The 115,343-nt window shown below is 61.8% G+C and carries 92 protein-coding genes and 1 tRNA gene (2 of these 93 cut by a window edge); 59 read left to right on the top strand and 34 right to left on the bottom strand.

The genetic code is table 11. The features are described from left to right. Positions 1-168, top strand: partial view of a universal stress protein gene (locus tag I2I01_RS14590; protein WP_196287215.1) — the end only. It extends 723 nt beyond the left edge of the window; 168 of the gene's 891 nt are visible here — the last part of the coding sequence; its start codon lies beyond the left edge, outside the window; it ends in the stop codon at positions 166-168. Between the two features lie 188 nt (positions 169-356). Here I2I01_RS14590 and I2I01_RS14585 read toward each other — a convergent pair whose 3' ends face one another. The 4 genes from I2I01_RS14585 to I2I01_RS14570 form a co-directional block, all read right to left on the bottom strand. After that, a complete protein-coding gene (locus I2I01_RS14585; RefSeq protein ID WP_196287214.1) occupies positions 357-1,214 on the bottom strand; it encodes a universal stress protein in 858 nt (285 codons plus the stop codon). 206 nt (positions 1,215-1,420) lie between these two features. Beyond that, positions 1,421-3,460, bottom strand: a complete 2,040-nt coding sequence (locus tag I2I01_RS14580; protein WP_196287213.1) for a monovalent cation:proton antiporter family protein — start codon at positions 3,458-3,460, stop codon at positions 1,421-1,423. A 56-nt stretch (positions 3,461-3,516) separates the two neighbouring features. After that, positions 3,517-3,810 carry a hypothetical protein gene (locus I2I01_RS14575; protein WP_196287212.1) on the bottom strand — a complete coding sequence of 98 codons (294 nt, stop codon included), beginning with the start codon at positions 3,808-3,810 and terminating at the stop codon, positions 3,517-3,519. A gap of 278 nt (positions 3,811-4,088) precedes the next feature. Continuing rightward, positions 4,089-4,907, bottom strand: coding sequence for a DUF5602 domain-containing protein (locus tag I2I01_RS14570; protein ID WP_196287211.1), 819 nt, complete (start codon positions 4,905-4,907; stop codon positions 4,089-4,091). 304 nt (positions 4,908-5,211) lie between these two features. Here I2I01_RS14570 and I2I01_RS14565 point away from each other — a divergent pair, with 304 nt between their 5' ends. Beyond that, a complete protein-coding gene (locus I2I01_RS14565; RefSeq protein ID WP_196287210.1) occupies positions 5,212-5,775 on the top strand; it encodes a fasciclin domain-containing protein in 564 nt (187 codons plus the stop codon). Between the two features lie 186 nt (positions 5,776-5,961). Here the strand turns inward: I2I01_RS14565 and I2I01_RS14560 are convergent, their stop codons facing one another. Next, positions 5,962-7,101: a J domain-containing protein gene (locus tag I2I01_RS14560; protein WP_196287209.1), complete on the bottom strand. Its 1,140-nt coding sequence runs from the start codon at positions 7,099-7,101 to the stop codon at positions 5,962-5,964. A 147-nt stretch (positions 7,102-7,248) separates the two neighbouring features. Here I2I01_RS14560 and I2I01_RS14555 point away from each other — a divergent pair, with 147 nt between their 5' ends. The 3 genes from I2I01_RS14555 to I2I01_RS14545 are packed head-to-tail and all read left to right on the top strand — an operon-like array spanning position 7,249 to position 9,330. Further along, positions 7,249-7,626: a phage holin family protein gene (locus tag I2I01_RS14555; RefSeq protein ID WP_196287208.1), complete on the top strand. Its 378-nt coding sequence runs from the start codon at positions 7,249-7,251 to the stop codon at positions 7,624-7,626. Positions 7,627-7,634: 8 nt separating this feature from the next. Next, the gene (locus I2I01_RS14550; RefSeq protein ID WP_196287207.1) at positions 7,635-8,585 is read left to right on the top strand and encodes a hypothetical protein; all 951 of its coding nucleotides are present in this window, start codon (positions 7,635-7,637) and stop codon (positions 8,583-8,585) included. Continuing rightward, complete coding sequence (locus tag I2I01_RS14545) at positions 8,557-9,330, top strand: geranylgeranylglyceryl/heptaprenylglyceryl phosphate synthase (RefSeq protein ID WP_196287206.1); 774 nt, start codon at positions 8,557-8,559, stop codon at positions 9,328-9,330. The genes I2I01_RS14550 and I2I01_RS14545 overlap by 29 nt, the downstream gene beginning before the upstream one ends. 20 nt (positions 9,331-9,350) lie before the next feature. Here the strand turns inward: I2I01_RS14545 and I2I01_RS14540 are convergent, their stop codons facing one another. Then, positions 9,351-9,923, bottom strand: coding sequence for an RNA polymerase sigma factor (locus tag I2I01_RS14540; protein WP_196287205.1), 573 nt, complete (start codon positions 9,921-9,923; stop codon positions 9,351-9,353). A 310-nt stretch (positions 9,924-10,233) separates the two neighbouring features. Between I2I01_RS14540 and I2I01_RS14535 the strand changes: the two genes are divergently transcribed. Continuing rightward, positions 10,234-10,935: a GAF domain-containing protein gene (locus I2I01_RS14535; RefSeq protein WP_196287204.1), complete on the top strand. Its 702-nt coding sequence runs from the start codon at positions 10,234-10,236 to the stop codon at positions 10,933-10,935. A gap of 252 nt (positions 10,936-11,187) precedes the next feature. On the opposite strand, the gene I2I01_RS14530 is transcribed toward I2I01_RS14535, so the two are convergent. The 9 genes from I2I01_RS14530 to I2I01_RS14490 all read right to left on the bottom strand — a co-directional run bounded on the left by I2I01_RS14530 (position 11,188) and on the right by I2I01_RS14490 (position 23,859). After that, positions 11,188-14,259, bottom strand: coding sequence for a sensor histidine kinase (locus tag I2I01_RS14530; RefSeq protein WP_196287203.1), 3,072 nt, complete (start codon positions 14,257-14,259; stop codon positions 11,188-11,190). Between the two features lie 412 nt (positions 14,260-14,671). After that, a complete protein-coding gene (locus tag I2I01_RS14525) occupies positions 14,672-15,229 on the bottom strand; it encodes a nuclear transport factor 2-like protein (RefSeq protein ID WP_196287202.1) in 558 nt (185 codons plus the stop codon). An 86-nt stretch (positions 15,230-15,315) separates the two neighbouring features. After that, on the bottom strand, positions 15,316-17,772 hold the full coding sequence (locus I2I01_RS14520; protein ID WP_196287201.1) for a fibronectin type III domain-containing protein: 2,457 nt from the start codon (positions 17,770-17,772) through the stop codon (positions 15,316-15,318). Positions 17,773-17,897: 125 nt separating this feature from the next. Next, the gene (locus tag I2I01_RS14515; RefSeq protein WP_196287200.1) at positions 17,898-18,551 is read right to left on the bottom strand and encodes a response regulator; all 654 of its coding nucleotides are present in this window, start codon (positions 18,549-18,551) and stop codon (positions 17,898-17,900) included. Between the two features lie 62 nt (positions 18,552-18,613). Continuing rightward, positions 18,614-19,072 (bottom strand): molybdopterin oxidoreductase, encoded by a 459-nt coding sequence (locus I2I01_RS14510; protein WP_196287199.1) that lies wholly within the window; start codon positions 19,070-19,072, stop codon positions 18,614-18,616. A gap of 13 nt (positions 19,073-19,085) precedes the next feature. Next, positions 19,086-21,389: a molybdopterin oxidoreductase family protein gene (locus I2I01_RS14505; RefSeq protein WP_196287198.1), complete on the bottom strand. Its 2,304-nt coding sequence runs from the start codon at positions 21,387-21,389 to the stop codon at positions 19,086-19,088. A gap of 428 nt (positions 21,390-21,817) precedes the next feature. Continuing rightward, a complete protein-coding gene (locus tag I2I01_RS14500) occupies positions 21,818-22,258 on the bottom strand; it encodes a DUF983 domain-containing protein (protein WP_196287197.1) in 441 nt (146 codons plus the stop codon). Positions 22,259-22,362: 104 nt separating this feature from the next. After that, positions 22,363-23,238, bottom strand: a complete 876-nt coding sequence (locus I2I01_RS14495) for an AraC family transcriptional regulator (protein ID WP_196287196.1) — start codon at positions 23,236-23,238, stop codon at positions 22,363-22,365. Between the two features lie 548 nt (positions 23,239-23,786). Beyond that, positions 23,787-23,859: transfer RNA gene (locus I2I01_RS14490), tRNA-Thr, on the bottom strand. Positions 23,860-23,995: 136 nt separating this feature from the next. Here I2I01_RS14490 and I2I01_RS14485 point away from each other — a divergent pair. From I2I01_RS14485 to I2I01_RS14470, 4 genes are all read left to right on the top strand, one after another. Further along, positions 23,996-24,433, top strand: a complete 438-nt coding sequence (locus I2I01_RS14485; protein WP_196287195.1) for a hypothetical protein — start codon at positions 23,996-23,998, stop codon at positions 24,431-24,433. A 94-nt stretch (positions 24,434-24,527) separates the two neighbouring features. Next, a complete protein-coding gene (locus I2I01_RS14480) occupies positions 24,528-24,788 on the top strand; it encodes a DUF4834 domain-containing protein (protein WP_196287194.1) in 261 nt (86 codons plus the stop codon). Between the two features lie 216 nt (positions 24,789-25,004). After that, positions 25,005-27,590 (top strand): YfhO family protein, encoded by a 2,586-nt coding sequence (locus I2I01_RS23420; protein ID WP_196287193.1) that lies wholly within the window; start codon positions 25,005-25,007, stop codon positions 27,588-27,590. A gap of 85 nt (positions 27,591-27,675) precedes the next feature. Then, positions 27,676-28,593: a 1-aminocyclopropane-1-carboxylate deaminase/D-cysteine desulfhydrase gene (locus I2I01_RS14470; RefSeq protein WP_196287192.1), complete on the top strand. Its 918-nt coding sequence runs from the start codon at positions 27,676-27,678 to the stop codon at positions 28,591-28,593. Between the two features lie 38 nt (positions 28,594-28,631). Here the strand turns inward: I2I01_RS14470 and I2I01_RS14465 are convergent, their stop codons facing one another. Continuing rightward, positions 28,632-29,789, bottom strand: a complete 1,158-nt coding sequence (locus I2I01_RS14465) for a hypothetical protein (protein ID WP_196287191.1) — start codon at positions 29,787-29,789, stop codon at positions 28,632-28,634. Between the two features lie 64 nt (positions 29,790-29,853). Between I2I01_RS14465 and I2I01_RS14460 the strand changes: the two genes are divergently transcribed. Next, the gene (locus I2I01_RS14460) at positions 29,854-30,489 is read left to right on the top strand and encodes a DUF4230 domain-containing protein (RefSeq protein WP_196287190.1); all 636 of its coding nucleotides are present in this window, start codon (positions 29,854-29,856) and stop codon (positions 30,487-30,489) included. A gap of 53 nt (positions 30,490-30,542) precedes the next feature. Here the strand turns inward: I2I01_RS14460 and I2I01_RS14455 are convergent, their stop codons facing one another. Then, positions 30,543-31,049: a regulatory protein RecX gene (locus I2I01_RS14455; protein ID WP_196287189.1), complete on the bottom strand. Its 507-nt coding sequence runs from the start codon at positions 31,047-31,049 to the stop codon at positions 30,543-30,545. Between the two features lie 282 nt (positions 31,050-31,331). Here I2I01_RS14455 and I2I01_RS14450 point away from each other — a divergent pair, with 282 nt between their 5' ends. The 3 genes from I2I01_RS14450 to I2I01_RS14440 all read left to right on the top strand — a co-directional run bounded on the left by I2I01_RS14450 (position 31,332) and on the right by I2I01_RS14440 (position 35,922). Next, positions 31,332-32,078, top strand: a complete 747-nt coding sequence (locus I2I01_RS14450; RefSeq protein ID WP_196287188.1) for a ferritin-like domain-containing protein — start codon at positions 31,332-31,334, stop codon at positions 32,076-32,078. 45 nt (positions 32,079-32,123) lie between these two features. After that, positions 32,124-33,116: a ferritin-like domain-containing protein gene (locus I2I01_RS14445; protein ID WP_196287187.1), complete on the top strand. Its 993-nt coding sequence runs from the start codon at positions 32,124-32,126 to the stop codon at positions 33,114-33,116. A 160-nt stretch (positions 33,117-33,276) separates the two neighbouring features. Further along, a complete protein-coding gene (locus I2I01_RS14440; RefSeq protein WP_196287186.1) occupies positions 33,277-35,922 on the top strand; it encodes a DUF5686 and carboxypeptidase regulatory-like domain-containing protein in 2,646 nt (881 codons plus the stop codon). 207 nt (positions 35,923-36,129) lie between these two features. Here the strand turns inward: I2I01_RS14440 and I2I01_RS14435 are convergent, their stop codons facing one another. The 6 genes from I2I01_RS14435 to I2I01_RS14410 all read right to left on the bottom strand — a co-directional run bounded on the left by I2I01_RS14435 (position 36,130) and on the right by I2I01_RS14410 (position 45,928). Then, positions 36,130-36,369 (bottom strand): PID-CTERM protein-sorting domain-containing protein, encoded by a 240-nt coding sequence (locus tag I2I01_RS14435; RefSeq protein WP_211537962.1) that lies wholly within the window; start codon positions 36,367-36,369, stop codon positions 36,130-36,132. 85 nt (positions 36,370-36,454) lie between these two features. Next, a complete protein-coding gene (locus I2I01_RS14430; RefSeq protein WP_196287185.1) occupies positions 36,455-40,093 on the bottom strand; it encodes a DUF4394 domain-containing protein in 3,639 nt (1,212 codons plus the stop codon). 162 nt (positions 40,094-40,255) lie between these two features. After that, positions 40,256-41,695, bottom strand: coding sequence for an amidohydrolase family protein (locus tag I2I01_RS14425; RefSeq protein ID WP_196287184.1), 1,440 nt, complete (start codon positions 41,693-41,695; stop codon positions 40,256-40,258). Positions 41,696-41,773: 78 nt separating this feature from the next. Beyond that, positions 41,774-42,700, bottom strand: a complete 927-nt coding sequence (locus tag I2I01_RS14420) for a hydrogen peroxide-inducible genes activator (RefSeq protein ID WP_196287183.1) — start codon at positions 42,698-42,700, stop codon at positions 41,774-41,776. 156 nt (positions 42,701-42,856) lie between these two features. Further along, on the bottom strand, positions 42,857-44,347 hold the full coding sequence (locus I2I01_RS14415) for a M16 family metallopeptidase (protein ID WP_196287182.1): 1,491 nt from the start codon (positions 44,345-44,347) through the stop codon (positions 42,857-42,859). 111 nt (positions 44,348-44,458) lie between these two features. Continuing rightward, positions 44,459-45,928 carry a M16 family metallopeptidase gene (locus tag I2I01_RS14410; protein ID WP_196287181.1) on the bottom strand — a complete coding sequence of 490 codons (1,470 nt, stop codon included), beginning with the start codon at positions 45,926-45,928 and terminating at the stop codon, positions 44,459-44,461. A 167-nt stretch (positions 45,929-46,095) separates the two neighbouring features. Here I2I01_RS14410 and I2I01_RS14405 point away from each other — a divergent pair, with 167 nt between their 5' ends. From I2I01_RS14405 to I2I01_RS14390, 4 genes are all read left to right on the top strand, one after another. Beyond that, on the top strand, positions 46,096-48,654 hold the full coding sequence (locus I2I01_RS14405) for a bifunctional UDP-N-acetylmuramoyl-tripeptide:D-alanyl-D-alanine ligase/alanine racemase (RefSeq protein WP_196287180.1): 2,559 nt from the start codon (positions 46,096-46,098) through the stop codon (positions 48,652-48,654). Between the two features lie 198 nt (positions 48,655-48,852). Further along, positions 48,853-51,654 (top strand): TonB-dependent receptor, encoded by a 2,802-nt coding sequence (locus tag I2I01_RS14400; RefSeq protein ID WP_196287179.1) that lies wholly within the window; start codon positions 48,853-48,855, stop codon positions 51,652-51,654. Positions 51,655-51,708: 54 nt separating this feature from the next. Further along, positions 51,709-53,397, top strand: a complete 1,689-nt coding sequence (locus I2I01_RS14395) for a flavin monoamine oxidase family protein (protein ID WP_196287178.1) — start codon at positions 51,709-51,711, stop codon at positions 53,395-53,397. Positions 53,398-53,553: 156 nt separating this feature from the next. Further along, complete coding sequence (locus tag I2I01_RS14390) at positions 53,554-54,972, top strand: alpha/beta hydrolase family protein (protein ID WP_196287177.1); 1,419 nt, start codon at positions 53,554-53,556, stop codon at positions 54,970-54,972. Positions 54,973-55,166: 194 nt separating this feature from the next. Here the strand turns inward: I2I01_RS14390 and I2I01_RS14385 are convergent, their stop codons facing one another. Then, positions 55,167-56,063 (bottom strand): carboxypeptidase-like regulatory domain-containing protein, encoded by an 897-nt coding sequence (locus tag I2I01_RS14385; RefSeq protein ID WP_196287176.1) that lies wholly within the window; start codon positions 56,061-56,063, stop codon positions 55,167-55,169. A gap of 290 nt (positions 56,064-56,353) precedes the next feature. Here I2I01_RS14385 and I2I01_RS14380 point away from each other — a divergent pair, with 290 nt between their 5' ends. After that, complete coding sequence (locus I2I01_RS14380) at positions 56,354-56,971, top strand: OmpA family protein (RefSeq protein ID WP_196287175.1); 618 nt, start codon at positions 56,354-56,356, stop codon at positions 56,969-56,971. Between the two features lie 262 nt (positions 56,972-57,233). Beyond that, complete coding sequence (locus I2I01_RS14375; protein WP_196287174.1) at positions 57,234-58,631, top strand: alpha/beta hydrolase family protein; 1,398 nt, start codon at positions 57,234-57,236, stop codon at positions 58,629-58,631. A 184-nt stretch (positions 58,632-58,815) separates the two neighbouring features. Here the strand turns inward: I2I01_RS14375 and I2I01_RS14370 are convergent, their stop codons facing one another. After that, positions 58,816-59,715 carry a carboxypeptidase-like regulatory domain-containing protein gene (locus I2I01_RS14370; RefSeq protein ID WP_196287173.1) on the bottom strand — a complete coding sequence of 300 codons (900 nt, stop codon included), beginning with the start codon at positions 59,713-59,715 and terminating at the stop codon, positions 58,816-58,818. Positions 59,716-59,940: 225 nt separating this feature from the next. Between I2I01_RS14370 and I2I01_RS14365 the strand changes: the two genes are divergently transcribed. From I2I01_RS14365 to I2I01_RS14305, 13 genes are all read left to right on the top strand, one after another. Then, positions 59,941-60,219, top strand: a complete 279-nt coding sequence (locus tag I2I01_RS14365) for a FeoA family protein (RefSeq protein WP_196287172.1) — start codon at positions 59,941-59,943, stop codon at positions 60,217-60,219. Between the two features lie 9 nt (positions 60,220-60,228). Beyond that, the gene (gene feoB / locus I2I01_RS14360; RefSeq protein ID WP_196287171.1) at positions 60,229-62,391 is read left to right on the top strand and encodes a ferrous iron transport protein B; all 2,163 of its coding nucleotides are present in this window, start codon (positions 60,229-60,231) and stop codon (positions 62,389-62,391) included. A gap of 175 nt (positions 62,392-62,566) precedes the next feature. Beyond that, positions 62,567-64,963 carry a TonB-dependent receptor gene (locus I2I01_RS14355; RefSeq protein WP_211537960.1) on the top strand — a complete coding sequence of 799 codons (2,397 nt, stop codon included), beginning with the start codon at positions 62,567-62,569 and terminating at the stop codon, positions 64,961-64,963. Positions 64,964-65,185: 222 nt separating this feature from the next. Beyond that, positions 65,186-66,328, top strand: a complete 1,143-nt coding sequence (locus I2I01_RS14350; protein ID WP_196287169.1) for a PepSY-associated TM helix domain-containing protein — start codon at positions 65,186-65,188, stop codon at positions 66,326-66,328. Between the two features lie 282 nt (positions 66,329-66,610). After that, positions 66,611-67,858 (top strand): efflux RND transporter periplasmic adaptor subunit, encoded by a 1,248-nt coding sequence (locus I2I01_RS14345; RefSeq protein ID WP_196287168.1) that lies wholly within the window; start codon positions 66,611-66,613, stop codon positions 67,856-67,858. Positions 67,859-68,171: 313 nt separating this feature from the next. Further along, positions 68,172-69,497 (top strand): TolC family protein, encoded by a 1,326-nt coding sequence (locus tag I2I01_RS14340; protein ID WP_317196893.1) that lies wholly within the window; start codon positions 68,172-68,174, stop codon positions 69,495-69,497. A 110-nt stretch (positions 69,498-69,607) separates the two neighbouring features. After that, positions 69,608-70,276 carry an ABC transporter ATP-binding protein gene (locus tag I2I01_RS14335; RefSeq protein ID WP_196287590.1) on the top strand — a complete coding sequence of 223 codons (669 nt, stop codon included), beginning with the start codon at positions 69,608-69,610 and terminating at the stop codon, positions 70,274-70,276. A 164-nt stretch (positions 70,277-70,440) separates the two neighbouring features. Beyond that, on the top strand, positions 70,441-71,700 hold the full coding sequence (locus tag I2I01_RS14330; protein WP_196287166.1) for an ABC transporter permease: 1,260 nt from the start codon (positions 70,441-70,443) through the stop codon (positions 71,698-71,700). A gap of 149 nt (positions 71,701-71,849) precedes the next feature. Next, a complete protein-coding gene (locus I2I01_RS14325) occupies positions 71,850-73,049 on the top strand; it encodes an ABC transporter permease (protein WP_196287165.1) in 1,200 nt (399 codons plus the stop codon). A 94-nt stretch (positions 73,050-73,143) separates the two neighbouring features. After that, complete coding sequence (locus I2I01_RS14320; protein ID WP_196287164.1) at positions 73,144-73,851, top strand: head GIN domain-containing protein; 708 nt, start codon at positions 73,144-73,146, stop codon at positions 73,849-73,851. Positions 73,852-73,929: 78 nt separating this feature from the next. Further along, positions 73,930-75,312: a sigma-54-dependent transcriptional regulator gene (locus I2I01_RS14315; protein WP_196287163.1), complete on the top strand. Its 1,383-nt coding sequence runs from the start codon at positions 73,930-73,932 to the stop codon at positions 75,310-75,312. Between the two features lie 172 nt (positions 75,313-75,484). After that, a complete protein-coding gene (locus I2I01_RS14310) occupies positions 75,485-76,786 on the top strand; it encodes a sensor histidine kinase (protein WP_196287162.1) in 1,302 nt (433 codons plus the stop codon). Positions 76,787-76,913: 127 nt separating this feature from the next. Beyond that, positions 76,914-78,281, top strand: coding sequence for an ammonium transporter (locus I2I01_RS14305; protein WP_196287161.1), 1,368 nt, complete (start codon positions 76,914-76,916; stop codon positions 78,279-78,281). Positions 78,282-78,386: 105 nt separating this feature from the next. On the opposite strand, the gene I2I01_RS14300 is transcribed toward I2I01_RS14305, so the two are convergent. From I2I01_RS14300 to I2I01_RS14290, 3 genes are all read right to left on the bottom strand, one after another. Further along, the gene (locus I2I01_RS14300; RefSeq protein ID WP_196287160.1) at positions 78,387-79,094 is read right to left on the bottom strand and encodes an SAM-dependent methyltransferase; all 708 of its coding nucleotides are present in this window, start codon (positions 79,092-79,094) and stop codon (positions 78,387-78,389) included. Next, the gene (locus tag I2I01_RS14295; RefSeq protein WP_196287159.1) at positions 79,094-79,876 is read right to left on the bottom strand and encodes an alpha/beta fold hydrolase; all 783 of its coding nucleotides are present in this window, start codon (positions 79,874-79,876) and stop codon (positions 79,094-79,096) included. The genes I2I01_RS14300 and I2I01_RS14295 overlap by 1 nt, the downstream gene beginning before the upstream one ends. Before the next feature lie 245 nt (positions 79,877-80,121). Further along, positions 80,122-81,027 (bottom strand): NmrA family NAD(P)-binding protein, encoded by a 906-nt coding sequence (locus I2I01_RS14290; RefSeq protein ID WP_196287158.1) that lies wholly within the window; start codon positions 81,025-81,027, stop codon positions 80,122-80,124. Positions 81,028-81,170: 143 nt separating this feature from the next. Between I2I01_RS14290 and I2I01_RS14285 the strand changes: the two genes are divergently transcribed. The 5 genes from I2I01_RS14285 (at position 81,171) to arfB (ending at position 85,586) form a co-directional block, all read left to right on the top strand. Then, complete coding sequence (locus I2I01_RS14285; RefSeq protein ID WP_196287157.1) at positions 81,171-81,587, top strand: winged helix-turn-helix transcriptional regulator; 417 nt, start codon at positions 81,171-81,173, stop codon at positions 81,585-81,587. Then, positions 81,493-83,055, top strand: coding sequence for a carbohydrate porin (locus tag I2I01_RS14280; protein WP_196287156.1), 1,563 nt, complete (start codon positions 81,493-81,495; stop codon positions 83,053-83,055). Before I2I01_RS14285 ends, I2I01_RS14280 begins: the two co-directional genes overlap by 95 nt. Before the next feature lie 112 nt (positions 83,056-83,167). After that, positions 83,168-83,893 (top strand): head GIN domain-containing protein, encoded by a 726-nt coding sequence (locus I2I01_RS14275; protein WP_196287155.1) that lies wholly within the window; start codon positions 83,168-83,170, stop codon positions 83,891-83,893. A gap of 253 nt (positions 83,894-84,146) precedes the next feature. Beyond that, positions 84,147-85,097, top strand: coding sequence for a 3-oxoacyl-ACP synthase III family protein (locus tag I2I01_RS14270; protein WP_196287154.1), 951 nt, complete (start codon positions 84,147-84,149; stop codon positions 85,095-85,097). An 84-nt stretch (positions 85,098-85,181) separates the two neighbouring features. Then, positions 85,182-85,586 carry an alternative ribosome rescue aminoacyl-tRNA hydrolase ArfB gene (arfB, locus tag I2I01_RS14265; protein WP_196287153.1) on the top strand — a complete coding sequence of 135 codons (405 nt, stop codon included), beginning with the start codon at positions 85,182-85,184 and terminating at the stop codon, positions 85,584-85,586. Positions 85,587-85,595: 9 nt separating this feature from the next. On the opposite strand, the gene mgtE is transcribed toward arfB, so the two are convergent. Beyond that, complete coding sequence (mgtE, locus tag I2I01_RS14260) at positions 85,596-86,972, bottom strand: magnesium transporter (protein ID WP_196287152.1); 1,377 nt, start codon at positions 86,970-86,972, stop codon at positions 85,596-85,598. A 301-nt stretch (positions 86,973-87,273) separates the two neighbouring features. On the opposite strand from mgtE, the gene I2I01_RS14255 reads away from it, so the two are divergent. Continuing rightward, positions 87,274-88,086 (top strand): cyanophycinase, encoded by an 813-nt coding sequence (locus tag I2I01_RS14255; protein ID WP_196287151.1) that lies wholly within the window; start codon positions 87,274-87,276, stop codon positions 88,084-88,086. Positions 88,087-88,287: 201 nt separating this feature from the next. Continuing rightward, positions 88,288-89,337, top strand: a complete 1,050-nt coding sequence (locus tag I2I01_RS14250) for a toxin-antitoxin system YwqK family antitoxin (protein WP_196287150.1) — start codon at positions 88,288-88,290, stop codon at positions 89,335-89,337. A gap of 71 nt (positions 89,338-89,408) precedes the next feature. Here the strand turns inward: I2I01_RS14250 and I2I01_RS14245 are convergent, their stop codons facing one another. Continuing rightward, on the bottom strand, positions 89,409-89,768 hold the full coding sequence (locus I2I01_RS14245) for a YraN family protein (RefSeq protein WP_196287149.1): 360 nt from the start codon (positions 89,766-89,768) through the stop codon (positions 89,409-89,411). Between the two features lie 119 nt (positions 89,769-89,887). On the opposite strand from I2I01_RS14245, the gene lipB reads away from it, so the two are divergent. The 10 genes from lipB (at position 89,888) to porN (ending at position 100,415) form a co-directional block, all read left to right on the top strand. After that, a complete protein-coding gene (gene lipB, locus I2I01_RS14240; RefSeq protein ID WP_196287148.1) occupies positions 89,888-90,718 on the top strand; it encodes a lipoyl(octanoyl) transferase LipB in 831 nt (276 codons plus the stop codon). Continuing rightward, entirely contained in the window at positions 90,715-91,131 is a 417-nt protein-coding gene (locus tag I2I01_RS14235) for a hypothetical protein (protein WP_196287147.1), read from the top strand. The genes lipB and I2I01_RS14235 overlap by 4 nt, the downstream gene beginning before the upstream one ends. A 59-nt stretch (positions 91,132-91,190) precedes the next feature. Further along, the gene (locus tag I2I01_RS14230; protein WP_211537958.1) at positions 91,191-92,273 is read left to right on the top strand and encodes an MraY family glycosyltransferase; all 1,083 of its coding nucleotides are present in this window, start codon (positions 91,191-91,193) and stop codon (positions 92,271-92,273) included. Positions 92,274-92,333: 60 nt separating this feature from the next. Beyond that, positions 92,334-93,473, top strand: a complete 1,140-nt coding sequence (locus I2I01_RS14225; RefSeq protein ID WP_196287146.1) for a DUF4271 domain-containing protein — start codon at positions 92,334-92,336, stop codon at positions 93,471-93,473. Between the two features lie 76 nt (positions 93,474-93,549). After that, positions 93,550-94,380, top strand: coding sequence for a uroporphyrinogen-III synthase (locus tag I2I01_RS14220; RefSeq protein WP_196287145.1), 831 nt, complete (start codon positions 93,550-93,552; stop codon positions 94,378-94,380). A gap of 165 nt (positions 94,381-94,545) precedes the next feature. Further along, positions 94,546-95,565 (top strand): PorP/SprF family type IX secretion system membrane protein, encoded by a 1,020-nt coding sequence (locus tag I2I01_RS14215; protein ID WP_196287144.1) that lies wholly within the window; start codon positions 94,546-94,548, stop codon positions 95,563-95,565. 251 nt (positions 95,566-95,816) lie between these two features. Continuing rightward, positions 95,817-96,833 (top strand): T9SS ring complex lipoprotein PorK/GldK, encoded by a 1,017-nt coding sequence (gene porK / locus I2I01_RS14210; protein WP_196287143.1) that lies wholly within the window; start codon positions 95,817-95,819, stop codon positions 96,831-96,833. Between the two features lie 129 nt (positions 96,834-96,962). Next, positions 96,963-97,739: a type IX secretion system motor protein PorL/GldL gene (porL, locus tag I2I01_RS14205; RefSeq protein ID WP_196287142.1), complete on the top strand. Its 777-nt coding sequence runs from the start codon at positions 96,963-96,965 to the stop codon at positions 97,737-97,739. Between the two features lie 46 nt (positions 97,740-97,785). Next, positions 97,786-99,369 carry a type IX secretion system motor protein PorM/GldM gene (gene porM / locus I2I01_RS14200; protein WP_196287141.1) on the top strand — a complete coding sequence of 528 codons (1,584 nt, stop codon included), beginning with the start codon at positions 97,786-97,788 and terminating at the stop codon, positions 99,367-99,369. 59 nt (positions 99,370-99,428) lie between these two features. Beyond that, positions 99,429-100,415 carry a type IX secretion system ring subunit PorN/GldN gene (gene porN, locus I2I01_RS14195; RefSeq protein ID WP_196287140.1) on the top strand — a complete coding sequence of 329 codons (987 nt, stop codon included), beginning with the start codon at positions 99,429-99,431 and terminating at the stop codon, positions 100,413-100,415. A gap of 69 nt (positions 100,416-100,484) precedes the next feature. Here the strand turns inward: porN and uvrC are convergent, their stop codons facing one another. The 3 genes from uvrC to porW all read right to left on the bottom strand — a co-directional run bounded on the left by uvrC (position 100,485) and on the right by porW (position 108,080). After that, positions 100,485-102,326 (bottom strand): excinuclease ABC subunit UvrC, encoded by a 1,842-nt coding sequence (uvrC, locus tag I2I01_RS14190; RefSeq protein WP_196287139.1) that lies wholly within the window; start codon positions 102,324-102,326, stop codon positions 100,485-100,487. A gap of 114 nt (positions 102,327-102,440) precedes the next feature. Further along, a complete protein-coding gene (locus I2I01_RS14185) occupies positions 102,441-104,783 on the bottom strand; it encodes a penicillin-binding protein 1A (RefSeq protein ID WP_211537957.1) in 2,343 nt (780 codons plus the stop codon). Positions 104,784-104,897: 114 nt separating this feature from the next. Beyond that, complete coding sequence (gene porW / locus I2I01_RS14180) at positions 104,898-108,080, bottom strand: type IX secretion system periplasmic lipoprotein PorW/SprE (RefSeq protein WP_196287138.1); 3,183 nt, start codon at positions 108,078-108,080, stop codon at positions 104,898-104,900. A 172-nt stretch (positions 108,081-108,252) separates the two neighbouring features. On the opposite strand from porW, the gene I2I01_RS14175 reads away from it, so the two are divergent. The 9 genes from I2I01_RS14175 (at position 108,253) to I2I01_RS14135 (ending at position 115,074) form a co-directional block, all read left to right on the top strand. Beyond that, positions 108,253-108,486 carry an AtpZ/AtpI family protein gene (locus I2I01_RS14175; RefSeq protein WP_230679084.1) on the top strand — a complete coding sequence of 78 codons (234 nt, stop codon included), beginning with the start codon at positions 108,253-108,255 and terminating at the stop codon, positions 108,484-108,486. Positions 108,487-108,660: 174 nt separating this feature from the next. Next, a complete protein-coding gene (locus tag I2I01_RS14170; RefSeq protein ID WP_196287137.1) occupies positions 108,661-109,065 on the top strand; it encodes a hypothetical protein in 405 nt (134 codons plus the stop codon). A gap of 39 nt (positions 109,066-109,104) precedes the next feature. Then, positions 109,105-110,172 (top strand): F0F1 ATP synthase subunit A, encoded by a 1,068-nt coding sequence (gene atpB / locus I2I01_RS14165; protein ID WP_196287136.1) that lies wholly within the window; start codon positions 109,105-109,107, stop codon positions 110,170-110,172. Between the two features lie 123 nt (positions 110,173-110,295). Then, a complete protein-coding gene (gene atpE, locus I2I01_RS14160) occupies positions 110,296-110,571 on the top strand; it encodes an ATP synthase F0 subunit C (protein WP_196287135.1) in 276 nt (91 codons plus the stop codon). Positions 110,572-110,723: 152 nt separating this feature from the next. Continuing rightward, entirely contained in the window at positions 110,724-111,221 is a 498-nt protein-coding gene (gene atpF, locus I2I01_RS14155; protein WP_196287134.1) for a F0F1 ATP synthase subunit B, read from the top strand. A 93-nt stretch (positions 111,222-111,314) separates the two neighbouring features. After that, a complete protein-coding gene (gene atpH / locus I2I01_RS14150; protein ID WP_196287133.1) occupies positions 111,315-111,875 on the top strand; it encodes an ATP synthase F1 subunit delta in 561 nt (186 codons plus the stop codon). A 122-nt stretch (positions 111,876-111,997) separates the two neighbouring features. Further along, a complete protein-coding gene (atpA, locus tag I2I01_RS14145; protein WP_196287132.1) occupies positions 111,998-113,578 on the top strand; it encodes a F0F1 ATP synthase subunit alpha in 1,581 nt (526 codons plus the stop codon). Between the two features lie 93 nt (positions 113,579-113,671). Then, positions 113,672-114,556, top strand: coding sequence for an ATP synthase F1 subunit gamma (gene atpG, locus I2I01_RS14140; RefSeq protein WP_196287131.1), 885 nt, complete (start codon positions 113,672-113,674; stop codon positions 114,554-114,556). Between the two features lie 167 nt (positions 114,557-114,723). Further along, the gene (locus I2I01_RS14135; protein ID WP_196287130.1) at positions 114,724-115,074 is read left to right on the top strand and encodes a T9SS type A sorting domain-containing protein; all 351 of its coding nucleotides are present in this window, start codon (positions 114,724-114,726) and stop codon (positions 115,072-115,074) included. Between the two features lie 55 nt (positions 115,075-115,129). Here I2I01_RS14135 and I2I01_RS14130 read toward each other — a convergent pair whose 3' ends face one another. Continuing rightward, positions 115,130-115,343: the 3' portion of an HAD family hydrolase gene (locus I2I01_RS14130; RefSeq protein ID WP_196287129.1), read on the bottom strand. Its footprint extends 479 nt past the window's final position; the window shows 214 of its 693 coding nt (coding positions 480-693); its start codon lies off the right edge, out of view; it ends in the stop codon at positions 115,130-115,132.

Below are 115,343 nucleotides of genomic sequence, written 5' to 3'. Positions count from 1 at the left end.
GTGGTGATGCTGGCCCGCGAGCGCAGCTTCATGAGCGAACTGTTTCACCGGAGCGTGACGGCCCGGCTGCTGGGGCGCTGCCCCGTGCCGGTGCTGGTGCTGCCCACTGCCGGCGAAGCGCACCGCCCCACCGCGGCCGAGCATGCCGCCGCCACTGCCATCGCCTAAACACACTGGCGTAGGAGAGAGGCCGCAATGCATCGGCTTGCGAAATCTCCAGGGGCGGTTTCAGATTTGGAAGAAAAGCATCGGGCTAAAAAGCCGCGGCGTGACGACAGAAGCTGCTTATCTGTCGTCACGCCGCGGCTTTTTAGCCCGATGCTTTTGCTGCTATGCTTCGCCACCAGGCCGATGCGTTAGCCGGCCTCTTCGGTGGGAAGCAGCAGCACCGGTACCTGGCAATGGCGCAGCACCCGCGCCGTCACGCTCCGGTGAAACAGCTGTTTCAGGAAGCTGCGCGGGCGGGCCATGAGCACCACCAAGTCGGCGTAGGTGTCTTCGCAGGCGCGCAGGATGCCGGCGGCGGGCGAGTGCTCCGCTACCTGGTACAGCTGCACGGGCGCCTGGGTGGGCAGAAGCAGGCTGGCTCGCAGCTCGGCCAGCAATAGCCTGCCAGTGGCCTCCTGAGCCTCGTCTTCGTCGAGCACGTGCGTAACGATGTAGGTGCTGGGGCTGGCCGCGAGCAGGGGCGCCAGGTGCCGCGCAGCCGCGTTGGGTGTAAAGGGCGCACCGTCGAGGGCGAAAAGCAGGCGCTGGGGCTCCCCGGGCGCGGGTGCTGCCTCGGGCACCAGCAGCACGGGCAGGTGCGTGGCACGCAGCGTCGGCAGCAGCTGGTGGTGCAGCAGGTGGTCGAGCAGGTCGTGCTCGGGGCTGAGGCCCAGCACCAGCAGCTGGGGGCGGTGCTGGCGCACGGCGGCGGCCAGGGCGCTGCACACGGGGCCGGTTGCTTCTTCGAAGGTGGCCGGGATGGGCAGCTGGCGGGCCAGGGCTTGCAGGCCGGCCAGCTGCTCGGCGCGCTCGTGCCCGGCGGTCGGGGCTGCCGCGCCGGCCAGCTCGGGGGCCAGCAGCACGGGCAGGGCCGGTGCCGCCACCAGCGCGGGCAGGTGAAGCAGCGTGAGGTGGGCGCCGAGGGGGGCGCCGAGTTCGGCGGCGTAGCGGGCGGCCCGCTCGGCCGATGCCGAGGAATTGACGAGAACCAGAATGGATGGTGCCATGACGAGAAAAAAGGTGGTGAGCTAGAAGCTTAATATGCGGGCCGTGCCGGGTTGGCACGTGCGGAAAAAGGCGAGCGGTGCGGCCATTTGCGACAAGCTGAAACCGGGGCGTAATGGCACTGGTCCAGCTCCAGATGGCGTTAGGCAATCAAGCCTTTTATTGTTGACAATATGCTGAATTAAATATATTTAAAACATGATTTTAATCAGGTTGCCAGCTCTGGGCTCAAGGCGGCCATGGCCTGCAGCTCTTGTTCCAGCTGCGCTACTTTGGAGGGCTTGCCGAACACGTACAGCGTATCGTGCAGCTCGATGAGGGTGCTGGTGGTGATGGGTTCCAGCATGGTGCCGTTGCGCCGGATGGCCAGCAGGCACAGGTTGAACCGCTCGCGCACGGTCCGTTCCGACAGGGTTTCGCCATCGAGGCAATGCTGCGGGTCGGTTTCGACATCTACCGAGGCCATCTCGGCCCCGGCCAGGCACACGTGAATGCTCGACCACGCCGCCCGGTTGATGGAGTGGGGCCGCAGCATGGCGTGGCTGCCGTGCCGGAGCTCGTCGATGAGCTTCTCGATGTCGTGCAGAGGCACCACGAAGCGCGTGAGCACGTGGGCCAGCATTTCGAGCGAGGTTTCCTGCTCCTGGGCAATGACTTCGGTGGCGCCGGCGTGATAGAGGTTTTTGCGCTCGTACACGTAGAGGCTGCGCACCAGAATGCAGCCCGTGGGGTTGATGCGCCGGATGGTGGCCACGGCCCGCACGGTGGCCGCCGGGTCGGATATGGCAATGACTACCACCCGCGCCCGCGCCACGCCCAGGTGCTCGAGCACGTGCTCGTGGGTCACGTCGCCGTACACGATGTGCTCGCCGCGCTTCAGGCCGCGGTGCACTTTGTCGGCGTCGGCTTCGAGGATGACGTAGGTGAGCTTGGCGAATTTGGCCGCGCGCACCAGGTTGCGGCCGTTCAGCCCGTAGCCCACTATCACGAGGTGGTCGCTGAGCCGGGTTTCGGGCGCGGGCAGGACTAGCCCGGCCGGTGGGGCGCTGCGGTGCAGGTGGCGCTCGTAGCGCAGCGGCCAGGACAGGCGCATCACCCAGTCCACCAGGGGCCGGGCGCCGGCCAGCACGCCGGGCGTGCAGCACATGGTGAGCACCGAAATGGCCAGAAAAACCTGGTAGCTGCTCGGCTGAATCAACCCGGCCTGCAGGCCCGCCCGCGACAGCACAAACGAAAACTCGCCCACCTGCGCCAGCGCCAGCCCCGTGAGTAGCACCTCGCCCACGGGCGCGCGCAAGCTCACGGTGGCCACCGGCGTGAGCAGCATTTTCAGCAATATTACCCCCGTGGTGAGCAGCACAATGGCCACCGGCCGGTCGAGCAGCACGTGCACGTCGAACAACATGCCGATGGACACGAAAAAGAAGCTGGCAAAAATTTCGCGGAAGGGCAGCACGTTGCTCACCGCCTCGTAGCTGTACTCCGATTCGGAAATGATGAGCCCGGCCAAAAAAGCGCCCAGCGCCATCGAAAGGCCTGCTACTTCGGTGAGCCAGCCCACGCCCAGGCAGGTGCCGATGATGGTGAGCAGAAACAGCTCGCGGCTGCGTGTGCGGGCCACGGCCAGCAGCAGGCGTGGCATGAGGTAGCGCGCGCCCAGCACCACCGCCGCCAGCACGCCCATAATTTTAACCAGCATTAAGCCCAGTGCCAGCCAGGGGCTGCCCTGGGTATGCCCGCTCAGCAGCGGCACCAGCAGCATCATGGGCACCACCACCAGGTCCTGAAACAGCAGGATGGCCAGCACTATCTGCCCGTGCATCGAGTCCACTTCCATGCGCTCCTGCATGAGCTTGAGCACGATGGCCGTGCTGCTCAGCGACAGCAGAAACCCCCAAAACACCGCCGTGCCCACCGAGCTGCCCGCTGCCAGGCTCAGCACCGCCACGGCCGCCACCGTGAGCCCCACCTGCAGCGTGCCCCCCAGAAAAACCGCCCGCCGGATGCGCGCCAAGCTCTGCACCGAGAACTCCAGCCCGATGGTGAACATGAGCAGCACCACGCCCAGCTCGGCCACCTGGTCTACCTGCTGCGGGGCTTTCACCAGCCCCAACGCGTAGGGCCCGGCCAGCATTCCCGTCACCAGAAAGCCGATGATGGACGGCAGCTTGATGCGGTTGAACACCAGCGTGACGCCCACCGACAGCAGCAGGATAATCAGCAAATCGTGCAGCAGCGTGTTGTTCATGGCTCCCCGCGCCGCAAGGCGCGCAAATGAGGTGATGGGAGAGGGCCACCGGGGCCTCAGGCCGACGGCCGTTTTTTCCGTTTGGCAGTGTGTGACCCTTGGGCCCCCGGCCCTTGGCTGAACGAATTGCCGAGGCTGGCCACCAGGTACCGCGCAATCTTGCGGGCGTCCTTGCGGTGGTGGGCCAGGGTGTGCTCGTCCAGCAGCTTGGCCAGGCGGTGGTTGAGCTTGTGAACAGTATGGGCCAGTGGCTTCTGGAGCTGCCGGGCATACTTGCGGCGCAGCTCACTTAGGTTGGCCTGAATGTCCTCGGCCAGATGAAATTGCGGATGATGCGCAGCTGTTTTCATGGCGTCGGGGAGGGGTGTATCAATGCGTATTAATGCAAATAATTCTTATTAAAGATAAAATTTAAATATATAATTTAATATGATTAAAATCAGTGCTTCGGCTTTTTTTCATCGCAAAACGGAATCTCAGGTCCGCTTCTGTCAAACAGCCGGCGGTGGAGCACGGGCAATAGCGACAGTTGTTGCGCTGCTTTTGCCCGTGCCCCACCGCCGGCTGTTTAAGTCGAGGCGCCGCGTGCCGGGCGGGCGGCCCGCGGCGCCAGGCAGTCGGTGCGTGCTTATTGGGCCATGCGGTAGCGCAGGCCGTCAAGCGAAATGGTGTATTGCTGCGGCGTGGTGCCGTGGCTGATGGTGTAGCTCATGGGGTAGTAGCCCGACTGCTCCACCGCGGCCGGCTGCCGGATGGCCGTGGTCTGGCTGAGGTTGGCGCTCAGGTAAGCCCGCGTAAACATGGGCTCCAGGAAAGCGACGTGGCCGTTGTAGGTGCCATAGATGAAGGTTTTGGTGAAGGTTTCGCCGTGCAGCTCCGGCGCCAGCACATCCAGCCAGTGGGAACCCATGTTGGGCACCAGCCCCGGCCCCTGCACATAGAGCGCGGGTATGTATTGCGCTGCCGGCGCTACGTCGAATGCCGGCGGCGCCAAAAAAGGAATGGCCGCCTGAGCTGCCTTGGTTATCATATAAAAATGCATGTCGAAGTGCGGCAGCATGTAAAAATCAGGTTCGTGCCCGGCCGGGTTCCAGCCCAGTTCGATGTGGTCGAAGGGCGGCACGGCCACCTGACGGGGCAGTTGCAGCACGTATTCGGCCGGCGCGGGGCCCGCGTTCAGCATCGAGCCGGCCGACACATCTACCCCAATTGCCGTGGGCTCTCCGGCGGCGTTCACCGTTTCCCAAGCCCGGGCCACGCCCTGCCCCACGGGCACCGCCGGGCCATAAAAAGTGCGGGTGAGGTCGGCTTTGGCATCTCCGGCCGGGGCATTGGGCGTTGCGGGGGCCACTACGTCCGTCGGGGCGCAGGCCGGCACCAGCAGGGAGAGTCCGGCCAGCAGCAACGGCTGCGCAATCAAAGCAATGAGATGTTTCAGTGTTCTCATGGTTGTAAAAGGTTAGGTAAAAAGTTAATTGGCCCTCGCGGCGGTAGCACCTCAGGCCCTGCTGCAAGGCAGTGCAAAAGCACCGGCACAGGTTTATTTATTAAATATAGTAAATGTTTAATAAATAAACCTGTGCCGGTGCATACTGATTTTTTTATGTAGCATTCCAAGGCGGCCGTCCGCCCTGCCTGAGGGAAGGCCAAGCGGGGGCCGCCAAAAAATTTTACTGCCGAGGCAATCCGCTCACGCAAGCCGTGGCGTAGGTGAGGCATCTTTCACAACATTCAGTCATCTGACTATATCCATGAAAAAGTCTTTGTTTTCCCTCGCTTTCGTTGCCCTGTTTAGCTTTGGTGCTACCCACACTGTCTCGGCCCAAGCTACCAAAACCGTGATGGTGGGCGGTGCCCCCATGTACCCCACGAAAAACATCGTGGAAAACGCCGTGAACTCGAAAGACCACACCACCCTGGTGGCCGCCGTGAAAGCTGCCGGCCTGGTCGAAACCCTGAGCAGCCCCGGCCCCTTCACTGTATTTGCCCCCACCAACGAAGCCTTCAACAAGCTGCCCAAAGGCACGGTAGAAACCCTGGTGAAGCCCGAGAACAAGGCCACCCTCACCAAAATCCTGACCTACCACGTGGTATCGGGCCGCATGACGGCTGCTGACCTGATGAAAGCCATCAAGGACGGCGGCGGAAAAGCCACCCTCAAAACCGTGCAAGGCGGTACCCTCACGGCCATGATGAAAGGCAAAGGCATTGAGCTGAAGGACGAAAAAGGCGGCACTTCGATGGTGACCATCGCCGACGTGCTGCAGAGCAACGGCGTGATTCACGTGGTGAACACCGTGCTGATGCCCATGTAATGTGTGCCTTTTCGCAGGCAATAAAAACGCCGCTGGCTTCGTGCCAGCGGCGTTTTTATTTTCTGTCATCCTGAGCGCAGCGAAGGACCTTATCACGCTTGGAGCATTAATTACTGCAAAAGTTCAGCCGTGATAAGGTCCTTCGCTGCGCTCAGGATGACAGGTATGGATATTAACCTCCGACCATCACCGGCATTCCTGCTCGGCGGCGCGAGCGTAATCATAGCCCAGGTTCACGGCGCGGTGGTAAAACTCACAGGCGGCGGTGGAGTCGCCGGTGTGGGCGGCGAGGCGGCCCAATAGGAAGTGTGTGCGGCCGTCTTTGGGGTTGGCTTGCAGGGTATTGAAGTAGTCGGTGCGGGCTTCGGCGTAGCGGCCCAGGGCGGCGAGGGCTACCCCGCGCAGCTGCACGAAGGACCAAGGCGTGGGCGCGGCGGCGCGGCGGCGCTGGGCCAGGCCGGTGCTGAGGTCGGTGAGCGCCAGGGCAGCGTTGTTCAGGTCGAGCAGGCGGCCGCGGCCGCGCGCTAGGTGGGCGGCGCTGAGGGTAGAGTCCTGTTGCAGGGCCTGCGAGTAGCGGAGGTCGGCATCAGCAGGGCGGCCCAGGGCGGTTTCGCAGCGGCCGAGGTGGTAGAGCACCTGGGCTTTGACGCGGCGCGGCTGGGGCTGGCGCAGCGCGGCCCGAAAATCGGCGCGGGCCGCTGCGGGGTCGTGCTCGAACAGGCGCTCCAACTCGCCGTGGCGGCGCAGGGCGGGGGCGTAGTCGGGACGGAAGTGCAGGGTTTCTTCCAGAAAAGCGTAGGCGGCCGCGAAGTTGCCGTTGGCGTAGGCGCGCAGGCCGTCGTCGTAGTTGCGGTTGGCCGAAACGCGGTCCATGGTCACCTTCACGGCGAATGAAAACAGGCCGATGCCCAGCAGGAACAGCAGCGTGAGACCCCAGTCGCGGGCGTTGAAGCGGGCGCGCTGCTGCGGAATGCGCTGGTAGTGCCGCTCGCGGCTGCCGGCGGGCGGGCGGGTACGCAGGGGCGCGGGCGGCGGCATGGGCACGCCGTACACGTGCTGGCTAACGGGGCGCTGCTGTTGCTGGCGGCGGGCTTCCTCGGCGCGGCGGGCCGCTTGCTGCAGCTGGAAGTCGTATGTAGCCCGGCGGCCAGGGTCGCCGAGGATGCGGTAGGCCAGGGCCACGGCCTTGAACTCGTCTTCGTAGCGGGCGTCGCCGCCGTGCTTATCGGGATGGTAGCGCACCACCAGCCGCCGGTAGGCACGCTTGATGTCGGCCGCGGCGGCCGAGGGGGCTACTCCAAGAACTTGATAATGATTCTGACTCACGCTGGGTGGCAAACACAAACGGCCGCACAAAAGTCAGCCACGCGCCGAAATTTTCCGTAGAACCGGCGCAGTCTGTTCTCCCTTTTTGGGGCAATGGCTGAGCTTCCCTGCTTTTTATTCTTTCTTGCCACCCCTTTCACGCGCCGTATGGTCACCGACGACGACACCTCCAAAACCCCTCGCAACGATAGCCTGATTGGCAATCTGACCGGCTACCTGGACACCCGCATCGACCTGGTGCGCCTCGAAATCCAGCAGAAGATTTCCACGGCCCTCGTGGGCACCATCCACGGCGTCACGCTGGCGGTGCTGGGCATGTTCTTCCTCATTTTCCTGAGCGTATTTGCCGGGCTGGCCCTTAATTCGGCCCTCGACAGCCCGTTTTGGGGCTTCGGCATCGTGGCCGGGTTTTACCTGGTGCTGCTGGTGCTGGTGCTGGTGGGCGTCGACAAATCGGCTTTCCAGGGCATCGTCAACAAGATGATGAAGGACACTATCTACAAATCTGACAAACGCCAAGCCTAACGCCTGCCATGAGCGACCTGCAAAATCCCCTGTTCGACGAGGAAAAAGAATTTCTCGAACGCAAAAAGCTGGAGTACGAGCGTGCCCTGCGCGGCGACGTCGACCACATCAAAGACCAATCGGTGAAAGTGGGCAAAGTGGCCGCCGTGGGCGCTGGCCTGGCCGGTGGCATCTGGCTCATCACCAAAGCCTTCAGCGGCAAGAAGAAAAAGAAGCACAACCCCTACATCGAAGAACACGAGGAAGACTACGGGCACGACGGCGCGGGCAGCCACGGCCACTACAACGGCTTCGATACCCACGAGTTCGACCACGACGGCGAGGAGTTCGATGCCGACGATGAAACCGGCCGCGGCTACTACACCGCCGGCAACGGCAAGCGTTATAAGAGCAAGTTCTACCGCAAGTCGGCCGCCGATTCGGCCCGTGCTTTTGCTGCCCACGACGAGCAGCACAACCAGCACGGACAAAGCCACCAGAACGACAACCTGGACTTTGGCACCGCCACCTCGCACGCCGAAAACCGTGCCCAGCTGGCCGGCGCCGGCCTGCCCGCCTATTCGTCGGGCCACGACACCGAGGAATTTGAGGACGACCCCTTCCAGGACCTGCCCTACGACGACAGCCGCCGCCTGCCCAACACGCACGCTTTCGACGAAGAGCACGGCCCCACGCGTCCCAGCTTCGTGACCGAGGTGCTGCAGTCGTTTTTGAAATCGGATACCGGCAAGGTGATAGTGGGCCAAGTGGCTGCCGTAGCCCTGGCGCTGGTGACCAAAAAAGTGAGCGAGTTCTTCCCGGCCGACAAGAATTCGGACGCGGCTTCTGACAATTCGGGCGTTAATTCCGACCTTGCAACTTCCTCGGGCTACGCGCCCGTCGAAACCGGGTTTGCGCCCGTTGCTTCGTCAGTTTCCCCCGATTCCCCGGATGCGTCCACCCACTACCAGTCTTTATGATGCGTTGCGGCTGCGTCGGCAGCACGGCCACAAAGCGTTGGCGGTGCTGCTCGACCCCGATAACTTAGACGAAAACAGCCTTTTGCACTTGCTGCGGTTGAGCGCAGTGCATCCGGTCGATTACTTTTTCGTGGGGGGCAGCCTGGTGCTTAGTTCGCACCAGGCTGCCCTCATTGCGTTGATTAAGGAGCACTCCAGCGTGCCGGTGCTGCTCTTCCCCAGCCACAGCCTGCACCTCGACGGCCCCGCCGACGGCGTGCTACTGCTCTCGCTGATTTCGGGCCGCAACCCCGATTTTCTTATCGGCCAGCACGTGGTGGCCGCGCCGCGCCTGCGCGCTAGCGGCCTGCAGCTGCTGCCCACCGGCTACATGCTGGTTGATTCGGGCCGCCAAACCACCGCGTCGTACATGAGCGGCACCACGCCGCTGCCGGCCGACAAACCCGGCATTGCCGCCTGCACCGCCTTGGCCGGCGAGCAGTTGGGCCTGAAACTGATGTACCTCGACGGCGGCAGCGGCGCCCAAAATCCGGTGTCGGGCGCCATCATCCGGGCCGTGCGCGACACCGTGGACACGCCCATCATCGTGGGTGGTGGCCTCAACACGGGCGAGAAAGTGTACGCCGCACTATCTGCTGGGGCCGACGTGGTGGTGGTAGGCAACCACATCGAAGCCAACCCCGAATTTCTGGGCGAAGTGGCGGGCGTAGTGGCCTCGTTCAATGGCGTGGCCGCTTCTGCTTAGCCAACACCGCTCGAACAGTTCTAACGCGTGTAGTGAGTACTCCGAGCCAGTGCCGTGAGCGCCACCAATGCGGCACGGGCGCGCGTTTTCACAGTAGCCACCGGAATGCCCAACTGCTCGGCGGCTTCCGCTTGGGTGCAGCCGCCGAAGTATAGTAAATCAATTACCTCACGCTGCCGCGGCTTGAGCGCCAGCGTGAGCTCGCGCAAGCCGATGTGCTCGGGGTTGAAGGTACTTACCGCCTCTACCCGGTGAGATGCGCAGGACTCCAGCGGCTGGTTGCGGTGGTTGAACCGATGGCGGGGGTTGCGCAGGGCATCGATGGCGTGATTGCAGCACACGCGCACCATCCAGGAAAAAAAACGGCCCCCCTCCGGCTGGTAGCTGGCAATGCCCTGCCAGATTTTGAGCAGCCCCTCCTGCAAAATGTCTTGGGCCAGGTCTTCGTCGCGCACCAGCCGCACTATCACCGTGAGCAGCTGCCGGCCGTATTCCCGTTGCACGTATCCCAGGGCCTGCTCGTCGCGAGCCTGCAGTCGGCGCACCAGTTCGGCTTCGTCCAGGGAAACAGGCAGCGCCAGGGAATTTGTCATAAAAAAATAGTAGAGAAGGCAATAGGCAAGGGGAGGCTGACAATGGCTCTGCGGGTGCATACGTGCACCGCCGTTTCAGGATTGAGCCCCAGCTGATGGGCATGACCAACTTACTAATAATTATCAGTAAGGTTCGTTTCTGGGCGCGTGTTTTTAAGCAAAACAGGCATCCTCAGAAGACACGTCGGGGCAGCCGGGCATAATGGGGAAAACCCCGGTAATAAGCGGAAGCCCGCGCTTGTTGTGTAACTTTCGAATACCCGGGCTCACGCCTTGCTTCTAATTTCTTGGGCTGTCCCTTTTTGTATTTATGTCCGCTCCAGCTTCTTTGGTGCCTTCGTACGAGGCCGAGCGCCTGCAATCCCTGCGCCATTACAATTTCCTCGCCGGCCCGCCCGACGACGTTTTTTATGCAGTGGTGGCGCTGGCCGCGCAGGTTTTTGGCCAGCCTCTTTCTTTCGTAGCTCTTGTAGATGCCGGCGAGGTGATTTTTCCCGTGCAGCACGGGTCGGGGCCCATGCCGTCGGTGCCCCGGGCGCAGGCCCTGTGCTCGTCGGCCATTCTGGCGCCGGGCGTGGTGGCCTACGAAAACCTGACTGCCACGGCCCTAACCGGAGCTGATGCACCCGCCATTGGGGCTGCCGTGGCACAGGGCAATGCATTTTATGCCGCCGCGCCCCTGCGCATGCCCGACGGCTACCAGATTGGTGTGCTGTGCCTGATGGGCCCACAGCCGCGTTCCTTCAGCCAGGCCGAAGCCGAAGTGCTCGAAGCCATGGCCAGCGTATTCAGTGTGGCGCTGGGCGTGCGCCATCTCTGCCTGGAAACCCCGGAATTGGGCTCCGAGGAATGGGCGGTGATACGCGCCCGCCTCGGCGCGGGCCTGGCGGCGCTTCATGGGCAGGCCCAAGAGCTGTTGCTGGCGCATGGTGCGGCGGTGCCCGTGCCCGCTGCCGTGCTGGAACCGTTGCGACTGGGGCTGCTCGAACTGAACCTCGGGCTCGCAGAATGAGTCGGCATGACTCTGCGCAGCAACTGCCTTATGGTTTGGAGGTGGCTGCCGCTACCCGGTCGCGCACCGGGCCTGCAGTGAGGGTTGGGTAGGGGTCGGCACGGCGCAGGGCTGTCAGGTAGGCCACGAGGACGGGATGTTACTGCGTTTTCTGAACTCCGAAAAAGAACAAGCCAAGGCATAAGATTTCCTAAGCCAACTGCTAAAGAGTCAGGTAGAACCATTCGCAGCATGGTCCTGATAATTTCCAATCTATTTCCCCAGCGGCAGGGCCACCACCACGGCAAAGCCCGATGGCTGCGGCTCGTAGCACACGGTGCCGCCCACGGCGTGGGCGCGGGCCTGCATGTTGGCTAGGCCGTGACCGCCGGGGCGGAATTGGCCGTCGTGGCCGCGGCCATCGTCGGCCACGGTCAGGGCCAGGCCCAGGGCTGTAGCGGCCAGCTGCACCGTCACGGTGGTGGCGCGGGCGTGCTTCACCACGTTGTGCAGGGCTTCTTTATAGATGAGGTAGAGGTTGTGCCCTAGGTCGGGAGCCAGCTCGGGGTTGGGCAGGTCGGCGGCGGTGAGAAAGCGCACATCGAGTCCGGCGGGAGGCAGCACCTCCTGGGCGTGGTCGCGCATGCGGGCCAGCAGCTGGCTGAGGCTGATGTGCTGCGCATCGAGGCCCCACACCACGTCGCTCATTTGTTGGGCGGCCTGGCGGGCGGCCACAGCCATGGCATCGAGCCGGGCCAGGGTTTGGGCCGGGCTGTGAGGTGTTTCGCGCAGCAGGCTGCTGTGCATGCTGATTTGGGTGAGCAGGTTGCCCACGTCGTCGTGCAGGTCGGCGGCCAAGCGCTGGCGCAGGGCGTGCTCGGCCTGCCATTGCTGCTCGCGCTGGCGGGCGCGGCGCTGCTGCCAGCCATACACCCCGGCCCCGGCCCCGGCCACCAGCAGGCCCGTGAGCAAGGCCCACACGCCGGGCCGCCGCCACCAGTAGATGCGCACCTGCACCGGCACACGCAGCACCTGGCGGGCGGGCGTGCCCAGCCCGGTTTCGCCCCGCAGTTCCAGCGTGTAGTCGCCGGGCTCCAGCCCTTGCAGGCGCAGGCGGTTGCTGGTGCCCAGCTCCTGCCAGGCGGCCGGGCCGCTGCCCAGCAGGCGGAAGGCGAAGCGGGCGGGCTCGGGGCCATCGTCGTCGCTCAGGCTCAGGGCCAGGTCGGCGAAGGCATCGCCGGGGGCCAGCGCTAGGCCCTGGGGCAGGGTGCCGGGCAGGTAGTCGGTGCGGATGGTATCGGGCTGGGCGTGGTGCTGGGTGAGGGTGGTGAGCAGCAGCCGGGGGCGGTGCTCCGCGGCGGCCAGTGCCTGGGGCGCCAAGAAGCTCAGCCCGCCCACGCCGCCCACGTACAGGCGCTGCCGGGCCGTGTCGTACCAGGCCGACTGGCGGTTGAGGTCGTTGGTGGCCAGGCCCTGGGCGGTGGTCAGGTCGCTGCGGCGGCCGGTGCGAGGGTCGTAGCGCACCAGGCCCAGGTCGGTGCCTACCCACAGCACCCGGCCCGGCGGGGGGGCCAGCACAAAAGCCACCACCTCGCTGGGCAGGCCCCGGCCGCGCGTGAGCTGGCGGCGCACGCCCAGCCGGGGGTGCAGCAGCAACAGGCCGGCATCGGCGGTCGCCAGCCAGAGGCTGTCGGGGTGGGTGAAGAGTAGGGCGCGCAGCAGGCCCGTGGGCAGGCGGCGGGGCGGCGGCTCGTCGGGGCCGTAGTGGCGCAGGGCGCCAGTGGCGGGTTGCAGGGCATACAGGCCCTGGCTGGTGGCCAGCCACAGCTCGCCGTGGATGCCTTCGGTTATGGCCTCAATCTCGCAGTGGTGCAGGGGCCAGGCGTCGTCGCCCTCGCGGTAGCGGCGGCGGGTACGGGCGGCTAGGTCGAGCAAAAACAGCCCCTCCTGCCCGCCGGCCCAGAGCTGTCCGGCCCGGCTGCGCAGCAGGCAAAACGTGGTGTGGCCCATGGGCTGGGGGTGCAGACCGGGCCAGGCCAGATGCTCGGCCCGGGAGCCGGCCACCAGCGCCACGCCCTCGTTTTCGAGGCCTACCAGCAGGCGGCCGTCGGGCAAGGCCAGGCGGCAAAACCACACCCCCCGGCCGGCCGGGTTGGCCCAGCGGCGCAGGGGGGCCAGGGGGCTGTCGGCGGCTTGCGCGTAAGTGTCGGCGTAGGTGCCCACCAGCAGGCGGCCATCGGGCAGGCGGCCCAGGCTGCGGGTGCTCAGGTGCTGGCCGTCGGCCACCGGCAGGGCCTGCACGGCCAACGGGCGGGGCCAAAGCTGCCACACGCCCGGTACTCCCTCGGCAAAGGTCCACAGGCCGGTATTGTCGCGGTTAAAGGCCAGCCACCCATTCCAGCCCGTAGTCAGGGGTAGGGGCTGGGCGCGCAGCACGGGTGGCCCCGCCCGCCGCCGCACGTTCAGCGAGAGCAATTGCCCAGCCCCCAGCCAATACCAGGTGCTGTCGCGCACCAGCACGTCGAGGTGGGGCGTGGCGGCCGTGTTGCGAATGCGGGGCCAGCTGGCCAGCACCCGGGGCGGGCGTGCGGGGCCCAGCTCCAGCAGGGTGCTGTCGTTGAGGGCGTAAGGCCCGTGCGGCAGGCGCAGCGCGTGGGTGGTGGGCTGCACGCAGCGCCAGCCGGTAGCCGTGCGTAGGCGGTAGCGGCGGCTGTCGGGAGCCAGGCGTCGGTGCCGCCCGCCCGGCAGCAGCAGCCAGCTCGAATCGGCATCAAAGAGTAGCAGCCGGCCGGCCGAGTCGGGCTCGAGCGTGCCAATTCCACCGGGGCCGGGCACCCGCCACGCTAGGCGGGGCACTTGTCGGGGTTGGCTCAGCGGCAGGCGGAGCACGGCCTGCCCCGTGCGGGTTCCCCACAGCGTCCAGAGCGCCCCCTGGTGCAGCAGCAGGCTGCGCGCATAGTCGCGCGGGCCGATGATGGACGGCAGCGGTACCCGGCGCAGCTCGCCGCTGGCGGGCACAAAGGCGTAGAGGCCATAGGGGGGCAGTGACACCCACACCGTGCCGGCGGCATCGACCACCACGCGAATGGCCTGGCCGTGGGGCGTGGGGCCGCGCCGCACCAGCTGGGCCAAGGGCACGAGCTGGCGGCCGTCGTAGCGGAACAGGCCCTGCCGGGCGGCCACCCAGGCAAAGCCGGCGGCATCGCGGGCAATGTCGCGCACGCCCACAGTGCTCAGGCCTTGGTCGAGGTGCTGCTCCAGGGGCTGGGCGCGGGCCACTGGGCTGGCCAGCAGCAGGCAGGCCAGGGCCAGCAACCCGTATAGAATTCTTATTCGCTTAAGCATAGTGCTGGCCAGAAAGGCCAGCAACTTGCCGCCAGGAATTTATCGGTAGAGTAGATGTTATTTTCATCTAAGAAAGAATAAATGAGATATTATTACGCAACAGTACGACATAATTGCTGCAGATGAAAGCGGCTGGAAGCCTCACATTTTGCCCGGTTCGAGCTTCTTCCACAAGGGCTTGTATGCTCTTATCCTCTCAACGGAGCATCTGAAAAGCAAGCTTCCCCAGAACTTGTGCCCCTACCTAAAATTCTTGACCCGTGCCAGCGCACAACGCGGCCAGCGAGTAGCTCCTACAGACCGGCACAGCCACGGCGCTTTTTTCACAAAAAAGGAATGCCCGCAACGCAGGTTGCGGGCATTTCTCATAAAGTTGCGTAAACCTGATGGGTGGCCGGCTGGGACACCGGGGCTACTTCGCCGCCGTAGCGGGCGGCGTCAGCTTGTAGCCCAGCGCCTGTGTCAGGCTCAGGTTGTCGAAGTAGAAACGGTCCAGGTCTATTTTTCCTTTCGTGACATGGGCCGTCAGCTGGAAGGGCGCGCGCAGGGTTTTGCCGCCCTGGGTGAACGTGTACACGCCCCAGGTGGCCACCCAGTTGCCCACCAGCCGGCCCGACTTTACCCGAAAAGCCGTCTGGCCTTCCAGGCGCAGCTTGCGGTTGAGCTGCGTTTTGTAGCGTCGCTGCCACTCGGTCATCATTTGGTCGCGGCTGGCCGAATCAGTCGCAGCGGGGCCGTAGCTCCGGTAGGCATCTGTCACCAGCAGCCGGGCCTTGTCCGTATCGCCGGCTATCAGGAAGTTGAGGTAGTTCGCAACGGTCTGGATGTCGGCCTCGGCGGTGGGGTTCTCGCCCACCAAGTCTGTGTAGCGGGCCGCTGGGGCCGGCTTGGTCTGGGCCTGCGCCGGCCGGTGGGCCGCCAAAACCGCCACAGCGGCCAACAACAGGGTGAGGATGAAGTTTTTTTGCATGGTTGCGGGAGCTGAAAAAAGCCTGCTGAAAGAATGAAAAATGCTGGTTGCGCAGGGAAACAAGTCCCTACACGGCAGCCCTCGACTTATTCTACCACTACGCGCTTCATTACCAGCGCTTCGCCGGTTTGAAGCCGCAGCGAGTACACACCCGGCGTTAGGCCGCGCAGGTTGAACTCAGCCGTGCCGCCGGTGGCGGGCAGGTGCAGCGGCCGGGCCTGCACCACCTGGCCCAGCGCGTTGAGCAGCGTGGCCGAGGCCGCCCCCAGCGGGCCGGCGGGCACGGCCAGCGTGAAGGAGCCGTGGGCGGGGTTGGGGTAGAGGCCCACGGTGGCGGCCAGGGCTTCATTGCGCGTAGCCGAGACGAGGGCTAGCTGCACATTATCGATACCGATATCGGAGGTGGCGGGGCCGTAGTCGCTGGTGGCGCGGAAGCGGATGACCGTGGTGGCCGAGGTGCTGGCAATGGTGGCCGTTTGGCGCGTGATGGTGGGGCTGACGCCAACCGTGAGCACGGGCGCGGGGCCGAACGTGGCGCCGCCGTCGGTGCTCACCAGCACATCCAGCACGTCGGTGCCACTCAGGTTGATGTAGTCAAACGTCAGGGTTTTGGCGCCGGCCGCGCTCAGGTTCACGTACAGGTCGAGCGTCCCGGTAGTCCCCAGCGGGGCATCGTAGGAGTTGAAGCGGGCCGAATGCGCGCTCTGGCTGCCGCCCCCGGGGTAGACGCCCAGGTTGGTAAGCCAGTTGGCGGAAGCGCCGTCGTCTTCGCGGCGCCACGACTGGTTGCCGCTGGCGGGGGTGTTGCGCCAGTTGTTGCTCGGAGCGTCGCGCACGGCCCCAACGCTCAGCCACGGTCCCTCAAATCCCTCGTTTACGGGCAGGGTGGCGTAAGCAGCAGCGGCCGGCGGTGGGGTGGTGAAGTTGACAAAGGCCGGATATGAGGCTTGGCCGCTGCCGCAACTGGCCGCCACGCTTGCCGTGTAGGTAGCGCCGGCCACGAGGCCGCTGAGCGAGACCGACGAAGTGCTGACGACCATGGTGGTGGCGGGCTGAACGCTGCCAAAGTACGTCAGGGAATAGCTGCCGCTGCCCCCCGTCGGCGGCGTAAATGTGAGCGTGGCGCCATTGGGCGTGAGGGCGGTAGCCGACAGGCTGGCAGGCCTGGGGCAGGCAATGGCCGGGGCCGTCACGGCTTCTATCATCAGCCGCTTGTAACCCCCGGTGTTGCTATTCAAGGGCTGGGGAAGTGGAAAGGAGGTAGCCGAAACGACGTAGAAAGCATCTTTCCGGCCCGGTTCATCAATCTGAACACCGAAGGGCGCGAAATTGACCGTCTGGCCAGGTGGATACACCGCTACCATGCCCACCAGCACGTCGGTGCCCGCTGGCAGGGGCACCTGGGTTCTCAGGTCCAGGGTCACGTAGGAATTGATATCGGCAGGGGCCAGCACGTAGTTGTTCGAGCGGGCCAGCACCGCGCCGGTGGCCTGGTCAACCAGTATTCCGTACACCGTTTTGCCAATGCTACTCCCGGGTTGGCCGCCCGCCAGCCCGCTGAAATTGACAACATACGAGCGAATCTGCGTCACGCTGACGGGGCTGTTGATGCGGTAGCGGCAGGCAAAAGCCATGTCGGTCACGCCTATTCCAAGCTGGAAAGCACCCGTGGCACCGCCCGGTGCGGCGTAGGAATAGGTGGTGGCGTTCACCTCTTGCGCCACGTTGCGGCTGTTATTGGTGTTGTCGTCGTCGGCCGGAACGGTTACCGCCAGGGTATTCGTCCCGGCAACGGTCGGTGTAAAGCTCACAAAGCTCACCGTAGTCGAGGCCCCAGCGGCCAGCGAGGCCACGGTCTGGGTGTTGGTGAAGGGGTTGGCCCCGGTCACGGTTAAGGTCACGGGCAGGTTTGTTTGGGCGGTAGCGCCCTGGTTGCTCACCACCGCCCGCACCACGTGCGGTGCGCCCGGAGGAATGGGCAGTTGCGTGAGCGTAAGCACTGACTCCACGGCCGCGTCGTTAGCCACCGGCACCGATGCGCAGATGGTGAAGGCGCCCTGCGCATCAGCGGAGCCATAGCCCGATACGGCCACGTAGTAAGTGCTGGAGGGCGTGAGGCCCGCCGCCACCAGCCGGGCAGCCTGCGCGTTGTTGGAACCACCATTCGAGCAGGCAACAGCCGTGAAGGGGCCCGCCCCGCCCACCGTGGTCGAAAACAGCCGCACCTGACCAGCGGCGGTGCCCGTCACGGCAATGGCTGCCGCCGTGCTGCCGGGGTTGCCGGCCGCGGGGGTTCTGAAGCGAAACCATACGTCCTTGGGTGCCGTGGCTATGCCGCAGCCGGGGTTGGTGTAGCCGTTGGGCGTGGTGGTAGTGGCTCCTGCGTTGGTGGCGCTGGTGGGCGTGCAGGTAGTGCTCAGGGGCAAGGCAATGGCACCCAGGGGGTCGTCGTTGGCGGGGGCCTGGGCGTGGCCGGCCAGGGGCAGAAGCGAGGCCAGGCATAGCCCGGCGCGGGTCAGGCAATGCGGTAAAGACGTTTGCATAATGTGAAGGAATAAGGGTGAGGTGTGGCGTTCGAAGGCCACAGCCCCCGGTTGTCACAAAGCACGCCTTTCCTTTCACGCAGCACAATGACACGAAAGTGTTATACTATTCGGATAAAAATGGCCTAGCCGCGCCGCTTCAGGGCTAGGGCCAACAACTCGCCTTTGGAGTTGATGTGCAGCTTGCGATACACGGCCCGCAGGTGGTTTTTCACCGTGTCGAGGGTGATACCCAGCGCATCGGCAATGAGCTTGTAGCTCAACCCTTCCTCCACAGCCGTCACAATGTCCTGCTCGCGGGGCGTGAGGCGCTCCTCGGCCGAGGCCGCCACGGCCACCGGCGGCTGCCGCCGAAACGCCTGCAGCACGTGCCGCGCCACCGCCGGCGACATAGGCGAGCCGCCCGCCGCCACCTCCAGCAACTGCGTCTTAATGACGGGCAGCGGCGTATTTTTCAGCAAATAGCCCGCCGCCCCGGCACAAATGGCCTCAAACACCCGGGCCGCGTCGGTGAATACGCTCAGCATCAGCACCTGGGCTTCGGGTAGCTCGGTGAGGATGAGCGGCAGCCCCTCAATGCCCGAGCGCCCCGGTAGGCCAATGTCCGATAGCACCAGGGCCGGCCGGGTGCCCAGCGTGGGCAGCTGCCGGAAAAAGTCTTCGATGGAGTTGGCCGTGAGCACGCACTCAAACTCGGGCTGTGCGCTCAGATACTGGCGCAGCATTTCCCGAATGGCGGACTGGTCCTCGATGATGGCCAGGGGCAGGCGATTTTGCATGGGCCAAATGTAGCGGCCTGCATCACCCGCCGCTATGACACGAAAGGGTGAGAAGCTCCACGCTATGCCGCCACTATCAACGTCTGCGGGGCGGCCTGCTTGATGCGGCCCAACAGCCAGTCGCCCTGGCGTTTGGTGCGGGCGCAGCAAAACTCGTAAGTCGCTTTGAGCTCTTCGTCGCGCAGCGCCAGCGCGGCCTGCTTGATAACCGTCCAGCACAGCTGCACCTCCTGGGTAAGCAGCCACAGGTCATGCAGGTCGCGCAGCAGAGCCAGGCTGCCCTTGCGCGGCTGGTCGAACAAGTCACGCTTCAGGTTCTTGGGCTCGCTGCTGCGGTCTTCCGAGTATTTCGCCACGAAACCCATGACGCGGCCGCGGTGCTCGCGCGACCACGCCGAGAGCTTGTGGCACATCTGCTCAATATCGGGCTCGTCCTTGTGATGACGGGCCACCTGCTCGAAGGCATCGCAGAGTTGCTTTTCGCTGTTTTCGAGAATGCCGAGGTAGTTTCCTAAGTGCATGGTGGCGCGAGGGTTAGGCGGTGACTTTGCGGATGCGTACGGCGGCATACTTGAAGTGCGGCTGCTTGCTCACGGGGTCCCATTCGGTGATGGTCAGCTCGTTGGCGGCGCGCTTGCGGCCGTCTTCGGGCTGGTCCCAGTAGCCGTAGTGGAAGGGCATGAACACCAGCCCCGGCTCGATGCCGCTGATGCGGGCCGGCTCGGTGGCCCGGCCCCGGCGCGAGGTCACCTCCACCAAGTCGCCGTCGGCAATGTCGTAGCGGGCGGCGTCTTCGGCCGACAGCTGCACGAAGCCTTCGGGCGCGGCAGCCTGCAGGGCGCGGGCGCGGCCGGTTTTGGTGCGGGTGTGGAAGTGGTGCACCACCCGGCCCGTCGTAAACCACAGCGGGTAAGCCTCGTCGGGCTCTTCGTGCGGGGGCTCGTAGTCGGCGGCCAGCAGGATGGCGCGGCCGTTGGGGTCGTTGGCTTTGTATTCCTGGGGCTGCTTTTCGGCGCCGGTCACCAAGTCGTAGCCGTAGGTTTCGCAGTAGTCGGCGTGGGTGTTGAACTGGTGGTCGGGGTAGAGGTGGGCGGCGCCGTCGGGGTACTGCTCGTTGCAGGGCCACTGGATGCCCGAGCCTTCCGAGAGCTTGGCGTAGCTCATGCCCGAGTAGTCGCAGGGGCGGCCCTTGCTGCAGGCTTTCCAGGCCTCAAAGCACTCTTCGGGCGTGGTCCACTTGATGAGGGGCGCGCCGTCCTTATCCCGAAACTCCATGCGTTGGGCATAGTCCAGCAGGATGTCGAAGTCGGGCCGGGCCTGGCCGGGCGGGTCCACCGCCTTGTGCGAAATGTGCACCGTGCGGTCGGTGTTGGTGAAGGTGCCGGTTTTCTCGCCCCACAGCGCGGCCGGCAGCACCACGTCGGCCAGCTTGGCGGTCTCCGTCATGAAGGCATCCTGCACCACCACCAGCAAATCCTTTTTCTTTAAAATTTTGCGGATGCGGTCCAACTCCGGCAGACTCACGGCCGGGTTGGTAGCCTGAATCCAGAGCATTTTGATGGAGCCCGTTTCGCAGTAGCGCCAGATTTGCATGGCGTGCGTGGGCGGCGCCCAGTGCGGAATCTTGTCCATCTCCACGTTCCAAAGCTTTGCCAGCTCTTTGATGTGGTCGGGGTTGTCCCAGTTGCGGAAGCCGGGCAAGTCGCCGTCGGCGCCGCACTCGCGGGTGTTTTGCGAGGTGGGCTGCCCGTTCATTTGCAGAATGGCGTTGCCCGGCGAGCCCAGCAGCCCGCGCACCAAGTTGATGTTATTGACCTGCACGGCCGCTGCTGTGGCCTGCATCGACTGGTATACGCCCTGCAAAGCCGTGGACACCAGCGTCCGGCAGGTGCCCAGAATCTCGGCCGCGGCCCACAGCTTCGCAGCGGGCACGCCCGTCAGGGCCTCCACGCGCTCGGGCGTCCATTTGCCCACGGTTTTCACCAGCTTCTCAAAGCCCACGGTGTGGTTTTCGATGAAGTCATAATTGACGTGGCCGTTTTCAATCAGCAGGTGCAGCAGCCCGTTGAGCACGGCCACGTTGGTGCCGGCGCGGGGCGCCAAATGCACGGTGGCCTGCTCGGCGGTGAAGGTGCGGCGCGGGTCGATGACCACCAGCTGGGGCGGGTTGGGGCTGGCCAGTCGGTCGAGCACGCGGGCCCAAAGCACGGTTTGCTGCGAGGCCATGTTGTGGCCCACCAGCAGCACCGCTTCGGTGGTGTCGAGGTCGGCGTAGGAGCCGGCCTGCCCGTCGGTGCCGAAGGTTATTTTGAGGGCGGCCCCGGCCGTGGCGGTGCACAGGCGGGTGTTGCCGTCCATGTGCGGGGTGCCCAGACCGGCCTTGCCCAACACGCCCAGGGTGTAATAGTCCTCGATGAAAAGCTGGCCCGAGGTATAAAAGCCAATAGCGCTGGCGGTGTGCTCTTTGATAAGCTCCTTCGACTTGCTTACAATCAGCGACATGGCCTCGTCCCAGGTAGCGGGTTCCAGCTGCCCGTTGCGCCGAATGAGCGGCGTAGTGAGGCGGTCGGGGCTGTTGTTGGCTTCCCAGCCGTGCAGGCCCTTGGGGCCCAGGCGGCCGTGGTTCACGCGGTCGACGGCCCGGCCGCGCACGCCCACGATGCGGCCGTTTTTCACCCCAATGTCGCAGCCGCAGCCGTTGGAACACAGCACGCAGGCCGACTGCACCCAGTGGTCGGGCTCCTCGGTGGTGCGTTCGTCGACGCGGGTGGGCCACTGGCCCTGGTGGGGCGTGCGTGGGCCCCAGATGTCGTGGATGCTGTCGCGGGTTTCGGGCATAGTCAGAACAGGGCTAAGGAGCCACTCAACCTGCGCCGCGCAGCTCCAGTTGTGTAGCCTCGTTACGCAACCTGCACAAAAACGGCGAGGGAGAAAAGTGACATTTTAATCCGGTTTTAATATTGCCGCAAAGAGCTGACAGCGCAAGATTCAGCCCTCATTTGGCTTGTAATAAATACGCTTCAGCTAAGCTTAGCCACATTTTTTTAAGCAAAACCTGCCTGCAGCATTGTCAGGTTAGTCAACTAAGCTCGGCCCATTGCAGCCGAGCTGGCCATGCCGAGGCGGGAGCGCACGATGTGACCCCGGCGAGAGGGCCATTTGGGAGCCGGCTGCCCAAAATCATCCATGGGCGCTACACACCAGCCAAGAAAAAAGCCCCGCCTGTACCGGGCGAGGCTCGAAGAGTAGCCATTCAATTAACGCGCTTACGCTACGGCAGGAGTAGGCTTGGGGGCCAGGGCCGTGCGCCGGATTTTGGGCTCGTAGCGGGTCCAGTTGGAAGTGTAGTGCACCCCACCGAACCAGTACAGCATCAACATGCGCGAGTATCGCACCGAAAGGGGCGTGAACAGCATGGCCGTCAGGCCTACCACTACCACGTACACCCAGATTTCGGGGTCGCCGAAGAGGAAGTACAGCGCCGCAGCGGTGACGGCAAAGATGGCCACCGAGAAAGCGTAGCTCACGAACATGGCCCCGTAGTAGAAGCCCGGTTCGGGCTCGGTGGGCTGTCCGCACACGGGGCACACCTCGGGCATTTCGGCAAACTTAAAGCTGAGCGCCGGGGAGGTAAAGATTTTCCCTTCGTGGCAACGGGGGCAACGCAGGGCAAGCAAAGCGGCTTTGTTCGATGCAATGGGAGCCATGATTATCAGGAGCTTGATGGAACGGTACAAAATTACCGCCCCCTCCCGGGCAGGTGTTAGCCCATATGCGGGCACCTATCGGACAAATCAACGAACCGCCCGAATCAATGCGCCGGCTGCAGTTGCCGGAACGCCTCCGGCGTATGCCCCACGTACTTTTTAAAGTAGCGCGTGAAGTACGACGGGTCCTCAAAACCCAGGGCGTCGGCCACTTGGCCCACCGTGTCGGCCGAATGCACCAGCCGCCGCTGCGCCTCCGTGATGACCCGCTCATGAATCAGGTCGCTGGCTGTCTGGTTGAGCAGGCGCCGGCACAGGGCGTTGAGGTGGTTGGCCGTCAGGGCCAGCCGGTCGGCGTAGAAGCGCACGGTTTTCTCGGTGCGGAAGTGCGCGTCGAGCAGCTGGCTGAAGGCGCGCACCTGCTGCAGGCCGTGCGAGGGGGCCAGCCGTTCTCCTTCTTGCCCGTAGGAGCGGCCGGCCAGCTCCAGCAGTAGGTACACGTACGCGCCCACCACCTCGTCGCGGTTGGCCGCCCCGATGCTGTTTTCTTCCAGAATATGGGCCAGCAAGTTGCGCAGCACGCTTTCCGTGGGCGGCAGAAACAGCACCGGAGCTTGCGCCGGGTCAAAAAACGGGTAGCGGGCCAGGCGGTCGGCGGGGTATTGCCGTTGGTAGAACGCGGCGCTGAAAAAGAGAATGTAGCCCTGCGCATCGGCCGACAACACCCAGCTGTGGGCTTGGCCCGGCACCAGAAAGTAAAGTCCGCCCGGCCGCAGCTCATAGGTCACCAGGTCGATGGTGTGCGTGCCCTGCCCCTGCGTGACGTAGAGCAGCAGGTAGAAGCTGTGCGCGTGGGGCAGGCTCACGGCCGGAAAGCGGGCTCGGTGGTCTTCCAGCCGCTCGATGTAGTAGCCAGCGCCCTGCTGGTTGGTTTCCGAAAAGTGCTCAAGGGCCAGCACGGGCAGGCTCGGGGTTTTCATAGGCAAGCGTCGGCCCCGGCTAATGCCGCCGGAAGGTTGCGCTCGAACCTACGCAATTTTTATCCCTTAGGGCCTCACGATGTGTTGGAGGGCGTGTGGGAGCTAGTACGCCTTAGCTCGTTGGAGTGTCAGGGGCAAGTTGGCGATGAGCAGCCAAACAGCGTGCAATGGGTAGCACGTTTGTAATCGGCGCCAAGCCGACAAAAGCAGTTGAGCCAAGCAAAGGGACGCTCCACGACCCAACGCTTGGCCATAGTTTGCTGCGCGCCGGCAAATGGTGGATTTTGGCTCAAGCCTGCCGGCGAATTTCCCCGCACCGACACCGCCAACTGGCCCTAAGCCGGCCCGCTTTTGTTCACTTTAGGTATCTGTTCATCAGCTCGTTCGCCTGAGCCCGCAGCTACTTGAGTCATTCGGGGGCGTCATGGAGGCGTCACTCGCACAGGTACCCCCGTTTTCGCATCGTTGAAAATCGAAACCCTTGGACGCAAAAAAGCCCAGAAAACAGCTTTCACGAGGTGAAAAACGGGTTTCTGGGCTTTAAAAAGAGCCGATTATTGGACTCGAACCAACGACCTGCTCATTACGAATGAGCTGCTCTACCAACTGAGCTAAATCGGCTTGTTCCCGCCAACGATTTTGGAAGGGAGCGCAAAGATAGGCACGGCATCAGAAGCCGCGCAACCTCTTGGCTGGAAAAATTTAGCAACTCCGGTTTCGGGTGTGCGTTTGACTACGCAACAATCCTTTCCGACTCATGAAGCTTCTTCGCTCCCTCACCGCCGGCTTCGCCGGGGCCATCGCCCTCACCGCCCTCCACGAAACCGTGCGCCGCTTGCGCCCCGAAGACGCCCCGCGCATGGACGTGCTGGGCATGCGCGGCCTGCGCAAGCTGCTGGGCAAAGCCCACGCCCCTCAGCCCGACGACGACACACTGTTCGACTTGACCATGGCCGGCGACATCCTTAGCAACGGACTCTACTACAGCCTCGTGGGCAGTGGCAAGCACAGCGTGCGGCGCGGCCTGTTGCTGGGTGTGGCTGCCGGCGTGGGCGGGGTGGTACTGCCCGGCCCGCTGGGCCTGGGCGAGGGACCGAGCAACCGCACGCCCCAAACCCAGGCCATGACCGTGGCTTGGTACACGGCCGGCGGGCTGGTGGCGGGCGCCGTGGCCCGGGCGCTGCGGAAACGTTAGGCCCGGCTGGGGCGTTGGTGTGAAGTAAAGCCGTCGCCCGTACGTCAGCCCGCGCGAACCGTACCTTTGGGGCGGCCTTCACCCGATGGACTTTATGAAATTCTGGCTCCTTTTCATCCTGATATTTTTTGCGGTTCGTTACCTGCTGCCCATCGTGCTGCGGCTGGTAGTGAGCAGTTTTGTGCGCAAGCAGATGCGCAACAGTGGCTTTGTGGTGCCGCCCCAAGCCCAGCCCGGCCCCGCGCCTGCGCCCGGCCAGGTGCGCGTCGACTACGTGCCGCCCACCACCAAGGCCAGCAAGCCGTCGCACGACTTCAAAGGGGGCGAATACGTTGATTTTGAAGAAGTGAAATAGATAGTAAAGTCCGGAAAAAACGGTCATGCCGAGCGTAGCCGAGGCATCTCGCATGCAGTAGTAAATCCGATGATTGGATTACTTCAGCACGCGAGATGCCTCGGCTACGCTCGGCATGACTGCTTCAAGGGCAGGTTCTACGGGCCGGGCATAGAACCTTGGCGGGGTTGTGCTGTACCTTCGGGCACGTTTTTGTGTTCCTTCTAATTTGCCCTGATGGCTGCTGTTGCTTCTGCTTCTTCTATTTCGTCCGCGCCGTGGTGGCAGCGGGCTTTGCCGCACGTGCTGGCGGTCATGTTTTTTGCGCTGCTGGCTTGCGTGTACTTCTCGCCTATCATGTTCGATGGCAAGACCTTGGCCCAGCACGACATCACCCAGTTTCAGGGCGGGGCCCACGAGGCGCAGCAATACGCCAAGGCCATGGGCAAAGAGGCGCTCTGGACGAACTCCATGTTTTCGGGCATGCCCACCTACCTGGTGAGCCTGCACTTCCCGGGCGACTGGTCGGGCTACCTGCAGAAGGTGATGACGCTGGGCTTGCCCGCTGTGGTGGCCAACCTGTTCCTGGCCCTGCTCTGCGGCTACATCCTGCTGGTGGCGCTGGGCGTGCGGCCGCTGGTGGCGGTGGCGGGCGCCGTGGCGCTGGGCTTTTCGAGCTACAACCTGGCCATTCTGGCCGCCGGCCACAACACCAAGAGCCTGGCGCTGGCATATGCCCCACTGGTGCTGGGCGGCATTCTCGTCACCTACCGGCGCGATAAGTGGCTGGGCGCGGCCCTGTTTGCTGTGGCCCTTACGCTGAACATCCACGTCAACCACCTGCAAATCACCTATTACCTGCTGCTGCTGGTAGCCATTTTCGCTGTCATTGAGTTGGCGTCGGCGGTGCGGGCCGGGCGCCTGCCCGACTTTGCGAAGCGCACGGCCCTGCTGGGCCTGGGCGCCGTGCTGGCGGTGGGCGTGAGCTCCGGCCGCCTCTACACCACGGCCGAATACAGCAAATACAGCAACCGCGGCCCCAGCGAGCTGAAAACACCGGCCCCGGCCGCACCCGGCGAAGCACCCGCCCCCAAGACGGAGGACGAAGGCTCGGGCGTGGACCGCGACTACGCCTTCCAGTACAGCTACGGCATCGGCGAAACCATTACTCTATTGATTCCCAACTTCTACGGCGGCGCCAGCTCCATGCCGCTGGGTTCCGACTCGAACCTGGGCCGCGCCGGCCTGCCCGCCGAGTACCTGAACGGCATGCCCACCTACTGGGGCCAGCAGACCTACACCGCCGGGCCGGTGTACATGGGTGCGGTGGTGTGCTTCCTGTTCATTCTGGGCTTGTTTGTGGTGGAGAAGCGCACGCGCTACTGGCTGCTGGCTGGCACCATCCTGTCCATCCTGCTGGCCTGGGGCAAGAATTTCGAGACCTTCAACTACCTGATTTTCGACCTGCTGCCGGGCTATAACAAGTTCCGCGCCGTGAGCATGGCCCTCGTGATTGCGCAATTGGCCATGCCCATTCTGGGCGCGCTGGCGCTCAGCCGCATTTTCCGGGCCCGTGCCGCAGCGGCACCCGTTGCGCCGGTGCTGCCCGGCACCAAGCCCGCCCTGGCGCCCGAAGTGGCCGCTTTGCTGCCCAAGCTGCTGTATGCGGGTGCCATCACGGCGGGCATTTGCCTGCTGGCGTACGTGGCCAGCTTCAGCTTCGATTTCGCGGCGCCGATTGATGGCGACCTGACCAAGCAGGGCTTCACGCCGCAGCTGCTGACGGCCCTGCGCGCCGACCGCGCCGACCTGCTGCGCAACGACGTGTGGCGTGGGCTGCTCTTCATTGGGGCAGCGCTGGGCGTGCTGTATTTCTACCTGCGGGGCAAGCTGCCCCTGATGCCCGCCGCGCTGGTGATGGTGGCCCTGGTGCTGCTCGACCTGTGGGGCGTGGACAAGCGCTACTTGGGCGAGAATAAATTCCAGCGCGAAACCATCGCCGAGGAATTCCAGCCCTCGCCGGCCGACCAGCAGATTCTGCGTGACAACGACCTGAACTACCGCGTGCTCAACCTGAGCAACCCCTTCAACGAAGCCCAAACCTCGTACTTCCACAAGAGCATTGGGGGCTACCATGGCGCCAAGCTGCGCCGCTACCAGGATTTGATTGAGCGCCAGATTTCGCCGCAGATGCAGCAGATTTTTGCCCAGAACAAACCCGACGCGGCCCCGGTGTTGAACATGCTGAACGCCCGCTACTTCATCACGCCGCCTTCGGAGAAGCAGCCGCAACAGGTCATCCTGAACCCCGGCGCGCTGGGCAATGCCTGGTTTGTGAGCACCATCCGGCCCGTGAAGAGCCCCGACGAGGAAATGACTGCCCTCAACACCCTTAACCCGGGCGTGGAGGCTGTGGTAGACGTCAACAAATTCCCCGAGCTGAAAGCCACTTCCTTTGAAGCCGCCGGCTCCACCATCGCCCTCACCAGCTACAGCCCCAACGAGCTGCAGTACCGCTTCAACGCCACCCACCCCGGCGTGGTGGTGTTTTCGGAGGTGTACTACGCCGACGGCTGGCAGGCTTACATCGACGGCAAGCCGGCCCCGCACTTCCGGGCCGACTACGTGCTGCGCGCCATGCAGGTGCCGGCCGGTGCCCACACCATCGACTTCAAGTTTGAGCCCAAGTCTTACTCGGTGGGCAATGCCGTGTCGTTGGCCTCCAGCATTGCGCTGCTGCTGGCGCTGGTGGGCGCGGGCGTGTACGTGGCCCGCCGCAAAACCGCCCCGGCCGACCGGACCGACGTGGCGCCCATTGCCTAGCGGCGCTTCTGCATCAGCACACCTTTAGAAAGGCCGGGCTCGGAGTCCGGCCTTTCTTTTTGCGCAATACCCCGAAATTCGGCCCATGAATGAGCTTTTGCAGGAACTCAATGAGCCCGTGGCCGTTGCCCAAGGCGTGCGGCTACTGCTGTGGCGCGACGACCTGGCCCACCCCGACCTGCCCGGCAACAAGGCCCGCAAGCTCAAATACAATCTGCAAGCGGCTCGGGCGCAGGGCCACGACACGCTGCTCACGTTCGGCGGGGCCTACTCCAACCACTTGGCGGCGGTGGCCACGGCGGGCCGGCTGCTGGGTTTCCGCACCTTTGGCCTGGTGCGGGGCGATGCGCCGACGGCCGGTACCGCGCTCAACCCGACCCTGACCCAAGCCGCGGCCGATGGTATGGACCTGCACTACCTGGACCGTAGCACCTACCGCCGCCGGGCCGAGCCCGACTTTCTGGCCGAGGTGCAGGCGCGCTTCGGGCCGGCCTATGTACTGCCCGAAGGCGGTACCAACGCCCTGGCACTGCACGGCTGCGCCGAATTGGCGAGTGAAATTCGCGCCCAAGTGGCGTTCGACACACTGGCCTTGGCCGTGGGCACCGGCGGCACCTTGGCGGGGCTGCTCACGGGCCTGCGCGGCCCGGAGCAAGCTCTGGGGGTAGCGGCGCTGAAAAATGGCAGCTTCTTACGTGCCGAAGTTGATGAACTAACCCAGCAGGCGGCTGGCCAGGCGTTTGCCAACTATTCGCTGCAAACCGATTACCATTTCGGCGGCTACGCGAAATATTCGGCGGAACTGCTGGCTTTCATCAAGCAATTTCGGTTGCGGCACGGAGTGCTGCTAGACCCCATTTACACCAGTAAGATGATGTTCGGTGTCTTGGATTTAATCCGGCAGGGGCACTTTGCGCGGGGCAGCACCGTGGTGGCTATCCACACTGGTGGGCAGCAGGCCTGGGCCGGTTGGCAGCAGCGTTTTGGTAGGCTGGGCGGGTAGGGCAGTTTCATTGTGAGGCGGAGCCGAAGCAATAACAATTAATCGTTTCTCGTCACGCGCAGCGTCAGTTCCAGCGCCGCTAGCACAAACACAGCCAGCAGTACCGGCGCGAGAAAGCGCACGTCCCAGTCATCGACCGTGAGCATGATGGTGGCTGTTTGCAACAGGAAAATGCTGGCCAGAAAAATGCGCGCCGGCCGCCAGATTGCCGTCCGCCGCGTGGCGCGTGCCGCCAGCCAGTAGGCAGGCCACAGCACCAGCACGCCCAGCAGGCGGTGCGCCAGCGAGTAGTGCGGCTTGAGGTAGCTGACGAACACAAACAGTTTGCCCAGCATTAGCCGCCCCAGATACACGGGATTGTGCACGCCAAAATAAAGCACCCGCAGGGCGGGACCGGTGCCGGGCGGCGGCATGTGCAGCGGCGCAGCCTGGTGCACGGCCCAGAGCTGGGAGCGGAAAATCAGCTCGCCGCGCTGGTAGGTGTCCATCAGGTAATAGGTGGCAAGCTGGTGGTTGAGGGCCACCCAAAGCAGCGGCGAGAGCAGCAGCAGGCCCAGCAGCGCCGCGCGCCAGGGCCGGCGGTCGGGGGCGCGGCGCAGGGCGTCGAGGCCGGCCAGCCCGGCCGCCAGGGCCACCAGGAAGCCATTGGGCCGGGCCAGGGCTGTGAGCAGCAGCAGGAGCAGAAACATCAGCCAGTGGCGCGGCCGGCCCGCCTGCAGGCGCGTGAAGGCACCGAACGACAACGCCACTAAACTGATAAACAGCGACTCGGTGAGTAGGAAGACGTTAAATGGCTGAATGTCGGGCCAGGCGATGAATAGGAGCGTGGCCAGCACCGCCGCACCGCGTCGGCCCGCTGCCAGGCGCCTAGTTCCTTGGTAAACAGCCCGCGTGGCCAGGGCCGACACGGCCATCTGGCCCGCCACAATGCCCCACCAACCCAGCCCCAGCCGCAGCCACAGGCTCTGGAACAGCGGGTAGAGCACGTAGCGCAGGTTGTGGCCGGGCTCGAAGTAGAACCGCTCGGCAATGCCCGTGGCGTAGGCCAGGTAGCGCCCGCTGTCGTTGGCAAAGTGCGGGCCGTGAAACTTGCGCAAATACACCAGCTGCACCAGCACCCACAGCGCCACCAGCAGCGCCGGGTGGTGCGGCGCCAGGCGTTGGCTTAGCCCTCGGAAAAAGGAGAATACGCGCATGGCCCGCAAAGCTAGCCCCAGGCCCGGCCCAACGCGCCGCGCGCCGGGCCGTACGCTACCGTATATGAACCTTATCCGACTAATTCGCCGCCTGTTGCCGCTGTTGTTTCTGCTGGCGCTGGGCTGGTTTCTGTGGAAGAAAATAGGCCCTACGCTCTCCGGCCTCAACCCCCTGGCCGATGCCGAGCCCCGCGTCACGGTCACGCACAACACGGTGCTCACGCAGGTGGAGGCCTTGGGCCGGCTCGAGCTGGTGCGCTACCGCTTCAAAGACGTGGTGGAGTACCGGCGCCGCACCTACCGCTTCCTGCCCGAGTCGAAGGTGGCGCTGGTGGTGGGGGGCGAGGCCGTGGGCTGCATCGATTTGCGCAAGCTCAAGCCGCAGGACGTGGTGCTCGAAGGCGACTCTGTGGTGCGCGTGGCGCTGCCCGCTCCCGAACTGTGCTCGTTCCAAATCAACCATAACCAAAGCCGCGTTTTCAATACCGAAAATGGCTTTTTCAAAGACGCCGAACTCGTCGACGAAGGCTACAAATACGCTGAAGCTCAGGTGCGCAACGCCGCTTTGCAGTCTGGCATCCTGGCCCAAACCCAGCGCAACGCCGAGCAAATACTGGTGCCTATGCTGCGCACCCTCACCGGCCGCCGCGTGATACTGGGCCAGCAAATGACACTGCCCCCGGCCGGGCGGAAGCAGTGAACTCGAAGCGTCATGCCGAACGCAGCGCTGCCTGACGTTCGGGTTCGATAGGGTTATTCGTCGTCCTCGGCCACCTTGCCCAGGTCATCGAGCGCCATTTTTATCAGGTCCTGCTCGAATCCTTTGCCAGTGAGGTATTGAGCAATTTTCTGGCGGCGCAGGCGCGGATTCTTCTCCTTTTCCTGGCGGTCTTTTTTCTCGGCCACATCTACCAGGTTCTGGTAGTATTCGTCGCCGTCAATCTCCTTGAGTCCGGCTTTGATGCAGAATTCGCTGATGCCTTTCTGCTTGAGCTCCTGCACAATGCGGCGCCGGCCCCACTTCTTGTGGCGGTAGTGCCCGCGCACAAACGCCTGGGCAAACCGCTGCTCGTCGAGCAGCTTCTCGCGGCCGAGGCGGATGATGATTTCGCCGGCTTCGTCTTCGTCGAGGCCGTAGGAGCGGAGCTTCTCGGCTACCTCTTTGTGGGTGCGCTCCTGGTAGGCGCAGAAGGCGGCAATTTTCTGCAACGCCTCGCCGGGCGTGTATTGCTTGGGCGCTTTATCGGGGCTTCGGAACATGCAATGGGGTGGGGAAATGCCGACTACTGGCCGGCGCTCAATATCCAACGCCGCTTGCAAAAGTTGGGTTCGGCGCCAGCCAAGTCGGGCCGAGCACCTAATGCCGCTTTGTAATGATAGTTCTGTCTAAGAAGCAGAATTATAGCGCTTTTCGCATGAAGGTAGGGGTTAATACTTAAAGCCATCCGCCTTTCTACTCATTTTTAAATTTTTCGAGGCGCGCACTCAGCCGCTGGCGCGTAAGGCTGATATCCTTTCTTTCCACTTTTCCTTTTCACCCTTATGAACAATCCCCATAACTACTTGGCGGAGCCTGCTGCCGACCCTGGCCATGCCGCTACTAATGTAGCCCGGCGCGATTTCCTGCGCTACTCGGGCGCGGGCCTGGCCGTGGGCGGGCTTTGGCTCGCCGGCTGCTCGAAAGACAGCGACACGCCCACCAACAACGGTAACCTGCTCGACGTGGGCAGCGGCGACACGGGCGTGCTCAACTACGCCTACGCACTGGAGCAGCTCGAAGCCGCTTTTTACGCCCAGGTGGTGGCGGGCGGCTACTTCAGCAGCACCAGCACCTCGGCGGCCGAGAAGGCCATTTTCAACGATTTGAAAGACCACGAGGCCATTCACGCGGCGTTTTTCAAAAACGCGCTGGGCAGTGCAGCCATCAAGGCGCTGACCCCGGATTTCAGCAACATCGACTTCTCGCAGCGCACCACCACGTCGGGCAAGCTGGGTGTGCTCAACGCCGCCAAGGCGTTTGAGGACCTGGGCGTGGCCGCCTACAACGGCGCCGGCCGGTACATCAGCGACAACAACTACCTGACCCTGGCGGGCAAAATCGTGTCGGTAGAAGCCCGCCACGCCGCCCTCATCCGCGAGCTGCTGGGTACTAATACGTTCGTAGACAGCGACGTGGTGGACATCACCACCACGGGAATGGAAAAATCGAAGAAGCCCAAGGACGTGCTGGCCATTGCCAACACCTTCCTGGCCGACGGCTCCAAGCTCAGCGCCAACAAGCTCAACTAGCGCGCCGCCGGCCCCTTCCTTTCCACTTTCTAACCTTGCTCTCTCATGGACTTATTCCAAATCATTGACGACATTTCCAAAGTTGACCCCGAGGTATACGACCGGTTCGACTCGCGCCGCGCAGCCTTCCGCAACTTCTTAGGCTTTGGCAAAAAAGTGTCGGCCGCGGCCCTGCCGCTGGCTGTAAGCACGCTCTTCAACAAGGCCTACGGCCAAAGCGCGGCCCTGCCCCAGGCCGTCATCGATACCCTGAACCTGGCCTTGCAGCTGGAATACCTGGAGTATTTCTACTACGACACGGCCCTGAGCTCGTCAGGCCTCAATTTGACGGCTGAAGAAACGCGGGCCTTCCAAATTATTCGCAACGACGAGCAACTGCACATCAATACCCTGCGCAGTACATTGGGCAGCAACGCTTTTCGGGTGCTCACCCGGGCTGATTTCGATTACACGGGTTCGCAGAATAAGACCCGTGGGGCACTGTTCCCTGCGTTGGGCGGTACTAGCACGCCTACTTCGGGCCAGTTTACTGATAAGGCAGTGTTTCTGACGGTAGCCCAAAATTTTGTGGACACGGGCGTGCGCGCCTACAAAGGCGGTGCTCCCAACCTGAATCCGCCGAATGCCTCAACTGCCGTGAAGGACATTCTGGAAGCAGCTTTGAACATCCATTCCGTAGAAGCCCGGCACTCGTCGCGCATCCGCTCGCTGCGCCGCGGTGGGGTGCAAAGCACAGCCCTGCCCAAGAGCTGGATTACGCCCGACGAAACCCCGGCCACGCCGCCGCTGCCGAACGGCGGCACCCAGGCCCCAAACGCCGTGGGCCCCTACAATGCCGGCAACCCGCTCGCTAACTACCCCCCTGAAAGTAACGTGATGCAAGGCGTCACCCCCGTCAACGTGCAGACGGTGACCACCGTGGCCTCGTCCACGGCCGGTGCCGAAGCCTTCGACGAGCCGCTGGATGCCGCTACGGTGAAAGCCATTGCCAAGAACTTCGCAGCCGTCCCCACGGGCACGACGGGCCTGTTCAATTAATTTGAGTGGCACGTAAAGTTGAATGGAAAAGGGCAGCCACCGGCTGCCCTTTTTTGTTGCAGTAGGGGCTATGCTGTGGCAACCATTGCAGCCCGGTTGGCATCAGGTCAGGGGCGTCCGTACCTTGGCGGGGCCTTTTCTTTCTGCACTTTACTGCCGTATGCACTTCAATTTACTTCGCCTGTTTGTTTTGGGATGCCTGCTGGGCTGGCCCGTGTGGGGAAGCGCCGGCGTCATCAAGGGCACGGTGAGCGGCACGGGCGGGCAAGGGCTGGCTTTTGCCAACGTGGCCGTGCGCGGCTCGGCCACCAGCACCGGCGCCAACGAGCAAGGCCAGTACCAGTTGCGACTGCCGGCGGGGGCGGTGGAGCTGGTGTTTCAGTACGTGGGCTACCGGCCGCAGGTGCGCCCCGTGCGCGTGCCGGCCGGCGACTCGGTGCTGACCCTGAATGTGACCCTGCAGGCCGAGGCCTACAACTTAGGCGAGGTGCTGGTGAAGTCATCGGACCGCGACCCGGCCTACGCCATTATTCAGCAGGCGCAGCAGTGGCGGCCCTACCACCGGCGCGAGGTGGCCGCCTACCGGGCCCGCATCTACATCAAAAGTCTGGGCCGGATAGACGACACGCCGGCCAAAATCATGGGCTTGTTCAAGCTCGGGCCGGATATTAAAAAGGGCATCTTCTACCTCTCCGAAAGCCTATCCGATATCAGCTTCACCCAGCCCAACGTGGTGAAGGAGCGCATGATATCGAGCCGGGTGAGCGGCGACTCGCGCGGGCTGAGCTTCAACCGGGCCAGCGCGGGACGCAACCTGGGTTTTTACGAAAACCTGATAAAGCCGGCGTTTTCGGAGCGCGGGTTTGTGTCGCCCATTGCAAGCAACGCCATGCTGTTCTACAAGTACGAGCTGGTGGGCAGCACCCCGCAGGGCGGCGAGGTGGTGCACAAAATCCGGGTGATTCCGCGCCGCCGCACCGACCCCGTTTTCTCGGGCTACATCTACATCGTGGACGGCTCGTGGCGCATTCACTCCGTCGATTTGACCCTGGACAAAGATGCCCAGATTGACTACGTCGACAACCTGAACATTGCCCAGCAGTACGCGCCCGCGCCCGGCAACCCCAACGTGTGGCTCATCCAGTCGCAGCAGGTGCGGGCCAGTCTGTCGGGGCTGGGTTTTAAAGGTTCGGGCTACATCACAGCCGTGCTGTCGAACTACGCCGGCGTGGTGCCCACCTACCCGGCCCCTCCCGAGCCCAAGGCTGCGCCGCCCGTGGTGGCCGAGGCCAAGCCCGAGGCGCCCGTGGGCCAGGAAACCGCCGCCCAAATCCGCAAGCGTAAGCCTGACCTGAGCGGCCTCAACCGCCAGGTGCGCAAGCAGGTGAAGCAGGCGCGGCGCGACTCTGTGAAAAACGACCCCTTCGCCAGCATGGGCCGCGGCGAGGTGCAGCGCATCGAGAAAGGCGCCAACGAGCGGGATTCGGCTTATTGGGATGCCGTGCGCCCGGTGCCCCTCACGCTGGAGGAAAAGAAGGACTACCACGTGAAAGACAGCACGGAGGTCATCCGCAACTCGCGCGCCTACCAGGATTCGTTGGATAAGAAGCGCAACGAGTTTGAGCCCATCGGCCTGCTGATGGGCGGGTACACGTACCAGAACACGTTCAAAAAGCAGTCGGTACGGGTGCTGCCAGTGGCCCAGATTATTCAGTACAACACCGTAGAAGGCGTGGTGCTCAACGCCGAGGCCGTGTTCAGCAAGCGCACCGACGACCGGCGCTACTTCACCCTCACGCCCGTGCTGCGCTACGGCTTCAGCAGCGAGCAGCTGAACCCTAGCCTTAGCTTCAACTGGCAGCTGCACCCGGCCCGGCTCAAGCAGGTAGGGCTGGTGGCAGGCCGTACCATCGAGAATTTTGACAAGAACTCCCAGCTCACGCCCTTCATCAACTCGGCCTACACGCTGTTCGACAACCGCAACTACGCCAAACTCTACCGCCGCGACGGGGCCGAGTTCACCTACCTCACCGAGCCGGTGAACGGCCTGACGCTGCGCGCCACAGCCGGCTACTTCGACCGCCACGAGCTGTACAACACCACCGACAAGCTCATTCACGACGTGTCCGGCCGCGCCTTCACCTCGAACCGCCCGGTGAGCGACGAACTGCCCGATACCGGCTTCGGCCGCAGCCAGATTCTGACGGTGGGCTTGTCGGCAGATTACCGGCCAGGCACCCGCTACATCAACCGGCCCGACGGCAAGTTCAACCTTGGCTCGAAGTGGCCCACCTTTAACGTGCAGGGCCGCCTGGCCGTGCCCGGCGTGCTCGACTCCGACGTGCGCTACCTGCTGCTGCAGGCCGGCGTGCGCGACAACCTGTCGCTGGGCCTGCTGGGCAGCAGCAGCTTCCGCGTGAACGTGGGCGGTTTCGTGGGCCGGCAGGAGGGCATGACGTTCATCGACTACCGCCACTTCTCCGGCAACCAAACCCTGCTCACCGGCAACTTCAGCTACTTCCAGCTGCTGGATTACTACCGCTTCAGCACCAACAATTCCTACCTCGAAGCCCACTATGACCACCACTTCAACGGCTTCTTCCTGAACTACGTGCCCCTGCTGCGCAAGCTGAAGTGGCAGGAAGTGGCTTCGCTCAACTACCTGAAAACTGCTCAAGCCGGCCACTACGTGGAGCTGGGCGTAGGCATCGAGCACATCTTCAAAGTGCTGCGGGTCGATTTCTACACGGCCCTGCAAAGCGGGCAGAAGCTGGGCACGGGCTTCCGGATTGGAATGGGTTTTTAAAATGGTAGCACTAATCGATACAGTCGATGGTGCGCCCCTGTTATTTGTCATCCTGAGCGCAGCGAAGGACCTTATCAAGTCAGGACCTCTCGTTCTGCGGTGATAAGGTCCTTCGCTGCGCTCAGGATGACATGATAAATCTAAGAAAGCAGATACCAAAAAAGCCCCCGAAACTCAGTTTCGGGGGCTTTTTGTCAACATGATATTCTAACGGCTTTCGGCCGTGCGCCTGCTTTGGCGCAGGCGCTTGAGGCCATAGGCCGCGCCGGCCGCCAGCAACAAGGAGGCGCCGCCGTCGAGCGGCACGTCGGTGGCGGGCGTAACGGGCGTGCCCGGGCCCGGGCCGCCGCTGCCAGGCTGCGCCAGTACGGGTGCCAGACCACCGGCCAGCAGGCACACGCCGGCCGCCGCAACAACAAGGCGAAGGGTTGAGGTAAGGATTTTCATGGGAAGGAACGGGAAGGCGTTGAAAAGAGAAACAGCCCGCCAAGCCCCGGAGGTTTTGGCCCTCCGGGGCGGGCAGGTTAGGCCATTATTCGACCACGAGGCGCTTGGCCACCAGGCCAGCCGCGGTGCGGGCCAGCACCGAGTACACGCCCGGGGCCAGGCCGGCGAGCGGCAGCTCCAGCGTTTCGGCGGTGCCGGCGGCCAGCGTGCGCGTCAGCACCGTGCGGCCCAGGTTGTCAACCACTGACACGTTGGTGGCTTGCTGGCCGCGTAGGGCCACGGGCAGCAACAACGTGGCCGCGCCATGGGCTGGGTTGGGGTGCACGGTAGCCAGCTTGGCCAGCGCAGCCGGCGCCGTGGCCAGCACACGGGCCTGCGTGGTGAATTCCACCGCGTAGCGCCCGCCAGCGGCTGTGTTGGCCGCCAGCGTGAGCGGAATGCTGGTTCCGGGCGTCAGGCGGGTGTAGGTGCCACTGAGGCCGTCGCGCAGGTAGGCCGAGTAGCCGGCCGGCAGGTTGGCCAAGTCGTCTACTTGCAGGGTGTGGGTGCCGCTGGTGGCGGCCGCTAGTTGCAGCGGCACAATCACATCGGCCCCGGTCAGCGCGGGCAGGCCATCGATGGCGAGGCGTTCGGCGCCGGCTTCCAGGGCCAACGTCAGGCCGTTGGAGCCGGGCAAGAAGTTGGCATCAAAGGCGCGGTCGTAACCGGCGGTGGCACCGGCTTCCATGTACACGATGGCTTGAGTGCGGGCCGTGGCATTGCCCAAGGCCAGCGTGAGCTGGGGCCGGGTGTCGGCCGCGTTGCGCTGGAAAGGCGTGGCGTCGAAGGTAGTGGTGCGCTCCTGGTTGGTGAACGTCAGGCTGCCAGGGGTGCCGGCCGCGGTGGTCCGCACAAAAAAGCCCTGGCCCAACGGCACCGAGTTGGTGCCGCCGTTGGTGCCAAAGCCACTTATGTAAGACGCGTAGCTACCCGTGTATTGGCCGCTGCTCTTGAATACATAAAGCGCGTTGTTCACGCCGTTCAGGCGGTTGTTGACCACCATCAGGTTCCAGTCGAGGACCGAGGGAAAGGGGTTGCCGCGCAGGTGGTAGCCGCTTTCTGCCTGGGGGCCGCGCGTGAGGCCGCTGGCCACGATGGGGGTAGCGCCGTTGTTGAGCGTACCCACAAAATCAACCAGTTGCGAAGCGCTGATATTCACCGTATAGCCGCGGCTCACCTGCATGGGGTCGTTGAGGGCACCGGGCGAGAAGTACCCCTTGTCGAAGTCGATGGAGCCGCCGCTGCCGCTGGTGTTCACGCGGGTTTCATCGTAGCCAAACACATTGGGGAAAGGCGTCACCGTGTTGCCCACCGTGTTGTAATTCGAGTTCACCACGGGCGTGAAGCCGCTGGTTTGCAGGTCGGCCACGGTGGTGTTGCTCACCGGCGCCGAATAGTGGCGGTAGCCCAGGCCGGCGTTCAGGCTGGGGTCGATGTAGCGCTGCACCGTGGCGGTGCCCGTCACGGTGCCCGAGCCGGTGTTCACTACGTAAGCGGTGCCACTGGCGCTGGAGAGCAGCGTGAAGGCTTGGCCGGTGCCAATGGCGAGCGGGCCCGCCACCGTCAGGCCGCGCTGAATGGCTACCGGACCGGTGGTGGTGGCGCCCGGCGTGCCCAATACACTCAGGTTGGTGAAAGTGGAGAGGGCCGGGCCGGCAATGGTTTGCTGCGCGGCGCCGTTCAGGGCCACCGTGCCGGTGCCTGCGCCCGCCACGGTGCCCGCGGCGTTGGTGAAGTTGCCCACCACCGTCAGGGTGCCACCATTGGCCGTGGTGAGGATGGCGCCGCTGTTCAGCGTCACGGTGCGGGCCTGCTGGGCGTTGCTGACCACGGGCTGGTTAGCCGCGGCGCCAATCACAACGTCGCTGCTGGATGTAGGCACTTGGGCGGGCGTCCAGTTGCCGGCCGTGCTCCATGCCGTGCTCACGGCCCCGGTCCAGGTGAGCAGCGAACCGGCCGAAATGAAGGCCGCTAAGCCGCTCACGTCGCCGCCGTAGCCCACGATGCCCTTCGGCGTGGCCGCGCCGGTGGTCAGGTCCAGGGTGTAGAGCTGGTCATCTACCGAAGCGCCGGCGTTGGTGAGCAGGTAGGCCGCGTTGGTCGTCGTGTTGGGGGTGTTGAAGATATCAAAGTCGGCGCCGCGGGGTGCCGTGGGAGGCGTCAGGCCCGACGAGCCCACCAGCACCAGCGTGCCGTTGTTGGGCGGATTTTGAATGTAAAGGTTGCTGTTGGTGGCGTCGTAGTCGTAGAGCGTGGTGGCATTGGTGGGTGCCTGGTTGTTGATATACGCCGCCGCGCTGATGACTGGGCCCGTTGTGAGGGTGCCGTCGGTGGCCGCAAGGCCGCCGGTTGCGGGGTTGAGGCGGTAGTCGGCGCGGTTGGTGCTCACCACCCGGATGCGGTCGACGGTGGGGTTAAAATCAAACCCAATCCGGTCGCTGGCGGTGCCCAGCGCCAACGAAATCGGCCCGCTGCCCACGGGCGTGACGGCCCCCGTGCTTAGGTTCACGGTGTAGAGGCGGGCATTGGAATTGGTGGGGTTGTAGCCCAGCGCGAAAAGCTCTCCGGTCAGCGGCCGGAAGTCCAGACCGACCAACGACTCGCCGGCGTTCAGCGGCCCCAACAGCACGGAAGTGCGCAGCAGGCTGGGCGTGTCCGAATAGAAGGACACCAACTGCCCGCCGCTCACCGCGTACAGGAGCTGCCCGGTGGTGCTAGGCGCCGTGGTCGAAGGCTGCGCGGCGATGTCGCGGATTTCAAACCCCGCCGCAGCCGGCACCGTGTTGCCGACCGACGTGGCCTGGCCCGTGCTCAGGTCCAGGGTGTAAAAGTTGCTGCCGCCCGAGCCGTTCACCTCTTCTAGGTAGCCCACGTTCTGGCCGGTGGTCGGGTTGAAATAGATGTCCAGGTCGAAGCCGCGCGCTGCCCCAATCCCGAAGCTTCCCAGCCGCAACTCGCCCACGGTGTTCAGCGTGCCGTTATTGGGCGGCGATTGGGTCGTCAAATAGCCAATTTGCGCGTCGTTGTTCTGCTCGTCGATATCGTAGAGCTGGGTATTGAGCGGCGCCGTCCCGGTCACGGAGTTGGTGTAGGCAGCGGCGCCTACGCGCGGCGTCTTACCGACGTTCACGTCGCTGGCAGCATACGCCAGGTTGGTGTCGGTGGCCGCTAGGCCGCCCGTAATGGGATTGAGGCGAAAGTCGGCCCCTGTCGAGCTCACCACGCGAATGCGGTCCACAGATGGGTTGAAGTCGAACCCAATGCGAACTGGGTTCGTCCCGAGCGCCAGGGGGAATTTCGGCGCCACGGGGGTGGTCAGGCCGTTGCTAGGGTCCACAGTGTAGAGTTGCGCCATGCCCGTGCCATCGTAACCCAAGGCATAAAGCAAGCCGTTGGCGGGCCGAAAATCGAGGCCCACCAGCGGCAGGTTATCGGTGGCCGACGTGTAAGTAATGGGACTGGGCGCGAGGGTATTAGTAAAACCAGTGGTCAGGTTGATGGTGATGAGGCCCTGCGAACCCGCGGGCACTATCGCGCTGGTGGTGGCCGTGCCCAAGCCGTAAACCGTTTGCGCCTGGGCCCCCGACGCAGCCCCCAATAGCAGGCCCGCGCCCAACGCCGCGGCCCCCGTTAAACGACGAAGCCGCTGGCGCGCTGCCAACGGTGAAAGTAGGTGTTTGGACATGGAGTAGGAGGTAAAAAGTGGAACAATACAGCAAGCCGTTACGCGGGCCCACACGTCGGCCCGCCCTTTCCCTACGTCGGCCTTATCTCGTTCGGATTTCCTCTTCTATCTTTTTAATCCCGAATTAATTCCGTGCCCAAACGCCCCGCTTCATTCTCTCGCTTAGCGGTTCCGGATGGCACGCATCATGTTGGCCAGCGCCGCGGCTGGGTAGGCCTTGCCGCGCGACACCACGGCGTCTATCTGCCGGATGTTGGCAATGTTTTCGAGCGGGTTGGCCGTCAGCAGCACCAAGTCGGCATCGCGGCCCACGGCAATGGCCGCCGTTTGCTCCGCCACGCCCATGAACTTTGCGCCGTTGATGGTGGCCGCCTGCAGGGCCTGCAAGGGCGTGAGGCCCGCCTTGGTCAGCAGAATAACTTCTTCCTGCAGCGAAGCCCCCGGATAAACAAAGGAGTTGAACGGCCCGCTGTCGGACCCAGCCAGGATGCTGACGCCAGCCGCCTGCATCTGGGGCACCAGGCTCCTGAACTTGGTTTCGAGCTTTTTGCTGAACTCCCGGGCCGCCAGCGGCTGCTGCCGGGCGCTGGCCAGTCGGCGCGCATAAGTGGCTTGAATCTTCGGGTCGATGTAGGCGCGGAGGGTATCGCGGGCGTGGTCGTTGTCGGCCAGCCCGGCCAGGGTTTGGCCGATGTAGAGCGTGGGCACCACGGCCGTGCGGCGCTTGGCCATCAGCTTGAAAATGCGGCTGGCGGCGTCTGGGCTGTAGGTATCGTACACGGCCGGCAGTATGGCAAACAGACCCAGTGGCTTGGGCGTCTTCAGGCTGGCGCGCACCAGCGCCGTTAGGCTGTCTTCCTTACCGGAGCAGGCTTTGAACACGTAGTACAGGTGCTCGGTGGCGTCGAGGCCGCGCTTCACGGCCTCGCCCAGCGTCACGGAGTAGGGCATGTGGCCAGTGGTCTTCAGGCCGCGCCGCTGGGCCTGCGCAATGGTGTTCAGGTAGGCTTCGCCCGAAATCTTGCTGTCGTAAATCTTCACAAAGTCTACTTTCAGCCACTGCAGCGAGTCCAGCGCCTTGCTGATTTGCGCGGGCGTTTCCACCTCCAGCGAGCCGGGCCAGTAGGCGCCGGGCCCGTCAATCTTGGGCCCCGAGGTGAAGATGCGCGGACCGGCGATGCGGCCAGCGGCCATTTCCTGCTGCCACTGCCGGATGCTGGGCGTCAGGTCGCCGCCGCAGTCGCGCACCGTGGTGATGCCGTGGGCCAGGTAGAGCGTCAGGCTCTTCTTGTTGGCAGCGGCCAGGCTGTCGCCGCCCCGGAAGTGCACATGCATGTCCCACAGGCCCGGAATGAGGTAGCGGCCGTTGCCGTTCACGTACTGCTTGGCGGCATAGCTGTCTTTGTCGGCGGTTTGCACCTGCACAATCTTGCCCTTGGCAATGGCTACCACCTGGTTAGGCTGCAGCTTGCCGGTAGCCACGTCGATAATGGTGACGTGGTTGATAACCACGTCGTAAATCGGCAGCTTGGTGGGGCGGCGGGCGCAACCCACCAACAGGGAGGCCAAGCTCAGGCCAAACAGGATTCGATTGAAATACATGCAGAAGGCGGCAAACGGCCAGCGGCAAAGGTAGCCCGGCCGTCAAGCCAGTCAACGGCGAAGGCGAGAAGCCGAAGCTTATCGCCAGCGCACTTTCGCCCCGGCGCTGGTGGCGTGCAGCCGGGCCGGCACGCTGGCCAGGATGAGGTCGCGCAGGGCCGTGAGCAGGGTGGTCCGCACAAAGCCGTGGTGCACCACCAGGCTCACCTCGCGCACGGGCGCCGGCTCGGCAAACCGCTTAAGCAACTGATTATCGTCTACCTCGTCGAGCACGGCCAGCTCCGGCACCAGCGTGTAGCCGTGGTGCCGACGTACCAGCTCCTTCAGTGTCTCAATGGAGCCGCTCTCATAAGTTACCGCATCAGCGGGCGAAGCCATTCCGCACAGGTTCAGCACCTGGTTGCGAAAGCAGTGGCCTTGCTGCATCAGCCACAGGCCGGGCTGGCGCAGGTCGGAGGGCCGCACGGTGGCGGCGGCGGCCAGCGGGTGCGTTTCGGAAGCCAGCAGCAAAAACGGCTCGTTCAGCAAAGGCAGCTCGTGCAGCTGCCGGTCATCGAGGGGCGTCACGAGCAGGCCCACGTCGAGCCGGTGCTCCTTGAGCTGCTGCATGATTTCCTCGGAGCGTAGCTCTTCTACCCGCACCCGCAGGTCGGGGTAGGCGGCCGTGAGGCCTACCAGAAAGCGCGGCACAAGGTAAGGCGCCAGTGTGGGGATGACGCCCAGCCGCAGCTCGCCCACCACTTCGCCCTTTTCCACCTGCACCAGCTCGCGCAGCAGTTGGGCCTCACGCAGCACCAGCCGGGCCTGGGCAATGACTTTGGCCCCAATGGCTGTGGGCTCGGCGCCGCGCTGGGTGCGGTCGAAAAGTAGCACGCCCAATTCTTCTTCCAGCTTTTGCACCTGCACACTCAGAGCGGGTTGGCTCACGCAGCTTTTCTCGGCAGCTAGACCAAATTGGCGGTGCGTATCCAAGGCTACCACGTAGCTGAGCTGCTGCAAATTCATGCAGCAAATATAAGCTGGGGTTATAATTTCGAGAGCAATATTAGCTTGGGCTATGAGTTGGTGACATCAAAGTAGCAGGCGAGGTCGAGCGCCTGAAAGAAAAAACGGCGTCCCGATTCCTCGAAACGCCGTTTCCAAAACCAAAGCAACCCCCACTTACAGCGGCTTCTTGCGCTCTGCCTGAAACTTCTTCAGTTGCGGGTCCACCACTTTTTTATCGCCCACCACCACAATGGTCATGGCTTCGGGGCGGATGTATTTGCGGGCGGCCTGGCTCACTTGCTGGGGCGTCACGGCGTTGATGTTCTTCACCTGCTCGGTGAGGAAACTCTCTGGCAGGCCGTGCAGGTCCAAGGTGTTGAGCTGGCCGATGATGCCATCGGGCGTGGAATTGCGCAGCACAAACATGCCGCTCTCGTAGTTCTGGATACCGCGTAGCTCGTCGGCCGAGGGAGCGTCTTTCTGCAGGCGCTCCACTTCGTTCATGATTTCGCGCAGCGAGTTGCCGGTGTCGCCGGTGGTCACGTCGGCGGTTTCGGTCCAGGTGGCGGTGCGGTAGTGCGTGCCAATGGAACTGTAGGGTGAATAGGTGTACCCCTTGTCTTCCCGAATGTTGCGGGTGATGCGCGAGCCGAACGAGCCGCCCAGCAGCGAGTTCATTACCCGCAACCGGATGTAATCGGGGTTACTCGGGTCCACCACTGGCAGCCCTACCACAATGGTCGACTGGGGCGCGCCGGGCCGGTCCTGGGTCAAGAGGTCGCCCTTGGTCAGCGGCTTGGCGATGTCGATTTTCGGCGCCGGCCCCTGTGGGAAGCCCGCCCAGGCCGTGGTAATGGCCTGGCGCAGAGCCGGCGCATCAAACTTGCCCGCCACGTACACGCTGGTGCGCTGCGCCCCGAACTGGTTCTTATAGAAGTTCTGCACCTGTTCCAGCGTCAGCGCATCAATCTGCGCATCGGTAGGCAAATCGCGGCCGTACGGATGGTCGCCATAAATGGCGTGCGAGAATTTCATGCGAGCCTGCGTGCCGGGTTGGGCGCGCGACAGCGCCATTTGCCGCTTCAAGTCGCTCTTCAAGCGCGGCAGTTCCGAGGCCGGCAGGGCCGGATGCTGCACTACGTCGGCCATGAGGGTGGCCAGCTCCGGCGCGTATTCGCTCAGGCAGGAGGCCCAGAGCACGGTTTGGTCGAGGCCCACCGAGATGTAGAGCGAGCCGCCCATGCGGGCCACGCGCTCGGCCAATTGGGTAGCCGTCATGCTGGCGGTACCTTCCTGCATGAGCTTGCCCAGCAGGTCGGCTACCGATTCCTCGTTGGCCGCCTCGTGCACGTTGCCGGCCTGGATGGCCACCAGCATGCTCACCTTGGGTACCTGGCCGAAGGGTACCAGCCGCGCCTTCAGGCCATTATCAAGCGTAAAATCTTCCTTGGCCGGCAAGGCAAAATCGCGGGGCTTGCTGCCTTCGGGCGGGGCCTGCTTGGGCGTGGCGGGCGCTTGAGCGGCCACGGCCTTAGCTACGCCGGCAGCGCGGGTAGCGGGCTTGGCGGCTGGCTTGGTTTTGGTTGGCGCCTTTTGGGCGTGGGCGCCGGGGGCGCCTGCGGTAACGAGGGCCGCACTGAGCAACCTGAGAACTAGCTTCTTCATAAGTAAGTAGTAAGATGCAAGTAGCAAGTATCAAGACTGGAGAAAGGCAGTGCTTTGACCATCAGTCCATTGTCTTAATACTGAATACTCAATACTTGTGTCTGATTAAAGCTAGCTCTTGGCCAGCGGGTTGACGGTGATGATGGTGCGGTTGGTGGGCCGCAGGTACTCGCGAATAGTCTTTTGCATTAGCTCCGGCGTCACCTTGCGGAACTCGCCCTCAAGTCGGTTGATGCGGCTGGGGTCGTTGTCAAACAGCGCAAACGAGGCCAGCAAATCGGCTCGCCCAAAGTTGTCGGACCCGCTCACCTGGTCGTAGAACGCCGAGCGAATTTTCACCAGCGCTAGGTCCAGCGTGGCTTGGTCGATGCCCTTGCTGCTGAGCTTGTTGATTTCCTGGTCGAGCACGCGCACCACCGAGTCCGCCTGCACGGCGGGGTCGAAAACCAAGTCGCCCATCCACAGCATGGGGCCGTTGTAGTTGAACTGGTTGCCGAGGTAGTTGATGCCGCCGCTCACGTTGCTGGCGTAGCCGCGCTTCTGCACCAGGGCTTGGTAGAGGCGGCTGTCGTTGCCCTGCAGCAGAATCTGGTCGAGCATTATCATGGCGTAGTACTCGGGCGTGTTGCGCTCGGGCATGTGGTAGCCGAAGGCCAGCGCCGGCTTGTTGGCCAGCTTGTCGTCCTTCGAGAAGCGCTGCTCCTGCTCCTGGCGCGGCTCCGCGATGTCGGGCTTGGGCGGCTGCGGGGCGCTGGGAATGGCGGCGTAATATTTCTGCACCCAGGCCTTGGCTTCGGCGGGGTCGAAGTCGCCCACCACGGCCAGCACGGCGTTGTTGGGGGCGTAGTAGGTCTTGAAAAACGACTTCGTATCGGCCAGATTGGCGGCGTCGAGGTCGCTCATGTCGCCGTAGAAGTTATGGGCGTTGTTCCAGTTCTTGTTGGCTTTCATGGGCATATCTATCCACGGAAAGCCGCCGTAGGGCTGGTTGAGCACGTTCACGCGCACCTCGCTTTTCACCACGCCCTGTTGGTTGGTCAGGTTGGTTTGGGTGATGGCCAGGCCGCGCATGCGGTCGGCCTCAGCCCACAAAATGGTTTCAAGCTTGTTGCTAGGCACCACCTCAAAGTAGTTGGTGAAGTCGAAGCGCGTCGAGCCATTCAACGCCCCGCCGTTCTTCTGAATCAGCCCGATAAACTCGTTCTTGCCCAGATTCTGCGAGCCCTGAAACATCAGATGCTCAAACAAATGCGCAAATCCCGTCCGGTCGCGCGGCTCGGTGCGGAAGCCCACGCCGTAGTAGGCCGCCACCGTGGCCGTGGGCGCCGTGTGGTCGGGCGAGAGCACCACCTTCAGCCCATTGGGCAGCGTGTAGTACTCCACCGGAATCTGGAAGGCTGGCCCGGCGGGAGCCGGCTTGGGGGCGGGTGCCGCAGCCGTAGTAGCCGGCGCCGCGCTGCTCGCTGACGCCGCTGTAGATGCCGTGGCTACCGAAGTGGCTTTGGGACTGCACGCGCTAAGTGCGAGAGCGGCCGCCGGCGCCCATAGCAGGCACCGGCCAAGATGGGTAAACTGTCTCATAGGTAAGCGGGTAAGGTGAAAAATGCAGAAAAAGTGAATGAAAACATTTGGTGTTGCAATAGTAGCGAAACCTGGCTAACTCTACGCCGCCGGATTAATGATGCCGCTCCCTGATTGGCCGTTGCTTTGCTAGCCGCGCTTTCCCCCGCCAGTCCGACCTTTGCGCTGTGTTCGCCTTCTCCTCGCTGCCAGGCCTGTTGGCCGGCCACCTCCTGCAAGCCCCCGCCGACCCGGCCGCCGAAGTCCGCCACCTACTGCTCGACAGCCGGCGCGTGGGTCTGCCCGCCGGGGCGCTGTTCTTCGCCCTGCGCGGCCCCAGCCACGACGGTCACCGCTACCTGCCCGCGCTCTACGCCCAGGGCGTGCGCCTTTTCGTGGTTGGAGAAGCGCACGAGCTGCCCGGCGGCTTGGCTTCCTACCCGGGCGCCGGCGTCTTTGCCGTGCCCAGCCCGCTGGCAGCCCTGCAAGCCCTGGCCGCCGCCCACCGCACCGCGTTTGCCGGCCCGGTGCTGGCCATCACCGGCTCCAACGGCAAAACCATTGTGAAGGAGTGGCTGGCCCAGCTGCTGAGCCCCGACGAAACCATCTGCCGCTCGCCGCGCTCCTACAACTCGCAGGTAGGCGTGCCCCTGAGCGTATGGGAATTGAACCCGGCGCTGCACACGCTGGGCATCTTCGAGGCCGGCATCTCGGAAGTGGGGGAGATGGCGCGGCTGGCGCAGGTTATCCAACCTACGGAAGGTATCTTCACCAACCTCGGCACCGCTCACGACGCCGGTTTCGTCTCCCACGAGCAGAAGCTGCGCGAGAAGCTGCAGCTGTTTCAAGGCCCGCAGTTTCAGCGCCTATTTTACTGCGCTGACCAGCCGCTGGTGCGCGCCGCCGTGGCCGAGCTGCAGCTGCCTGGCTTCAGCTGGACGCGCCAGCCCAACCAACCGGCCGACCTGCATTTTGCCGCCGTGGGCAGCTCCGACGGCAGCACCCGTTGGCACGCCCGCACAGCCGACGGTGCCGCGCACGAGTTTAACCTGCCCTTCGCCGACGAGCCCTCGGTAGAAAACGTCCTGCACTGCCTGGCCGTGCTGCTGCACCGCGCCGTGGAGCCGGCCGAAATTCAGCGCCGCCTCACGCGCCTGCACCCCGTGGCAATGCGCCTGGAAATGAAGCTGGGCCGCCACGATTCCTACCTACTCGACGATACCTACAACAACGACCTCGCCGGCCTCTCGCTGGCCCTCAACGCCTTGGCCCGGCAGCCCCGGCCCGGCCGCCGCACCCTCATCCTGAGTGACGTGCTGGAATCGGGCCTGAGCAGTGCTAAACTCTATGCCCAGGTAGCGGCCCTGCTGCCGGCCGCCGGCATCTCGCGCCTTATCGGAATAGGGGAGGAGATAAGTCAGTTAGGAGTTAGGAGTGAAGAGTTAAGCGAGAATGAGCCGGCATCTCAACTATTAACTCTTAACTCTCAGCTCTTAACTGAATTCTTCCCCACCACCGAGGCCTTCTTGGCCCAGCTCAACCCCGCCGACTTTGCCCGCGAAGTCGTGCTCATCAAGGGCGCCCGCCGCTTTGGGTTCGAGCGCATCGTGGCGGCTTTGCAAGCGCAGCAGCACGGCACGGTGCTGGAAGTCAACCTCGATGCCCTCAGCCACAACCTGCAGCACTACCGTCGGCAGCTGCGGCCCGGCACCCGGCTCATGGTGATGGTGAAGGCCTTCGCCTATGGGGCGGGCTCTTACGAAGTGGCCAGCTTGCTCGAATTCCAGCGGGCCGACTACCTGGCCGTGGCCTATGCCGACGAAGGCATCGCCCTGCGCGAAGCCGGCATCAGCCTGCCCATCATGGTGATGAACCCGGCGCCAGACTCCTTCGACCTGCTGCGCCACTACCGTCTGGAGCCGGAAATCTACTCGTTCGAAATGCTGGACGAGTACCTCGCCACTTTCCGCACCCTGGACGAAACGACTTCGCCCGCACCAAAAATCCACCTCAAGCTCGATACCGGCATGCGCCGCCTCGGCTTCGACGAAGCCGACCTGCCGGCCCTGCTGGCGCGCCTACGTACCCACACCGCGCACCTGCCCGTGGCCAGCGCCATGACGCACCTGGCCGCCGCCGACGAACCCGCCCACGACGACTTCACGCAGCAGCAGCTGGCCGCCTTCCGCCGCATGGCCACCGCACTGGAGGAGGCCCTGGGCTACCCTGTGATTAAGCACGCGCTGAACTCGGCCGGCATTCTGCGATTCCCCGACGCGCATTTCGACATGGTGCGTCTCGGTATCGGCCTCTACGGGGTAGACGCCAGCGGCCGCGACACCGACGCCCTGCGTTCCGTGAGCGAGCTGCGCACCACCATATCCCAAATTAAAACTCTGCCTGCCGGCCATACCGTGGGCTACGGCCGCCGCGGCGTGGCCACCGAAACGGAGCGCCGTATTGCCACGCTGGCCATTGGCTACGCCGACGGCTACGACCGCCGCTTCGGCAACGGCGCGGGCCTGGTGCTTATTCGGGGGCAGCGGGCGCCGCTGGTGGGCTCGGTGTGCATGGACATGTGCATGGTGGACGTGTCGCACATCCCCGACGCCCAGGCCGGCGACGTGGCCGTAGTATTTGGCGAAGGCCTGCCGCTGCCGGAGCTAGCCGGCCGCATCGGCACCATTGCCTACGAGCTGCTCACCAACGTGAGCGAGCGGGTGAAGCGGGTGTTTGTGAGCGAGTAAGCGACGCGCAAGGGGGGGGCTAAGCCAATGTCCAATCGCCGCTGGCGGCAGTAAATGCTTTGGCCTGACCTCAACTGACGTTAGTGGGCTAAATCCACACGTCTGACGAAAAAGCAGTGTCCCGCTCGGGTAGTAGGGAGAATTTTGTGTCCAGTTTTTGGAATTAATTCTAATTATTAGACACCTAGTTCTCTTTGTATGCAAGCACTTCGACTTTCTTTTTTTCTGGTTTTGCTATTGGTTTTGGCTGGACGGCAGGGCACGGCCTGGGCCCAGGCCACGGCCGTTGCCACCGTAACGGGCGACATCCACAGCGAAAAAGGCGCGGCCCTGCCGGGCGTGACGGTGGCTGTGCTGCACTTGCCCACCGGCATCCGGCGAGCAACGACTACTGATGCACAAGGCCATTTTATGATGAGCCAGCTGCTCACCGGCGGGCCTTATGCCTTGCAAATCAGCCAGCCCGGCTACCGTTCACAGGTTATCAACAATGTGTTCCTGAAGGGTGAAACGCCGGCCAACTTTGCCCTGGAACTGGTCCTCAACGTGGTGGCCGTGGGCACGCGCCGCCTCGACCGCACGGCTCTGGAATCGGTAGCACCTGTTGACGTGATTGACATGCGCGAGCTGGCTCTCACGGCCCCGCGCACCGACAATACGCAGTTGCTCAACTACGTGGTGCCGTCGTTCAACTCGGTGCGCGAAACCTCGGCCGACGGCGCCGACCACGTGGACGCCGCCACCCTGCGCGGCCTCGGCTCCGACCAGGTGCTGGTGCTCGTGAACGGCAAGCGCCGCCACACCTCGGCCCTCATCAACTTGCTGGGCAGCCGTTCCTACGGCAGCGCCACCACCGATTTGAACACCATCTCGGCCAATGCCCTCGACCGTGCGGAGGTGCTGCGCGACGGCGCGGCTGCCCAGTACGGCTCCGACGCCATTGCCGGCGTTATCAACCTCAGCCTCAAAAGCGACAACCACGGCGGCAACATTTTGGTGAACAACGGCATCCATCAGTCGGGCTTTGGCTACAACACCACCGTAAGCCTGAACAAGGGCCTGAAGCTGGGCAGCAAAGGCTTCCTGAACGTGACCGGTGAGGTGGACTACCGGGGCTACACCACTAGCCCCAACTACACCCGCGACTTAAACTCCTGGCCCATCTACTCCAACAACCGGGCAAGCGAAGATTCCTTTCTGCTGGCCAACCACAAAACGGCCAAAGACTACCGCCAGCGCAACGGCGACGCCATCATCACCAACTACCGGGCCGTGTACAACGCGGGCATCGAACTCTCGGAAAAGGCGCGCTTCTACTCGTTCGGCACCTACAATTTCCGTCGCGGCCAGGCCGTGGCGCCCTGGGTGCTGCCCAGCGCCAACCCCGCCGACCTCGGCACCCGGCCCGGCTTCGACCTGGGCTACCAGCCCAACATCAACACCCGCATCCACGACGGCGGCGCCGTGGCCGGCCTCGACCTGAAGCTGGGCCGCTGGGACCTAGACCTGAGCCAGAGCTTGGGCACCAACCGCATGCGCTACGACCTGAGCAACACGCTGAACCCATCGATGGGCGCCGCTTCGCCCACCACCTTCGAAGCGGGCGGACTGCAGTTTACGCAGGCCGTGACCAACGTGGCGGCCAACCGATTATTCGACAACATATTGGCGGGCACCAACGTGGCTTTTGGCGGCGAGTTCCGGAACGACTTTTATGAGATTGTGGCCGGCGAAGAGAATTCCTGGAAGAACTACCAGGCCGGGGCGCCCGGTGCCTCGGGCGGCTCGCAGGGCTTCATCGGCTTCGACCCTACGTCGGCCATCTCGGGTAGCCGCCAGAACGCAGCCGGCTTTCTTGACGTGGAAGCCGACGTGGTGAGAACCTGGACCGTGGGCGGGGCGGTGCGCTACGAGCGGTATTCCGACTTCGGCTCGGCCTTCATCTACAAAGCCACCACCCGCTGGCAGGCCGCCAAAGGCCTGGCCGTGCGCGCGGCCTACAACACCGGTTTCCGGGCGCCCTCGCAGCACCAGCAACTCTACCGCCAGCTCACGCTGCTGCCCACGGCCAGCGGCACCACCTACTCGGGCATCTACAACAACCAAAGCGACATTGCCCAGGTGGCGGGCATCGGCAAGCTCAAGGCTGAAAACTCGCGCAACGCCAGCGCCGGCTTGGTGTTTACGCCAGCCAAAGACCTGGTGCTCACCGCCGACGCCTACCAGATTGACATCGACAACCGTATTTCGCTCACCAACGAGTTTGGCGCCGGCATTGCCCCGGCCTTCGACGCGGCCCTGAACCGGGCCCAAACCACCAGCGTGCAGTTCTTTGCCAACGCCGTGAATACCCGCACCCGCGGCCTCGACCTGGTGGGCAGCTATAGCACTCCGCTGGGCCGCGGCCAGCTGCGCTTCACCGCCGCCGCCAATTTCAACGCCACCACGCTGCGCAGCCTGCAGGTACCCACGCTGTTTCAGGGCATTCAGAACGACGACATTACCGGCAACAACTTCATTGGTCAGCGCCAGCTCTCGCTCATCACCACGGGCAGCCCCAAAAGTAAAATCCTCGCCAGCGTGGGTTATGAGGGCCGCAAGCTGGGCGCCACGGCGCGCTACACACGCTTCGGCCAGGTGTCGTTCTACGACTTCAACTTCGACGGGCTAGACGAAGGCGCCTACTACCTCGTGTTCAGCCCCAAGTCGGTAACGGACCTGATACTGACCTACAAGCCCGCCAAAAACCTGATGCTGGCCGCCGGCGCCCACAACCTCTTCAACGTACGCCCCGACGACCTGCTCCAAGCCGCCCAAAACGGCCACGCGCCCGACGGCTTCGCCTCGATGGCCGCCTACCAGCAATATTTTGCCCAGCAAAACGGCGGCGCGGTTTCGACCACCCCTTACGACCACGACATCCTGCCCTATCAGATGGTGCAAATGGGTGCCAATGGAGCATTTTTTTATCTGAAAGCATCCTATGGCTTTGGACAATAAAGCATTAGCTTTGGCTTCTGACATGCTTCATCCCATCCATTTTTCCCACCCGATATGAACGAATTTTCTACGCCACGCCCTGCCCGCACCGATTTGCTGCGCTCCCTCCAAAAGGCCTTTGGCCTGGCTGTGGCGGCCGAACAGCCCGGCGCGCCCACCGTGGCGGAGCTTGTTGAGCAGGCCGAAGACCACAGCCGCCGCCGTTTTCTGGCCACTGGCGCCAAGTTCGGCGTGCTGGCCGGGGCCACAGGGCTGCTTGCTGCCTGCGAAACCGTAGCCGTAGAGCCCGCCGCCGACCTCACGGCCTTCAAGGCCAGCAATGCTCAGGGTGGGGCGGCCCGGGTGGTGGTGGTAGGAGCGGGCATGGCCGGCCTCAACTGCGCCTACAAGCTGCAGCGAGGCGGCATCACGGCCAGCATCTACGAGGCTGGCAGCCGCGTGGGCGGGCGCATTTTCACCGCCAAAAACCTGATGGGCGCCGGCCTCACCACCGAGCTCGGCGGCGAGTTCATCGACAGCGGCCACATCGACATGCTGAACCTGGCGCAGGAGTTCGGCCTGCCGCTGCTCGATGTGGAGGCCCCCAGCGAAACGGCCCTTATCAAGGACACTTACTTCCTCAACAACCGCCGCTACTCGCTGCAGGAGGTGATTCAGGCCTTCCAACCCTACGTGGCCCGCATCACCGACGACGTGCGGGCCATGCCCAACACCATCGTGTTCGACAACTACGGTGCGGCCGGTCCCTTCGACCAGCTGTCCATCTCAGGCTATTTCGATTCCATCGGGATGGTGGGCATGATTCGCACCCTGCTCGAAGTGGCTTACGTGACCGAATACGGCCTCGAAGCCAACCAGCAAACGGCCATCAACTTTCTGTGGATGTTCTCGCCCGATACCCGCAAGGGCACGTTCGACATCTTCGGTATCAGCGACGAACGATATAAAATCCAGGGCGGCAACCAGCGCCTCACCGATGCCCTGGCCCAGCGCCTAGCTGGCCAAATCACGCTGCAGCACAAGCTCACGGCCATCACCAAGCCGGCCGACGAATACATTCTTACCTTCCAGCAGCCCAGTGGCAGCACCGTCACCGTCACGGCCGATGTGGTGGTGCTCACCATTCCGTTCACCGTGCTGCGCCAAGTGGCCCTGAACTTGCCCCTGCCCGCCTGGAAAACCAACGCCATCAACAACCTGGGCTACGGCACCAACGCCAAGCTGTTTCTGGGCTTCAACAGCCGTCCTTGGCGCACCAACGGCTACACCGGCTACCTCTTCACCGACCAGGCCGCGCAGGGCGGCTGGGATGGCAGCCAGCTGCAGCCCGGCACCGCCGGCGCCTACACCGTGTTTGTAGGCGGCCAGGTGGGCGTGGACATGGGCACGGGCTCGCCGCATTCGCAGGTAAGTCGCTTCCTGCCCACGCTGGAAGCTGCCTGGCCCGGCACCCAGGCCCAGTACAACGGCAAGGTGGAACGCTTCCACTGGCCCAGCCACCCGCTCACGCTGGCCAGTTATGCCTGCTACCGCCCCGGTCAGTACACCACCATAGCCGGCGCCGAAGGCCGGCCCGTGGGCAACCTGTTCTTCGCCGGTGAGCACTGCAGCGCCTATTTCCAGGGCTACATGAATGGGGCCGCCGAAACCGGCCGCCTCGCTGCCCAGGCCATCTTGCAAGCCGCTACTACCAAAAAAGTGGCATTGGTATCGCGGCTGCGCCAGGCACTGATGCCAGCCTAGTCTCCAGGCCCAATCAATCGCAAAGCCCTCGTTTCCGGTCGGAAACGAGGGCTTTTTCACTGCAAACGATGGCGCTATGAAAGATTGGCAGGATATTTATTTTGCTACTGATAACTTTGGGGGCCATTGGCATTTCCGTTGCCCTTCCTTTAAGCTATGACCATTAATACCTATCGTTTACTGCGCCTCCTGGGCGCGTTCTTATTCTGCTTCTCCATCGCTAATCACGGCTGGGCCCGCCCGAGCACCGCCCCGTTGGCCGCTGCCGATGCGCCCGCCCTCGATGGCCTCTGGAAGGGCCAGCTGAAAGTGCCCGGCGGCCAGCTCGAAGTCATCTTCCGTTTTGTGAAGCTTACCGGCGGCGAATACTTCGCTACCCTCGACGTGCCCCTGCAGAAGGTGAGCCGCATGGCCGTAAAAACCGAGGTGAAGGGCGATACCGTGCGCCTATATGCCGAAGAAGCGGCCACCCGCTTCACCGGCCGCGTTTCGGCCGATGGCAAGCAGATGGCCGGCACCTGGCAGTCGCCCGGCTTCAAAGTGCCCATGACGCTCACCTTCAGCCCCCTGCCGGCCATGAACGCCAAGAACGTGCGCCTCACCCCGCCCTACCGCGAAGAAGAAGCCACCTTCAGCAACCTCACCGTGAACACCCGCCTGGCCGGCATGCTCACCATCCCAGCCGGCCCAGGCCCCTTCCCAGCCGTGGTGCTGCTTTCCGATGCCGGCCCGCAGGACCGCGACGGCACCGTGGGCGACTTCGCCCCCCTGGGCCTGCTGGCCGACTACCTCACCCGCCGCGGCGTGGCCGTGCTACGCTTCGATGACCGGGGCACCGGTAAATCGGGCGGCACTCCTGCCGTGACCACCGCTGACCTGGTGAGTGACGCCCAAGCCGGCCTCAATTACCTGCGCACCCGCCCCGAAATCGACCTGGCCCACCTCGGCCTGGTGGGTCACGGCGAAGGCGGCAACGTGGCCCTGCTAGCCGCCGCGCAGCCCCTGCCGCCGGCTTTCGTGGTGACGCTGGCCGCCTACGGCCTGCCCGGCCGCGACATTGTGGTGCAGCAGCAGGCCACCACCCTGCGCACGCTCGGCACCGAAAATGCGCAGATTGAAGCCGCCACCAAGCGCCAGCAAGCCATGCTGGAAATCATTCGGCAAACCACCGACAACGCCCAAGCCCAGGCCATTGTGGCCAACATGCTAAAGCAAAGCAACGCAGCCATCGACAACGCTACGGCCCAGGCCAGCGCCGCCGAGATGACCTCGCCCCGCTACCGCTATTTCCTGGCGTTCAACCCCATCGAGAAGCTGTCGGCTGTGACTTGCCCGGTGTTGCTCCTCAACGGCACGTCCGACCTCACCATCAACGCCGACGCCAACCTAAACGCGCTGAAAAACGGCCTGAGCAAGAACAAAGGCGTGACCGTGAAAAAGCTGCAAGGTGTGAACCACCTCTTCCAGCCCGATGCCACCAAATGGCCCATCATCAACGGCCAGCCCCAGCCCAACTTCTCGCCCGAAGCCGAGGAAACCATCCGCGAATGGATTGTAGCGCAAGCGAAGAAGTAGCGGCGTCTGAACCGCAGATTCTGCAGATTGAACGGATTGCGCAGATTCATTGCCGCACTATCCTAACTATTCTTGCTCTGCGAAACGAATAAAAGAGAAAGGCCCTACACGCACGTGTAGGGCCTTTTCTATGTCGCAAATTGCGCCGTTAGAATCTGCGCAATCCGTTCAATCTGCAGAATCTGCGATTCAGACTACTTAATCATGTCCACCTCAGCCTTAATCATGGCGTTGTAGCGGCGGCCCTGGCCGTTGGCCAGCGTCAGTAGGTTCCAGCCCTTGCCGATGGTATAGCTCCAGGTGCGGCTTTCCTTGTATTCGAAGGTGGGGCGCATAATCTGGCCGTAGGGCGTGTAGTTGTCCATGAAGTTGGTGGTATAGAACTTGTCGCCACCCACAATCCATTCCATGGCCACGAAGAAGCCTTCCTCGGGTGCCGGGATGTTGTAGCTGCTCAGGTCGATGGTATACCACTCGCCGCCGCGCGAGGCCGACACGACGACGTTTTCGGTGAGCAGGTCGGTGTTGGGGGCGTTGTAGTTGCCGTCGGCCTTGTAGAGGCGCACGCGGAAGGGCTCGCGCGGAAAACCGTTCTCGCCGATGTAGAATGACACCGTCCGCACGTTGCCTAGCTTTTTCTGCTTATCGTTTTTCACGAAAAAAGCATACTGGCTGCCCGGCAGGCCCTGAATCATGCCTTCACCAGGATTATTCGACTTCGAACCCAGTTCTAAGTTCTTCACCTTGCCACCTTTCACGGTGAAGCCTTCCAGCTTTACCTCGCGCTTTTTCAGTTCGATGATGAGGTCTTCGGTGCTGCCACGCTTGATGAGCACGGCACTGCGCTCGTAGCCCAACGTCATCACAATCAGCGAGTCTTGGCTGGTCTTTTCCAAGCCAGCCAGCTGGAAATAGCCATATTCATTTGTAAGAGCTCCAGTACCTTCTTCGCGCAGGCCAATAGAAGCGAAGGGCACCGGGTCTTTGGTCTTGGCATCCACGACGCGGCCGGTAATACGGTTCTCCTGCGCCCAGCTTAGCGCGGGCAATAGTAGCAGAACCCAAAAAGCGATAAGAGGTAAGCGTTTCATCATTGCCAAATATAAGATAATGGGAAGGCGACTGGCAAATTTACAAATTCTGAGCCAGAGTATCATCAATACCATTGACTGAGCGCAATAAGCGGCCCGCTGAATGCAAATTAAATTCAGCCGCCTAATGCCTGAAAATGGCTTTTATTACTACAAAAATAATGCTTGAACGATTTTATTGTACCCCCAAAAAAAACTGAATTTTAAGCCGGGTTTCTAAAAAAAATAACATAGCTGTCTTGGTTGCGTAATGGGGCTCGTTCTCACTTTTACTCCTACTTTCTCTAGCCATGAAAAAATCCCTCCTGTCGCTGCTGGCCGCCACGGCGCTGCTGGCCAGCTGCGAAACCAAGCACTCCGAAACCAAAGACCAGCTCAGCGAAGCCGGCCAGGACACCGCCGTGATGGCGCGCACCGGCCAGACGGCCGGCGACATGGCCGCCGGCGCCGCCGATGCCGCCGACAATGCCTGGGACCTGACCAAGGCCAAGCTGGCCGACGTGAAGTTCAAGGAAATCACGCTGCCCGGCGTGAGTGTGCGCGGCGACAGCACCTACAACGTGTACAGCGTAGACGAGAAGATATTGTTCGACACCGATAAGGCCGACATCAAGCCCTCCGCCGCCGAAGCGCTGAAGCAGATTACGGGTTCCATTGGCCAGCGCTATAGTTCCCGCCAGGTGCGCGTGATGGGCTTTGCCGACTCGCGCGGCGACAAAGACTACAATAAGGAGTTGAGCGAGAAGCGCGCCGAAGCCGTGAAAAACTACCTCGTCACCAACGGCAGCATCGATGCCAGCCGTGTGAGTGTAGAGCCCATGGGCGAGGCAATGCCTGCCGCCACCAATGCAACTGCTGCCGGCCGCCAGGAAAACCGCCGCGTGGAAATTGCGGTGCGCACCAAGTAGCCCGCTCATTGCGTTTGCAAGCTTAGTTGAGGCCCGGCCGTGCACACGGCTGGGCCTTTTTGCTTTACTGCCCTATGCTTGCTTCGAAGCATATAGAGCATTTTATTGATTATAAGTTTATTATGATAATAGCGAATGAAATTGATGTTTTTACAGACCTATTGAGTTGCCGCTGGCGCGTTGCGAACAAGCCCGATTTTAGGGCATGAGGCAGTTATTGTGTATCTTGCAGATGCCATAACTGGATTTGCATTAATACGGGATGAAAAAGTGTTTACTCGGGGTTCTGCTACTGTTGAGCATACTAGGCGCGGGGGGAGCCAAGGCGGCCGGCACGCCTGCTGAAGAGGTGCTGCCCCTGGGCGGCTTGTGGAAAGGAAAACTGCCCCTGCTGGGTGGGCAACTGGACGTGACCATCAGCGTGGTGCCGCTGTCGAACGGTAAATTTTTTGCCGCCCTCGACGTGCCTGCCCAGAAAGTAAGCCGCATGGAAACCGAGCTGACCGTGCGCGGCGACTCGGTGCTGATGCGCATGCCGGGCGCCGACAGCCGCTTTGCCGCCCGCTTCGACCGCACCAAGCGCGAGCTAAACGGTACCTGGACGCAGGGACAGGAGAAATCGACGGTGCGCCTGTACTATTTCCCCATGCCCACCGTCACGGGGCCGGGCACGCGCCTCACGCCGCCGTACCGCGAAGAGGAGGTGACCTTCAACAACCCCGTGGGCCGGCTAAACTTGGCCGGCACCTTCACCATTCCGGCTGGCAAAGGGCCGTTTCCGGCCGTGGTGCTGGTGAGCGACGTGGGCGCACAGGACCGCGACGGCACCATCGGCGACTACCATCTGATGGGCTCGCTGGCTGATTACCTCACCCGCCGGGGCATTGCCGTGCTGCGCTACGACGACCGGGGCGTGGGCAAATCGGGGGGCAACACCAACACCGCCACCACCGCCATGCTGGTGAGCGACGTGCAGGCCGCCCTCAACTTCCTGCGCTCGCAGCTGGAAATCAACATCAACCGCATTGGCGTGATAGGCCACGGCGAAGGCGCCAACGTGGCCCTGCTGGCGGCTGGCAAGCCGCTGCCGCCGGCCTTTGTTATCTCGCTCGCTGGCTATGGCCTCACCGGCGAGCAGACCTTACTGCAGCAGCTGGTAGACGAGCAAAAGGCGCAGAAAATAGACCCTGCGAAAGTGCAGGCCGCCTACGAGCGCCAGCGCACCATGTACGACATTATGCGCCAGACGGGCACCCCGCAGGCCCAGGCCATTGTGGCCAACATGATGCGGCAGGACCAGCCCAACCTCGACGCCAAAGCGGCCCAGGCCCAGGCAGCCCAACTGCTCACGCCTTGGCGAACCTATTTTTTGTCGTTCGACCCTATCGCCGAACTGGATGAGGTGAGCTGCCCGGTGCTATTGCTCAATGGCACCAACGACTTGCAAGCTCCGGCCGAGCTGCATCTCACCGCGCTGGAGAAGGAGCTGCGTAGCATCAACCGCGGCACTGTATCCAAGCGCCTGCCCGGCGTCAACCACTTGTTTCAGCCCCCCAAAACCGAATGGACCTTGATGAACGGCGAAATGCTACCCCTGTTCTCGCCCGCCGCATTGGAAACCATCCGCGAATGGATTGTGGGCCTGGGCGTGAAGAAGTAGTCCGAACCGCAGATTAAGCAGATTGAACGGATTTCACAGATTCTAACGGCTCTGCTGCTGCACAAAAAAGGCCCTACACAAGTAGGGCCTTTTTCTTTTATGACTTTTGCAAAGCTAGAATGACCCGAACAGCGCAGCAATGAATCTGTGAAATCCGTTCAATCTGCAGAATCTGCGGTTCGGACTACTTAATCATGTCCACCTCAGCCTTAATCATGGCGTTGTAGCGCAGGCCCTGCCCGTTGGAGGCAGTGATAAGGCTCCAGCCCTTGCCAATGGAGTAGTTCCAGGTGCGGCTTTCTTTAAATTCAAAGGTGGGGCGCATAATCTGGCCGTAGGGCGTATAGTCGTCCATGAAGTTGGTGGCGAAAAACTTGTCGCCGCTCACCACCCATTCCATGGCCACGAAGAAGCCTTCCTCCGGCGCGCTGATGTTGTAGGGCGTCAGGTCGACGGTGTACCACTGCCCGCCCTGCGGGGCCGACACGACGACGTTTTCGGTGAGCAGGTCGGTGTTGGGGGCGTTGTAGTTACCATCAGCCTTGTAGAGGCGCACGCGGAAGGGCTCGCGCGGAAAGCCGTTTTCGCCGATGTAGAACGACACCGTCCGCACGTTGCCTAGCTTTTTCTTCTTTTCATTCTTGACGAAAAAAGCATACTGGCTGCCCGGCAGGCCCTGAATCATGCCCTCGCCCGGGTTGTCGGATTTGGCGCCGAGGCCCAGGTTTTTCACCTTGCCACCCTTCACCGTCACGTTACCCAGCTCGACGGCCCGCTTGGGCACCTCGATGGTGAGGTTGGTCAGGGCCACGCCCTTTTTCACCAGCACGGCCCGGCGGGCGTAGCCCAGCGCCACTACCACCAACGAGTCGGCCGTGTTTTGCGTGGGTGCCGGCACAATGAAGATGCCGTGCTCGTTGCTGAGGGCTCCGATTTGCTCGTTTTTCAGGCCTATCGAAGAAAAAGGCAGCGGCTCCTTGGTGTCTTTGTCCACAATTACACCCTTAATCTGAACTTGCTGGGCCCAGCTGGATGTGGTAAAAGCAGCTATAAATAATGCTAATAGAAGTAGGCGTAAGGACATAGGATGCGTGATAGAACGGACAAAATTACAAATTAGAGGGCGGAAAGTTATTAGAAATATTCAGCACATACAACCATTCCCTTAAAGCTGGAGCTTGAATGACCTAAAAAGAACGTGCTGGCCGCCCTTTGAACGACGAAGAAAAAATGTTGTAAGTCGAGAAGCTTTTGCAGTCGTACCTTTGTTTGTATTGTTTCTAAATAAGTACTAACGCCCTTCCCACCCGTGGCTCTTTTCCGTCGTTCTGCCCCCAAACCCACGGCTGCCGCTGGCTCCCGGCGCTCGGCCCAAGACCTGCGTCTGGGCGAAACGGGTACCATCTGCTGCCTCGAAGACCCCGAAATGGCCTTGAAGCTGCTGGAAATGGGCTGCATCCCCGGCGTGCAGGTGCGCCTGAGCGGCCGTGCGCCCCTTGGCGACCCGCTGATGCTGGTGCTAGGCGACCAGGAGTACACGCTATCGGTGCGGGCCAGCGAGGCCGCCACGATTATGCTGAAGGACTAACGACAAAGAATGGCGGCAACGATGAGCAATCCGGCGGAGGTAGCCGACGGCCAGGTGGCCGCCACGGCCGCCGCACGCCCAGTCCGCATTGCCCTGATTGGCAACCCGAATAGCGGCAAAACGTCGCTTTTCAACCAACTCACCGGCCTCAACCAGAAGGTGGGCAACTTCCCCGGCGTGACGGTGGACCGCAAAACCGGGGTGTCGCAGCTCACGGCCACCCAACGAGCTGAGATTATTGACCTGCCGGGCACCTACTCGCTCTACCCCAAGAGCCTGGACGAGAAGGTAATAACCGACCTGCTTTACGATAAAGGCGCCGATAACTACCCCGATTTTGTGGTGGTGACGGTGGACGCCAATAACCTGCGCCGCAGCCTGCTGCTGTTCACGCAACTCGGCGACCTGGGGCTGCCGGCGGTGCTAGCCCTGAATATGATGGACGTTGCCGAGCGCCACGGCGTGAACATTGACCTGCAGGCGCTGGAGCAGGAATTGGGCGTACCCATTATTCCGATGAATGCCCGGAAGGGCATTGGCGTGGCGGCCCTCAAGATTGTGATGGCCCAGCGGCTGGATGCCCCGCCGGTGCGCTGCTGGGAACCGACCGAGGAGTTGCTGCCGCTGGTGCGCCAGATTCGCTACTACTTCAACCTGCACAACGACTACCTGGCGCTGCACTACGCCCAGCAGTTCCGGCAGATTGGCTTCCTGAGCGCCGACGAAAAGGCGCACATTCAGGAGCTGACGCAGAAATACGGCTTCGATGCCACGGCGCAGCAGGCGGCTGAAACCATTGCCCGCTACGCCCGAATCAACGAAATCCTGCTAGAAACGGTGACGGTGACACGCACCGAAATCCGCGAGCCGGTGAGCAACCGCATCGACAAGGTGCTGACGCACCGCGTGGGCGGCTACCTGATTTTTCTGGGCATCCTGTTCCTGCTGTTTCAGGCCATTTTTGCCTGGGCGCAGTACCCTATGGACTGGATAGACCAGGGCATCTCGGCCCTGAGCGCCACTATTCAGGAGAACTTCCACGGCCCACTCGTCCGGCTGCTGACGGAGGGCGTGCTGGCCGGCCTGGGCGGCGTGCTCATCTTCATTCCACAGATTGCCTTGCTCTTCGGTTTTCTGGCGGTGCTGGAGGAAACGGGTTACATGGCCCGCGTTACTTTTTTGATGGACAAGCTGATGCGTCCATTCGGGCTGAGCGGCAAGAGCGTAGTGCCGTTGATTTCGGGGCTGGCCTGCGCGGTGCCGGCCATCATGGGTGCGCGCACCATTGAGAGCTGGAAGGACCGGATGATAACCATCTTCGTGACGCCGCTGATGTCGTGCTCGGCCCGCATTCCGGTATACACGGTGCTGGTGGCGCTGGTGGTGCCCGACCAGGCCGCCTGGGGCATTTTCAACCTGCGCGGCGTGGCCCTGATGGGGCTGTACCTGCTGGGCTTGTTCTCGGCCCTAACCTCGGCCTGGGTGCTGAAAACGGTGCTGAAGGCTCGTGAGCGGAGCTACTTCATCATGGAGTTTCCGGTGTACCAGTGGCCGCGCTGGAAAAACGTGGGCCTCACCATCTACCAGAAAGTGCAGGCCTTTGTGCTTCAGGCCGGCCGGGTGATTGTGGCCATCTCGGTGCTGCTGTGGGTGCTGGCCAGCTACGGCCCCGGTAACCGCCAGGAAACGGCCGAAGCCCAGGTGCGCCAGGAAGCCCCAACACAGAAATGGGACGAAGCCGAAACCAGTCGCCGCGTGGCCTCGGCCCGGCTGGAAAACTCCTACGCGGGCTCTTTTGGGCGCGCGCTGGAGCCGGCCATCCGGCCGCTGGGCTACGACTGGAAAATCGGCATTGCGCTGCTCACCTCGTTTGCGGCGCGGGAAGTGTTTGTGGGCACAATATCAACCATCTACAGCGTGGGGCAGGATGCGGACATGGGCACGCTGCAAGAGAAGCTGAGTGCCGAGCGTGATGCCAGCGGGCAACCGTTTTTCACGCCGGCGCGGGCGTTTTCGCTGCTGGTGTTCTACGTGTTTGCCATGCAGTGCATGAGCACGCTGGCCGTGACGTACCGTGAAACCAAGAGCTGGCGCTGGCCGCTGGCCCAGCTGCTGTACATGACTGGCCTGGCCTATGCAGCAGCTTTCATAGTATATCAAATACTGAAGTAGTTAATGGCTTTGTTCTTAATGCTGACAAAGTTTATTTAGAATTTGTCTAAATAACGTAGGATTTGCCGGCTCTCTGCCGTTGTTTTGCAGCATCATTTGCAAGACAATTCGCATGAACGTTCCAAGGCTTTTCAACTTTCAATTTGCTATCATATTATTATTGAGCTGGTTTGCTTTGGCAAACGGTGTAGCTCAAGCCCAGGGCACCGGCAGCATTCGCGGTCGGGTTACCACTACCGACGGTGAGCCGGTGGAAGCAGTGTCGGTAGGGGTGCAGGGCCAAACCTTCGGTGCCCTGACCGATAGCCGGGGCCAGTTCAGCATCGGCAACGTGCCGGCAGGCACTTACACGGTAGCCGTATCGGCGGTGGGGCTGAAAGCAGCGCAGCAAGAGGTGACTGTGATGGCCGGCCAGCGCGCTACCCTGGATTTCCGGCTGACCGAAAGCGCAGCCGAGCTGCAAGAGGTGATTGTGCAGGGGGCTCGCACCAATAAATTTAACCGGCCCAGCAGTGAGTACGTGGCCAAAATGCCGCTCAAAAACCTCGAAAACCCGCAGGTGTACGCCACGGTTGGCAAGGAATTGCTAACCGAGCAACTGGTGTTCACGGCTGATGACGCGACGCGCAACGTGCCGGGCCTGCAAAAAATGTGGGACGCCACCGGCCGCGGCGGCGACGGCGGCGGCTTCTATAGCAGCCGGGGCTTCATCGTGAGCAGCCAGCTGCGCAATGGTGTGGCCGGCAACGTGACCAGCGACATCGACGCCGTGAACCTCGAGAAGCTGGAAGTCATCAAGGGTCCGTCGGGCACGCTGTTTGGCGGCGCACTCACCTCCTATGGCGGACTGGTAAACCGCGTGACCAAGAAGCCGCTCGATACTTTCGGCGGCGAGCTGACGGTGGCCGGCGGCAGCTACGCCTTCCACCGCGTGAGCGCCGACGTGAACCTGGTGGACACCAACGCGCCCGCCACCCAGCCCAAAGCCCTGGCCTTCCGCCTGAACACGGCCTACACCTACGAAGACAGCTACCAAACCCGCGGCTATACCGGCTTCAGCAAGAACCTGGCCGTGGCCCCGAGCCTGCAATGGCGCCCCTCCGAGCGCCTGACGGTGAACCTGGACGCTGAGATTTACAAGGGCACGGGTACGGGCAAGCCAATGTTTTTCTTCTATTATCCGTCGGCGGCGCTGGGCTTCGACCGGGCCGACAAGGCACCGCTCGATTACCGGCAGTCGTACACGGGGCCGGGGCTGGTGCAGGACTCGCGCAGCACCAACCTGTTTGGGCAGGTGCAGTACCGCATTTCGCCGGCCTTCACCTCGACCACTTACCTGACCAGCAGCCACAGCTTCTCGAACGGCAACGGCCCGTATTTCTACCTGATACCGGGAACGGGCACCGCTGCCTCCGACCGGCTGGTGCGCGCCGACCAATCGACCGGCAACAGCCGCCGCACGCTGTTTGAGGTGCAGCAGCTGTTCAACGGCGACTTTCAGCTGGGGGGGCTGCGCAACCGGGTGGTGCTGGGGCTCGATTATCTGCGCATCGACCCGCAAATCAACTTTTTGGGTGGCAACATTGACACCATTTCCTTGAATGCCAACGAGGCCACCTTGCGTGCTTTCAACGGCCCGGTGGTGGCCGCGCGGTACGCCGCCCAGGCGCCGGGCCGCTACATCGTCAATGTGAAGTCGAACACCTACAGCGTCTTTGCCTCCGATGTGCTGAACCTGACCGAACGGCTGACCGTGCTGGCCGCCCTGCGCCTCGACTACATTGATAGCAAGGGCGGCTTGTTTTATTCGCCGGTCGAGGCTTACACCCAAACGCTGCTGTCGCCGAAGTTCGGGGTGGTGTTTCAGCCGGTGAAAGACCGGGTGGCGCTGTTTGCCAACTACCAGAACAGCTTCACCAATCTGGGTGTGTACCTGACCCCCGAGGAAACCTTTCCGCTGGCCCGGCCGGAGCGCGCCAACCAGTGGGAGGCCGGCGTGAAGCTGGATGCTGCCGGCGGCCGCCTCAGCGCCACGGTGAGCTACTACGACATTTATGTGAAGGACCGGCTGCGCAACGTGGGCTACAACCCCAACTTTGCTTATCGGTCCATCGACGTGCAGGACGCCAACCAGCGCAGCAAGGGCGTGGACGTGAGCCTTGTTGCCAACCCGGTGCGGGGTTTCAACGTGGTGGCTGGCTTCGGCTACAACGACTCCAAGCTCGAAACGCGGGACGAAACCGTGAACGGCCGCCGGCCCAACAACGCTTCCTCGCCCGTGGTGGCCAACGCCTGGCTGAGCTACCGCCAGCCCACCGGCGCCCTGCAGGGCCTGGGCCTGGGCTTCGGCGGCAACTACGCCAGCGAAAACCGCGTGCAGAACACGACTACCAACGTGTTCACGCTGCCCAGCTACACGGTGCTCAACGCCAGCATCTTCTACGACCAGCCCAAGTACCGCATGTCGGCCAAGGTCGACAACCTGACCGACAAGCAATACTGGACCGGCTACACCACCATGAACCCGCAGAAGCTGCGCAGCATCGTGGGCAGTGTGGCGTACAAGTTCTAATGATTGGCCACTAAGGAAACGTTGTGCTGAGCGCAGCCGAACCTTCGCTGCCGCGCCGCTTGTCGTGTTGAACTGTAACATCTTTTTAGGGCAGAACTACTCATTCGACGTTGCTAGGATGATTCCTCCGCCAGCATGGCAACCGCTGCCCGCGAGGTGCTTCGACTGCGCTCGGCACGATGTCCTTCTTTCTGTAACTTTCTTCAACCAACACCTCATCCCATGACCCTCAAGCAAGCCGTTGGCAAGGTGCACCTCTGGCTGGGGCTGGCCTCGGGGCTAGTGGTGTTCATCGTGAGCTTGACGGGAGCCATTTTCACCTTTCAGGATGAAATCCGGGACCTGACTGAGCCTTGGCGTAAGGTGGAAGCTTCGGCAGCGGCGCAACTGCGGCCTTCGCAGCTGCAGGCGTCGGCGCTGGCGCAGCACCCGGGCGTGAAGAAGGAAACCACGTGGGTGACTTATTTCGGAGCTGAGCGCTCGGCCACGGTTTTTTTCACCGACCCGACTGGGGTGCCCACGCAGGTGTACCTGAACCCCTACACCGGGCGGGTGCTGCAAGAGCAGGACCTGCGCTACCATTTCTTTAGCATCGTGCAAGCCATTCACATGACCTTGCTGCTGCCCGATGCGGTGGCGCATTGGGTGGTGGGCGGCAGCGTCATCATCTTTCTGCTGATGCTGGGCACGGGGCTGGTGCTGTGGTGGCCCAAGCGCAAGCAGGAGCGCCGCCAGCGCTTCACCATCAAGTGGGGTGCCCGCTGGCGGCGCGTCAACTACGACTTGCACAACGTGTTGGGATTCTATGCGGCCAGCGTGGCCGGGCTGCTGGCCCTCACAGGCTTGTTCATGGTTTTCCCGGCTTTGCTCGATTCGGCCATGTTGGTGGCCAACGGCGGCCGGACCTACCCGCAGGAAAAAGCGGTGGCTAAAGTGGATACCCTGCAAGCGGTGACAGCGGCCGCGCAGCCCCTGCCCGACGTGGTTTACGAAACCGTGCGACGTCGTTCGCCGGGCGCGGAGATGATGATTGTTGGGCCGGCCAGCAATGGCAAAGACCCCGCGCAGTGCTGGGCATACCAGAAGGCTTTGCACTATTATCACCGCGACGAGTACGCTTTTCACCCGGTATCGGGGCAGGTACTGCAGGCGCGGATGCACGCCGGATTGAGCAACGGCGGCAAGCTCTCGGAGATGAACTACGACCTGCACACAGGGCAAATTCTGGGATTGGGCGGCAAAATTGTGGCCTTCCTGGCCAGTCTGGTTGCGGCCAGCTTACCGGTGACGGGCACCGTGCTGTGGTGGGGCCGCCGGCACAAGAAACCCAAGCCGCAGAAGAGCCGCACGGCAGTGACAAGCTGATAGTGTGGCTTCACGATTTAATGAAGTAAGGGCGGGGGCTTGCCTCGCCCGCCGTTGAACGAGTCGTGCATAAGACATTCAACGTCCAGGCAAAACCAAGCGCCGCCCACAGTTCTGGCTTTGTGCCGAGTGTCCGCTTAAAAGCAAGGTGTTCATAAATGGACACCTTTTTTAATGCACGAATATTTGAATTTGTGGGTAAAATAATGATATAAAGCATTTTATAAAAATGGCACACCGCTTGGCCTTCTATGTAGAAACCCTCCTGATTTCTGCACGAAAATGGACAGAGCTATTGCCGCTTCTACGCAAACCCAACGCAAGCGCCGCCGCTGGCTGCTGGTAGCCGGCCTGCTGGTGCTGGGGGCGGGGGTGGTGCTGGCCTTTCGCACCGTGCTCAAGCCCAGCCTGCGCCGCGGCGACCTGCTGACGGCCACCGTGGAAACCGGAAACGTAGAAGCCGCCATCACCGCTGCTGGCACTATCATTCCCGGCCGGGAGGCAGTGCTTACCAGCCCCATTCAGAGCACCATCCGGCGGGTGGCCGTGGCCGTAGGCACGCCGGTGAAGCCGGGCGAAACCATCTTGGAGCTGGACAAGGAGCTGGCCCATTCGGCCCTGGCCAAGCTCGACGACGAGCAGCTGCGCAACCAGAACAAGAACTCCCAGCTGCAGCTCAACCTAGAGCGCAGCCTCAACGACCTGCGCGCCCAGGCCCAGGTGCAGGCCGTGAAAGTGCGCAGCCTGCAATCGGCCCTGCGCGACGAGCAGCAGTTGCTGAAAATAGGCGGCGGTACCGCTGAGAACGTGCGCCAGGCCGAGCTGAACCTGACCGTGGCCCAGCTGGAAGCCCAGCGCCTGGCCCGCCAGATTCAGACCCAGCAGCGCTCCAACGCGGCCGATGTGCGGGAATTGGGTTACACCGTGTCGATGCAGCAGCGTAGCATTTCGGAGCTGGCCACCAAGCTGCGGCAGGCCAACGTCAGCAGCCAGCAGGCGGGCGTGCTCACCTGGGTGAACGACAACCTGGGCAGCACCGTGCAGGCCGGCGATGCCCTGGCCCGTGTGGCTGACCTGAGCAGCTTTCGGGTGCGGGCCACCATCTCGGACTCGTATGCCGACCAGCTGCACCCCGGCGACTCGGTGGTGGTGCGCATCAACGACACCGACCTGCGCGGCACGGTGGCCAGCATCAGCCCGGCCGTGGAAAAGGGCGTGGTGACGTTTTATGCGCAGTTGAACAACCCGCACCACCCGGCCCTGCGGCCCAACCTGCGGGCCGACGTATTTGTGGTGACGCGCGCCCACCACGGCGTGCTGCGCGTGAAAAACGGCCCCTACTACACGGGCGGCAAGGAGCAGCCGGTGTTTGTGCTGACCGATGGGAAAGTGGTGCGCCGCACGGTGCGCTTCGGCGACAGCAACTTCGACTACGTGCAGATTGTGGGCGGCCTGCGGGCAGGGGAGGAGATTGTGGTATCGGACATGAAAGACCACCTGGACACGCCCGAGCTAACGCTACGGGACTAACGAAGCGGCTGGAACCAATGGCCCGGGCGAGGCGCCTCATCCCGCCTGGGGGACCAGTTAAAATTTAGAGTTGCTCAAATTCAATAACATGCTTTTCTCACCTTTCCACTGCAAAAAAGCTGAAGACGTGAAGACGTCAGGCTCCCCCTCTCCATCGGAGAGGGGGCCGGGGGGTGAGGCGCCACGCCCACGCCGTTGGCTAACGTTTGGGTTTCTGCTACTGCTAGTTCTTCCCGTCGCTGCGCAAACCCCGCTCACTTTAGAAGAAGTAATTACCCAGGCCCTCAACCACTCCGCTCCCGGCCAGCAGGCCGTGACCAGCCGCGAAACCAGCTTTTGGGCCTGGCGCGGCTACCAGGCCAACTACCGACCGCAGCTGGGCCTGACCGGCACGGTACCCAATTTCAACCGCGTGATTACGCCCGTGGTGCAGCCCGACGGCACCACCAGCTTCGAGTCGGTACGCATCAACAACTCCGATTTGGGTCTGACTTTGAGCCAGAACCTGGGCCTGACCGGCGGGCAAGTGTACGTGGGCTCGGTGGTGCAGCGGTTCGATGATTTCAACGGCGGGCAGCGGCGCTACAACAACCAGCCGTTTACCATTGGCATCACCCAGCCGCTGGGGCAGTTCAACGGCTTGCGGTGGGCCCGCGCCATCGAGCCGCTGCGCTACCAGGAAAGCCAGCGCCAGTATGTGGAGGAACGCGAAACCATTGCCCAGCGCGTGACGGAACTGTACTTCGACGTGCTGCTGCAACAGGTGAACGCCGACGTGGCCCGCCAAAACGCCCAAGCTACCGCCGAGCTGCTGCGCATAGGCCAGGAGCGGTTTCGGCTGGGTCGCTTATCGCAGAGCGACTTGCTGCAGCTGGAACTGAACGTGCTGGATGCCCGCCAGGCCCAGACGCAGGCCCAACTCGATGCCCAGAACGCCACCGTGGCCTTGCAGGCCTACACCGGCCTGCCCGGCACCGAGGCACCGGCGCTGGCCGTCCCCACGCCGGCCCCGCAACCCACCGTGCTGCCCACGCTGGCCCTGGAGCAAGCCCGCCAGAACCGCAGCGCCACCCTGGCCTTCCGCCGCCGGCTGCTGGAGGCCGAGCGCACCGTGGCGCAGGCGCACGGCACCACCGGCTTTCAGGCGGCCCTCACGGCCAACCTGGGCTACGTGAACCAGGCCACCACGCTGGGCAACACCTACTTCAACCTGCAAAACCAGCAACAGGTGCGCCTGGCGTTCAGCCTGCCGCTGGTGGATTGGGGCCGCCGCCAGTCCATCATCAAAACCGCCGAGCTGAACCGCGACCAAGCTCAGCGCACCGTGGCGCAGGAAGAGCGCAGCTTCGAGCAGGCCGTGCTGACGCAGGCCAGCCAAGCGGCGGCCCTCAGCGAGCAACTGCGCCTGGCCGGGCGGGCCGATTCGCTGGCCCAGCGCCGCTACGACATTGCCCGCGCCACTTACCTGCTGGGCCGCATCAGCCTGACGGACCTAACCTTGGCCTCGGCCGCGAAGGATGGGGCGCGGCGCGGCTACATTTTCGCGCTACGGGCCGGCTGGGTGGCTTTCTACCGCCTGCGGGCGCTGACGCTGTATGATTTTGAAAAACAGGCGCCTATCCTCGCCGCCAACCGCTAACCGTTGCTTCACTACACGCTTTTCTTACCTTTTTTCTCATGGAAAACCTGCTTGCCAACTCGCCCGAAGCCCGCACGTCGCCGGTCGCGCCGCTGAACGGGGCTGCCCCCGTGCTCCGGCTCACCAACATCGAAAAGGTGTACCAGACGAAGACCATCGAAACGGTGGCGCTGAACCAGGTGACGCTGACCATCAACCGGGGCGAGTTCGTGTCCATCATGGGGCCGAGCGGCTGCGGCAAATCGACCTTACTCAGCCTGATGGGCTTGCTCGATGAGCCCACCAGCGGCACCATTGAGGTAGACGGCCGCCCGGTAACGGCATACACCGATAAGGAACTGGCCAACCTGCGCAATCTGAAAATCGGCTTCGTTTTCCAGAGCTACCACCTGATAAATGACCTTTCGGTGGTGGATAACGTGGAGGTGCCGCTGCTTTACCGCAAGGGCATGAGCGGCAAGGAGCGCCGCCAGCGGGCGCTGCAGGCCCTCGACAAGGTGGGGCTGAGCGCCCGCACGGCGCACTTCCCGGGCCAGCTCTCGGGCGGGCAGCGGCAGCGCGTGGCCATTGCCCGGGCCCTGGCCGGCGGCCCCGAAATCATACTGGCCGACGAGCCCACCGGCAACCTCGACTCGGTGATGGGCGAGGAAATCATGGACCTGCTGCTGGACCTGAACCGCCGCGATGGCGTGACCGTGGTGATGGTGACCCACGACGAGCAGCAAGCGCTGAAGACCGAGCGCGTCATCCGGTTCTTCGATGGCAGCCAGGTAAGCTAACTTACTAAAACAATGAACCCGCAACGCTGGACCTTGGGCCTGCTGCTGGCCGCTTTGGGGGCGGTGCTCGCCCACCGGCCGGCACCGCTCCGGCCGCCGGCCGCGCCTAGCCGGCCCACCTACTTTCTTCTGCAATTCCACTCCTCGCTTTCTCCTGCTCCGCCATGCTTCGTTCTTACCTGAAAATTGCCTGGAAAGTGCTCATGCGCCGCAAGTTCTTCACCTTTATCAGCTTGTTTGGCGTGAGCTTCACGCTGATGATTCTGCTGGTGGTGATGGCCATCTTCGACCATGCGGTGGGGGCCGCTGCGCCGCTGAAGCGCATTGACCGGATGCTGTTTGTGAACACCATCCGCCACCAGATGACGGACGGGCACGGCTGGATGAGCCAACCCGCGAGCGTGCACTTTGTGGACGATTACGTGCGCAAGCTCAAAACGCCTGAGAAGGTGGGCGTCACCACAGTGTCGGCCAATGCGACGGCTTTCACCAAGAGCAAATTGCTGCCGCTGGACATGGCTTATACGGACGGTAATTTCTGGCAAATCATGGACTATGACTTCCTGGGTGGGCGGGCCTTCACGGGCGCCGAGGTGGCGCAGGCGCAGCACGTGTGCGTCATCAACGAGGCCACGGCCCGGGCCTACTTTGGCACCACCGACGTGGTGGGGCGCACCATCGAAATCGACCTAAAGCGCTACCGCGTGGCCGGGGTGGTGCGCAACGTGTCGGCCGCCCAGATATACGCCTACGCCGATGTGTGGGTGCCCTATACCCTGAGCCCGCAGTACATTAAAGATACCCGCTTGAGCGGCGAGTTCCTGGTGGTGCTGCTGGCGCCCTCGGCGGCGGACGTGCCAGCGGTGAGCGCTGAATACCAGCAGATGATGAGGCAGATACCGATTCCGCAACCCAAAGAGGTAAAGGCCATCTATTCTTATGCCGACCCCATCGTGCCGGGCTTCACCCGGGCATTTTTGGGCAACGAGCCCAGTCTGCAAAACGACCAACTCACCAAGTTCTACGCGCTGGTGGGCGGGCTGGCCTTGCTGTTTATGCTGCTGCCGGTGCTGAACCTGGTGAACCTGAACGTGACGCGCATCTTGGAGCGCTCGGGCGAGATTGGGGTGCGTAAGGCCTTCGGCGCGGCCGGTGCCGATTTAGTAGGGCAGTTTCTGGTCGAGAACCTGGTGCTGGCCCTGGTAGGCGGGCTGCTGGGCCTGGGCCTGGCCGCCGGCGCCCTGGCTATTGTAAACGAGGCGCATCCTATTGCCTATGCACATTTTGCGCTGAGTTGGAGTGTGTTTGGCTGGGGCATGGTGCTCACGCTGGTTTTCGGCCTGATGAGCGGCGTGTACCCGGCCTGGAAAATGTCGCGCCTGAATCCCGTAGCTGCCCTGCGCGGCGCGGGCGAACAGAAGTAAGATGCAAGAAGGGGGAGAGAGCGTCATGCTGAGCGAGGCCGAAGCATCTCTACCTCAAGACTAACTCAATCGAAGCAACGAACCGGTAGAGATGCTTCGGCTTCGCTCAGCATGACGTTTTGATTCATTCCTTTTAATTCCTGATTACCATGCTTCGCCATCTTTTTACCCTCATCTGGAACCGTAAGCGGGCCAACCTGCTGCTGATTTCCGAAGTCTTTTTTTCGTTCGTGGTGCTGTTTGGGGTGGGGGCGGTGCTCATCACCGTGGGCAAAAACTACCTGGCCCCGCAGGGCTTCGAGTCCACGCAGGTGTGGCGCCTGCTGGTGCGCGCCCAGCAAGGCCAGAAGATGCCCCGCGCCGAACTCGACGACGTGCTACGCCAGGTGAAAGCCCTGCCCGGCGTGCAAACCGTGGCCCTGACCAGCGGCAACCTACCCTTTACCTTCAACACCAATAACTCGGATTTTACCTACAAGGGCCGGACAACGCCCTTCGCCAACACCTACGACGCCGACGACCACTACGCCGAGGCCCTGCGCCTGCACCTGCGCGAGGGCCGCTGGTTCCGGCCGGCCGACGACGGTACCCACCACCGCCCCGTGGTTATCAGCGAAGACATGCGCCAGTATCTGTTCGGCGACGAGCCGGCGCTGGGCAAAATCTTTACCTATAACATCCCCGGCAAAGTCACCAAGCCCGAAGACGAATTTCAGGTGGTGGGCGTGGTGGACAACGTGCGGATGGAGAGCGACTTCTCAGCGGCCATTCCCTCGGTCTGGAAGCGCCTCATCCCCTACGACACCACCCACTGGGAGACGGCCGCTGTGCTGGTGCGCGTGGCCCCGGGCCAGGGTGGCGTGTTGCAGGAAAAAATAGCCCGCACCGTGGCCGGCGTCACGCGCCAATGGAGCACCGAAGTGCGCGTAATGGAAGACGACCGCCAGCACCGCCGCTTGTTCACGCTGGTGCCGGTAGTGGGGCTGTGCCTCATGGGCTTGTTCCTGATTATCAACGTGGCGCTGGGCTTGTTTGGAGTGCTGTGGTACAACATCAGCCAGCGCCGGGCCGAGATTGGGCTGCGCCGGGCCATGGGCGCTACGGGCGCCGGCATCGGCTGGCAGTTTTTGGGCGAAATGATGGTAGTCACGACCTTTGGCGTGGTACTGGGCGGGCTGCTGGCGGCGCAGTTCCCGCTGCTCCACGCCTTCGACCTACCCGTGCAGCCCTACCTGCTGGCCATCGCGGCAGCGGCCGGCGCGGTCTACCTCATCACGGCCTTGTGCGCGTGGCAGCCCAGCCGGCTGGCGGCTGCCATTCAGCCGGCGGTGGCGCTGCGGGAAGAATAAGATGTCGCTTGTACTCCCTGGGCAACCTCGGCTACTTGCGGTGCATCTAGCAGATTGAACCCAGTTGTTTTCTTCACCTTTTTCTGTGCTTGTTATGAAAAACTTACTTTTCCCCGCGCTCTTCTGGCTGTTGGCTTTCGTGCCGGCACTGGCCCAAACTGCCCCGGAAGTGCGCATGGTGGGCGCCTTTAGTGCCCTCAAAGTGTCCGATGGCGTGCAGGTGACCCTCGTTTCGGGCAGCACCCAGCGCGTGGAAGCCAGCGCCGACAATGAAGAGTTTCTCAACCGCCTCAAAACCGACGTGAGCGACGGCGTGCTCCGGGTGAGCTTCGAGCACAAGCTGAACGAAAGCTGGAACAAAGACAACCGCCCGAAAAACCTGCGGGTGAGCATTGTGGCCGCTCCCCTCACGGGCATCGAGGCCAGCAGCGGCTCGCGGGTGGAAGTGAAAAATGAGTACGCCACCGGCAATTTTACCCTAGAGGCGTCGTCGGGTGCCGTCGTTTCGGCCCCCAGCTTCACGGGCAATAACGTGAGTGCCAGCGTAAGCAGCGGCGCCGTGGCCAGCCTCGGCGGCAAGGTGCAAAGCCTGACGGTGCATGCCTCCAGCGGCGGCGTGTTCAAGGGCCAGGATGTGCAGGCGGCCACCTGCGACGCCCATGCCTCCAGCGGCGGCACGGTGGCCGTGGCCGTGCAAGACAAGCTGGTAGCCAACGCCAGCAGCGGCGGCGACGTGCGCTACAGTGGCTCGCCGCAGGTGACGAAGCACACCAGCAGCGGTGGCAGCGTGAAGGGGCGCTAAGCCTCACTTCTTTGCCCGCGGGCCCGGCCAGCCGGGCCCGCGGGTTCCTTTCTATTCATCTCCTTCCTTTCTGCAAGCATGTTTCTCATCGTCGACGATGACCTCGCCGTTCGCACCTCGCTCAAGCTGCTGCTCAAGCAGGCCGGCTACGCCGCGCAGGCCGCGGCCACGCCCACCGAAGCGCTGGCCGCCGTGCGCGAAGCTCCGCCTCGCCTCGTGCTGATGGACATGAACTACTCGCTGGCTACCACCGGCGAGGACGGCCTGGCCCTGCTGCGCGAGGTGAAGCAGCTGGCCCCGCAGGTGCCCGTCATCCTCATCACCGGCTGGGGCAGCATTAGCCTGGCAGTGGAGGGCATGAAGGCCGGTGCGGCCGAGTTTGTGACCAAACCCTGGCACAACGACGCCCTGCTCCAAACCATTCGCACCGTGCTGGCTGTGCAGGAAGCCACGCCCGACACCGCCGAGGGACCCGCCGCCAACCGCCGCCAGCTGGACAAGCAATACCGCTTCGCCGACATCATCGGCCACGACGAGCAGCTGCTGCATGTGCTGCGCAACGTGGGCCAGGTGGCCGCCACCGACGCCTCGGTGCTCATCGAGGGCGAAAGCGGCACCGGCAAGGAATTGATTGCCGAGGCTATCCACCGCAACAGCCAGCGGAAAAACCAGCCTTTTGTGAAGGTGAACCTGGGCGGAATTTCCAGCAGCTTGTTTGAAAGCGAGATGTTTGGCCACCGCCGCGGCGCCTTCACCGATGCCAAAACCGACCGCGTAGGCCGCTTCGAGTTGGCCAACGGCGGCACCATCTTCCTCGATGAAATCGGCGAGCTGGAGCTGGCTTCGCAGGTGAAGCTGCTGCGCGTGCTGCAAGACCGCACTTACGAGGTGCTGGGCGACAGCAAGCCGCGCCGGCTCGACATCCGCGTCATTGCCGCCACCAACCGCAACCTGGCCGAGATGGTGCAGCAAGGCCGCTTCCGCGAAGACCTTTTCTACCGCATCAACCTGATAACCGTGCGCCTGCCCGCCCTTCGCGAGCGCGCCACCGACATTCCGCTCCTAGCCCAGCACTTCATCGACCAGCTGCGCGCCACCTACCGCCGCCCCGCCCTGAAGGTGGGCACCCGCGCCCTGCACTGGCTGCGCGAGCAGCCCTTGCCGGGCAACATCCGCGAATTGAAAAACCTGGTGGAGCGCGCCGTGCTCGTCAGCGGCAAAGACGAGCTGAGCCCTGAGGATTTCCAGGCCAACGCCCAACGCCTGCCCGCCCGTGCCCCCGCGCCCGGCGAGCTGCCCACCCCCGGTACCATGACCCTCGATGAGCTGGAAGCCCAGATGATACGGCAGAGCCTGGCGCACTACGATGGCAACATCAGCCGCGTGGCCAAGGCGCTGGGCCTGAGCCGGGGCGCCCTGTACCGCCGGTTTGAGAAGCACGGCATTCCGTACGACGAATAAGCGGGGCTAACCTCAGAACAGAACAAAGCAGAACGTCATGCTGAGCGAAGTCGAAGCATCTCGCGTGCGGCAGTAATCAAAGTCGTTGCTACGATTGGGTTACTACTCCGCGCGAGATGCTTCGACTTCGCTCAGCATGACGTTCTTTTATCGTCGCCGACTTTGATATAATATGTCCCTACGCCTTCAGTTCCTGCTTTTCGTCACGCTCATTCACGTCGTGCTCATTGCCCTGGCGTGGCAGCTACGCACCACCAATCTGTACCTGTTTTTCGGCAGCGAAGTCCTGCTCATAGCCAGCATTACGCTGGCCGTGCGGCTGTACCGCGGCTTTGTGCGGCCGTTTGAATTGATTGCGGCGGGCACGGCGGCCATTCAAGCCAAGGACTTCTCGATGAAGTTTGTGCCCGTGGGCCAGCGCGAGATGGACCAGCTCATCGACGTATACAACCAGATGATTGACGAGCTGCGGCACGAGCGGGTGAGCCAGCACGAGAAAAGCTTCCTGCTCGAACGCCTCATCCAGGCCTCGCCGGCCGGCGTGCTCATTCTCGATTTTGAAGGCCGCATCGAAAGCGCCAACCCCGCCGCTGAGCGCTTCCTGGCCCAGCCGGCCGCCGGCCTGCTTGGGCGCCGGCCCGCCGAGCTGCCTGGCGCCTGGGGCCCAGCCCTAGCCGAGCTGGCCGAAAACCAGCCCCAGTCCCTGCAGCTTTCGGGCCTGCAAACCTACCGGGTGCACGCCGCGCACTTTTTTGACCGGGGCTTTCTGCGCCGCTTCATTTTGCTCGAGGAGCTAACCCAGGAGCTGATGCAGCAGGAGAAGCAGGCCTACGGCAAGCTGATTCGGATGATGTCGCACGAAATCAACAACTCTATCGGTGCCATCAACTCCATTCTGCAAAGCTTTACGCACTACGCCCCCCAACTCGACCCCGACGACCGGCCCGACTTCACCCAAGCGCTGGAAGTAAGCATTGCCCGCAACACTCAGCTGGCCAACTTCATCGGCGGCTTTGCGCGCCTGGTGCGGCTGCCTGCCCCCGCGCCGCGCCCTACCGACCTGCACGCGCTGCTGCGCAGCATCTGCCGGCTGCTGCAGCCGCAGAGCGAGGAGCGGCACATCCGCTGGCACCTGGATTTTCCCGACGCGCCGCTCTTCTTATCCTTAGATGCGCAACAGCTGGAGCAAGCCTTGCTCAACATCGCCAAGAATGCCCTTGAAGCTATTGGCAACCATGGCAACATTTGGGTGCACACCACGAGCCGGCCAACTTCCATCGTCATCCAAAACGACGGGCCCGGCTTGACACCGGAAATTAGTCAACGGCTTTTTACGCCATTTTTCAGTACCAAGCGCGACGGCCAGGGCATCGGCCTTACGTTGGTGCGCGACATACTACTGGCCCACGGTTTCCGGTTCCGGCTTGAAACAGTAGTTAGCGGCCGTACGCAGTTTGTTATTGAAATGGAATAGGACCTTGAAATTTAGGGGTGTATTTAGAGATTATAACTGAATTAATGAGTTTGCCCATGCAATTCGAGGGTGTGTTTAAAATTTTGGTGACTAACTTCGTGAAGTTGCCTTGAAAAACACACCGGTTATGACACGCAAGCAATACTTAGCAACCGCCTGCCTGGGTCTTATTCTGTTATTGGCTGGCCTCGCCGCTTTTTTGCCCCAAAGCCACCCCGAAGCCAAGCCCGACGCCTTCAACCCCGCCGACCTGGCCTGGATGCTCTCGGCCTCGGGCCTTGTGCTGCTGATGACGCCCGGCCTGGCCTTTTTCTACGGCGGCATGGTGAGCAAGCGCAACGTCATTTCGACCATGCTGCAGAGCTTCATCGCGCTGGGCGTGATTTCGATGCTGTGGTACGTGGTGGGCTTTTCGCTGGCCTTTGGCGACAGCATTGGCGGTGTCATCGGCAATCCGCTCACGTTTTTCATGTTTAATAACGTGGGCACCGCGCCCCACGCCCGGCTGGCCACCAACCTGCCGCTGGTGCTCTTCGCCGCCTTTCAGCTGAAGTTTGCCATCATCACCCCAGCCCTCATTAGCGGCGCTTTTGCCGAGCGCATTCGCTTCTGGGGCTACCTACTGTTCATGTGCCTGTTCAGCCTGCTCATCTACTGCCCGCTGGCCCACTGGACCTGGCACCCCGACGGCTTCCTATTTAAGTGGGGCGTGCTCGATTTTGCGGGCGGTACGGTGGTACACATCTCGGCCGGTTTCGCGGCGCTGGCGGGCGCATTAGCCCTGGGCCGCCGCCACACCCACCTCGAAGGCCACACCCACGTGCCGCCCAACGTGCCATTCATCCTCATCGGCACGGGCCTGCTGTGGTTTGGCTGGTTTGGCTTCAACGCCGGTTCGGCGCTGGCCGCCAACGCCACGGCCGTGCAGGCCTTTATGACCACCCACCTGGCCTCGGCCGCTGCCATGCTTACCTGGATGATGATTGAAGCCGTGCGCGGGCAGCGGCCCTCGGCGGCCGGTGCGGCCATTGGCGCGGTGGTGGGCCTGGTGGCCATCACCCCGGCGGCGGGCTACATTACCTACGGCCCAGCGCTGTTCATCGGCGTGGTGGCGGCCGCCATCAGCGCGGGCGCCGTTGATTTAAAGAACAAAACCACGCTCGACGACACCCTCGACGTTTTCCCCTGCCACGGCGTGGGCGGTATTGTGGGCATGATTCTCACGGCGGTGTTTGCCAAGGATGGCGGTCTGGCCACCACTGGCGACTGGACGCTGCTACTGAAGCACCTCGGTGCCCTGGCCTTCATTTCTATCTTCACCTTTGGCGGCTCCTACCTGCTCTACAAGCTAACCAACCTGCTCATTCCCATTCGGGTAAATGCTCTGCACGAAGCCGACGGCCTCGACCTGAGCCAGCACGGCGAAACCGTACTGCCCGCCCCAGATGAGCACCTACCGGTAGCTGAGCCGCGCTTTGTGGTGCGGGCATCGTAGGCCCGGCATCTGTCATCCTGAGCAAAGCGAAGAACCTTCTCACGTTAGAACAAGTTGTTCAGGCGTGAGAAGGTCCTTCGCTTTGCTCAGGATGACAGACGGGCGCTACATCCCCAGCACAAACACCGTCGGAATCTTGTGCAACTCTGGCGCTGGCTGCTTGCGCCAGTCAGCTATTGTCAACGTTTTGATGAACTCGCCCGTGCCTGTAACATCAGCCGCCACGCATAGGCGGGTGCCAGGCTGCAAGTGCGCCAGCAAATCGGCAAACAAGGCCCCATTGCGATAGGGTGTCTCGATGAACAACTGAGACTGCTGCCGCTGCTGAGCCTCCTTTTCCAGGGCCTTAATGGCTGCTGCGCGCGGTGCTTTTTCGATGGGCAAATACCCGTGAAAGGCAAACTGCTGCCCATTCAGCCCCGAAGCCATGAGGGCCAGCAGCAACGACGACGGCCCCACCAGCGGCACCACGCGCAGTCCCTGCCGATGAGCCTCCCGCGCCAGCGCTGCCCCAGGGTCGGCAATGCCGGGGCAGCCGGCTTCGCTGAGAATGCCCGCGTCGATACCTTCTTTTTGCAAAGGCAGCAGGGCGGCGCGCACTTCGGCCTCCGAACTGTCTTTATCGATGACGACGAAGCGGATGTCCTCAATCACGCGATGCGGGGCCACGCTTTTCACGAAGCGGCAGGCCGTGCGCACGTTTTCCACCAGAAAGTAGGGGAGGGTCGCTACGGCCGCTACCACCTGCGGCGGCAGCACCTGCGGGGCCGTATCATCGGCCAGCGGCGTAGGAATAAGGAAGAGGGTACTCATCAGCTCAGCGCAAACGCCTTCACCATCTCAAAAATCTCCTCCGGCTTCTCGGCGTGTACCCAGTGCCCGGCATCAACCACCGTAGCCACTTGCGAGTGCGGAAACAGCGCCGGAATCCCGGTCAGTTTATCCTCGGCTGTGATGTAGTCCGACTTGCCGCCCCGGATGAACAGCGTCGGTTTCAGAAACGGCGCTTTGCCAATGGTTTCTTCGCCAATAGCCGCTAGCTGAGCCGCCAGCACGGGCAGGTTGATGCGCCAAGCAAATGTGTTGTCTTCGCGGCGGTACAGGTTTTTCAACAGAAACTGTCGGGTGCCCACGTTGGGCACGTACTTGGCCAAAGCGGCGTCGGCTTCCTGCCGGTTGGTGCAGGTGCTGAAGTCGACGGCTTGCAGGCCAGCCACGATGTCGTCCTGATGCTCCATGTTGGAGAAACGTGGAGCAATGTCAATGACGACGAGGCGGGCGAGGCGCTCGGGGTGGTCGAGGGCGAAGCGCATGGCTACTTTGCCGCCCATGCTATGGCCCATGAGGGTGGTATCGGGTCCGAGCTGCAGGTGGTCGAACAGCTCCAGCACGTCCTGCGCCATGAGGGCATAGGTGTGCTCATCAGAGTGAAAAGAGCGGCCATGGTTGCGCAAATCGACGCTGACCACACGCAGCCCGGCCTCGGTAGCCCAGCGCCGGGCCAGGCTCTGCCAGTTGTCGAGGGTGCCAAACAGGCCGTGGAGAATGACCAGCGGGCGGCCCTGGCCCTGGTCGAGGTGGTGAAGCAAAGGCATGGCGCAAAAGTAGGGAGCGGGGTGAGGAAAGGCAGTTGGGCCGATAAAATGAATGTCTGCCGAACGCAGTTGAAGTATAACGTCATCTGTCATCCTGAGCGCAGCGAAGGACCTTTTCACGCCAAATTGCTCTAACGTGAGAAGGTCCTTCGCTGCGCTCAGGATGACAACCGATTTGTTTATTCCCTCCCAGAGGATGCTTCGCTTGCGCTTAGCATAACGCTCTCTCGAGAAAGATACCCACCTTACGCCGTCGCAGCCTTATAAGCCGGCGCAAACACCGTTTGGGCGAATTCTTCCAGCGTGGTGGGCGTGGTGCTGGCGGCATCGCGCGGGCCGTTGGCCATCGACCGGCCTTCGTTGATGTTGCGCGTCATCTCGTCGTAGAGGTCAGCCTGGTTCTCGCTGAGGCCGGCGCCCACCATGCCTTTTTTGGCGTCTTCGTAGGAGAAGGGCACATAAGGAAGCTCCGGCCGGCCAATGGCCTGGGCTATGGCGGCCGTGGCCTCGGGCAGGGTATAGTTGCGGGGCCCCAGCAAGTACTGCACGGCGTGGTTAGCCACGGTTGGGCCAGCCAGCAGTTCGGCGGCTTTGGCGGCAATGTCGCGGGTGGCCACCATCGGGAACGCCGCGTCGGGCCGCGTGGCCGAGCCCGTGATGCCCATGTGCTGAATCATACCAATGTTGGCCAGCAGGTTTTCCATGAAGTAGGCCGGGCGCAGATGCACCACGCTCAAGCCCTCAATGGCATTGAGGCGAGCTTCTTGGCGGTGCAGGCCTACCACGGGGCCGGTGCCTGCCGGCTCGTCGGCCCCGATGCTGCTCAGGTGCACGGCCTGCTTCAGGCCCGAAGCCCGCACGGCCTGGGCGGTGGCTTCGCCGATTTGGTCCATAAAGCCCAGCACGTCGGGCGAGGTCACGTTCGGCGGAATCATCAGGAAGGCGGCGTCGGCTCCGCGCAGGGCCTCGGTGAGGAAGGCGGCATCGTGGGCGTCGCCGGCTTTGATGGTGGCGCCGGCCTGGGCCAGGGCGTCGAGGCGGGCGCTGGGGCGCGACACAGCCGTGACCTGGTGGCCTTGTTGCAGCAGCGTGTGCACGAGAGCGGTACCAATGTTGCCGGTGGCGCCAAGGACGGTGATTTTCTTAGACATAAAAGCAAAAGCGTAAGCCGGGGGCATCGTTGCGCGGCGGCAATACAAAGGTGAAGGTGTAACTTCGCTTTTCGCAAGTACCTACGAAAAAGTAAGGTACTTACTCAAAAGTAAAAATAGTTGGCAATCAGCTCTATAATTTTATGTCGAAACTTACCAAGCAGCAAACGGCCGAAGCCTACTGGTCGTCGGCCGACGCCGAGCGCAACCTGACCTGTCCTGTGCGCACCACCCTCAACGTGCTGGGCGGCAAGTGGAAGCTGCTCATCCTCTCTTACCTGCTCGACGAGCCCCGGCGCTACGGCGAACTGCGCCGGCTGATGCCCGAAATCACGGAGAAGATGCTGATTCAGGAGTTGCGCGAGCTGGAGCTGGACGGCATCGTGGCCCGCACCGTGCACCAGACTGTGCCGCCGCGCGTCGACTATGCCCTGACCGAGCAGGGGCAGCGCGTGCAGCCGCTGTTTGGCGAGCTGGTGGACTGGGGCAAGCAATACCTCAACCGCACGGGCGGCTGCGGCCTGCCGGCCCGGTCCGCCTCGACTATGGTGGCGGGGTAAGCTTCACGGTTTCAACATCTGCGCGGCGGCTACTTTCGGGCTGATTTATTCGCTTTTAAGTTTTTCGGTTCTGAAACTCCATTTCTCTCTGCTGGCCGGGGCGCTGCTGCTCGGCGCCGGCCCCGCGCTGGCCCAGATTACTCCGGCGGGTTCCACCACGCCGCCCACACCGCCCAATGCCGCCTCGGCTCAGGAGCCCCTGCGCCGGCCGGCCGAAGAGTCGCACAACTGGAGCCTGCACTTCCAGCAGACCTTCATCGACCAGTGGCATAATGACCTGACCACGCCCTACGCTGGCGATTTCAGCCTGGCCGACCGCGAATCGGCTAAGCTCTCGATGACCAGCACGTTCTTCATCGGGCGGCGGCTATGGAAGAACGCGGCGGTATACTTCAACCCCGAGGTGGCCGGCGGCAGCGGCTTGAGCAGCGCCCGTGGCATTGCAGGCTTTCCGAATGGCGAAACCTTCCGCATCGGCGTGGCCGACCCGGTGCTGTACCTGGCCCGGCTCTACGTGCGCCAGGTATTTGCCCTGAGCCCGGAAACCGACGAGGATGTGGACGACTTCAACCAGGTGGCCGGCCCCACGCCCCGCCATTACATCGCGCTGAACGTGGGCAAAATCTGCCTGGCCGACTTCTTCGACCAGAACAGCTACTCGCACGACCCGCGTACGCAGTTCATGAACTGGAGCCTGATGAGCGCCGGGGCCTGGGACTACGCCGCCAACACCCGCGGCTACACCGTGGGCGGCGTGCTGGAGTACGTGACGCCCACCTTCAGTGCCCGCTTTGCCACGGCGCAGCTGCCCACCTACGCCAATGGCCCCAAGCTGGACGGCCGCTACGGCCAGGTGCACGCTGAGACCTTGGAGCTGACCAAGACCTACAAACTGGCCCACCGGCAGGGCACGGTGCGCCTGCTGGGCTTCCGCAACGTGGCGCCCATGGCCACCTACCACACGGCCACGGCGCTAGGCCAGGCCACCGGCCAACAGCCCGACTTAGAACTGGTGCGCCGTGACGGCCACACCAAAGTGGGCTTCGGCCTGAATGCAGAGCAGGAAATCAGCAAGAACGTGGGCCTGTTTGCCCGCGTGAGCTACAACGACGGCCGCAATGAAACCTGGGCCTTCACCGAAATCGACCACAGTGCCAGCCTGGGTGTAGTGAGCACCGGCGCCCGCTGGCACCGGCCCGACGACCGCCTCGGCGTGGCCGTGGTGGCCAACGGCATCAGCCCCGAGCACCGCGAGTACTTGGCGGCCGGCGGCTACGGCTTCATGGTAGGCGACGGGGCGCTGAACTACGGGCTGGAGAAAATTGGCGAAGTGTACTACAGCATCGACCTGCACCGCTACCACGCCGCCATCAGCCCCGATTACCAGTTCATTCTGAACCCGGCCTACAACCGCGACCGCAGCGGGCCGGTGCACGTGGTGGCCATGCGTCTGCACGTAGAATTTTAATTGCAAACAACCGGAAAAAGCAGAAAGAAATAGCGTTGGGCAACCGCCGTAACCTCGGCCGCATCATGAGGTTAATAGGTTTCAGTTGCTCACCCTTTTTGCCTTTTTCCGCATGAAAAATTTCCGGATTGCTTCGCAGTTTGCCCTCCTCCTGCTACTGGCCGTGGGGATGATGTCATCATTCACCAGCCGTCGGCCGTTGGCGGAGCGCGAAACCCGTGTGGTGGGGCCTTTCACCGAAATCAGCCTGGGCTCCTCGGCCCACGTAGTGGTGAAGCAGGGCAGCCCCCAGAGCGTGGTGGTGGAAGCCAGCAAGGAAGACTTGGCCGATTTTGAAACCGACGTGCAGGGTGGCCGGCTACGCCTCAACTTCCGCAACCAGGAAGGGCGCCAGTTCAACAACAAAAAACACGGCCCCGTGACGGTGTACGTGACAGCCTCCGCCCTGACGGCGCTGCGCGTGGGCGGCTCGGGCAAGCTCGAAGTGGACGGCGCTCTGCAAGCCGATGCGTTGGCTCTGAACTTGAGTGGCTCGGGTGACTTGGTGGTGCCCCAGCTCCAAGCCAAGCAGCTCGAAACCGGCGTGTCGGGCTCGGGCAACATCACGGTGGGCGGCACGGCTACCAGCAATGAAATTCGCATCAGCGGCTCGGGCCAGGTGAAGGCCCGCGAATTGAAAACCGAAACCAGCCGCGCCCGCATCAACGGCTCGGGCGATGCCCACGTGTACGCCAGCCGCACGGCCGAGGGCTCGCTCACTGGCTCGGGCAGCCTGCACGTGGCCGGAGGCGCACAGCTCAGCAGCACCCACGGCAGCGGCCGCGTAGTGAAGGAGTAACGTTTTCATTAATGACGCCTGTCCTCCTGAGCGTTCTGCGAACCAGGCAGAGACGAAGGACCTTTTCACGTCAGATAACGCAGGCGTGAGAAGGTCCTTCGCCGCGCTATGGAGGACAGGCGTCTTAATTTCTTAACTGACCTATTGGGTATAAAATTTGGGCATCTGCCCGGTGCGGGCCGACCGCCCGGGACTGCGGGCCGTACCTTTGCCCGGCCGCCTGGCGGCCTTGCGTTTCACCCAATACCATTCCGTGTACCTTCATCATGTGGCGTCCTACCTCCCGGAGGCCGTCGTTACCAATGCTCACTTCACCCGCCTCAACGGCCTGGCCAACGAGTGGATAATTGAGCGAACCGGCATCCAGGAGCGCCGCAAAGCGGGCCCCGGCGAAAATGCCAACACCATGGCCATTGCCGCCACACGCGCCGCCTTCGAGGCCGCCCCGGCCTTTGCTTCGGAAAGTGTTGATTTGATTGTGGTGGGCACCTACACCCCGCACGACACCATCTTCACGGCCGCCCACGCCGTGCAGCGCGACCTGGGCGTGAACGAAATCCCCACGGTCAGCATCTCGTCGGCCTGCTCGTCGTTGCTCAATGCGGTTGAAATTGTGGAGGGCTACTTTGCCATGGGCAAGGCCCGCCGCGCCGTGGTGGTCGTAACGGAGCACAACACTGCTTATAACAACGAGGAGGACACCATGGCCGGCCACCTGTGGGGCGATGGCGCTGCCGCGCTGCTCATCAGCAAAGACCGCCTCAGCGACGATGACTTGCGCATTGCCGAAGTCATCACCGGCGGGGCCGCGCCCGTGAGCAAGGCCGACGAGTCGGTGACGCTCAAGCCCGTGGAGCGGGGCATCGTGATGCCCTTCGGCCGCGACGTGTTTCAGCAGGCCTGCATCTACATGGCCAAGGTGACGCAGCAGCTGCTCAACAAGCACCACATTCCCACCGAGGAGCTGACTTACCTCATCCCGCACCAAGCCAACCTGCGCATCTCCAATAACGTGGTGAAGCAGCTCGGCCTCGACCCGGCCCGCGCCGTGAACAACATTCAGCGGCTGGGCAATACCGGCTGCGCCGGTGCCGCCATCGGCCTGGCCGAGGTGTGGGACACGCTCAAAGCCGGCGACAAAGTCATCATCACCGTGTTCGGCGGCGGGTATTCCTACGGAGCTATGCTGCTTAACAAGGGTTGATTTTTGAGGGTTGAATGTTGAGTTCTTTAAATGACTTGACAAATTCAACTCAATATTCAACCCTCAAAAATCAACCCTTTCAAAGTGCTTCCTGCTGCCGACGCTTTCCTGCCCGAAATCACCTTCCAGACCAGCCGGGCCAGTGGGCCGGGCGGGCAGAACGTGAACAAGGTAGAATCGCGGGTGGAGCTGCGCTGGCACCTGATGAACTCGCAGGTGCTCACCGAGGAGCAGAAGCAGCTGATTCTGGAGAAGCTGGGTAATCAGCTCACGGCTGAGGGCTTGCTGCTCGTGGCCGTGCAGGACGACCGCAGCCAGCTGCGCAACCGGGAAATTGCCCTGGCCCGCTTTCACGCCCTGCTGCTCAAAAGCCTGCGCCGGCCCAAGCCCCGCAAGGCCACTAAGCCCAGCAAAGCCGCCGTGCGCAAGCGGCTCGATAGCAAAAAGATTCAGGGGGAGAAGAAAGCCAACCGGCGCAAACTGGAGTAGGTTGCCGTGCTACAGCAATGTGCCGCGCAGCAACACCAGCGCCACAGTGAAGTAAATAATCAGCCCCGTCACGTCGACCAGCGTGGCCACAAAGGGAGCCGACGACGTGGCCGGGTCGAGGCCCAGGCGCTTGAGCAGCAGCGGCAGCATGGAGCCCGCCAGCGAGCCCCACAGCACAATGCCCACCAGCGCCACGCCCACCGTGAGTGCTACCATCAGCCAGTGCGGCCCATAAATGGGCGTGATGCTTTGCCACACGGCAATGCGGGCAAACCCCACCAAGCCCAGAATAACCCCCAGCGCCAGCCCCGACAGGATTTCGCGGCGTAGCACCCGCCACCACTCGCCCAGCGTGAACTCGCCCAGTGCCATGGCCCGGATGATGAGCGACGTGGCCTGCGAGCCCGAGTTGCCCCCGCTGCTGATGATGAGCGGAATGAACTGCACCAGCACAATGGCCTTCTGCAGCTCGCCCTCGAAAAACTGCATGGCCGAGGCCGTGAGCAGCTCGCCCAGAAACAGCACCACCAGCCAGCCGGCCCGCTTCTGCACCATGCGCATGAGCGGCGTGGCCAGGTAGGGTTCATCGAGGGCTTCGGAGCCGCCCAGCTTCTGAATGTCTTCGGTATCTTCTTCTTCGCGAATGCTTAGGATGTCGTCCTGCGTCACGATGCCGAGCAGCACGCCCGAATCTGACACCACGGGCAGGGCCACTCGGTCGTTGCGCCGGAAAATATCGATGGCCTCTTCCTGGTCCTGGTTAGCGTTGAGGCTCACGTAGCGGCGGTCCATAAGGTCGCGCACGCGCACGGCCGGGGCCGAAAGCAGAAACTCCCGGATGCGGATGTCGTCGATGAGGATGCCCTGCGCATCGGTCACGTAGAGCATGCTCAGCGTTTCGGACTGCCCACCGTGCTGCCGGATGTAGTCGAGCACCTGCTGCACCGTCCAGTTCTCGCGAATGGCGATGTAGTCGGGCGTCATCAGGCGGCCCACCGAGTATTCGGGGTAGCCCAGCAGCTGCAGCGTCACCTTGCGCTCTTCCTCGCTCAGGCTTTGCACCAGCTCGGCCACGAAGTTGGCGGGCAGAAACTCCAGCAGGGCCGTGCGGTCGTCGGGCGACATCTCGTTGAGGATGTCGGCCATCTTGTCCTGGGCCAGGTTGTCGAGAAAGTGCCGCTGCACTTCCAGGTCGAGGTATTCGAACACCTCGGTGGCCAGCTTCAGCGGCAGCAGCCGGAAGATGATGAGCTGTTCCCGGTCCTCTTCGGCCTCAATCAGCGATACCAGCTCCGGGGGCTGGAAATCGCGCAGCAGCTGCTTTAACTTAAAAAATTCGCCCTCCTGAATCAAGGACGTGATGGTTTCCACGGTCTGCGGCTGCATGAAAAAGAGAGGAGGGGAGATGCTTCGCTAGGCAAGCGGGGTTGATGGGGAGAATAAGCCCCACAAAAGTAGGGCGAACCGGGCGGTAAATGGGCGCCGCGAGGTGAGAAAAGAAAGGCCTGTTTCTGTCATCCTGAGCACAGCAAAGGACCTTCTAGCGTCTTCGCCGTAAGAGAGGCATTGCAATGGCTGCATACCCGAGCAGGCCCCTCGCTGTGCTCAGGATAACAGACGTATTCATCTAGCATCCTGTAATCCCATTCAACTGCCCCATCTTGCTGCCCCAATCCTTGCCCGAGCTATGCCCAATAAAACCTCCGCCGCCGCGCCCCTCGGAACCCTCGTGATGCTGGGCGGCGGCGACGACGACCCCATGCTGGCCTTGCTGGCCCGCCTGCTGCCCGACCGCAACGCCCCCATCGAAATCCTTACCACGGCCACCCGCCGCCAGCCCGCCCGCACCGCCGCCGCCTACGCCCACGCCCTGCATCAGCAGGGATGCCCCCACGTGCGCCACCTCCAAGTGTGCGAAGACTACCCCGCCGACGACCCCGAGACCCTGCAGCGCCTGCGCGACGCTGCGCTGGTGTTCATGAGCGGCGGCGACCAGGAGCGCATCACCGATTTTCTGTTGGGGACCGAGTTTCTGAACATTCTGCAGCATAAGTGCCAAGCCGAAAGCAACTTCATTTTGGCCGGCACTAGCGCCGGGGCTTCCGTCATGGCCGAGGTAATGCTGGTGAACGGGCACGGCTGGCGCAGCCTGCTCGGTGGCCAGATTGAGGTGAAGCCCGGCCTGGGCCTGCTGCCCGGCGTGTTGCTCGACCAGCATTTTGCCGAGCGCGGCCGCTACCCGCGCCTCATGCACGCCGTGCTGGCTCAGCCCACCCTGCTCGGCATCGGCCTGAGCGAAGAAACCGGCCTCATTGTGCGCGCCGGTCAGCCTGCCGAAGTCTTCGGCGAAGAAGCCGTGGTGGTGGTCGATGCCGCCGACCTCACTCACAACAACCTGCCCACGCTGGCCGAGGACGAAGTCATCAGCGGCCACAACCTGCGGCTGCACTTGCTGGTAGCCGGCCAACACCTGGATTTGGCCACGCGGGAGGTGAAGTAGGGGCGAGAATATAGGTAAGGAGCGTGTGTCATCCTGAGCGCAGCGAAGGACCTTCTCACCGAAGAACAACTGTCGTTCAGCCGTGAGAAGGTCCTTCGCTGCGCTCAGGATGACACACGCCCCCACCAACCCGCCGCCCGGGCACCAAAGCGCGTTACATTTGCGTTAGGGCCGCGATAAGATTATTGGCAATTTTAGTTCATGCGTAATTCTCGTTTGGGGCTGCGGCCGCTGCGTTTCCTGGGAATGTTAATGCTGGCGCTGTTCACGGTGTTGCCGTGGGCCTGCACCCGCAAAACGGTGTCGTTTAAGAGCACGCCCGACGAGCCCTTGGCGCTACTATCGGACACGCTCACCACAACCGGCGACACCCTCAACGGCAAGCCCTCGCTTAGCACGGCCCGCAAAGCCACGCTCACCAAGGAGCAGGAGCGCGCCGCCAAAGAGGCCGAAAAGGACACCCAGCGCAAGTCGAAAAAGAAGAAGAAAAACGTCTTCCTGGGTGAGAAGATGAAGAAGGCCTTTGTGAAGACTGGTCCCAAAGGCCGCAATCAGAAAATCACCATCTTCTACTATCTGAAATACCCGAAAACGCTCAACGCCTACGCGCCGGCCTACTATTACTACGACACCAAGAAGCACAAAATTCTGAAGCTGGCGGCCGTGGAGGAGGATGCGGCGCAGCTCAAAATCCTGCACGGCCCTTATAAGGTGATGCAGAACAACAAGGTGCTCGAAACCGGCTACTATGCCCTCGGCACGCGGCATTTGCGCTGGGAAACCTTCGATAAGAACGGCGTGCTGCTCACCAAAACCCACTACGAAATGGGTTTTCCGCGCGACGCCAACGTGAGCTACTACGGCGAAGACCGGAGCAAAATCAACGAAATCGTGCCCTACGTGAACGGCAAGCTGGAAGGCGACTACGCCAAGTTCTTCCAAAATGGCCAGCCCGAATGGCGCGGCCAGTTCGAGAACGGCAAGCGTGTAGGCATCTGGACCAAATACTGGGGCTTCCGCAGCCGCCGCCGCTACGAGTACCAGTACGGCGAGTCGGGCTACGACCCGGAAGTAGCCGAGCCCGAGCTCATCCGAGAATACAGCCGCGAAGCCAAGCTCATCTTCGACAAAGAGAAAAATCTCGACACCCGCAACGAGCCCGTGGCCGACCCCAACCCGGCCCGTCGCCCCGGCTACACGCCCCGCACCGTGCCCAAAGCCGCGCCCAAGGTGGCGCCGAAAAAGAGGTAGTAGGGGAGGAGGGGAGATAGGCGTATCTGTCTGCTTCCTGTCTCCCCACCTGCCCCATTTCCTTCCTCCCCCTAATAAAACGCATCCTCGAAGTGCTCGATGCGGAAGCCCTGGCTGAGCAGTGTTAGGGCTACGATGTCGAAGCGGATGTCGCCGCGCCAGTCCAGTTCTTCCTGCAGATGCGTGGCCGCGAGGCGAAACAGCTCCTTTTTGCGAGCCGATACGAAGGTCTCCGGTGTGCCGTATTGGCCCGAGGAACGGGTTTTGACTTCGACGAATACCAGCAGGGCCGTACCCTGGCGCAGCACCAGGTCGACTTCGGCACGGCCGTGGCGGTAGCTGCGCGCCAGCACCTCGTAGCCGCGTGCCACGAAATAGTCGGCGGCTGCAGTTTCGCCTGCTTGCCCTAATTCGTGGGGAGCATGGGCCATAAGCAACAGTAGGGGAGGCTTGTGTTGGCTGAAAGGTGACGCAAGCTACCCTTCGAGGCGCGCAAGCCAAAGCCTACGGCGGGTAGTACCTTTGTATTTCATACCACTAATCCTCACCCATGGCTTCCCTCGCCGAACCGTCTTCCGCGCCGCTGCTCGACGCCGCTTTGCCCGTCGGTGCTGGCCCCGGCCCCAACCGGACGCTGCAAGTGCAGCGCCTTGGCCTGGTAGAATACGTGCCCACCTGGGAACGGCAGGAGGAGTTGATGGCTGCCACGCTGGCCATCAAAACCCATAACCGGCAAGCCGAGACCACCGGTGCGGCCCCGCTGCCCACGCCCAACCACCTGTTGCTCTGCGAGCACCCGCACACCTACACGCTGGGCAAAAGCGGCAAGCCCGAGCACCTGCTGCTCGATGCGGAAGCCCTGGAGGCCCACCACGCCAGCTTCCATCACATCAACCGCGGCGGCGATATCACCTACCACGGCCCCGGCCAGCTGGTGGGCTACCCCATCCTCGACCTCGACAATTTCCGCAACGACATCCACTGGTACCTGCGCACGCTGGAGGAGGCCGTCATCCGTACTCTGGCCGAGTACGGCTTGAATGCCGGCCGCATTGCCGGCCTCACCGGCGTATGGCTTGACTGGGAAGAGGGCGCGCCCAACCCACGCAAAATCTGCGCCTTAGGCGTGAAGTGCAGCCGCTGGGTCACGCTGCATGGCTTTGCCCTCAACGTGAATCCCGATTTGTCGTACTTCGGCCACATCGTGCCTTGCGGCATCACCGACAAGGCCGTGACGTCCCTGGCTCAGGAGCTAGGCACCGCGCCGGCTCCCACAGTGGCAGAGGTGCAGGAGCGCCTGCTGCGCCACCTGACGGAACTGTTGGCCGCTGCCGAGCCGTCGGTGCCATCTCATTCATCCAGCTCCCTCACTTCCTCGTGAAACAAGATATTCCCTTCGACCCTGTAGAAGGCGTTTCGGTCGCCATTGTCCCCACCGAGCAAACCCTGACGCCCGAGGGGCAACCTTTCTGGCAGGTTTACTTGCTAAACCACAATGCTTTCCCGCTTGAGAACGTCATCGTAAACGCCAATGGCTACGGCGAGCAGCCCGATGGTGAGAAAGTACGCACCACCACGCTGCGCTACTTGTTTCAGGAAGTGCCGCCCCACGCGGCCGTGCCCGTCGAGTCCATCGACCCGGCCGTATTTCACCTCAACAACCAATACTGGGTCAGCTACTATCGTGGCTCGCAAATCTTCGATAAGAAATTCGTGTTTGTGCCCGATTCCATCGTGCCCGACAACCTCATTCACATTGCCCTGCTCGACAGCCAAGGCGTGTTGCACAGCTAACCGTCTGCTTCGTTAGTGGCTTTCAGCCATTGCCCCGCTTCTGCCGTAATTTATCGTCTATGACTCATATTGATATTCCCTTGGGCTTGTCCTGGATGTGGGCGTTGCTGGTGTCACTGTTCGCGGTGCCATCCATCATCTACATCGCCCACCTCAAAAACATGCTCGACACGCCCAACGGGCGCACCGTGCACCAGTCGCTCACGCCGCGCCTCGGGGGCGTGGCCGTGTTCGCTGGGTTTATGTCGGCCCTCACCATTTTCGCGCCGCTCCGCAACGGGGTGCAGGAAATGCTGGCTGGCTGCATCATCCTGTTTTTCGTGGGGTTGAAAGACGACCTCGTGGGTATGTCAGTGGCCAAGAAATTTGTGGGTCAGCTCCTGGCCACCGGCATTGTGATGATAATGGCCGATGTGCGTATCACCAGTTTCCAGGGTATCCTGGGCATCGGCACGCTGCCCGTCGGCGTCAGCTACGCCTTCACACTAGGGGTCATCGTGGGCGTCACCAATGCCATCAACCTGATTGATGGGCTTGACGGCTTGGCCGGTACCATCGTGTCCATCATCTGCTGCACGTTTGGCTATTATTTCTACACCTATGGCGGCCCCAGCTACGGCAACTACGTGTACGTGGCCGTGTGCCTGGTAGGCGGCTTGTTCGGCTTCCTGCGCTACAACTTCCACCGGGCGCCCATCTTCATGGGCGACACCGGGTCGCTGGTTTGCGGCTTTATCGTGTCGGTGCTGGCCATTCAGTTTATTGAAATGGGCCTGCACGTGGGGCAGCCTTTCGGCTCGGCGGCCCCTTCGGTGGCAGTCGGCATTTTGTTCGTACCCTTGTTCGATACGCTCCGGGTGTTCTCGCTGCGCATGCTGGCCGGTAAGTCGCCCTTCTCGCCCGACAAAAACCACATTCACCACCGCATTCTGGCCATGGGCTTTCAGCAAATCAGCACCGTGCTCCTGCTAGGGCTTCTCAATGTGCTGGTGATTCTCTTTGTTATCCGCTTCGCCTACCTCGGCAACACTATCCTCATTGCGGCGCTGGCCGTGTTCTCAGCTTTGCTCAGCATTTTCTTCGGCGTCTACCAAAGCCGGATTTCTCGCCGTCAGCTCTTAGCCGCCGAAAACGGCAACTAGTCCTGCATGGCCACGCGCGGCGCATTCCGATGGGGTTGGCTGTTGCTCTGCAGCGTCTGGATGCTGCTGCCTGGCAGCCTGCGCCCAGCTCGGGCCAGCGAGTACAAGCAGCTGCCCCCGGCCTCGCCCACGTCGCTCTCGGCCGACTGGCTGATTCACGACGCCACGCGCAACCGCCTCATCTTCTACCTACCGGGCTACCACCAGCCCGCTCATGCCTACTACCAGTGGGTGCGCCTCAGCCGCAACCAGTCCTTCCCGCTTTCGTTTGCCGCACAGCCCGGCCTGAGCTTGTTTATCGATAACCAGCTCGTTTTCACGGCGCGCACCGCTACCACCTATTCCCTCGACCTGGCCCACCTCTTGCCCGCCCAGCTGCCGGCCGGCTCGCATCTGCTGGCGGTGTGGCAGCCCGATGGCTACCCGGCGCTAAGCTCTTTCTCGGGGGTTAGCACCAGTAGCTCTGCTGCCGGCCCAGCTACCTCCAAGCTGGTGCAAGCAGCGCAGCCCCGGTTGCCTGGGCCACAGGGGCAAAATGTATATTTAGGCTTTCTGCTGGTGCTGGGTTTGTGCTACGGCGCCGTACGCACCACCTACCAGCCAGGCCTAGCCCGCATTTTCCAGATAGAAGAGCTGTTCGGCAATGGCTCCGACCAACAGGCCTTCCTGGCCAAGCCTGCCTTTTCGCTGCTCAACCTGCTGCTGGTGCTGCTGTTCGCGCTGTCGTTCGCGTTGCTGCTCACCGCCATCCACACCGACCTGCAAAACCTGCCGCTGCTGCGCCAGTTTTTCAACGTGCCCGAAACCGCCATCGTGGCGCGGGTGCTGCTCTACACCGCCATCATCACCGCCTTCGTTTTCGGGAAATACATTTACGTCGGCATCCTTGGCTACACGTTTGGCCTGCAGCCGTTAGTTGATTTGCAGTACCGCGAGTTTCTGCGCACCACGCTAATGGCTGGCTTGGCGTTGCCAGTCGTGCTGCTGCTCTACCTCGGCCTGAACACCGGGTATCCTCGCGCGGTAGCGTGGGCAGCCAGTGCAGCCATCGCCTTGGTCTTGGTGGGCACGGTAGTCCGGGTGGGGCATACCCTGCATCAACATACTTCGCTGATAAATCTGCATTTGTTTGCCTACCTTTGCGCCACTGAAGTTCTGCCCTTACTGGTTTTACTTAAACTTATCGTTTTTACGTACTGATTGGCACCGCATTGCGGTCTGCGCTTTTCCCATTTTTCTCCTCTTATTGTCCTAGTACTACTCTTTTTCTTCCTGTATGGCCGAGAGTGCAGATAAGCCGGGAACCGGCCGGCATGCTAAGCGCATCAGCAGCATCCTGGTTACCCAGCCCAAGCCCACCAACGACGTTTCCCCTTACTTCTCCATTGCAGAGAAGTACGGTATCAAAGTGGACTTCCGTGAGTTTATTGAAGTGCAGCCGGTGTCTTACAAAGACTTCCGGCGCGAGAAAATCAATATTATGGAATTCACGGCTGTCATCTTCACGAGCCGCAACGCCGTCGACCACTTCTTCCGCATCTGCCAAGAAGCTAAGCTGGAAATGCCCGCGGAAATGAAGTATTTCTGCATTTCCGAGCAAACCGCTAACTACCTGCAGAAATACATCGTGCTGCGCAAGCGCAAGCTGTTTGTGGGCGAGCGCACGGCGGCCGATTTGTTCGACGTCATCAAGAAGCACAAGGGCGAGAAGTTTTTATATCCTTGCTCAGACATTCGCAAGGAAGACCTGCCGGTGTTCATGCGGGCCAACAACATCAAGTTCACGGAGGCCGTCATTTACCGCACCGTGGCCAGCGATTTGTCTGACCTGTCGGATGTGAAGTACGACTGCATTGCATTCTTCAGCCCTTCTGGCATCAGTTCGCTCTTCATCAACTTCCCTGATTTTGTGCAGGAGGGCACCCGCATTGCCGCTTTTGGTCCCACCACGGCCAAAGCCGTGCTCGATGCCGGCCTCATCCTCGACATCGAAGCGCCGCATCCCAATGCTCCTTCCATGACCGGGGCCATTGAAGCCTACATCCGCCGGCACGCCCAACCCGACGTTGGGAAGGCCAGCGCCAAAAATACCAAACCCGACGCCTGATTCAGGTAAGGGCTTGAAAACCGGAGCAAGGCCCTTGCCCCGGTTTTTTTTGGTTGAATTTTTTGGAGACGGTTTTTGCCTTACATTTGGAAGCTATTCTTCCATTCGGAACCACCCACCACCCCCACCTTCCTCTTCTTCACCCGTTACCACCACACCTGTCCTATGAAAGGAACGTTACTCGCGACCCTGCTCCTCGCGGCCGCGGCCGGTTCGGCGTATGCCCAACAGCAGCCCCAATTCACCCACTACGGTTTTAATGGTATGGCTTTGAACCCGGCTTACGCCGGCATCAAAGGGCAAGGTGAGGTGAACCTCATCGGCCGCTACCAGTACTTTAACTATGGTACCTTCGGCGATGCCAACGGCTCGCCGCGCACAGGCCTCATCTCGGCCTCGCTGCCCGTCCTGGCCACTGGCGGTGGCGTGGGTGCCGTGGTCTACTACGACCAAGTGGGGCAGTCGAAGATGACCAACGCTTCGCTTTCGTATTCGCAGCACATCAAAGTGGGCTCGGGTAAGCTGGGCATCGGCATCCAAGGTATTTACACCTACTTGAGCAAAGGCACTTACATCGCGCTTGACCAATACGACGTAAACGTTCCCAGCGGCGCCTCTGATAGCAAGTTCGACGCAGGGGTAGGCCTGTGGTACGAATCGCCTAAGTTCTACGCTGGCGTGAGCATGAATAACCTGCTCCGTTCCAAATACACGTTCCAGAGCGCCGGCATCCCCAATCCGAACACCGGTAAGATAGACGGCACTCCCCAGCAGTACATCGCCGAAAACCACGCTTATTTCACGGCCGGCTACAATATCGACGCCTCGTCATCCGTTGTCGTGACGCCGATGGTACTGGTGAAAACCGTGCTACCCGGTGATTTTTCTACTAGCTCTAAATTCAGCAATTCCAAGAACTACTCCTTCGAAGGAGGTGTTCGAGCCACTATCGACGACAAATATTGGATTGGTGCCAACTACCGCACGGAAGAATCCGTTTCGGGCCTGTTGGGAATCAGTTTCGCTAAAGATAATGCAGTGCGCTTGGGCTATGCCTTCGACTTCATTACTCCGAATCAAGACGCTCGTGCGTTCAGCTCGCACGAAATTATGCTCTCCTACCGTTTGCCGAAGCCGTCGGCCAATATCCGCCCGGCTATCCGCACGCCCCGTTACAGCTTCTAATTTTCCTATTCCTCGTTCGATACCGAGAATGAGCATTATCCTAATCCGGTTAGGATAAATTTTAGGCGGCTCCGCAAAATATAATAAGGATTAACCGAGTTATTTGCGCTATCCAGCGTGTTTACCCCGAATTTGGTCGTGTGCAGCGAATACTAGGTATTGCACCGCATCCTAATTTAGTGTAGATTTGCCAGCCCATCTAAATGGACTTTAGCGGTATCAGCAATTACTAAACAGAATTCTAACCCCTCATGAACAAGTTTCTAGCATTATCCCTTTTTGCTATCTCCGGTACATTATTGGGTGGGTGTTTTGGCAAAGGACCGACCGGTGATTTGGTGGGTTCCGAAGACCGGCCCTTCTTTATTCCCCAAGAAGTGCCTTACGGCATGGTACCCTGCCCCGGTGGCACGTTCCACATGGGCCAGACCGACCAAGACATCTCCGCCTCAATGGTGAACATGAACAAGCAGGTGACCATCGCCGGCTTTTACATGGACGAAACGGAGATTACGAACAACGAATACCGTCAATTCGTCGACGCTATCAAGCAAGACTCACTGGATGTGCTGGGCGAAGAGTATGTGATGACCGAACTGTACCCCGACACCACCGTGTGGGTACGCGACTTCACCTACCACATGGGCGACCCCCTGCTCGAGTACTACTACACGCACCCTGCCTTCGACGATTACCCGGTGGTAGGCGTAGACTGGTTTGCCGCTAAGTATTTCTGCAACTGGCGCACCAAGTTCCGCAACGCAGCTCGTGAGGAGCAAGGCTACGCCAGCGACCCCAACTTCCGTCTGCCTTCCGAGGCTGAATGGGAATACGCCGCCCGCGGCGGCCGCGACCTGGCTACTTACCCCTGGGGTGGCCCGTACCTGCGCAACACCAAAGGCTGCATGCTGGCCAACTTCAAGCCCGGCCGCGGCGACTATGCTTCGGATGGCTTCGCATACACTTCGGAAGTGGGCTCGTTCTTCCCCAACGACTTCGGCCTGTATGACATGGCCGGCAACGTGTCGGAGTGGTGCGATGATGCCTACATGGAAGCCTCGGTTCCGGTGGTATGGGACTTGAACCCCACCAACCCGGACGACAACGAACCCCGCAAAGTAGTACGCGGCGGCTCTTGGAAAGACATTGCGTACTTCCTCGAAACCGGCACGCGCAACTTCGAATACCAGGACTCGGCCCGTTCCTACATCGGCTTCCGTTGCTCGATGATTCAGATTGGCATGGGCACCAACAGCTCGCTCAACTAATAGTTAACACAACCCTCAACCGGCGGGAAGACATTATTTTAACCACCCTCCCCTTCTTACACCTTCTTCAACCCCCTTTCAAGTTAAATTCTCATGGCAGCTAAAGGAAGTTTTCTCTATGATACGCTGATGCCCAAAGTTTATGGCCTCGGCGCAGCAGTAGTTATCGTTGGTGCTTTGTTTAAAATCGAACACTGGGCTGGTGCCGACACCATGCTGATTGTTGGCCTCGGCACTGAAGCCCTCATCTTCGCGCTTAGCGCATTCCAGCCTCAGCACAAGGAGCACGACTGGTCGCTGGTATACCCCGAGCTGAGCGAAGGCTACGACCCCTCGACCGGTGACAACCGCCTCAACGCTTCGGACAACTCGTCGAAGGGCCTGACCATGAAGCTGGACGACATGCTGAAGAATGCCAACGTGACCCCCGAAGCTATTTCGAACTTGGGCCAGGGCCTGAACCGCCTGAGCACGACCACTTCGCAGCTCTCGCAGCTGGGCGAAGCCACCAACGTAACCGACGAGTACACCAAGAAGGTGCGCACTGCCGCTGATTCGCTCGAGAAAATCAACGTGGCTTACTCGAACACTGTGGACGCTATTTCGGCCATGTCGAACGCTACCTCGGATGCCAAAGAGTACCACATGCAGGTGCAGAACGTGACCAAAAACCTGGGCGCTCTGAACGCTGTGTACGAAATGGAACTGCAGGATGCCAACACGCACCTCAAGTCCATGAACCAGTTCTACGGCACGCTGAGCAAAGCCATGGACAACATGACCCAGGCTGGCAAAGACACCGAGCAGTTCCAGAAGCAAGTTGCTGACCTGACTGGCAACCTGACTTCGCTCAACCGTGTGTACGGCAACATGCTGAATGCTATGCGTGCCGGCGCTCAAGCCTAAGCGCTTTTTGTCATCCCTTCCACCAAATTTTTAGCGGAACCAGATAATGGCAGGCGGAAAAGAAACACCGCGGCAGAAGATGATTGGCATGATGTACCTCGTGCTAACCGCTCTTCTGGCGCTTCAAGTGAACTCAGCAATTCTGCTGAAGTTCAAATTCATCGATGACAGCCTTTTGGGTGTCAACGACAAGACCTCGCTGGGGGCAGATGGCACCGTGAAAGGTATCCAGGCTGCTGTTCAGAAAAACAACAACCAGCCCCAGGACTTGGCTGTACTTAAGCAAAGCGAAGAGATTCGTGCCAAGACTAAAGAACTAGTTTCTTACCTGCGCGACGTTCGCCAGAAGCTGATGACGGCTACTGAGAACAAGAATGGCGAAATGACCAACCTGAGCGGCGAAGACAAAGTAGCCATTACAATGCTCGGTGGTCAGAAGCACAACGGTCTCGCCTACACCGGCCTCAAGCCGAAGCTGAACGAGTATTCGGACTACATCAAGCAGTTCGTGCCCGCAGCCACGCCGCTGGCATTGGATGCCAAGGAAGACCCCCGTGTAACGGAAAAGGCGCAGAAGAACAAAAACTTCGCTGAGCTCAACTTCGAGAATACGCCGGTAGTAGCTGCTCTGGCTACCATCTCGCAGAAAGAAACTGAAGTGCTGAAGTACGAAGCTGACGCTCTGTCGGCTCTGGCTCAGAAAGTAGGTGCCAAGACGATTGTGTTCGACAAAATCGGCGCTTTCGCCAGCGCCGAGTCCAACACGGTAGCCGCTGGTACTAAGTACAAAGCTGAACTGTTCCTGACGGCTTCGGCCTCGACCATCAGCCCGAAAATGACCTTGAACGGTTCGCCGATTTCGGTGGGCCCCGATGGTCACGGTAAGGTTGAGTTCACGGCTCGCCCGGGTGCATTTAACTCGGAAGGCGTTGCTAAGGCTTCTTGGACCGGTACGATTCGCTTCAACCAGAATGGCCGCGACACCACTTTCGTGAAGAAAGTAGAGTACAACATTACCAAGCCGGTGATGCAGATTCAGTCGGCTTCGGTACAGGCCCTGTACTTCAAGTGCGGCAACAAGCTGAACGTATCGGTACCGGCCCTCGGTGCTCAGTACAAGCCCAGCTTCTCGGCTTCGGGTGCTTCGGCCATTCAAGGTGCTAAAGTGGGTGATGTGACCCTGATTCCGAACTCGCGCGAAGTAACCCTGAACGTGAGCAGCGGCGGCAACGCCATCGGTTCGCAAACCTTCCAGGTTCGTCCGATTCCCAAGCCCACCATTCAGTGCTTCGTAGGTGGCCGTGAGGCCAACGAGAAGCAGGGTACTCCTGGTACCGCTGTGCGCTCGATGACGCTGAAGGCTGTGCCGGATGCTGGCTTTGCCACCTTCCTGCCGGACGACGCTCGTTTCCGCGTAACGCGCTACGAAGTGACGCTGGTGCGTGGCCGTCGCCCCGCTTTGGCTCCCAAAACCATCAGCGGCCCGCAGGCTGACCTGAGCGATGTGGTGAATGCCTACCGCGACGGCGACCGTCTGTACGTTGAAGTGAAAGAAGTACAACGCATGAACTTCCAGGGCAATACCGAGCCGGTGAGCGTTCAGAAACAATTTAATATTCCCCTGCTGTAATATCCGGTGGCTTGGCCACGTTAGCGAACTATCCTACAATCAAGTTGCTTTAACCCGATATGAAATCCATTCACACCTTGGCCGCTGTGGCGGCGGGCTTGTCGCTGTCGCTGGCAGCTTCGGCCCAGGAGCAAGCCACTACGGCGAGCAGCACCGGTTCGCACCGGCCCATTCCCCCGTCTGACCAAATGTTCCGCAAGAGCATCTGGCGGCAGGTGGACCTGCGCGAGAAGCAAAACAAACCGATGTTTTCCGAAGGCAAGGAAATCAGCCGGGTTATCCTCGACGCCGTGAAGCGCGGCGAACTGACGGCTTATAAGAACGACTCGCTGACGTCGACTTTCACGCCGCAGGAAGTACGCACTAACTCCTCTTATGTAGATGAAGGAGTGAAGCTGAGCGATGAGGAAAAAGCCGCTGGTTTTAGCGAGAAGGACCTTGGCGGTGGCGCTGATGATGGCTGGGGTACGCCCGCGCCGAAGAAGAGTGGTGGTGGCACAGCCGCTACTACCAAGCGTCAGCCCAAGCTGGGCGCTAACGGTAAGCCTCTGAAGGACAAAAAAGGCAAAATCATCTACGAAACCGTAGCTGTGGCTCCGCCGCCGCCCCCCGCGCCGGTAGGCAACGAGTACCGGCCGAAGGATTTGTATGAGATGGAAGTGAAAGAGGATATGATTTTCGACAAGAAACGGTCGAGAATGTACCACGACATCAAGTCCATCACGCTGCTGGTGCCCTCGACGCTGCCGACCAACATCTCGGGTATTGAAAAGCCGATTGGCACGTTCAAGTACAGCGACCTGGTGAAGGTGTTCCGCGCCAACCCGCAAAACGCCATCTGGTTCAATGCGGAGAACGACGCACAACACAAGAACCTGGCCGACGCCTTCGAACTGTGGTTGTTTAACTCTTACATCACCAAAGTATCGAACGCTGGCGACAGCCGTCTGGACGACATCTACGGTGGTGCTCAGCAAGGCATCTTGGCCGCTCAACAAACGGCCGCTGACCTGGTGGAGTACGAGTACAACCTGTGGAGCTTCTAATCCCGCAGAACGCTTAAAACAAAAAGCCCTCGCAGCAATGCGAGGGCTTTTTGTTTGCGTTGAAGCAAGCTAATTACTGGTTGGAAGCTGGCGGGGCGGCATGGGATGGGCAGGCGCTTCATTCTCGGCGAAGTAGGCTTGGAGAACTTTTGCTTTGGCTTTGCCGACTTCGGCAACGAGTTCGGCTTCGGAAAGCTCCCGGATTTTCTTTACGGACTTGAATTTGTTCAGAAGCTTATCGGCGGTGATAGGGCCTAGCCCTTTGACGTCGGTCAGCTCAGTTTTAAGCGTAGCCGCGTCGCGGCGGGAACGGTGGAAGGTGATGCCGAAACGGTGTACTTCGTCGCGCATGCGCTGAAAAAGGCGTAGGGACTCGCTTTTCTTGTCGATGTATAGAGGCAACGGGTCGTTGGGAACGTAAATCTCTTCGAGGCGCTTGGCAATGCCGATGACAGCAATCTGGCCCCAAAGGTTGAGGTCTTTCAGGGCCTTGACGGCCATGCCGAGCTGACCTTTGCCACCGTCGATGATGACGAGCTGCGGGAGACTGGCACCTTCATCGACGAGGCGGCGGTAGCGGCGGGTGACGACTTCATACATGGTATCGAAGTCGTTGGCGCCGATGACGGTTTTAACGTGGTAGTGGCGGTAGTCTTTTTTGCTGGGCTTGGCGTTGCGGAAGCAAACCATTGCCGAGACTGGGTTGTCGCCCTGGAAGTTGGAGTTGTCGAAGCATTCGATGTGCTTGGGCAACTCGGTGAGACGCAGGTCTTTTTTGATGGTTTCCATGATGCGCACCTCGTTCACATCCTTGCTCTTCTCGTTCATGCTTTCCTTCTCCTTGCGGGCGTAGAGCACGTTTTTCAGAGCTAGGTCGAGCAGCTTGCGCTTGTCGCCGATTTGCGGCACAGTGAGGGTGATGCCGGGTAGAGGCAGCGCAACAGGCACGTTGGTCAGTATTTCACGCGACTCGCTTTCAAACTCCTGGCGCATCTGCATGACGAGCGGAGCCAGGATTTCGGCATCTTCCTCGTCCAGTTTTTTCTGTACTTCGAGGCTTTGAGTGAGGATGATGCTGCCGTTCATCACTTTGAGGTAAGTGATAAAGCCTGATTTCTCGTTGCTGGCGATGGCAAAAACGTCGATGTTGGTGAGGGAGGCGTTGACGATGGTGCTTTTGGCCTGGAAGGCTTCCAGCTTGTCGAGCTTCACTTTGAAGGCGTGGGCCAGCTCATATTGCATTTCCTGGGCGGCGGCCGTCATGCGTTCCTTGAAATACTGCTTGGGAATGCGGAGGTCACCGTTGAGAATCTGGCGGATTTGCTGGATGTAGCCGTTGTAGGTGGCCTCGTCCTCCTTGGCAATGCAGGGAGCGTTGCAGTTGCCGATTTGCAGCTCCAGGCAGGGTTTGAATTTGCCGGCTGCCACGTTATCGGGCGTGAGATTATAGTTGCAGGTGCGCAGGGGGTAGAGGGCCCGGATGAGCTCCAGCAGCACATTTAGGGCCGTGCCATTGGCGTAGGGGCCATAATAGCGTGAGCCGTCGTTAATCTTGTTACGGGTGGGGATGAGGCGCGGGAAACGCTCATTCGTCAGGCAGAGGTAAGGGTAAGTTTTGCCGTCCTTGAGCAGGATGTTGTATTTGGGCTGGTGCTGCTTGATGAGGTTGTTTTCGAGCAGGAAGGCGTCCGATTCCGAGTCCACAATGGTGAACTCCAGCCGCTTGATGTTGCGGACCAGCTGTTGGGTTTTCTTGTTGTGGTCCTGCTTGGTGAAGTAGCTGCTCACGCGCTTGCGCAGGTCGATGGCTTTGCCCACGTAAATGATGCCCTCGTCGTCGAAATACTTGTACACGCCGGGCTTGTGGGGCAGGGCGTTGATTTGGGCTTGCAGTTCGGGTTTGGCGGCCATGGGAAGGGTAGGGGTAAGCGTATTGATTATAACGAAATATGGCTGACGAAAGTCGCCAGCCATATCAAAATTGTGTAGCTTCCGGCCTGAAGCCGAAGCCTGCGGGCAGTGGGGCTAAATGTCCTTGTCGTCCAAGTCCGACGCATCGGGTACTTGCATCTTCTGGTCGTAGGGGATGGTGTCGCGCTGGCCGCCGTAGTACTTTGAGCAATCAATTTCGATGCTGAGCGGAGCAGCCGGCTTGGGGAAGGGCTGGGTATTCAGGCCGATGCTTTTGTCCTTGTACACCTTCTGCATGAAGAGGCCGTAGAGCGGCAGAGCGGCGCGGGCACCTTGCCCGTAGGCACCGTTGCGGAAGTGAATGCTGCGGTCTTCACCGCCCACCCACATGCCACACACCAGGTCCGGGGTGATGCCCATGAACCAGGCGTCGGAATAGTTGCTGGTGGTGCCGGTTTTGGCCCCGATTTCAAACGGGAACTTGAAGCCGGTGTGCAGGATGGTGCTGGTGCCGCCGGGCTCGGTGGTGCTGGCTTGCAGCATGTTGGTCATGATGTAGGCCGTTTCCTCGTTGAGCACTTCGCGGGTCTGCGTCACGAACTCGCGCAGCACGTTGCCGTTCTTGTCCTCGATGCGCGTCACCATAATGGGGTCGGTGTGCACGCCCTTGTTCACGAAGGTGCCGTACACTCCGCACAGCTCGTAAATGCTGCAATCGGAGGTGCCGAAACCCATTGAGGGCACGGCATCTACTGGCGAGGTGATACCCAGGCGCTTGGCGTAAGTGGCGATGGTTTCGGGGCCCATCTTCATTACCAGCCAGGCCGTGATGGAGTTCATTGAACGGGCCAGCGCCTGCCGCAGCGTGAAGGTGCGCCCAGTGAAGGTGCCCTCAAAGTTCTTGGGGGTGTAGGCCGGGCGGCCAGCCACGGCCGGAAAAGTAGTGGCCACGTCGGGGCGCGGGAAGCAGGGCGAATAGCCACCCTGCTCGATGGCCGCCGTGTACACAATGGGCTTGAACGTGGAGCCGGGCTGGCGCTTGCCTTGGCGCACGTGGTCGAACTTGAAAAACTTGTAGTTGGGGCCGCCCACCCAGGCCTTCACCTGGCCGTTGAGTGGGTTCATGGCCATGAAGCCGGCGCGTAGATAGCGCTTGTAGTAGGCCAGCGAGTCGAGCGGCGACATCATCATTTCCTTCTCGCCCTGCCAGGTAAATACCGGCATCTTATACTTCTTGCGCAGGTAGAAATTCACGGAGTCGCGGTTGCCGTCGAACTGGTTCATCAGCGACTTATAGCGCTGGGTGCGGCGCATGGCAATGTTGAGAAAGTCGGGAATAACCTTGCCGTTCTCGTCGCGCCAGGGCAGTTGGCCCTTCCACTGCGCATTAAACCACTTCTGCTGCAGGGCCAGATGCTCGGCTAGCGACTTCTCGGCGTACTCCTGCATGCGTGAGTCGATGGTGGTGTAAATCTTCAGGCCGTCCGCGTAGAGGTCGTGGTCGGTTTCCTTGGCCCAAGCCAGCAGCGACTTCACCACCTCGGCCCGGAAGTAGGGAGCCAGGCCCTTGGTGGGGTTCTCCACCGAGTAGTGCAGCACAATGGCCTTGGCCGTATCCTGGGCCAGCTCGGCGTCGGTGATGTAGTGCGATTTGGCCATCTGGCGCAGCACCCAGTTGCGGCGCTTGCGCGAGCGGTCGGGGTGCACCACGGGGCTGAAGCGGCCCGGCGCGTTCACGATGCCCACTAGCGTAGCGGCTTCGGGCGTGCTCAGGTCTTTGGGCGACTTGTTGAAGAAGGTCTTGGCTGCCGTGTTGATGCCGTAGGAGTTCGAACCGTACTCCACCGTGTTCAAATACATGCGGATGATTTCGCGCTTGGTGTAATTGCGCTCCAGCCGAATGGCCAGAATCCATTCCTTGGTTTTGGTGATGAGCATCCCGATTTTGCCGCTGCCGTTGAGGGCACCGTCGCTCAGGTCCTGCCGCGTTTTGAACAGCACTTTGGCCACCTGCTGGGTGAGCGTGGAGCCACCGCCATTGTGCGAGAAGGTGAGCACGCCGGTAACGGCCCGCAGCACGCTCTTAGCATCAATGCCCGAATGCTGCTCGAAGCGCACGTCTTCGGTAGCAATAAGGGCATCAATCAGGTTTTGGGGCAGGTCCTTGAACTCAACCGGCGTCCGGTTTTCGCGGAAGTACTTGCCCAGCAGCACGCCATCGGCCGAGTAAATTTCGGACGCCAATTCGGAGCGCGGGTTTTCCAAGGTCTTCAGGTTGGGCATGCGCCCGAACAGGTTCAGGAAGTTGCCGCTCACAGCCAGCACAAACAGGCCCAGGCCTACCACGCCCGCGCCAAACAGCACCCACATGGTCCGGACAAAGGCCGTGAACCGGCCAGGGCGCGCAGGTTTTAGCGGCTGGGGCTTGGCACGGCGGGTAGGAGGGGAAGTAGGCATAAGAAACGAAACGGGAATAGTCAGGCAAAAATAAAGCCTCCGAGGGTGGGCGGAGGCTTTATACGGTTCGGGGGCATTGGTCACCCATACACGCTCGGCAAGCTTCGCGCCTCCTTATTTGTACACGCGCTGGTAGAAGGTCTGGTAGCCGGTCAGGTCGCCCGTGGCTTGCAGTAGCGCCAGGTTTTCCAAGCTGATGACCAGCGTTTGGTAGCCCTGGCCGCGCAGGCGGCCCAGCGGCGACTGGGGCCCGCGCAGCTTGGTGGCGTAGCTCTGGGCCACCTTGGCACCGGGCAGTGCCCGCACTACCACCAGCGTCTGGTCGGCGCCGAGGGCCGGTGTTTCCACGGCCAGGTTGTTGGCTTTAAAATAGCGGCCGTTGTAGGCACCAAGCTGGGTGGCCAGGTCGGCCGCAGGCGGCGTGGTTTTGGGAAATACCAGCACCACAGCGTGAGCACTGCTCAGCTGGGTGGTATAGGCCGTAGCGGGAGCGGCCGGGGCGTCGGCAGGCGGCGGAGTAGTAGCTGCAGCAGTAGCTGGGGCAGCGCCGGTGGTCGGAACAGGCGCGGGTGGGGGAGTCTGTGCAACCGCCGCAGCGGCTTTCGTAGCTGGAATTGCTTTATTATTTGGAACAGTCGGAGCTGGCGATTTCGTAGCGGCACCTTTGTCCGCGGTTGCTTTGTCCGCAGCTGCTTTATCCGAAGCTTCCTTGTCCGAAGCTGCTTTGTCGGATTTAACCGGTGCCGGGCCGGCCGAGCCGCTGGGAGCTGGGGCGGCCGGCTTCGCATCCGGGGCCGGAGCGGTGGGCGCAGCCGTCTTGGGTGCTTCTGGCGTGGCGCCGCTCGGGTTCAATGCCCGGTACGGCGATTCATCTTCCCGGTAAAAAATCCGCATGCGGTTGTCCACTTCGCCGGGGCGGAACAGCGAAACCACCGGCTTTTCAGTCGAGGCCAAAGCGCCCGCCAGTTGGCCCGAGCCTTGTTTCTTATAGGCCTCAGCCAGCGCCTGCGCCTGGGGCACCAGCGGGCTGTCGGGGTAATCCTTATAGAACTTCTCCACCGACGTGCGCGCCGTGAGCGGTGCCTGCGTACGCACCACCAGCAGGGTTTTTAAATAAGCCACCCGGTCGCTTAGGTCGCTCTTAGGGTAGAGCTTTTCGGTGCGGGCCAGGATGGCGCTGGCCTTGGCAAAATTCTGGTTTTTGTAATAGGTGAAAGCCGAATCGACGCGGCTGGCCACGGCGTTGTGCAGGGCCAACTCGTGCTCCCGATACAGCGGGTCGGCAATTAGCTTGGCGTAAATGGACGTGGGAAACTCCTTTTGCAGCGCTGCTGCGTACTGGGCCATCTTGGCCGCGTCGGGCTTGTCTTTGTAGTACAAGTAAAGCAAGTAATACGCATCGGGCGCGTGCTCGCCGCGGGTGTAGCGCGTCACCTGTTTCTCGTAGGTCTCAAAGCCTTTCTCGCGCTCCTTCAGCAGCTCTTTATAGATGCCGGCCAATTCATACATGGCAGTTTCAATCTGCTTGTCGGAAGCCTGGAGCTGAGCCGGCGTGGTGGGCAGTGCACTGCGGTATTTAGCTACCAAGGCATTTTTCTCCGCATTCGGGTCGGCCGCGGCGGCTTTGGCCACCGAGTCAGCTTCGGCACTGTTCACGGCCGTGGTCGAGTTGCCGGTCATACTCAGCGGCACGCCGCCGTTGGCCACGTTGTTGGGCGAGCTGCTGGCCTGGCTCACGGTGCGCCAGTTGTCCTGCAGCTGGCGCCCCTGCCACTTGCGTACAAAGTCGGCCCGCGCCGTGCCCAGCGCCGCCGGGTTGTCGAAATACCACTTGGCACCGCTGGCCACGGCCGTAGGGTCAAACGACATCGGGTCTGGCGCCGTGGAGCCGGGTGCGCCAGGGATGTTGCTCGGCGCCAGGCCGGAGCCAATTCCGCTGTTAGCGTTCTGTTGGCGGTTTTTAAATTCTTCTTCCTTGACCGCGGCTTTCTGCTGTGCAACAAGCCGAGCTTCTTCTTTCTTCTTCGCCGTAATCTCCGCGTCTGCATACAGGTTGAGCTGTTGGTTCAGCTCCTCCTGCGGCAGCTTGGCCAGGGCCTGGAGGCTATCCTGCGTTTCAATGATGGTGTATTGCTTGGCGAATTCCTTCAGAATGTCGCTGCGCTCCTTAATGGCGGCATAGGTTTTGGCCTCCTTGTTCAGGTTCTGCACCGTGCTGTCGTAGTAGGCGGCAGCCAGGCGGTATTTCTGCAGGTTCTCGTAGTAGATGCGCCCTGCCAGCAGGTAGGTGTAGCTTTTCTGCGTCTTGTTGGTAGTAGTGGCCGCGATGGACTGCCGCAGCAGCTTCAGTGCCTCCGGGTAGTTTTTTTCGCGGTAGTTCAGCCGCGCCATCTCGTAGTAAATCTTGTCGCGGTAGTCCTTGTTCTTGGGGTCTTTCAGCAGGCTGGCGAAGTTCTTGTTCAGCCGCTCCCGGTCCTGCGCGCTCAGGTCCGACACCTGCGCCATCATCAGCTTGGCTTGGAAATCCAGCTCATAAGGCGGGTTGCGGCTTAGAATTTGGTCGAGTTGGTCGTAGGCCTTCTTATTCTCGCCCTGGTCCTGGTAGAGCTGTGCCAGAATGTAGCGGGTGCGCGACCGTTCATTCTTAAACTCAATCAGTGGAATGGCCTTCTCCAACTGCGGAATGGCCTTGGCTGGCTCCTCGGTGCGGATATAATAGTCGGCCCGGGTCAGAAACAATTGCCGGGCATCTTTGGGCAGGCCCTGCTCCTTATCCAGCAAATCCGACACGGCCTTAGCACTTTCCATCTCACCCTGCGCCAGGAAAGTCCGCATCAGACCAATCAGCGCCTCGTGCTTGGCATTAGCGTCCTTGCTGGTCGAGTTGACATACTTAAACGTCAGCGCCGCATCCTCAAACTGCATCTCATAGAAGCGCGCCCAGCCCACCACGATGTAGGCATCATCGGTCCAGTCCGAACCTGGCCGATTCTGAATCGGCATGGAGGCCTTCTTAATAACGTCGTTCAAATCGGCCCGGCTGGCGCGCACCGTGCCACTGTCGAGGCTCGGAAACAGCGGCAGCGTCTGGTTGTAGTCGTTGATGCGACCGGCGTAGAGCTTATTCTCGGTGAGCTGCAGCTTCTGGCGGGCCAGGAAATAGGCGTTGTCGCGCGCCGCCACGTTGTTGAACGCGTGCGCTACCAGGTTTTTGTCCGACGCGCAGCCCGCCGCGGCCACCCCAACGAGGAAGACCAGCAGCGCCGCCCAGCGGTATGTCAGCGAAGAGTGTGTCAAAATCAAAGCAAGGGAAAGGACGGGTCCGGGCTGGCGAAACGCGCAAAGCTCCCGGAAATGTTCGATAGCTCCGCACGTTAACGAAGCTCACCGGGTAAAATTACGTTTTTCCGCGGGCAAACACCGCCCGGCCCATCCCGTAACTTTGTCAACCGCCTTAGCCTACTTAATTATGCCCACCACGCCCGACCCCCAGCCCACCGGCAACAGCCGCCTGCAAGCCGTGATGAAGTACTCCGGCCTGGCCTTCCAGATGCTGGCCATCATTGGCGGCTGCGCCTGGCTCGGCTACTGGCTCGATGGCAAGTTCAGCACCGGCCCCTGGCTCACCATCGGTCTGCTGCTACTAGGTGTGTTCGCGGCCGTGTTCCAAGTTATACGGAGCTTGACCAAGGAGTCATTATAAAGCTGTAAATACACACCACCGTCATGCCGAGCGGAGCCGAGGCATCTCGCTCGCTTCGTCCGGCTCCCCTCATCTTTTGGAGAGAAGCCAGAGGAAGGTTTCCGGCGTCAGGCGGCGCGAGCGAGATGCCTCGGCTCCGCTCGGCATGACGCCCTTTTATCATCAATACAACCCATGCCCAAATTCCCGCGCCAGTTCCTCCTCTTCGCCGCCGCGCTGGGCCTGCCCATCTACGCCTTGCACCGCCTCTACGGCCCGGCCGTGGTGCACCCGCGCACGGGGCTGATTTTTGCGGTAATGGCGGGGCTCACCTACTTCGCCTATAGCCTCACCGCCCGCCTTGTGGCCCGTGACCCGGCCAGCCTGGCCATGGGGTATTTGATAGGGATGACGGCCCGTTTGCTGGTCTCGTTGGGACTCGTGACGTGGCTGCTGGCGGGTGGAATTGCCAAGGAACCGCGGGGTGTTTGGACCTTCCTCGGGGCCTTCTTCATCCTGTACTTTTCGTGGGCCGGGTTTGAAATCTGGGCTACTTTGAGTAACTTGCGGCCGATTTCAGAAAAGCAAGTCACGCAATGATAATGCGTTAGCCTGAAATTTGCCATTAATTAACTTTGGATGAAGCGTTTACTGTCGATTCTTCTTTGTTTCGTTTCCCTCTCCGTTTTCGCTAACGAGCCCGCCGGCGAGGGCGCCAAGGCCGAAGGCTTCAATCCTGGCGAAATGATTTTGCACCACATCGGCGATTCGCACGAGTGGCACTGGCTGGCCACCGACAACGGCAACTTCACCACCTACCTGCCCATCATCGCCTACCGTCCCGGCAAGGGCCTGTCGGTATTCTCCTCGAAGCACATCTCCAACGGCGAAGCCGAAGGCCCCGCCAAAGAGTACGATGGCCTGAAGCTGGAGCACGAGCACCTCGTGAGCACCGACGGCAGCAAAGTCTACGACTTCTCTATCACCAAGAACATTGCCGCCCTCATCGGCAGCGCCGTGCTGATGCTCGTCATCTTCACCGCCGTGGCCAGCGGCTATAAGAAAAACCACGGCCGCGCTCCCAAAGGCGTGCAGTCGTTCTTCGAGCCCATCATCGTTTTCATCCGCGACGAAGTAGCCAAGAAAAACATCGGCCCCAAGTACGAGCGCTACATGCCATACCTGCTCACGGTGTTCTTCTTCATCTGGTTCAACAACCTGCTGGGCCTTACCCCCGGCGCCGCCAACCTCTCCGGCAACATCGCCGTGACCATGGTGCTGGCTGTGCTGACGCTTATCATCACGCTGGCATCGAGCAACAAGTACTACTGGGCCCACATTTTCGCCACGCCCGGCGTGCCTAAGCCGCTGCTGCCCATCATGATTATCGTAGAGGTGATTGGCATCTTCACCAAGCCCTTCTCACTCATGATTCGTCTGTTCGCCAACATCACGGCGGGCCACATCGTGGTGCTGAGCTTCATCAGCTTGGTGTTCATCTTCAAATCGTGGGCCGTGGCCCCGGTAACGCTGGCTTTCGGCCTGTTCATCAACGTGCTCGAACTGCTGGTGGCTCTGCTGCAGGCCTTCATCTTCACGCTGCTCACTGCCATGTACATCGGTGGCGCGGTGGAAGAGCACCACGACGCCGACCTGCAAATCGGCTACAACGAGGACGGCTCGCCCATGCACGCCGCCCACCACTAATCTGACTTAATCGGCCGGGCGCCTGCCGCCCGCCAACTGGCTGTTTCGGCCAGACCGTGGCAATCCCCCCCCCCCCGCTGCGGGACTGACGAAATTTTTCTTTTCCCCCTTTTTCCAATTTTTATGTTGCTCTCTTTGTTGTTGCAAGTGGCCGCTATGGCTGCTAACTACGGTCCTGGTTTGGCTGTAATGGGTGCCGGTATCGGTGCAGGTCTGGTGGCTCTGGGCGTTGGCCTGGGCATTGGCCGCATCGGCGGCAGCGCCATGGACGCTATCGGCCGTCAGCCGGAAGCTTCGGGCAAAATCCAGACGGCTATGATTATCGCCGCCGCTCTGATTGAAGGTCTGGGCCTGTTCGCAGTCGTAGTCTGCGTACTCATCTGGACCAAGCTCGTTTAAGGCAGTCGGCCGGGCCCGCGAGGGCTCGGAAGTAGTAGGAAGCCCGCCGCCCGCTGCTGCGCAAGCAGGTGGCGCGGCGGGCTTACCTGCTCCTACTATCAGTAATTGTTGAAGCCGGTTTTAGGAGCCGGTTTTCCATTCCAATACTCACTATGCCAGCTTTCTTATCCCCCGAACTCGGCCTGATTTTCTGGCAACTGGTTATCTTCCTGCTGGTACTGTTCCTGCTGGCGAAGTTTGCCTGGAAGCCGATTTTGCTCGCCCTCAAAGAGCGCGAAGACAGCATCGAAGGCGCCCTGCGCATGGCCGACCAGGCCAAGCTTGAAATGCAGCAGTTGAAAGCCGGCAACGAAAAGTTGCTTGCCGAAGCCCGCCAGGAGCGCGACCGCATGATGCAGGAAGCCACCGTGATGGCCAACCAGCACCGCGAAGCTGAAAAAGCCCGCGCCACCGCCGAAGCCAACACCATCATTCAGCAGGCTCGCGAAGCCATCCAGACGGAGAAAAACGCGGCCCTCGCCGAAGTGAAAAATACCGCCGCCAAGCTGTCGCTCGACATTGCCGAGCGCATCCTGCGCCGCGAACTGACCGACCCCGCCGCCCAAACGCAGCTGGTCGATTCGTACCTGAAAGACGTTAAGCTTAACTAGTTGCTTGTTGTTCGTTGTCAGTTGTTAGTTCGTGCTAATGGCTGATAAACGGCCTGACAACTAACAACCAACAACTGACAACTAAACCAACCAATGGCTGACCAACGAGTAGCGGCCCGCTACGCCAAGTCGCTCCTCGACTTAGGCCAAGAGATGGGTACCCTGGATGCCGTGAAGCAGGACATGGACCTGCTGACCAAGACCATGGCCGAAAGCCGTGAATTGCGCCTGCTGCTGCGCAACCCGATTGTGAAGCACGACAAGAAGCTGGCCATCCTTAAGGCTATCTTCGAAGGCAAGGTGTCGGACATGACTCTGCGCTTCTTCACCATCCTGACCGAGAAAAACCGCGAGTCAGCCATCGAAGGCATTGGCCCCGAGTTTCAGGCTCAGTACAACGTGCTGCGCGGCGTGCAAACGGCCGAGGTAACGTCGGCCGCGCCGCTCACGGCGGTGGCCCGCCTCGAAATCCGCAAGCTGGTGACCGCCCAAACCGGCCTCACCGACGTGCAGCTCACCGAGAAGGTGGACCCCGAGCTCATCGGCGGCTTCGTGCTGCGGGTGGGCGACAAGCAAATCGACGATTCTGTGCGCACCAGCCTCCGCCGGATGCGCACCTCGCTGCAAGAAAATTCATATCAAAGCAAACTGTAGGGTTTTAAGTATTAAGTATCAGGTAATAAGTAGTTAGACACTGCGACTACTGCACTGCCTTTTGGATACCAACTACTTGCTACTAGCTACTTACTACTAACTACTACTTAATTCCCCATACAATGGCAGAAGTACGTCCGGATGAAGTCTCCGCAATCCTGCGGCAGCAACTGTCCAATTTCAAGTCGGAAGCCGAGCTAGAAGAAATCGGCACCGTGTTGCAGGTCGGCGACGGCGTGGCCCGCATCTATGGTCTGAGCAAAGCTCAGGCCGGCGAACTGATTGAATTCGAGAACGGCCTGCAAGGCCTCGTGCTCAACCTGGAAGAAGACAACGTGGGTGCCGTAATGCTCGGCGACTACTCGGAAATCCGGGAAGGCGCCACGGTGAAGCGCACCAACAAAATCGCCTCCATCAAAGTGGGCGAGGGCATTGTGGGCCGCGTGGTTGACACGCTGGGCCAGCCCATCGACGGCCGCGGCCCCATCTCGGGCGAGCTGTACGACATGCCGCTGGAGCGCAAAGCCCCCGGCGTAATCTACCGTCAGCCCGTGACGGAGCCCATGCAAACCGGCATCAAGTCGATTGACGCGATGATTCCGATTGGCCGGGGCCAGCGCGAGCTGATTATCGGTGACCGCCAGACCGGCAAATCGGCCGTGGCCATCGATACCATCATCAACCAGCGCGAATTCTTCGAGCGCGGCGAGCCCGTGTTCTGCATCTACGTGGCCGTGGGCCAGAAGGCCTCGACCGTGGCCCAGGTGGTAAACGCTCTGACGAAGGGCGGCGCCATGGACTACACGGTGGTGGTGTCAGCTTCGGCTTCGGACCCCGCTCCGCTGCAATTCTACGCGCCCTTCACGGGTGCCGCCATCGGCGAATACTTCCGCGACACAGGCCGTCCGGCTCTGGTGGTGTACGACGACTTGTCGAAGCAGGCCGTGGCTTACCGCGAAGTGTCGCTGCTGCTCCGTCGCCCCCCGGGCCGCGAAGCTTACCCCGGCGACGTATTCTACCTGCACAGCCGCCTGCTGGAGCGCGCCGCTAAAATCAATGCCTCGGACACCATCGCCCGCGACATGAACGACCTGCCCGACAGCATCAAGCACTTGGTGAAAGGTGGCGGTTCGCTGACCGCCCTGCCCCTGATTGAGACGCAGGCTGGTGACGTATCGGCGTACATCCCGACCAACGTGATTTCGATTACGGACGGCCAGATTTTCCTCGAGACTAACCTGTTCAACTCGGGCGTGCGCCCGGCCATCAACGTAGGTATCTCGGTATCGCGCGTGGGTGGTAACGCTCAGATTAAGTCGATGAAGAAAGTGGCCGGCACGCTGAAGCTCGACCAGGCCCAGTTCCGCGAGCTGGAAGCCTTCGCCAAGTTCGGCTCCGACCTCGATGCCTCGACCAAGCTCACCATCGAGCGCGGCCGTCGCAACCTCGAAATCCTGAAGCAGCCCCAGTACTCGCCCGTGAAGGTGGAGGACCAGGTGGCCATTATCTACGCCGCCACCAACGGCCTGCTCGACACCGTGCCCGTGAACAAGGTGAAGGAGTTCGAGAAGGAGTTCGGCCAGGTGATGAACTCGCGCTACCCCGACGTGCTGAAGGCCCTGAAAGCCGGCAAGCTGGAAGACGCCGGCACCAAGGCCATCCGCGAGGTAGCCAAGGACGTTTCGGCGAACTACGCCAAGTAAGTTAAGAGTTAAGAGTTAGGAGTTAAGAGTTGTCAAACGGCGGCTCTTAGCTTCTAACTCATCACTCTTAACTCCTAACTCTTAACTAGATAAATGGCAAGCTTAAAAGAAGTCCGCAACCGCATTCAGTCGGTGAGCAGCACGCAGCAGATTACCAAAGCCATGAAAATGGTGGCGGCGGCCAAGCTGCGCCGGGCCCAGGACAACATCGTGCGGATGCGGCCCTACGCCCAGCGTCTGAACGCCATTCTGAGCAACCTGACCCGCACCGCCGACGCTGACATCGTGAGCGACTACGGCGTGGCCCGCGAGGTGCGCCGGGTGCTGATTATTGCCATCACGTCGGACCGCGGCCTGGCTGGGGCTTTCAACACCAACGTGTTTAAGGGCGTGAACGCAGCCATTGCCTCGCGCTACGCTAACCTGCCGGCAGCCAACATCTCGGTGATGGCCATTGGCAAGAAGGCGCACGACTACTACGGCCGCCGCGGCCCGCTGGTGGGCGATTACACCCACGTCTTCGCCAAGCTCTCGTTCGAGACGGTGCGCGAGGCCGCCGAAGTAGCCATGCAAGGCTTCCGCGACGGCATCTACGACGAGGTGGTGATGGTGTACAACGAATTCCGCAACGTGGCCACGCAGATTATCCGCACCGAGCAGCTGCTGCCGCTGGTGCATGAAGAAGCGCCCGCCACGGCCCGCCCGGAGTCGAACGTGGACTACCTGTTCGAGCCCTCGAAAGAGGAAATCGTGCAGACGCTGATTCCGCAGTCCATCAAGATTCAGCTCTACAAGGCGGTGCTGGAAAGCAACGCTTCGGAGCACGGTGCCCGCATGACGGCCATGGACAAAGCCACCGACAACGCCGGGGAGCTCCTGAAGTCGCTCAAGCTGACCTACAACCGGACGCGTCAGGCGGCCATCACGACCGAGATTCTCGAAATCGTGGGCGGCGCCGAGGCGCTGGCGGCGGGGTAAGCGCTGCAGGCAGTACGCAATTTGAGAGGCCCGCTTCCGTAGGAAGCGGGCCTTTTCTATGCTGCTGTGGCAACCTGTGCTTCGGCTGTGAAGTACAGTGGAGCCTATGGAAGGAAACTATACGATACGCTGCTATTCCACCTTATTCTTTCTGATTTGCTATGTTAATGGCTGTGCTATCGCCCCGCGTGGGCTTGCTGTTGGGCTTGCCCTTTCTTTCTCTGACTGGAACTGAGGCCTGGGGCCAGAATTCCGCGCCCCTCGACAGCGTGAGTGTGTTTCCTAACCCGGCCCATATCCGCGCTACGGTGGTGGTGCCGGCGGTAGCGGGCGCTACCAAGGCCACGGTGACCCTGCTGGATGCACAAGGCACCATGGTTTTTGAGCAGCCAGTGAGCCTGTTTAGCGGCGAAGGCGGCACGGCCGAGGTACCGCTGCTGGGCCGTCAGCCGGGCCTTTACCGGGTGCAGGTGCGTGCTGGCGAGCAGCACGCGGCCCGCACGCTACGGGTAGAGTAGCTCGTATACATCCAGCCGTTTCTTGCTTGCACGTAGGGAGCAGTCTAAGCAAGGGTCACACCCGTTTCTTGAGTGGCTTGGGTGCCTCAGGCTGCGATGCCAGCAACTCCAGCAAGTGGGCAGGGGTTATTTCGGTGAAGTCCTTAATGACAATGAGCGGGGCCTGGAACGACTTTGCGGGCAGCGTGGTGGCTACGGCCACGCAGCGCATGCCGGCGCGATAGGCTGCTTGCTCGCCCAGCACGGCATCTTCGAATACGATGCAGCTT

Origin of the sequence: Hymenobacter properus, assembly GCF_015694735.1 — a bacterium.
GTDB lineage: Bacteria > Bacteroidota > Bacteroidia > Cytophagales > Hymenobacteraceae > Hymenobacter > Hymenobacter properus.
Note: the sequence above shows the minus strand (reverse complement) of the source record. Positions and strands in the feature narration are given on the sequence as shown.

What these genes read in the sequence shown, in the direction of transcription:
- I2I01_RS14170 (WP_196287137.1), top strand. Translation starts at nt 108,661, where the DNA reads ATGCCCAAATTCCCGCGCCAGTTCCTCCTCTTCGCCGCCGCGCTGGGC.
- I2I01_RS14185 (WP_211537957.1), bottom strand. Translation starts at nt 104,783, where the DNA reads ATGCCTACTTCCCCTCCTACCCGCCGTGCCAAGCCCCAGCCGCTAAAA.
- I2I01_RS14175 (WP_230679084.1), top strand. Translation starts at nt 108,253, where the DNA reads ATGCCCACCACGCCCGACCCCCAGCCCACCGGCAACAGCCGCCTGCAA.
- I2I01_RS14545 (WP_196287206.1), top strand. Translation starts at nt 8,557, where the DNA reads ATGCGTCCACCCACTACCAGTCTTTATGATGCGTTGCGGCTGCGTCGG.
- porK (WP_196287143.1), top strand. Translation starts at nt 95,817, where the DNA reads ATGAACAAGTTTCTAGCATTATCCCTTTTTGCTATCTCCGGTACATTA.
- atpH (WP_196287133.1), top strand. Translation starts at nt 111,315, where the DNA reads ATGGCTGACCAACGAGTAGCGGCCCGCTACGCCAAGTCGCTCCTCGAC.
- I2I01_RS14220 (WP_196287145.1), top strand. Translation starts at nt 93,550, where the DNA reads ATGGCCGAGAGTGCAGATAAGCCGGGAACCGGCCGGCATGCTAAGCGC.
- I2I01_RS14450 (WP_196287188.1), top strand. Translation starts at nt 31,332, where the DNA reads ATGAACAATCCCCATAACTACTTGGCGGAGCCTGCTGCCGACCCTGGC.
- mgtE (WP_196287152.1), bottom strand. Translation starts at nt 86,972, where the DNA reads ATGCAGCCGCAGACCGTGGAAACCATCACGTCCTTGATTCAGGAGGGC.
- I2I01_RS14515 (WP_196287200.1), bottom strand. Translation starts at nt 18,551, where the DNA reads ATGCAAAATCGCCTGCCCCTGGCCATCATCGAGGACCAGTCCGCCATT.
- I2I01_RS14455 (WP_196287189.1), bottom strand. Translation starts at nt 31,049, where the DNA reads ATGTTCCGAAGCCCCGATAAAGCGCCCAAGCAATACACGCCCGGCGAG.
- I2I01_RS14315 (WP_196287163.1), top strand. Translation starts at nt 73,930, where the DNA reads ATGTTTCTCATCGTCGACGATGACCTCGCCGTTCGCACCTCGCTCAAG.
- I2I01_RS14375 (WP_196287174.1), top strand. Translation starts at nt 57,234, where the DNA reads ATGAAAAAGTGTTTACTCGGGGTTCTGCTACTGTTGAGCATACTAGGC.
- I2I01_RS14415 (WP_196287182.1), bottom strand. Translation starts at nt 44,347, where the DNA reads ATGAAGAAGCTAGTTCTCAGGTTGCTCAGTGCGGCCCTCGTTACCGCA.
- I2I01_RS14480 (WP_196287194.1), top strand. Translation starts at nt 24,528, where the DNA reads ATGAAATTCTGGCTCCTTTTCATCCTGATATTTTTTGCGGTTCGTTAC.
- I2I01_RS14390 (WP_196287177.1), top strand. Translation starts at nt 53,554, where the DNA reads ATGACCATTAATACCTATCGTTTACTGCGCCTCCTGGGCGCGTTCTTA.
- I2I01_RS14410 (WP_196287181.1), bottom strand. Translation starts at nt 45,928, where the DNA reads ATGAGACAGTTTACCCATCTTGGCCGGTGCCTGCTATGGGCGCCGGCG.
- atpE (WP_196287135.1), top strand. Translation starts at nt 110,296, where the DNA reads ATGTTGCTCTCTTTGTTGTTGCAAGTGGCCGCTATGGCTGCTAACTAC.
- I2I01_RS14350 (WP_196287169.1), top strand. Translation starts at nt 65,186, where the DNA reads ATGACCCTCAAGCAAGCCGTTGGCAAGGTGCACCTCTGGCTGGGGCTG.
- I2I01_RS14345 (WP_196287168.1), top strand. Translation starts at nt 66,611, where the DNA reads ATGGACAGAGCTATTGCCGCTTCTACGCAAACCCAACGCAAGCGCCGC.
- atpB (WP_196287136.1), top strand. Translation starts at nt 109,105, where the DNA reads ATGAAGCGTTTACTGTCGATTCTTCTTTGTTTCGTTTCCCTCTCCGTT.
- I2I01_RS14325 (WP_196287165.1), top strand. Translation starts at nt 71,850, where the DNA reads ATGCTTCGCCATCTTTTTACCCTCATCTGGAACCGTAAGCGGGCCAAC.
- I2I01_RS14580 (WP_196287213.1), bottom strand. Translation starts at nt 3,460, where the DNA reads ATGAACAACACGCTGCTGCACGATTTGCTGATTATCCTGCTGCTGTCG.
- I2I01_RS14460 (WP_196287190.1), top strand. Translation starts at nt 29,854, where the DNA reads ATGAACCTTATCCGACTAATTCGCCGCCTGTTGCCGCTGTTGTTTCTG.
- I2I01_RS14535 (WP_196287204.1), top strand. Translation starts at nt 10,234, where the DNA reads ATGTCCGCTCCAGCTTCTTTGGTGCCTTCGTACGAGGCCGAGCGCCTG.
- I2I01_RS14230 (WP_211537958.1), top strand. Translation starts at nt 91,191, where the DNA reads ATGACTCATATTGATATTCCCTTGGGCTTGTCCTGGATGTGGGCGTTG.
- I2I01_RS14255 (WP_196287151.1), top strand. Translation starts at nt 87,274, where the DNA reads ATGCCCAATAAAACCTCCGCCGCCGCGCCCCTCGGAACCCTCGTGATG.
- I2I01_RS14510 (WP_196287199.1), bottom strand. Translation starts at nt 19,072, where the DNA reads ATGCACTTAGGAAACTACCTCGGCATTCTCGAAAACAGCGAAAAGCAA.
- I2I01_RS14585 (WP_196287214.1), bottom strand. Translation starts at nt 1,214, where the DNA reads ATGGCACCATCCATTCTGGTTCTCGTCAATTCCTCGGCATCGGCCGAG.
- I2I01_RS14485 (WP_196287195.1), top strand. Translation starts at nt 23,996, where the DNA reads ATGAAGCTTCTTCGCTCCCTCACCGCCGGCTTCGCCGGGGCCATCGCC.
- I2I01_RS14575 (WP_196287212.1), bottom strand. Translation starts at nt 3,810, where the DNA reads ATGAAAACAGCTGCGCATCATCCGCAATTTCATCTGGCCGAGGACATT.
- I2I01_RS14215 (WP_196287144.1), top strand. Translation starts at nt 94,546, where the DNA reads ATGAAAGGAACGTTACTCGCGACCCTGCTCCTCGCGGCCGCGGCCGGT.
- I2I01_RS14550 (WP_196287207.1), top strand. Translation starts at nt 7,635, where the DNA reads ATGAGCGACCTGCAAAATCCCCTGTTCGACGAGGAAAAAGAATTTCTC.
- I2I01_RS14525 (WP_196287202.1), bottom strand. Translation starts at nt 15,229, where the DNA reads ATGCAAAAAAACTTCATCCTCACCCTGTTGTTGGCCGCTGTGGCGGTT.
- I2I01_RS14495 (WP_196287196.1), bottom strand. Translation starts at nt 23,238, where the DNA reads ATGAAAACCCCGAGCCTGCCCGTGCTGGCCCTTGAGCACTTTTCGGAA.
- I2I01_RS14245 (WP_196287149.1), bottom strand. Translation starts at nt 89,768, where the DNA reads ATGGCCCATGCTCCCCACGAATTAGGGCAAGCAGGCGAAACTGCAGCC.
- I2I01_RS14330 (WP_196287166.1), top strand. Translation starts at nt 70,441, where the DNA reads ATGCTTCGTTCTTACCTGAAAATTGCCTGGAAAGTGCTCATGCGCCGC.
- I2I01_RS14310 (WP_196287162.1), top strand. Translation starts at nt 75,485, where the DNA reads ATGTCCCTACGCCTTCAGTTCCTGCTTTTCGTCACGCTCATTCACGTC.
- I2I01_RS14225 (WP_196287146.1), top strand. Translation starts at nt 92,334, where the DNA reads ATGCTGCTGCCTGGCAGCCTGCGCCCAGCTCGGGCCAGCGAGTACAAG.
- I2I01_RS14570 (WP_196287211.1), bottom strand. Translation starts at nt 4,907, where the DNA reads ATGAGAACACTGAAACATCTCATTGCTTTGATTGCGCAGCCGTTGCTG.
- I2I01_RS14320 (WP_196287164.1), top strand. Translation starts at nt 73,144, where the DNA reads ATGAAAAACTTACTTTTCCCCGCGCTCTTCTGGCTGTTGGCTTTCGTG.
- uvrC (WP_196287139.1), bottom strand. Translation starts at nt 102,326, where the DNA reads ATGGCCGCCAAACCCGAACTGCAAGCCCAAATCAACGCCCTGCCCCAC.
- I2I01_RS14505 (WP_196287198.1), bottom strand. Translation starts at nt 21,389, where the DNA reads ATGCCCGAAACCCGCGACAGCATCCACGACATCTGGGGCCCACGCACG.
- feoB (WP_196287171.1), top strand. Translation starts at nt 60,229, where the DNA reads ATGGCGGCAACGATGAGCAATCCGGCGGAGGTAGCCGACGGCCAGGTG.
- I2I01_RS14425 (WP_196287184.1), bottom strand. Translation starts at nt 41,695, where the DNA reads ATGTATTTCAATCGAATCCTGTTTGGCCTGAGCTTGGCCTCCCTGTTG.
- I2I01_RS14300 (WP_196287160.1), bottom strand. Translation starts at nt 79,094, where the DNA reads ATGAGTACCCTCTTCCTTATTCCTACGCCGCTGGCCGATGATACGGCC.
- I2I01_RS14445 (WP_196287187.1), top strand. Translation starts at nt 32,124, where the DNA reads ATGGACTTATTCCAAATCATTGACGACATTTCCAAAGTTGACCCCGAG.
- atpF (WP_196287134.1), top strand. Translation starts at nt 110,724, where the DNA reads ATGCCAGCTTTCTTATCCCCCGAACTCGGCCTGATTTTCTGGCAACTG.
- I2I01_RS23420 (WP_196287193.1), top strand. Translation starts at nt 25,005, where the DNA reads ATGGCTGCTGTTGCTTCTGCTTCTTCTATTTCGTCCGCGCCGTGGTGG.
- I2I01_RS14430 (WP_196287185.1), bottom strand. Translation starts at nt 40,093, where the DNA reads ATGTCCAAACACCTACTTTCACCGTTGGCAGCGCGCCAGCGGCTTCGT.
- atpA (WP_196287132.1), top strand. Translation starts at nt 111,998, where the DNA reads ATGGCAGAAGTACGTCCGGATGAAGTCTCCGCAATCCTGCGGCAGCAA.
- I2I01_RS14435 (WP_211537962.1), bottom strand. Translation starts at nt 36,369, where the DNA reads ATGAAAATCCTTACCTCAACCCTTCGCCTTGTTGTTGCGGCGGCCGGC.
- I2I01_RS14395 (WP_196287178.1), top strand. Translation starts at nt 51,709, where the DNA reads ATGAACGAATTTTCTACGCCACGCCCTGCCCGCACCGATTTGCTGCGC.
- I2I01_RS14275 (WP_196287155.1), top strand. Translation starts at nt 83,168, where the DNA reads ATGAAAAATTTCCGGATTGCTTCGCAGTTTGCCCTCCTCCTGCTACTG.
- I2I01_RS14290 (WP_196287158.1), bottom strand. Translation starts at nt 81,027, where the DNA reads ATGTCTAAGAAAATCACCGTCCTTGGCGCCACCGGCAACATTGGTACC.
- porM (WP_196287141.1), top strand. Translation starts at nt 97,786, where the DNA reads ATGGCAGGCGGAAAAGAAACACCGCGGCAGAAGATGATTGGCATGATG.
- I2I01_RS14540 (WP_196287205.1), bottom strand. Translation starts at nt 9,923, where the DNA reads ATGACAAATTCCCTGGCGCTGCCTGTTTCCCTGGACGAAGCCGAACTG.
- I2I01_RS14530 (WP_196287203.1), bottom strand. Translation starts at nt 14,259, where the DNA reads ATGCTTAAGCGAATAAGAATTCTATACGGGTTGCTGGCCCTGGCCTGC.
- I2I01_RS14370 (WP_196287173.1), bottom strand. Translation starts at nt 59,715, where the DNA reads ATGTCCTTACGCCTACTTCTATTAGCATTATTTATAGCTGCTTTTACC.
- I2I01_RS14135 (WP_196287130.1), top strand. Translation starts at nt 114,724, where the DNA reads ATGGCTGTGCTATCGCCCCGCGTGGGCTTGCTGTTGGGCTTGCCCTTT.
- I2I01_RS14565 (WP_196287210.1), top strand. Translation starts at nt 5,212, where the DNA reads ATGAAAAAGTCTTTGTTTTCCCTCGCTTTCGTTGCCCTGTTTAGCTTT.
- porL (WP_196287142.1), top strand. Translation starts at nt 96,963, where the DNA reads ATGCCCAAAGTTTATGGCCTCGGCGCAGCAGTAGTTATCGTTGGTGCT.
- lipB (WP_196287148.1), top strand. Translation starts at nt 89,888, where the DNA reads ATGGCTTCCCTCGCCGAACCGTCTTCCGCGCCGCTGCTCGACGCCGCT.
- I2I01_RS14295 (WP_196287159.1), bottom strand. Translation starts at nt 79,876, where the DNA reads ATGCCTTTGCTTCACCACCTCGACCAGGGCCAGGGCCGCCCGCTGGTC.
- atpG (WP_196287131.1), top strand. Translation starts at nt 113,672, where the DNA reads ATGGCAAGCTTAAAAGAAGTCCGCAACCGCATTCAGTCGGTGAGCAGC.
- I2I01_RS14440 (WP_196287186.1), top strand. Translation starts at nt 33,277, where the DNA reads ATGCACTTCAATTTACTTCGCCTGTTTGTTTTGGGATGCCTGCTGGGC.
- porN (WP_196287140.1), top strand. Translation starts at nt 99,429, where the DNA reads ATGAAATCCATTCACACCTTGGCCGCTGTGGCGGCGGGCTTGTCGCTG.
- I2I01_RS14400 (WP_196287179.1), top strand. Translation starts at nt 48,853, where the DNA reads ATGCAAGCACTTCGACTTTCTTTTTTTCTGGTTTTGCTATTGGTTTTG.
- I2I01_RS14420 (WP_196287183.1), bottom strand. Translation starts at nt 42,700, where the DNA reads ATGAATTTGCAGCAGCTCAGCTACGTGGTAGCCTTGGATACGCACCGC.
- I2I01_RS14285 (WP_196287157.1), top strand. Translation starts at nt 81,171, where the DNA reads ATGTCGAAACTTACCAAGCAGCAAACGGCCGAAGCCTACTGGTCGTCG.
- I2I01_RS14555 (WP_196287208.1), top strand. Translation starts at nt 7,249, where the DNA reads ATGGTCACCGACGACGACACCTCCAAAACCCCTCGCAACGATAGCCTG.
- I2I01_RS14520 (WP_196287201.1), bottom strand. Translation starts at nt 17,772, where the DNA reads ATGCAAACGTCTTTACCGCATTGCCTGACCCGCGCCGGGCTATGCCTG.
- I2I01_RS14380 (WP_196287175.1), top strand. Translation starts at nt 56,354, where the DNA reads ATGAAAAAATCCCTCCTGTCGCTGCTGGCCGCCACGGCGCTGCTGGCC.
- I2I01_RS14250 (WP_196287150.1), top strand. Translation starts at nt 88,288, where the DNA reads ATGCGTAATTCTCGTTTGGGGCTGCGGCCGCTGCGTTTCCTGGGAATG.
- I2I01_RS14470 (WP_196287192.1), top strand. Translation starts at nt 27,676, where the DNA reads ATGAATGAGCTTTTGCAGGAACTCAATGAGCCCGTGGCCGTTGCCCAA.
- I2I01_RS14500 (WP_196287197.1), bottom strand. Translation starts at nt 22,258, where the DNA reads ATGGCTCCCATTGCATCGAACAAAGCCGCTTTGCTTGCCCTGCGTTGC.
- I2I01_RS14385 (WP_196287176.1), bottom strand. Translation starts at nt 56,063, where the DNA reads ATGAAACGCTTACCTCTTATCGCTTTTTGGGTTCTGCTACTATTGCCC.
- I2I01_RS14465 (WP_196287191.1), bottom strand. Translation starts at nt 29,789, where the DNA reads ATGCGCGTATTCTCCTTTTTCCGAGGGCTAAGCCAACGCCTGGCGCCG.
- I2I01_RS14305 (WP_196287161.1), top strand. Translation starts at nt 76,914, where the DNA reads ATGACACGCAAGCAATACTTAGCAACCGCCTGCCTGGGTCTTATTCTG.